General features: G+C 64.2%; 100 protein-coding genes and 2 pseudogenes (1 of these 102 cut by a window edge). 36 read left to right on the top strand and 66 right to left on the bottom strand.

What is annotated here, in order from left to right; all coding sequences use genetic code 11:
- The 8 genes from thiL to glyA all read right to left on the bottom strand — a co-directional run.
- Positions 1–260, bottom strand: partial view of a thiamine-phosphate kinase gene (thiL, locus tag ACWPWQ_RS08805; protein WP_454009582.1) — the beginning only. Its footprint begins 700 nt before the window's first position; the window shows 260 of its 960 coding nt (coding positions 1–260); it begins with the start codon at positions 258–260; its stop codon lies off the left edge, out of view.
- Between the two features lie 57 nt (positions 261–317).
- Positions 318–731, bottom strand: coding sequence for a transcription antitermination factor NusB (nusB, locus tag ACWPWQ_RS08800; protein WP_139437325.1), 414 nt, complete (start codon positions 729–731; stop codon positions 318–320).
- Between the two features lie 14 nt (positions 732–745).
- The gene (gene ribH / locus ACWPWQ_RS08795; protein WP_139437323.1) at positions 746–1216 is read right to left on the bottom strand and encodes a 6,7-dimethyl-8-ribityllumazine synthase; all 471 of its coding nucleotides are present in this window, start codon (positions 1214–1216) and stop codon (positions 746–748) included.
- Positions 1217–1586: 370 nt separating this feature from the next.
- Positions 1587–2696 carry a bifunctional 3,4-dihydroxy-2-butanone-4-phosphate synthase/GTP cyclohydrolase II gene (gene ribBA / locus ACWPWQ_RS08790; protein ID WP_454009581.1) on the bottom strand — a complete coding sequence of 370 codons (1110 nt, stop codon included), beginning with the start codon at positions 2694–2696 and terminating at the stop codon, positions 1587–1589.
- Positions 2697–2838: 142 nt separating this feature from the next.
- Entirely contained in the window at positions 2839–3492 is a 654-nt protein-coding gene (locus ACWPWQ_RS08785) for a riboflavin synthase (protein ID WP_454009580.1), read from the bottom strand.
- 55 nt (positions 3493–3547) lie between these two features.
- On the bottom strand, positions 3548–4657 hold the full coding sequence (ribD, locus tag ACWPWQ_RS08780; protein ID WP_319916228.1) for a bifunctional diaminohydroxyphosphoribosylaminopyrimidine deaminase/5-amino-6-(5-phosphoribosylamino)uracil reductase RibD: 1110 nt from the start codon (positions 4655–4657) through the stop codon (positions 3548–3550).
- 290 nt (positions 4658–4947) lie between these two features.
- Positions 4948–5397 carry a transcriptional regulator NrdR gene (gene nrdR / locus ACWPWQ_RS08775; RefSeq protein ID WP_025326027.1) on the bottom strand — a complete coding sequence of 150 codons (450 nt, stop codon included), beginning with the start codon at positions 5395–5397 and terminating at the stop codon, positions 4948–4950.
- Positions 5398–5549: 152 nt separating this feature from the next.
- A complete protein-coding gene (gene glyA / locus ACWPWQ_RS08770; protein WP_043153250.1) occupies positions 5550–6803 on the bottom strand; it encodes a serine hydroxymethyltransferase in 1254 nt (417 codons plus the stop codon).
- A 430-nt stretch (positions 6804–7233) separates the two neighbouring features.
- Between glyA and ACWPWQ_RS08765 the strand changes: the two genes are divergently transcribed.
- Positions 7234–7560, top strand: coding sequence for a hypothetical protein (locus ACWPWQ_RS08765; RefSeq protein ID WP_139437313.1), 327 nt, complete (start codon positions 7234–7236; stop codon positions 7558–7560).
- 3 nt (positions 7561–7563) lie between these two features.
- Here ACWPWQ_RS08765 and torS read toward each other — a convergent pair whose 3' ends face one another.
- On the bottom strand, positions 7564–10389 hold the full coding sequence (gene torS / locus ACWPWQ_RS08760; RefSeq protein ID WP_454009579.1) for a TMAO reductase system sensor histidine kinase/response regulator TorS: 2826 nt from the start codon (positions 10387–10389) through the stop codon (positions 7564–7566).
- A 70-nt stretch (positions 10390–10459) separates the two neighbouring features.
- On the opposite strand from torS, the gene torT reads away from it, so the two are divergent.
- Positions 10460–11512 carry a TMAO reductase system periplasmic protein TorT gene (gene torT / locus ACWPWQ_RS08755; RefSeq protein WP_454009578.1) on the top strand — a complete coding sequence of 351 codons (1053 nt, stop codon included), beginning with the start codon at positions 10460–10462 and terminating at the stop codon, positions 11510–11512.
- A gap of 14 nt (positions 11513–11526) precedes the next feature.
- Here torT and torR read toward each other — a convergent pair whose 3' ends face one another.
- The gene (gene torR, locus ACWPWQ_RS08750; RefSeq protein WP_454009577.1) at positions 11527–12240 is read right to left on the bottom strand and encodes a two-component system response regulator TorR; all 714 of its coding nucleotides are present in this window, start codon (positions 12238–12240) and stop codon (positions 11527–11529) included.
- A gap of 151 nt (positions 12241–12391) precedes the next feature.
- Between torR and torC the strand changes: the two genes are divergently transcribed.
- The 13 genes and pseudogenes from torC (at position 12392) to ACWPWQ_RS08685 (ending at position 27324) form a co-directional block, all read left to right on the top strand.
- Positions 12392–13555, top strand: a complete 1164-nt coding sequence (gene torC / locus ACWPWQ_RS08745) for a pentaheme c-type cytochrome TorC (protein WP_139437305.1) — start codon at positions 12392–12394, stop codon at positions 13553–13555.
- A 40-nt stretch (positions 13556–13595) separates the two neighbouring features.
- Positions 13596–16088, top strand: coding sequence for a trimethylamine-N-oxide reductase TorA (gene torA / locus ACWPWQ_RS08740; protein WP_454009576.1), 2493 nt, complete (start codon positions 13596–13598; stop codon positions 16086–16088).
- Positions 16089–16187: 99 nt separating this feature from the next.
- Positions 16188–16856, top strand: coding sequence for a molecular chaperone TorD (gene torD / locus ACWPWQ_RS08735; protein WP_247625697.1), 669 nt, complete (start codon positions 16188–16190; stop codon positions 16854–16856).
- A 7-nt stretch (positions 16857–16863) separates the two neighbouring features.
- Complete coding sequence (locus ACWPWQ_RS08730; RefSeq protein ID WP_043129151.1) at positions 16864–17232, top strand: hypothetical protein; 369 nt, start codon at positions 16864–16866, stop codon at positions 17230–17232.
- 106 nt (positions 17233–17338) lie between these two features.
- A pseudogene (locus ACWPWQ_RS08725) lies at positions 17339–17731 on the top strand (PAS domain-containing protein); the annotation flags it as partial.
- 93 nt (positions 17732–17824) lie between these two features.
- A pseudogene (locus ACWPWQ_RS08720) lies at positions 17825–19132 on the top strand (putative bifunctional diguanylate cyclase/phosphodiesterase); the annotation flags it as partial.
- A 171-nt stretch (positions 19133–19303) separates the two neighbouring features.
- A complete protein-coding gene (gene acs / locus ACWPWQ_RS08715) occupies positions 19304–21250 on the top strand; it encodes an acetate--CoA ligase (RefSeq protein WP_454009575.1) in 1947 nt (648 codons plus the stop codon).
- Between the two features lie 286 nt (positions 21251–21536).
- Complete coding sequence (gene aroQ / locus ACWPWQ_RS08710; protein WP_454009574.1) at positions 21537–21986, top strand: type II 3-dehydroquinate dehydratase; 450 nt, start codon at positions 21537–21539, stop codon at positions 21984–21986.
- Between the two features lie 36 nt (positions 21987–22022).
- Complete coding sequence (gene accB, locus ACWPWQ_RS08705) at positions 22023–22484, top strand: acetyl-CoA carboxylase biotin carboxyl carrier protein (RefSeq protein ID WP_139437295.1); 462 nt, start codon at positions 22023–22025, stop codon at positions 22482–22484.
- 15 nt (positions 22485–22499) lie between these two features.
- Positions 22500–23840, top strand: coding sequence for an acetyl-CoA carboxylase biotin carboxylase subunit (gene accC, locus ACWPWQ_RS08700; RefSeq protein WP_025326014.1), 1341 nt, complete (start codon positions 22500–22502; stop codon positions 23838–23840).
- Between the two features lie 196 nt (positions 23841–24036).
- A complete protein-coding gene (locus ACWPWQ_RS08695) occupies positions 24037–24285 on the top strand; it encodes a YhdT family protein (protein WP_330847497.1) in 249 nt (82 codons plus the stop codon).
- Positions 24286–24353: 68 nt separating this feature from the next.
- Positions 24354–25811, top strand: a complete 1458-nt coding sequence (gene panF / locus ACWPWQ_RS08690) for a sodium/pantothenate symporter (protein ID WP_139437290.1) — start codon at positions 24354–24356, stop codon at positions 25809–25811.
- An 88-nt stretch (positions 25812–25899) separates the two neighbouring features.
- Positions 25900–27324 (top strand): PTS transporter subunit EIIC, encoded by a 1425-nt coding sequence (locus ACWPWQ_RS08685; protein WP_202046551.1) that lies wholly within the window; start codon positions 25900–25902, stop codon positions 27322–27324.
- Here ACWPWQ_RS08685 and ACWPWQ_RS08680 read toward each other — a convergent pair whose 3' ends face one another.
- Positions 27325–28197: a LysR family transcriptional regulator gene (locus ACWPWQ_RS08680; protein WP_429108878.1), complete on the bottom strand. Its 873-nt coding sequence runs from the start codon at positions 28195–28197 to the stop codon at positions 27325–27327. It lies immediately after the preceding gene.
- A 100-nt stretch (positions 28198–28297) separates the two neighbouring features.
- Here ACWPWQ_RS08680 and ACWPWQ_RS08675 point away from each other — a divergent pair, with 100 nt between their 5' ends.
- From ACWPWQ_RS08675 to ACWPWQ_RS08665, 3 genes are all read left to right on the top strand, one after another.
- Complete coding sequence (locus tag ACWPWQ_RS08675) at positions 28298–29314, top strand: zinc-binding alcohol dehydrogenase family protein (RefSeq protein ID WP_454009573.1); 1017 nt, start codon at positions 28298–28300, stop codon at positions 29312–29314.
- Between the two features lie 533 nt (positions 29315–29847).
- Entirely contained in the window at positions 29848–30726 is an 879-nt protein-coding gene (prmA, locus tag ACWPWQ_RS08670) for a 50S ribosomal protein L11 methyltransferase (RefSeq protein ID WP_005326544.1), read from the top strand.
- Positions 30727–30983: 257 nt separating this feature from the next.
- Complete coding sequence (locus ACWPWQ_RS08665) at positions 30984–31529, top strand: sugar O-acetyltransferase (RefSeq protein WP_202046554.1); 546 nt, start codon at positions 30984–30986, stop codon at positions 31527–31529.
- A 422-nt stretch (positions 31530–31951) separates the two neighbouring features.
- Here ACWPWQ_RS08665 and ACWPWQ_RS08660 read toward each other — a convergent pair whose 3' ends face one another.
- From ACWPWQ_RS08660 to ACWPWQ_RS08650, 3 genes are all read right to left on the bottom strand, one after another.
- On the bottom strand, positions 31952–32500 hold the full coding sequence (locus ACWPWQ_RS08660) for an NAD(P)H nitroreductase (RefSeq protein WP_454009572.1): 549 nt from the start codon (positions 32498–32500) through the stop codon (positions 31952–31954).
- 51 nt (positions 32501–32551) lie between these two features.
- A complete protein-coding gene (locus ACWPWQ_RS08655) occupies positions 32552–34984 on the bottom strand; it encodes an autotransporter domain-containing protein (RefSeq protein WP_454009571.1) in 2433 nt (810 codons plus the stop codon).
- Between the two features lie 337 nt (positions 34985–35321).
- On the bottom strand, positions 35322–37349 hold the full coding sequence (locus ACWPWQ_RS08650; RefSeq protein WP_454009570.1) for an oxidoreductase: 2028 nt from the start codon (positions 37347–37349) through the stop codon (positions 35322–35324).
- A gap of 416 nt (positions 37350–37765) precedes the next feature.
- Here ACWPWQ_RS08650 and sppA point away from each other — a divergent pair, with 416 nt between their 5' ends.
- Positions 37766–39610, top strand: a complete 1845-nt coding sequence (gene sppA, locus ACWPWQ_RS08645; protein ID WP_429108870.1) for a signal peptide peptidase SppA — start codon at positions 37766–37768, stop codon at positions 39608–39610.
- Positions 39611–39674: 64 nt separating this feature from the next.
- On the opposite strand, the gene ACWPWQ_RS08640 is transcribed toward sppA, so the two are convergent.
- Together ACWPWQ_RS08640 and ACWPWQ_RS08635 are read right to left on the bottom strand one after the other, a co-directional pair.
- Positions 39675–40232, bottom strand: a complete 558-nt coding sequence (locus tag ACWPWQ_RS08640) for an NUDIX domain-containing protein (protein WP_025326004.1) — start codon at positions 40230–40232, stop codon at positions 39675–39677.
- A complete protein-coding gene (locus ACWPWQ_RS08635) occupies positions 40229–41032 on the bottom strand; it encodes a DUF2989 domain-containing protein (RefSeq protein WP_025326003.1) in 804 nt (267 codons plus the stop codon). The genes ACWPWQ_RS08640 and ACWPWQ_RS08635 overlap by 4 nt, the downstream gene beginning before the upstream one ends.
- Positions 41033–41242: 210 nt before the next feature.
- Between ACWPWQ_RS08635 and ACWPWQ_RS08630 the strand changes: the two genes are divergently transcribed.
- Both ACWPWQ_RS08630 and ACWPWQ_RS08625 read left to right on the top strand, forming a co-directional pair.
- The gene (locus tag ACWPWQ_RS08630) at positions 41243–42676 is read left to right on the top strand and encodes a glyceraldehyde-3-phosphate dehydrogenase (protein WP_454009569.1); all 1434 of its coding nucleotides are present in this window, start codon (positions 41243–41245) and stop codon (positions 42674–42676) included.
- Positions 42677–42732: 56 nt separating this feature from the next.
- Positions 42733–43011, top strand: coding sequence for a YeaC family protein (locus tag ACWPWQ_RS08625; protein WP_025326001.1), 279 nt, complete (start codon positions 42733–42735; stop codon positions 43009–43011).
- Positions 43012–43234: 223 nt separating this feature from the next.
- Here ACWPWQ_RS08625 and ansA read toward each other — a convergent pair whose 3' ends face one another.
- Entirely contained in the window at positions 43235–44242 is a 1008-nt protein-coding gene (ansA, locus tag ACWPWQ_RS08620) for an asparaginase (RefSeq protein WP_042648756.1), read from the bottom strand.
- A gap of 433 nt (positions 44243–44675) precedes the next feature.
- Between ansA and gltS the strand changes: the two genes are divergently transcribed.
- Positions 44676–45875 carry a sodium/glutamate symporter gene (gltS, locus tag ACWPWQ_RS08615; protein ID WP_005326527.1) on the top strand — a complete coding sequence of 400 codons (1200 nt, stop codon included), beginning with the start codon at positions 44676–44678 and terminating at the stop codon, positions 45873–45875.
- A 213-nt stretch (positions 45876–46088) separates the two neighbouring features.
- Here the strand turns inward: gltS and ACWPWQ_RS08610 are convergent, their stop codons facing one another.
- Positions 46089–47960, bottom strand: a complete 1872-nt coding sequence (locus ACWPWQ_RS08610; protein ID WP_454009568.1) for a methyl-accepting chemotaxis protein — start codon at positions 47958–47960, stop codon at positions 46089–46091.
- Between the two features lie 255 nt (positions 47961–48215).
- Between ACWPWQ_RS08610 and prfB the strand changes: the two genes are divergently transcribed.
- A protein-coding gene (gene prfB, locus ACWPWQ_RS08605) for a peptide chain release factor 2 (protein ID WP_139437270.1) occupies positions 48216–49314 on the top strand; the annotation gives its coding sequence in 2 pieces (ribosomal slippage) (positions 48216–48290 and positions 48292–49314; 1098 coding nt in all).
- Positions 49315–49334: 20 nt separating this feature from the next.
- Entirely contained in the window at positions 49335–50873 is a 1539-nt protein-coding gene (lysS, locus tag ACWPWQ_RS08600; RefSeq protein WP_202046562.1) for a lysine--tRNA ligase, read from the top strand.
- A gap of 110 nt (positions 50874–50983) precedes the next feature.
- On the opposite strand, the gene ACWPWQ_RS08595 is transcribed toward lysS, so the two are convergent.
- Positions 50984–51784: a PhzF family phenazine biosynthesis protein gene (locus ACWPWQ_RS08595; protein WP_454009567.1), complete on the bottom strand. Its 801-nt coding sequence runs from the start codon at positions 51782–51784 to the stop codon at positions 50984–50986.
- Positions 51785–51969: 185 nt separating this feature from the next.
- Between ACWPWQ_RS08595 and ACWPWQ_RS08590 the strand changes: the two genes are divergently transcribed.
- From ACWPWQ_RS08590 to ACWPWQ_RS08580, 3 genes are read left to right on the top strand one after another with little or no spacing between them, the layout of a single operon-like run.
- Positions 51970–53760: an assimilatory sulfite reductase (NADPH) flavoprotein subunit gene (locus ACWPWQ_RS08590; protein ID WP_454009608.1), complete on the top strand. Its 1791-nt coding sequence runs from the start codon at positions 51970–51972 to the stop codon at positions 53758–53760.
- On the top strand, positions 53760–55484 hold the full coding sequence (cysI, locus tag ACWPWQ_RS08585) for an assimilatory sulfite reductase (NADPH) hemoprotein subunit (protein WP_454009566.1): 1725 nt from the start codon (positions 53760–53762) through the stop codon (positions 55482–55484). Before ACWPWQ_RS08590 ends, cysI begins: the two co-directional genes overlap by 1 nt.
- Positions 55474–56280 (top strand): phosphoadenylyl-sulfate reductase, encoded by an 807-nt coding sequence (locus ACWPWQ_RS08580; RefSeq protein ID WP_454009565.1) that lies wholly within the window; start codon positions 55474–55476, stop codon positions 56278–56280. The genes cysI and ACWPWQ_RS08580 overlap by 11 nt, the downstream gene beginning before the upstream one ends.
- Positions 56281–56382: 102 nt before the next feature.
- Here the strand turns inward: ACWPWQ_RS08580 and proX are convergent, their stop codons facing one another.
- From proX to ACWPWQ_RS08545, 7 genes are all read right to left on the bottom strand, one after another.
- A complete protein-coding gene (gene proX / locus ACWPWQ_RS08575; RefSeq protein ID WP_454009564.1) occupies positions 56383–57387 on the bottom strand; it encodes a glycine betaine/L-proline ABC transporter substrate-binding protein ProX in 1005 nt (334 codons plus the stop codon).
- Positions 57384–58535 carry a glycine betaine/L-proline ABC transporter permease ProW gene (gene proW, locus ACWPWQ_RS08570; protein ID WP_454009563.1) on the bottom strand — a complete coding sequence of 384 codons (1152 nt, stop codon included), beginning with the start codon at positions 58533–58535 and terminating at the stop codon, positions 57384–57386. The genes proX and proW overlap by 4 nt, the downstream gene beginning before the upstream one ends.
- Complete coding sequence (proV, locus tag ACWPWQ_RS08565; protein WP_454009562.1) at positions 58532–59728, bottom strand: glycine betaine/L-proline ABC transporter ATP-binding protein ProV; 1197 nt, start codon at positions 59726–59728, stop codon at positions 58532–58534. The genes proW and proV overlap by 4 nt, the downstream gene beginning before the upstream one ends.
- 460 nt (positions 59729–60188) lie before the next feature.
- Positions 60189–60680 (bottom strand): type 3 dihydrofolate reductase, encoded by a 492-nt coding sequence (folA, locus tag ACWPWQ_RS08560; RefSeq protein ID WP_454009561.1) that lies wholly within the window; start codon positions 60678–60680, stop codon positions 60189–60191.
- Between the two features lie 24 nt (positions 60681–60704).
- Positions 60705–61172 (bottom strand): threonine/serine exporter family protein, encoded by a 468-nt coding sequence (locus ACWPWQ_RS08555; RefSeq protein ID WP_139437249.1) that lies wholly within the window; start codon positions 61170–61172, stop codon positions 60705–60707.
- Positions 61173–61287: 115 nt separating this feature from the next.
- Positions 61288–62100: a threonine/serine exporter family protein gene (locus tag ACWPWQ_RS08550; protein WP_139437247.1), complete on the bottom strand. Its 813-nt coding sequence runs from the start codon at positions 62098–62100 to the stop codon at positions 61288–61290.
- 221 nt (positions 62101–62321) lie between these two features.
- A complete protein-coding gene (locus ACWPWQ_RS08545) occupies positions 62322–62660 on the bottom strand; it encodes a DUF3135 domain-containing protein (RefSeq protein ID WP_454009560.1) in 339 nt (112 codons plus the stop codon).
- Positions 62661–63063: 403 nt separating this feature from the next.
- Here ACWPWQ_RS08545 and mog point away from each other — a divergent pair, with 403 nt between their 5' ends.
- Positions 63064–63594 carry a molybdopterin adenylyltransferase gene (mog, locus tag ACWPWQ_RS08540; RefSeq protein ID WP_202046569.1) on the top strand — a complete coding sequence of 177 codons (531 nt, stop codon included), beginning with the start codon at positions 63064–63066 and terminating at the stop codon, positions 63592–63594.
- A 56-nt stretch (positions 63595–63650) separates the two neighbouring features.
- Here the strand turns inward: mog and ACWPWQ_RS08535 are convergent, their stop codons facing one another.
- The 18 genes from ACWPWQ_RS08535 to ACWPWQ_RS08450 form a co-directional block, all read right to left on the bottom strand.
- On the bottom strand, positions 63651–64055 hold the full coding sequence (locus ACWPWQ_RS08535; protein WP_454009559.1) for a DUF2541 family protein: 405 nt from the start codon (positions 64053–64055) through the stop codon (positions 63651–63653).
- Between the two features lie 102 nt (positions 64056–64157).
- Positions 64158–65384, bottom strand: a complete 1227-nt coding sequence (locus ACWPWQ_RS08530; protein ID WP_139746094.1) for a beta-ketoacyl-ACP synthase — start codon at positions 65382–65384, stop codon at positions 64158–64160.
- The gene (locus ACWPWQ_RS08525; protein WP_404837891.1) at positions 65381–66106 is read right to left on the bottom strand and encodes a 3-ketoacyl-ACP reductase FabG2; all 726 of its coding nucleotides are present in this window, start codon (positions 66104–66106) and stop codon (positions 65381–65383) included. Before ACWPWQ_RS08525 ends, ACWPWQ_RS08530 begins: the two co-directional genes overlap by 4 nt.
- A complete protein-coding gene (locus ACWPWQ_RS08520) occupies positions 66103–66576 on the bottom strand; it encodes an ApeP family dehydratase (protein ID WP_139746096.1) in 474 nt (157 codons plus the stop codon). The genes ACWPWQ_RS08525 and ACWPWQ_RS08520 overlap by 4 nt, the downstream gene beginning before the upstream one ends.
- On the bottom strand, positions 66569–67753 hold the full coding sequence (locus tag ACWPWQ_RS08515) for a beta-ketoacyl-[acyl-carrier-protein] synthase family protein (protein ID WP_454009558.1): 1185 nt from the start codon (positions 67751–67753) through the stop codon (positions 66569–66571). Before ACWPWQ_RS08515 ends, ACWPWQ_RS08520 begins: the two co-directional genes overlap by 8 nt.
- On the bottom strand, positions 67750–68307 hold the full coding sequence (locus ACWPWQ_RS08510) for a DUF3261 domain-containing protein (protein ID WP_454009557.1): 558 nt from the start codon (positions 68305–68307) through the stop codon (positions 67750–67752). The genes ACWPWQ_RS08515 and ACWPWQ_RS08510 overlap by 4 nt, the downstream gene beginning before the upstream one ends.
- Complete coding sequence (locus ACWPWQ_RS08505; RefSeq protein ID WP_454009556.1) at positions 68304–70652, bottom strand: MMPL family transporter; 2349 nt, start codon at positions 70650–70652, stop codon at positions 68304–68306. Before ACWPWQ_RS08505 ends, ACWPWQ_RS08510 begins: the two co-directional genes overlap by 4 nt.
- Positions 70653–70702: 50 nt before the next feature.
- Complete coding sequence (locus ACWPWQ_RS08500; RefSeq protein WP_454009607.1) at positions 70703–71293, bottom strand: outer membrane lipoprotein carrier protein LolA; 591 nt, start codon at positions 71291–71293, stop codon at positions 70703–70705.
- Between the two features lie 20 nt (positions 71294–71313).
- The gene (locus tag ACWPWQ_RS08495) at positions 71314–71739 is read right to left on the bottom strand and encodes an acyl-CoA thioesterase (protein WP_139746100.1); all 426 of its coding nucleotides are present in this window, start codon (positions 71737–71739) and stop codon (positions 71314–71316) included.
- Between the two features lie 425 nt (positions 71740–72164).
- Positions 72165–73733 carry an HAL/PAL/TAL family ammonia-lyase gene (locus ACWPWQ_RS08490; protein WP_454009555.1) on the bottom strand — a complete coding sequence of 523 codons (1569 nt, stop codon included), beginning with the start codon at positions 73731–73733 and terminating at the stop codon, positions 72165–72167.
- Positions 73720–75423 carry a glycosyltransferase family 2 protein gene (locus ACWPWQ_RS08485; RefSeq protein WP_454009554.1) on the bottom strand — a complete coding sequence of 568 codons (1704 nt, stop codon included), beginning with the start codon at positions 75421–75423 and terminating at the stop codon, positions 73720–73722. The genes ACWPWQ_RS08490 and ACWPWQ_RS08485 overlap by 14 nt, the downstream gene beginning before the upstream one ends.
- Positions 75420–75791 carry an ApeI family dehydratase gene (locus ACWPWQ_RS08480; RefSeq protein WP_404837883.1) on the bottom strand — a complete coding sequence of 124 codons (372 nt, stop codon included), beginning with the start codon at positions 75789–75791 and terminating at the stop codon, positions 75420–75422. Before ACWPWQ_RS08480 ends, ACWPWQ_RS08485 begins: the two co-directional genes overlap by 4 nt.
- A complete protein-coding gene (locus ACWPWQ_RS08475) occupies positions 75775–77145 on the bottom strand; it encodes an AMP-binding protein (RefSeq protein ID WP_454009553.1) in 1371 nt (456 codons plus the stop codon). Before ACWPWQ_RS08475 ends, ACWPWQ_RS08480 begins: the two co-directional genes overlap by 17 nt.
- Complete coding sequence (locus ACWPWQ_RS08470; RefSeq protein ID WP_454009552.1) at positions 77142–77729, bottom strand: hypothetical protein; 588 nt, start codon at positions 77727–77729, stop codon at positions 77142–77144. The genes ACWPWQ_RS08475 and ACWPWQ_RS08470 overlap by 4 nt, the downstream gene beginning before the upstream one ends.
- A 19-nt stretch (positions 77730–77748) precedes the next feature.
- Positions 77749–77997, bottom strand: a complete 249-nt coding sequence (locus ACWPWQ_RS08465) for an acyl carrier protein (RefSeq protein WP_005297934.1) — start codon at positions 77995–77997, stop codon at positions 77749–77751.
- A gap of 3 nt (positions 77998–78000) precedes the next feature.
- Positions 78001–78267: a phosphopantetheine-binding protein gene (locus tag ACWPWQ_RS08460; RefSeq protein WP_005297932.1), complete on the bottom strand. Its 267-nt coding sequence runs from the start codon at positions 78265–78267 to the stop codon at positions 78001–78003.
- Between the two features lie 17 nt (positions 78268–78284).
- On the bottom strand, positions 78285–79043 hold the full coding sequence (locus ACWPWQ_RS08455) for a lysophospholipid acyltransferase family protein (RefSeq protein WP_454009551.1): 759 nt from the start codon (positions 79041–79043) through the stop codon (positions 78285–78287).
- On the bottom strand, positions 79028–79741 hold the full coding sequence (locus ACWPWQ_RS08450; RefSeq protein WP_454009550.1) for a beta-ketoacyl synthase chain length factor: 714 nt from the start codon (positions 79739–79741) through the stop codon (positions 79028–79030). Before ACWPWQ_RS08450 ends, ACWPWQ_RS08455 begins: the two co-directional genes overlap by 16 nt.
- A 248-nt stretch (positions 79742–79989) precedes the next feature.
- Here ACWPWQ_RS08450 and ACWPWQ_RS08445 point away from each other — a divergent pair, with 248 nt between their 5' ends.
- From ACWPWQ_RS08445 to ACWPWQ_RS08430, 4 genes are all read left to right on the top strand, one after another.
- Positions 79990–80382 carry a hypothetical protein gene (locus ACWPWQ_RS08445; RefSeq protein ID WP_202046583.1) on the top strand — a complete coding sequence of 131 codons (393 nt, stop codon included), beginning with the start codon at positions 79990–79992 and terminating at the stop codon, positions 80380–80382.
- Between the two features lie 18 nt (positions 80383–80400).
- Entirely contained in the window at positions 80401–81477 is a 1077-nt protein-coding gene (locus tag ACWPWQ_RS08440; protein ID WP_454009549.1) for a methyltransferase, read from the top strand.
- Between the two features lie 47 nt (positions 81478–81524).
- The gene (locus ACWPWQ_RS08435; protein WP_139746110.1) at positions 81525–81740 is read left to right on the top strand and encodes a hypothetical protein; all 216 of its coding nucleotides are present in this window, start codon (positions 81525–81527) and stop codon (positions 81738–81740) included.
- 638 nt (positions 81741–82378) lie between these two features.
- Positions 82379–83104, top strand: a complete 726-nt coding sequence (locus ACWPWQ_RS08430; protein ID WP_454009548.1) for a carbonic anhydrase — start codon at positions 82379–82381, stop codon at positions 83102–83104.
- 67 nt (positions 83105–83171) lie between these two features.
- On the opposite strand, the gene ACWPWQ_RS08425 is transcribed toward ACWPWQ_RS08430, so the two are convergent.
- From ACWPWQ_RS08425 to ACWPWQ_RS08380, 10 genes are all read right to left on the bottom strand, one after another.
- A complete protein-coding gene (locus tag ACWPWQ_RS08425) occupies positions 83172–84080 on the bottom strand; it encodes a pseudouridine-5'-phosphate glycosidase (RefSeq protein WP_454009547.1) in 909 nt (302 codons plus the stop codon).
- Positions 84074–85165: a PfkB family carbohydrate kinase gene (locus ACWPWQ_RS08420; protein ID WP_454009546.1), complete on the bottom strand. Its 1092-nt coding sequence runs from the start codon at positions 85163–85165 to the stop codon at positions 84074–84076. The genes ACWPWQ_RS08425 and ACWPWQ_RS08420 overlap by 7 nt, the downstream gene beginning before the upstream one ends.
- 145 nt (positions 85166–85310) lie before the next feature.
- Positions 85311–85670, bottom strand: a complete 360-nt coding sequence (nirD, locus tag ACWPWQ_RS08415; protein ID WP_454009545.1) for a nitrite reductase small subunit NirD — start codon at positions 85668–85670, stop codon at positions 85311–85313.
- A complete protein-coding gene (gene nirB / locus ACWPWQ_RS08410) occupies positions 85667–88171 on the bottom strand; it encodes a nitrite reductase large subunit NirB (protein WP_454009544.1) in 2505 nt (834 codons plus the stop codon). Before nirB ends, nirD begins: the two co-directional genes overlap by 4 nt.
- 26 nt (positions 88172–88197) lie before the next feature.
- Positions 88198–89019, bottom strand: coding sequence for an ABC transporter ATP-binding protein (locus ACWPWQ_RS08405; protein WP_454009543.1), 822 nt, complete (start codon positions 89017–89019; stop codon positions 88198–88200).
- A 31-nt stretch (positions 89020–89050) separates the two neighbouring features.
- Positions 89051–89995 (bottom strand): ABC transporter permease, encoded by a 945-nt coding sequence (locus tag ACWPWQ_RS08400; RefSeq protein ID WP_454009542.1) that lies wholly within the window; start codon positions 89993–89995, stop codon positions 89051–89053.
- Between the two features lie 14 nt (positions 89996–90009).
- Positions 90010–91368: a CmpA/NrtA family ABC transporter substrate-binding protein gene (locus ACWPWQ_RS08395; RefSeq protein ID WP_454009541.1), complete on the bottom strand. Its 1359-nt coding sequence runs from the start codon at positions 91366–91368 to the stop codon at positions 90010–90012.
- A gap of 356 nt (positions 91369–91724) precedes the next feature.
- Positions 91725–92306, bottom strand: coding sequence for an ANTAR domain-containing response regulator (locus ACWPWQ_RS08390; RefSeq protein ID WP_205642334.1), 582 nt, complete (start codon positions 92304–92306; stop codon positions 91725–91727).
- Between the two features lie 125 nt (positions 92307–92431).
- Positions 92432–93190 (bottom strand): uroporphyrinogen-III C-methyltransferase, encoded by a 759-nt coding sequence (cobA, locus tag ACWPWQ_RS08385; protein WP_454009540.1) that lies wholly within the window; start codon positions 93188–93190, stop codon positions 92432–92434.
- Between the two features lie 29 nt (positions 93191–93219).
- Positions 93220–95841: a nitrate reductase gene (locus ACWPWQ_RS08380; protein WP_454009539.1), complete on the bottom strand. Its 2622-nt coding sequence runs from the start codon at positions 95839–95841 to the stop codon at positions 93220–93222.
- Positions 95842–96155: 314 nt separating this feature from the next.
- On the opposite strand from ACWPWQ_RS08380, the gene ACWPWQ_RS08375 reads away from it, so the two are divergent.
- Both ACWPWQ_RS08375 and ACWPWQ_RS08370 read left to right on the top strand, forming a co-directional pair.
- A complete protein-coding gene (locus tag ACWPWQ_RS08375) occupies positions 96156–96656 on the top strand; it encodes an RNA methyltransferase (protein ID WP_454009538.1) in 501 nt (166 codons plus the stop codon).
- 7 nt (positions 96657–96663) lie between these two features.
- The gene (locus ACWPWQ_RS08370) at positions 96664–96762 is read left to right on the top strand and encodes an RNA methyltransferase (RefSeq protein ID WP_429134377.1); all 99 of its coding nucleotides are present in this window, start codon (positions 96664–96666) and stop codon (positions 96760–96762) included.
- Between the two features lie 154 nt (positions 96763–96916).
- Here ACWPWQ_RS08370 and ACWPWQ_RS08365 read toward each other — a convergent pair whose 3' ends face one another.
- The gene (locus tag ACWPWQ_RS08365; RefSeq protein ID WP_454009537.1) at positions 96917–97669 is read right to left on the bottom strand and encodes a hypothetical protein; all 753 of its coding nucleotides are present in this window, start codon (positions 97667–97669) and stop codon (positions 96917–96919) included.
- 195 nt (positions 97670–97864) lie between these two features.
- Between ACWPWQ_RS08365 and ACWPWQ_RS08360 the strand changes: the two genes are divergently transcribed.
- Positions 97865–98296 carry a universal stress protein gene (locus ACWPWQ_RS08360; RefSeq protein WP_025325966.1) on the top strand — a complete coding sequence of 144 codons (432 nt, stop codon included), beginning with the start codon at positions 97865–97867 and terminating at the stop codon, positions 98294–98296.
- A gap of 57 nt (positions 98297–98353) precedes the next feature.
- On the opposite strand, the gene ACWPWQ_RS08355 is transcribed toward ACWPWQ_RS08360, so the two are convergent.
- The 6 genes from ACWPWQ_RS08355 to gpt all read right to left on the bottom strand — a co-directional run bounded on the left by ACWPWQ_RS08355 (position 98354) and on the right by gpt (position 104183).
- Positions 98354–98989 carry a murein L,D-transpeptidase catalytic domain family protein gene (locus ACWPWQ_RS08355; protein WP_202046597.1) on the bottom strand — a complete coding sequence of 212 codons (636 nt, stop codon included), beginning with the start codon at positions 98987–98989 and terminating at the stop codon, positions 98354–98356.
- A 150-nt stretch (positions 98990–99139) separates the two neighbouring features.
- Positions 99140–100393 (bottom strand): glutamate-5-semialdehyde dehydrogenase, encoded by a 1254-nt coding sequence (locus ACWPWQ_RS08350; protein WP_454009536.1) that lies wholly within the window; start codon positions 100391–100393, stop codon positions 99140–99142.
- Positions 100394–100580: 187 nt separating this feature from the next.
- Positions 100581–101684, bottom strand: coding sequence for a glutamate 5-kinase (gene proB / locus ACWPWQ_RS08345; protein WP_454009535.1), 1104 nt, complete (start codon positions 101682–101684; stop codon positions 100581–100583).
- 134 nt (positions 101685–101818) lie between these two features.
- Positions 101819–102211, bottom strand: coding sequence for a sigma factor-binding protein Crl (gene crl, locus ACWPWQ_RS08340; protein ID WP_202046600.1), 393 nt, complete (start codon positions 102209–102211; stop codon positions 101819–101821).
- A gap of 62 nt (positions 102212–102273) precedes the next feature.
- A complete protein-coding gene (frsA, locus tag ACWPWQ_RS08335) occupies positions 102274–103542 on the bottom strand; it encodes an esterase FrsA (RefSeq protein WP_139437199.1) in 1269 nt (422 codons plus the stop codon).
- 173 nt (positions 103543–103715) lie between these two features.
- Complete coding sequence (gene gpt / locus ACWPWQ_RS08330; protein ID WP_005325980.1) at positions 103716–104183, bottom strand: xanthine phosphoribosyltransferase; 468 nt, start codon at positions 104181–104183, stop codon at positions 103716–103718.
- Between the two features lie 938 nt (positions 104184–105121).
- Here gpt and ACWPWQ_RS08325 point away from each other — a divergent pair.
- Positions 105122–106573: an aminoacyl-histidine dipeptidase gene (locus ACWPWQ_RS08325; RefSeq protein ID WP_454009534.1), complete on the top strand. Its 1452-nt coding sequence runs from the start codon at positions 105122–105124 to the stop codon at positions 106571–106573.
- 614 nt (positions 106574–107187) lie between these two features.
- Here the strand turns inward: ACWPWQ_RS08325 and ACWPWQ_RS08320 are convergent.
- The 5 genes from ACWPWQ_RS08320 to ACWPWQ_RS08300 all read right to left on the bottom strand — a co-directional run bounded on the left by ACWPWQ_RS08320 (position 107188) and on the right by ACWPWQ_RS08300 (position 113431).
- The gene (locus ACWPWQ_RS08320) at positions 107188–108189 is read right to left on the bottom strand and encodes an ABC transporter ATP-binding protein (RefSeq protein ID WP_454009533.1); all 1002 of its coding nucleotides are present in this window, start codon (positions 108187–108189) and stop codon (positions 107188–107190) included.
- A 91-nt stretch (positions 108190–108280) separates the two neighbouring features.
- Positions 108281–109339, bottom strand: coding sequence for an ABC transporter ATP-binding protein (locus ACWPWQ_RS08315; RefSeq protein ID WP_454009532.1), 1059 nt, complete (start codon positions 109337–109339; stop codon positions 108281–108283).
- Positions 109340–109352: 13 nt separating this feature from the next.
- Positions 109353–111170 carry an extracellular solute-binding protein gene (locus ACWPWQ_RS08310; protein ID WP_454009531.1) on the bottom strand — a complete coding sequence of 606 codons (1818 nt, stop codon included), beginning with the start codon at positions 111168–111170 and terminating at the stop codon, positions 109353–109355.
- A gap of 82 nt (positions 111171–111252) precedes the next feature.
- Complete coding sequence (locus ACWPWQ_RS08305) at positions 111253–112296, bottom strand: ABC transporter permease (RefSeq protein WP_454009530.1); 1044 nt, start codon at positions 112294–112296, stop codon at positions 111253–111255.
- A gap of 109 nt (positions 112297–112405) precedes the next feature.
- A complete protein-coding gene (locus ACWPWQ_RS08300; RefSeq protein ID WP_139439728.1) occupies positions 112406–113431 on the bottom strand; it encodes an ABC transporter permease subunit in 1026 nt (341 codons plus the stop codon).
- Positions 113432–113719 lie beyond the last annotated feature (288 nt).

Below are 113719 nucleotides of genomic sequence, written 5' to 3'. Positions count from 1 at the left end.
AGCGCCAAGGAGACCCAGCGCGGCTCTGCCCCCATGGCGGCGAGATCGGAGAGGTTGACCGCCAGCGCCTTGTAGCCCAGATCCACCGGATCCATGTCCGGGAAGAAGTGCACGCCGCTCACCAGGGTATCCGTGCTCACCGCCAGCAGGGTATCGGCGGGCAGGGTCAGCAGGGCACAGTCATCCCCTGGGCCCATCACCACGTCCTTGCGGGCGTGGGGGACCTTGAAGTACTTCTCAATCAGCTCAAATTCACCCATACAGTAAAAAGCCAGCGGTTAGGCTGGCTCCTCTCTTAATGCTGATGGACGTCAGGATCAACGCTTGGTCAGCGTCTTGATCACCTTGTCCAGTACACCGTTGACAAACTTGTGGCTGTCATCGGCGGCGAAGGCTTTGGCCAGCTCGATCGCTTCGTTGATCACCACGCGCGGCGGCACATCATCACGACGGGTCAGCTCGTAGGTCGCCAGACGCAGGATCGCCTTGTCCACCATGTCCACTTCTTCCAGCGGACGGGAGAGGAAAGGCGAGAACACCTTGTCCAGCTCGTTGCAGTGGACCGCTACCCCGAACAGCAGATCGCGGAAATAGCTCAGGTCCACACCCTTGGTGTCCTGATCGATCTTGAACTGCTCTTCGATGTCGCCCACGTTGGCCTGGGTCATCTGCCACTGGTAGATGGCCTGGGTGGCGCAATGGCGGGCCTTACGGCGCTCGGACGGTTTCAATGTACTTCTCCTCGTTACACGTCCAGCTGTTTCAGGACGTTGATCATTTCGAGCGCGCTCAGTGCAGCCTCTGCACCCTTGTTACCCGCCTTGGTACCGGCGCGCTCGATGGCTTGTTCAATGTTTTCAGTGGTCAATACGCCGAAGGCGACGGGAATTTCATACTCCATCATCACCTGGGCCAGCCCCTTGCCGTTCTCGCTCGCCACCAGTTCGAAGTGATAGGTGCCGCCACGGATGACGGTACCGAGCGCGACTATGGCGTCGTATTGACCGCTCTTGGCCAGCTTCTTGGCTGCCAGGGGAATTTCGACGGCACCCGGCACGCGCACCAGGGTGAGATTGCTGTCCTGGACCTGGCCTTGACGCTTCAGTACGTCGACCGCACCGTTCACCAGGCTGTCATTGATGAAGCTGTTGAAACGGGCAACGACAATAGCAACACGCGCCTCGGGAGCGGCGATATTCCCTTCGATAATCTTCATTGGAAATCCTGTCTCTGTGCAATCAATAGGGGCCGGGGCCAAAAGTGCACGCATTCTAGCACAACAGAGCCGCGACAAAAAACCATGGCCGCAACGAGCGGCCAGGATAGTCATTCAACCCGTCAGGGGCTTGCTCGCCGACGTACTCCACCACCTCGAGGCCGAAGCCGCTGGCGAGCATGGTATTTCATCAAGCGAGCACCAGGGCGCTTACTCGCCGACGTATTCCACCACCTCAAGGCCGAAGCCGCTGGCGAGCATGGTATTTCATCAAGCGAGCACCAGGGCGCTTACTCGCCGACGTACTCCACCACCTCGAGGCCGAAGCCGCTGGCGAGCATGGTATTTCGTCAAACGAGCACCAGGGCGCTTACTCGCCGACGTACTCCACCACCTCGAGGCCGAAGCCGCCGAGGGCATGGTATTTCTTCGGCGAGCTCAAGAGGCGCATCTTGCCGACCCCCAATGCCTTGAGGATCTGGGAACCCACGCCGACCCGGCGCGAGGTGCCCTGCCACTTGGCCCCTTCCGGTGCCAACCCCTTGTCGGCGGCTTCAAAGCCCTTGACCCGGGCCAGCAGCTCGGCGCCCTGGGCTTCGGCCCCCAGGATCACCAGCACACCACCCTCGGCGGCGATGCGGGCCATGGATTTGGGCAGCGGCCAGCTGCGGGCGCTGTGGCGATCCGTCAGCAGCAGATCGCTCAGCACGTCGTGCAGATGGACCCGTACCAGGGTCGGCTGGTCGGCTTTCACCTCGCCTTTCTTGAGGGCAAAGTGCACCTGGTTGTCTATGGTGTCGCGGAAGGTGACGAGGTCAAACTCCCCGAACTCGGTGGGCAGCTTGCACTCGGCCACCTTCTCCACCGTGGTCTCGTGCTGGTTGCGGTACTCGATAAGATCCGCGATGGTGCCCAGCTTGATGCCGTGCTGCTCGGCGAAGATCTCGAGATCGGGACGGCGCGCCATGGTGCCATCCTCGTTGAGGATCTCGACGATAACGGAGGCCGCCTCGTAACCGGCGAGACGAGCCAGATCGCAGCCCGCCTCGGTGTGGCCGGCACGGGTCAGCACGCCGCCATCCTGTGCCATCAGCGGGAAGATGTGGCCGGGCTGCACCAGATCGGCGGCCTTGGCGTTCGGTGCGACGGCGGCCTGGACGGTCACGGCGCGATCGGCGGCGGAGATGCCCGTGGTCACCCCTTCGGCCGCTTCTATGGTCACGGTGAAGGCGGTGGAGAACTGGGCGTTGTTGCGATCAACCATCAGCGGCAGCGCCAGCTGTTTGCAGCGATCCCGGGTCAGAGTCAGGCAGATGAGGCCACGGCCGTAACGGGCCATGAAGTTGATATCCTCCGGACGGACACAGGAGGCGGCCATGATGAGGTCCCCTTCGTTCTCCCTGTCTTCGTCATCCATCAGGATCACCATCTTGCCCGCCTTGATATCGGCAATGATTTCCTGGGTTGTGCTCAGCGCCATGGGCTACTCCATCAACATGCTTGGGGAATTGAGCCTGCCGGCTCGGCTTGATACTGCATCATTGTGTGCTAGATGGGGGCGCGGGGCCCCATTTCAATCGGAGCGGGATCACAGAACCGTGTTTTGCCCGCTCCCCTGCCTGTCAGATAAACCCGGATCGGGCCAGGGTCTCCAGGGTCAGGCTGGAGCCACCCTGCTCCTGCGCCCTGCCCTGCATCAGCCGCTCCAGATAGCGGGCGATCTGATCCACCTCCAGGTTCACCCTGTGGCCCGGTTTCCAGCGGGCTATGGTGGTCTCCTGGGCGGTGTGGGGCACAATGGTCAGGCGAAAGAGATCCCCCTGCACGGCGTTGACCGTCAGGCTGATGCCATCCACCGCAATGGAGCCCTTCTCGGCGATGTAGCGAGAAAGTTCCTTTGGCGCCTCGATCCAGTACTCGATGACGCGGCCGCTGTTGGACTTGCTCTTCACCTCGCCGATGCCATCCACGTGGCCCGAGACCAGGTGGCCACCGAGGCGGGAGGTGGGCATCAGCGCCTTCTCGAGGTTCACCGGATCCCCTACCTTGGCCTCGGCAAAGCCGGTGCGAGAGAGCGTCTCAAGGGAGACGTCGGCGGTGTAGCTCTTGTCCCCCAGGGCCACCACGGTCAGGCAGACGCCGTTGGTGGCGATGGAGTCACCCAGCTTGACGTCGCCAAAGTCCAGGGTCGGCGCGTGGACGGTGAGGGCCATGTCATCCCCTTGGCGGCGCAGGGCGGCCAGGGTGCCCATGGCTTCGATAATTCCGGTAAACATGCAGATCACCTTGCTGATGACGGGGGCAGTGACTGCCCCCTTGAACATTGATAAATCAGGCTATTTTCGCTGTGATGCGAATGTCCTGCCCCACCAGACGCACATCCTTGACAGTAAGCTTGGGGGCCTGGAACAGCCGGGTCAACTCCGGCAGGTGGAACAGGCCGCGCCCTTCATCCCCCAACAGCTTGGGGGCCTGATAGAGCACCAGCTCGTCCACCAGCCCCTTGGCCAGCAGGGCGCCGCACAGTCTGGGGCCCGCCTCCACCAGCACAGAGTTGATGTTCTGCTTGGCCAGCAGCATGAAGAGGCTCACCAGATCCAGCTTGCCATCCAGCAGCGGCAGGGTCAGTTGCTGCACCCAAGCAGGCCACTCCCCGTCGACCTTATGACGGGCCAGCAGCACAGGGCTCTCGCTCTGGAACAGGGGCAAGTCCGGGGTCAGCCGGTTCTGGGAATCGACGATGACCCGCAGCGGTTGGCGCAGGGTCTCTTTGGGATAAACGGCCTTGACCGAGGCCGGCAGCTCGTCCCAGCGCACGTTGAGGGAGGCGCCGTCGGCCAGCACCGTCTCGGCGCTGGAGAGCACCGCATCGTGGCGGGCACGCAGCCGCTGCACGTCCCGGCGCGCCTCCGGGGAGGTGATCCACTGGCTCTCGCCGCTCGCCATGGCGGTGCGACCGTCGAGGCTGGCGCCGAGCTTGACCGTCACCTGCGGGAAGGCGGTGCGCATCCGCTTGAAGAAGCCGGGGTTGAGGGCCTCGGCCTCGGCGCTGAGCAGGCCGAAGTCGGTCTTGATGCCCGCCTCGGAGAGCATGCGCAGGCCGCGCCCCCCCACCTGGGGATTGGGATCCACCATGGCGGCGACCACCCGGGTCACCCCGGCCTTGATCAGCGCCTCGGCACAGGGAGGGGTGCGACCGTGATGGGAGCAGGGCTCCAGGGTCACATAGGCGGTGGCGCCACGAGCCTCTTCCCCGGCGGCATGCAGGGCATAGACCTCGGCATGGGGTTCACCGGCACGCTGGTGCCAACCCTCCCCCACCACCACGCCGGCCTTCACCAGCACGGCGCCCACACAGGGATTGGGGGCCGTGGTGTAACGGCCGCGACGGGCCAGTTCGAGGGCCCGGCTCATCCATTGGTAATCATCTTGACTAAACATCTGGGCTCCCGTTCAACGCGAGAAAATAGGGGTGCTAACGCAATCCGTGGATGGCTGGCTTATTTCTCCAGCTTGGCGATCTCTTCGCCGCTTCTTGTTACAAACAAGGCGGATGTCCTCGAGTCCTGAGGTAGAGAAGGGTGAAGCGGATATTGCTTTGCTCACCCGACCCTCCTCACTTCTCCAACTTGGCGATCTCTTCACCGCTTCTTGTTACAAACAAGGCGGATGTCCTCGAGTCCTGAGGTAGAGAGGGTGAAGCGGATATTGCTTTGCTCACCCGACCCTCCTCACTTCTCCAGCTTGGCGATCTCTTCACCGAATTCGCGGATGTCCTCGAAGCTGCGATAGACGGAGGCGAAGCGGATATAGGCCACCTTGTCCAGGCTCTTGAGCTCATCCATCACCAGGTTGCCCACCAGCTGGGACGCGACTTCGCGCTCGCCGGTGGCACGCAGCCGGGACTTGATGTGATTGACCCCCTTTTCGATGGCCTCCATGCTCACCGGCCGCTTCTCCAGGGCCCGCAGTATGCCGGCCCGCAGCTTGTCTTCATTGAAGGGCTCGCGGGAGCCGTTGGACTTGATGACACGGGGCATCACCAGCTCGGCCATCTCGAAGGTGGTGAAGCGCTCGTGGCAGAGCAGGCATTCACGACGGCGGCGCACCTGATGGCCTTCTGCCACCAGACGGGAATCGATCACCTTGGTATCAACCGCACTACAGAAAGGGCAATGCATCGGACCTCCGGCGTTAACGGAAAAGGCACCTGCCCCGCGGGGTCAGGATCTTGGCCGGCCAGTGTAGCACGGCCATCCAAAGCCGGTAAAAGCCCAGAAAAAACAATGCCACCCTAAGGTGGCATTGGTCTCAAACCAGGCTGTCTGGCCGATCAGGCATAAACCGGGAAACGGCGGCAGATATCCAGCACCTTCTCGCGAACGGTGGCCAGCACGGCGTCGTTGTCGTGGTTGTCCAGCACGTCGCAGATCCAGTTGGCCAACTGGATGGACTCGGCTTCCTTGAAACCGCGGCGGGTGATGGCCGGGGTACCGATCCGCACACCTGAGGTGACGAACGGAGAGCGCGGGTCGTTCGGCACCGAGTTCTTGTTGACGGTGATGTTGGCCTTGCCCAGTGCGGCGTCGGCGTCCTTACCGGTCAGCTCGCGGCCGATGAGGTCAACCAGCATCAGGTGGTTGTCGGTGCCGCCGGAGACGATCTTGTAACCGCGCTCGATAAAGGTAGCGGCCATAGCCTTGGCGTTCTTGACGACCTGGGCCTGGTAGGTCTTGAACTCGGGCTCCAGCGCTTCCTTGAAGGCCACGGCCTTGCCGGCGATGACGTGCATCAGCGGGCCGCCCTGACCACCCGGGAAGACGGCGGAGTTCAGCTTCTTGTACAGATCTTCGTCGTCGGCGGCGGAGAGGATCAGACCACCGCGCGGACCGGCCAGGGTCTTGTGGGTGGTGGAGGTGACCACGTGGGCGTGGGGCACCGGGTTCGGGTAGACGCCAGCGGCAATCAGACCGGCCACGTGGGCCATGTCGACGAACAGGTAAGCACCGATCTTGTCGGCGATCTCGCGCATGCGGGCCCAATCGACGATGCCGGAGTAGGCGGAGAAGCCACCTATCATCATCTTCGGCTTGTGCTCGACCGCCAGACGTTCCATCTCGTCATAGTCGATCTTGCCGGACTCATCGATGCCGTAGGGGATGATGTTGTACAGCTTGCCGGAGAAGTTCACCGGGGAGCCGTGGGTCAGGTGACCACCGTGGGCCAGGTTCATGCCCAGCACGGTGTCGCCCGGCTGCAGCAGGGCCATGTAGACGGCGCTGTTGGCCTGGGAGCCGGAGTGCGGCTGCACGTTGGCATAGGTGGCACCAAACAGTTCCTTGGCGCGCTCGATGGCCAGGGTTTCGACCACGTCGACGTACTCGCAACCGCCGTAGTAACGCTTGGCCGGGTAGCCTTCGGCGTACTTGTTGGTCAACTGGGAGCCCTGGGCTTCCATGACGCGGGGGCTGGTGTAGTTCTCAGACGCGATCAGCTCGATATGTTCTTCCTGACGACGGGTTTCGTCTGTGATGGCCTGCCACAGCTCTGGATCATAGCCGGCGATGGTCATGTCACGTTTCAACATCCGTTTATCTCCTGAAAATCGTTTGCGCGATAGGTGAAGTGGGCCCGCGCATTGTAACGTGAGCTGGATCAAAGAGACAGTCCAACCACCCAAAAACTTGTTTATAAAATGTAAAATACGTCGCAATTTTCGAAGCCGGACACCCCTCTTTCCCCTTGCCTCTCGCGGGGCCGGCGCCCCTTCCGTCGGCTCGGCCCCTCCTGGGGCGCCCGGCGAATCTGTCTGACCCGCCCCCTGAATCCTCCCCTATGGAGGGCAAAAACCAGAGCCAGATCATGGATATAGCATTTACTAACAGATAACATCTTTAGACGGCACAGGGGCTGCGAAGCCTGGCGAGCGGCCATCGGCTGGCAACGGCAGGGCCCTTTGGCGCACAGGGTCGCACCAGAGCCCTGCATTTGCCTCTCTCACCACAAGGGGGAATTCCATGGATCATCTGATGCTGTTCGTGATTGTCGCCGTCTTTGCCATCTTCTATTGGGTCTATTACACCGGCAGTCGCAAGGGCGCCTGCACCACCCGCTGGGAGACGCTGCCCACCCGGGCGCAGTACCTGGCGGCCCACCCCGAGGCCGTCGATGGCGATATCATCTTCTGCATCCATTGCGGCCACCATCAGCAGCTCGAGGTGGGGGTGGTGCACCAGGCCGACTACCGGCGCCAGCACATCTGCCCCCGCTGCAAGCAGGCGCTCTACAGAGACGAGGAGCAGGAAGGGAGCGGCGGATCAGTCGTCGGCAGCAGACCAGGCTGAGGCTCATGCCGGGGCCGACGGCTGCCCCTCCTGCCACGCCTTGAGCGTCGCCACCGCCGCATCAAACGCTCCGGCCAGCCCCGCCGGATCGGCATCCCCCGCCTCCAGGGCGGCGCACTGCGCGGCAAAATCATCCAGCCCGAGCGCCAGAGCACTGCCCTTGAGCTTGTGGGCCATCCCCTTGCGCTCTTCCCCCTCGCTCCGCACCAGTGCGGCCACCAGGGCCGGCCCCTGGGATTCAAACAATCCGATGAGCTGACGGATGCGCTGGCTGCCGAGCAAGGCCAGGTCGGCGTCCAGCACGGGGTTGGCGGCCTGGGGGGCGGGCAGGCTGACGGTGCCCTCCCTCGCGTCCGGCAGGGCCTGCGTTGTCTCTATCTGGAACTGACGGTCGATGGCGCTGGCCAGCGCCGCCAGACGCACCGGTTTGCCGACAAAGTCCGCAAAGCCCGCCTCCAGACAGAGACGAATATCCTCGGGGTACATCTGGGCCGAGATGGCGATGGCGGGCAGGGGGCGCTCGTGCACCTCCTCGCTGATGGCGGCCAGATCTTCGCGCAGGGTCAGGCCATCCATGTCCGGCAGATTGATGTCGAGCAGCGCCAGATCGAAACCCCGCTCCGTCACCCGCGCCAGCGCCGAGCGCCCGTCTTCCGCCAGGGTGACGCAATGGCCCAGGCGCGTCAGCATGCCCTGCGCCACCAGCCGGTTGATCTCGTTGTCCTCCACCAGCAGGATCTCGCGAGGCTGGCCGAGGTGCAGCGGCTGGGCCGCGGTCGGCAGCTGGGCGGCCGAGCGTTGCAGGGGCAGGCTGAAGCTGAAGCGGCAACCCTCCCCGGGCCGGCTGGCGAGGCACAGCTCCCCCCCCATGGCGGCCACCAGCCTGCGGCTGATGGCAAGCCCGAGTCCGGTGCCCCCCTGGTGCCCCATGTCCCGCTTGCGCTGGCGGAACGCCTCGAACACCGCCTCCTGCTCCTGTTCAGGAATGCCGGGGCCGGTATCGCTCACCACGAACAGGATGCAGGGCTCGGCGCAGGGGCCGCCGCATGGGAGGGGGCTCACCTCGAGGCAGATCCGGCCCCTGGCGGTGAACTTGACCGCGTTGCCCAAAAGGTTCGCGAGTACCTGGCGCAGCTTGCCCAGATCCCCTTCCACCACGGGAGGCAGGGCGGGGGCGTACTCCAGCACCAGGGCCACCCCTCTGGCCTCTGCCTTGGGACGGAACAGGGCGCTCAGCTCATCGACCAGCTGATGCAGCGGGAAGGGTTCCCGGCGCGCCTCCACGTGGCCCGCCTCGATCTTGGAGTAGTCGAGGATGTCGTTGAGGATCTCCAGCAGGGATTCGCCGCTGTGCTCGATGGCGGCGAGATAGCGCCGCTGGGTCTCGCTGAGATGGGTGTCCTCCAGCAGGGTCAGCCCCCCCAGAATGCCGTTCATGGGGGTGCGGATCTCGTGGCTCATGGTGGCGAGGAAGACCGACTTGGCCCGATTGGCCTGTTCCGCCTCGGCGCGGGCCAGGCGCTGCTTCTCCACCTCTTCGTTGAGGCGCAGGTTGGCATGGCTGAGCTGCTCCGTCCGCTCCACCACTCGCGACTCCAGCTCCCGCTGATAGCGGCCCAGCTCGACCGCATTGTCACGAAACACCTGCAGGGCCCGTCCCAGCTCCGCCAGCTCGTCACGGCCCGCACTGGCGATCGGGTCAAGGGGGGCCAGATCCCCCCGCGCCAGCCGGCTCATCCCCGCCACCGCGTGTTGCAGTGGCCAGACGATGCGGCCGTAGACCATGCGCCACATCAGCAGCATCAGCAGCACCAGAGTGAGCAGGCCAATGCCCATCAGGGCCTGCTCCAGCAGCCTGAGACGCTGGCTCAGTGCCTGCTGACTCTGCCCCAGGGAATCGCGGGCACGGTTGACCAGATCACCCACCTGCTGGTTGAGGCTGCTCATCAGGGCCTCATTGGCGCTGGCCAGCACCCGCAGCGCCTCCCCCTTGCCGAGCCAGTCGCTGCGCAGTTGCACCAGCTGGTCGCTCTGCGCCAGCACGGCGAGGGCCTGCTCCACCCCCTGGCGACGGGCCGGATCCGTCACCGCCCCGGCCCTCAGCTGCAATATCGCCAGCTCCCGCTGTCCATCCCGCAACAGTGCCTGCAAGCGCTCCTGCCGCTCACCGCGCCAGATCTCCTCGATGCGCTGCTGCTGCATCAGGGTTCTGTGGCGCAGCTCGGTCATCTGCTCCAGCCAGTCGAGATCCTGCTCCAGCAGGCGGTCTATCGCTGCGGCGGCGCGCCCCTGCAAGGGGTAGAGGGAGCCGAGCCCTGCCACCATCACGGTCTCGGCGTTCTCCATCTGGCTGCGGGCAAGCTCCGCCACCTCGCCGGCCGCGGCCACTAGGCGGGCGCGCAGGTCGTTGCCTTGCGCCATCAGGGTCAGGCGCTCCCCCACCAGCCAGCCCTGCTGCCCCAGGTTGCCTATGATGCTCTGGCTCAGGGGATGGAGCTGCTCCTGCACCTGCCTGTCCCCCTCACCGCCGAGCTGCGCCAGCAGGCGCTGCATCTGCTGCCCCTGCAGGGTGAGCAAGCGTCCCTGATGCTCACGCTCCGCCTCGCTGGTCGCCGTGGCCAGCAGATGGGAGGCGCTCTGGATCTCGCCGCTCAGGCGCGCCAGGGTACGGGCCCGCTCCTGATCGGCCAGGGTCTGCTGCACCCCCTGCTCCAGCTGGCGCAGGTGGGTGAGCCCAATCCACCCGAGCAGGGAGGCGCTCAGGGTCAGCAGCGCCATCAGGGAGAAGGCCAGCAGCAGCCTGCCCCCCAGGCCGGAAAAGATTCTCACGCTCGGCACCTTGGTTGTGGTCGGCTTTGACCGGATAATGTGGGCCCACACTTTAACAAAACCCCGGCTCATGCGAAGCGTCTATCTCTCCCTGTTGCTCATGCTGCTCCCTGGCCCCCTCCTCGCCTTCGAGGTGGATCACTGGCCAGGTGGCGCCTTCAGCGGCCAGCCCGTGCGCCTCCAGTGGCCAGGGCCAGCGCCTCTTCAATCTCCCCTGACCCTGTGCGCCCTCTATCCCCATCTGCGGGACGCCTACTGGCTGTCGGTCAATCAAGGCATGGTGGAAGAGGCGACACGGCTGGGGGTCAGCTTGCGGATCCACGAGGCGGGGGGCTACGGTGCCCTGGCCGAGCAGCGCCAGCAGTTGCAGCAGTGCGTGAGGGAGGGGAGCCACGCCATCCTGCTTGGCGCCGTGAGCTATGAGGGGCTGAGGGAGGCTATCACCGCCAGCCCGCTGCCGGTATTCGGCCTGGTCAACGATCTGCCCGCCGGCCTGGTGCGGGCCAAGGTGGGGGTCTCCTGGTATCAGATGGGCTGGCAGATGGGGCACTGGCTGGCACTGCGTCACCCGGCGGGCAGCAAACCCGTCTCGGTTGCCCTGTTCCCGGGCCCCAAGAGCAGCGGTGGCAACAACGTGGTCGAGCCCGGTTTTGCCGATGCCATCCGGGGGAGCGCCATCAGGCTGGTGACCACGGCCCGCGGCGACAACAGCCGCGAGATCCAGCGCACCCTGGTGCAGCAGACCCTGGCCCGCCACCCGGACCTCGACTACCTGGTGGGGGGCGCCATTGCCGCCGAAGTGGCGGTCAACGAGCTGGCCCAGCGCCGGCTCGACCACCCCAGAGTGCTCGGTACCTACTTCAGTCACGGGGTGCAGCGCGGCCTGCTGCGGGGCAAGATGCTGGCGGCCAACAGCGATCAGATGCGGCTGCAGGGCCGCCTCGCCGTGGCCCAGGCCGTCTGCCTGCTACGGCATCCCGAGGCGGACGAGCAGCAGTGCCCCCGGGTGATGGGCCCCCCTATTCTGACCCTGGATGGGCCCCTGGCCGACACCGGCGACTCCCTCTCCGAGGGGGCTTTTCGCCCCGTCTACCGGGTCGGTGCCGCCCCAGCCGGCCAATAGCCAAGCCTGCTGACTCAGGGAGCCAGCTCACCGGCAAACAGATAGCCCTCCCCGTGCACGGTGACAAAGAGCTGGGGATCCCGGGGATCCAGCTCCATCTTGCCCCGTAGCCGCCGGATCAGCACGTCTATGGTGCGATCGCTCGGGCCATCGCCACGGTGGCTGATGAGGGTCAGGATCCGCTCCCGACTGAGCACCCGCCCGGGGTGGGCGACGAAGGCCACCAGCACCTCGTATTCTGCCTTGGTCAGGCGCACCGGCACCCCGTCCTTGCTGAGCTGGCGGCGGGGAATGTCGAATCGCCAGGGGCCAAAGCGCACCGCATCGTCGGTCGTCTCGGGTTCACTCGGGGCGGCGGCAGCCAGCGAAATCCGCCACAGCAGGTTCTTGACCCGCACCAGCAGCTCTCTGAGCTCGAACGGCTTGGTGACATAGTCATCGGCCCCCATCTCGAGGCCGACTATCCGGTCCACCGCATCGCTGCGGCCGGTGACCAGAATGATCCCCACCGTGCTGCGCGCCCTCAGCTCACGGGTCAGCAGCAGGCCGTCTTCCCCCGGCAGGTTGATGTCCAGCATCACCAGATCGACCGTCTGCTCCGCCAGCACGGCGCGCATCTCCTGGCCGTTTTCCACCGCCGTCACCCGATAGCCCTCCCGCTCGAAATAGCCGGTCAGCTTCTCGCGGGTCACCGCATCATCTTCAACAACCAGAATGTGGTAGCTCATGGGCAGGGTTCACGAAGGTCGACAAGGGAGGATTATTCTATTCACATTTTGTCATAAATACCCCTATTTCGTTAATTTACCGCGGCAACCCTGTTCACAGCCTCTCCCTATCATGGCCCTCATCAAAAAGTCATGATGATGAGAGACAGCTATGAAAAAACTGTGGCACTTCCTGCGCACACCCAGCCGCCGCTGGTCGGTGCTGGCGCTGGTTCTGGCCGGCGTCGGGGTCACCCTGGCCGGCAGCGTCGGCCTGCATTACGGCTTCGAGAAGACCAGCAGCCTCGAGTTCTGCATCTCCTGCCACTCCATGAAGGACACCGTCTATCCGGAGTACAAGGAGTCCATCCACTTCAAGAACGCCTCCGGGGTACAGGCCATCTGTACCGACTGCCACCAGCCGAAGGATTTCGTCGGCAAGGTAGCCCGCAAGATGGAGGCGGCCAACGACCTCTATCAGGAGTACATAGGCCACAGCATCGACACCCAGGAGAAGTTCGAGGACAGGCGCCTGCACCTGGCCGAGAAGGTGTGGGCCCGGATGAGCAGCCAGAACTCCAAGACCTGCAAGTCCTGCCACAGCTACGACAACATGGATCACGCCAAGCAGTCCCCGGCGGCAGCGCTGGCGATGAAGGATGCGGCGGCGAAGAACATGAACTGCATCGAGTGCCACAAGGGTATCGCCCACGAACTGCCCAACATGGCGGGGGGCTTCCGTGCCACCTACGCCACCCTGGCAAGCGAAGCGCAAGAGGCGCCAGCCGGCGACACCCTCTACACCCTGGGTGAAAAGGATCTCTATGCCAGCGAGCAGAGCACCGACCCGGTCGGCAAGCTGCTGCCCGCCTCCCGCATCGACGTCGTGGCCCGCAGCGGCGATCGCCTCAAGGTGACCATCGAAGGGTGGCGCGAGCGCGACGGCAAGGGCCGGGTGCTGAGCGAGTACATGGGCAAGCGGGTCTTCGTGGCCACCGTCCGTGACGAGCTGAAAGCGAGCGAGAAGGTGCTCAAGCAGGAGACCGACAGCGCCACCCATATCCAGTGGGAGCAGGTACAGGTGCAGGCCTGGGTCGATGGCAAGGGGCTCGAGCCCTCCCTCAAACCCATCTGGGATTACGCCGGCGAGATGTACAAGTCCACCTGCAACTCCTGCCACGGCGCGCCGGACCCGGCTCACTTCACCGCCAATGGCTGGATCTCGGGACTCAAGGCGATGTCCGCCTACTACCGCCTGAGCAAGGAAGAGGAGCGCACCCTGCTCAAATACCTGCAAAACCATGCCGCCGATACCGGTGGTCAGGGCAGCCACTAATTCCGGATTCGAGTTCCGGATCCGAGAGAGGAATAACAAGATGATCAACATTTCCCGTCGTGGTTTTCTGGGTGGCTTGCTGGCCAGCGGTGCCTCTGCCCTGATCGGCCCCTCCCTGCTCGGTCGCGCCGTGATGGCCGCCGAGTCCGGCGAAAAATTGGTGCAGTCCGGTTCCCACTGGGGCGCCTTCCGCGCCCGGGTGGTCGATGGCCGCTGGGTCGAGACCCTGCCGTTCGAGCACGACAAGCACCCCACCGAGATGCTCAAGGCCCTGAGTGAGGTGGTCTACAACCCCTCCCGCATCCGCTACCCCATGGTGCGGCTGGACTGGCTGCGCAAGGGCCACCAGTCCGACACCAGCGAACGCGGCCAGAACCGCTTCGTGCGGGTCACCTGGTCACAGGCGCTGGACTTCTTCTATCACGAGCTGGAGCGAGTGCAGAAGACCCATGGCCCGAGCGCCCTCTACGCCGGTCACTCCGGCTGGCAGTCGGTGGGCAAGCTGCACTCCGCCGGCGCCATGCTGGGGCGTGCCATGAACCTGCACGGCACCTATCTGGCCAAGGCCGGTGACTACTCCACCGGCGCCGCCCAGGTGATCCTGCCCCACGTAGCGGGCGCCATGGAGGTGTACGAGCAACAGACCTCCTGGCCGCTGGTGCTGGAGCACAGCAAGACCATAGTCATCTGGGGTTCCGATCCCATCAAGAACCTGCAGGTGGGCTGGCTGGTGCCGGATCACAGCGTCTACGACTACTGGGCGCAGCTCAAAGAGAAGGTGGCCAAGGGCGAGATCCGGGTGATCAGCATCGACCCGGTCAAATCCAAGACCCAGAAGTACCTCAACTGCGATCAGGTGACCCTGAATCCGCAGACCGACGTGCCGCTGATGCTGGGCATCGCCCACACCCTCTACAGCGAGAAGCGTCACGATGAGGCGTTCCTCAAGAACTACACCACCGGTTTTGACAAGTTCCTGCCCTATCTGCTGGGCACCAGCGACGGTCAGGTGAAGGATGCCGAGTGGGCCGCCGCCATCTGCGGCGTGCCTGCCGAGACCATCCGCGAGCTGGCCCGCGCCATGAGCAGTGGCCGTACCCAGCTCATCGGCGGCTGGTGCGTGCAGCGCATGCACCACGGCGAGCAGTACGCCTGGATGCTGGTGGTACTGGCCTCGATGATTGGCCAGATCGGCCTGCCGGGGGGCGGTTACGGCTTTGGCTGGCACTACAACGGGGCAGGCACCATCACCTCCAGCGGCCCCATCATGTCCGGTTTCAGCTCGGTCATTCCCGGGGTCAAGCCGCGCCATGACGGCGACTGGAAGGGCTACTCCAAGTACATTCCGGTGGCCCGCTTCGTCGATTGCATCCTCAATCCTGGCAAGACCATCGCCTTCAACGGCCAGACCATCACCTACCCCCACATGAAGATGGCGGTGTTCTGCGGCAACAACCCCTTCCACCACCAGCAGGATCGCAACAAGATGGTCGCGGCCTGGCGCAAGCTGGAAACCGTGGTCAGCATCGATCACCAGTGGACGGCCAGCTGCCGCTTCGCCGATATCGTGCTGCCCGCCACCACCACCTATGAGCGGGATGACATCGAGCAGTGGGGCTCTCACTCCAACGCCGGCATTCTGGCCATGTACAAGGTGGTGGAGCCGCTGTTCGAGGCGCGCGATGACTACGACATCTTCGCCGATCTCTGCCGTCGCTTCGGTCGCGAGGCCGAGTTCACCGGCGGCAAGAGCAAGCTGGAGTGGATCCAGAGCATCTATGACGACGCCCGCCTGCAGGGTCGCGGCATCGGCATCCGTCTGCCCCGCTTCAGCCAGTTCTGGCACGGGGAAGGCTTCGTCACCTTCCCGGCGGGCCAGCCCTGGGTGCGCCACGCCTCGTTCCGCCAGGAGCCGGATCTGGAACCGCTCGGCACCCCGTCCGGCCTCATCGAGATCTACTCCAAGACCATCGCCGACTACGGCTATGGGGATTGCCCGGGCCACCCGGTCTGGATCGAGCCCTACGAGCGCTCTCACGGCGGCCCTGGCAGCAAGCAGTTCCCGCTGCACCTGCAATCCTGCCACCCGGACAAGCGGCTGCACAGCCAGCTCTGCTCCTCCGACAACTACCGTGCCACCTACACGGTGCAGGGGCGCGAGCCCGTCTACATGAACCCGCAGGATGCCAAAGCGCGCGGCCTCAAGGACGGCGATCTGGTGCGGGTGTTCAACGGCCGCGGTCAGGTGCTGGCCGGTCTGGTGGTGAGCGATGACTACGCCCCCGGCGTGGTGCGCATTCAGGAAGGTGCCTGGTATGGCCCGCAGGAGGGCGGCAAAGTGGGTACGCTCTGTACCTATGGCGATCCCAACGTGCTGACCGCCGACATCGGATCCTCCAGCCTGGCGCAGGCCACCACGGCCCACACGGCGCTGGTGGAGATCGAGAAGTTCCACGGGCAGGCCCCTGCCATCACAGCCTTCGGCGCGCCCGAGTCGGCAAAGGGTATAGACCCCATGTTCCCGGCGCTCTGACCCTTGGGAGACGAAAGCACCCCCTTGAGTTTCCTTTATTTTTAAAGTCGTTAGAATCGGGAGCCATCAAGGCTCCCGATTGCCATCCACGGAGGAAAAATGCAGGAATTTATGGCTACCAGCGAACGCCGGGCCCAACTCTACTGGTGGTTCTCCACCCTGTTTGCCGCCGAACTCAGTGATGAGCAGATCGCCGAATATGACACCTATGATGTGCGAAGCTTCCTGAAAAGCCTCTCCACCCTGGATCCCATGCGCGAGGCCGTGACCGAGCTCAACGACGCCATCGCCCGCCTGCTGGTGCGCACCGATCGCCAGCTGGAGCTCGCCGCCGACTTCGCCGGCCTCTTCCTGGTGGATCCCAAGCAGGGCGCCCTGCCCTACGAGTCCCTCTACCGGGGTGAGGCCAAGCTGATGATGCAGGCCCCCATGGCCGAGATGCAGGCCCGCCTCGATCGCCTTGGCATCAATGTCAGCGACAAGTACAAGGAGCCCGCCGATCACCTGGCCATCGAGCTGGATCTGATGGGCAACCTCATCATTCGCGCCGCCGAGGCGACCACCGCCGCCGAGCGGGCGCAATGGCTGCAGGAGCAGGAAGCGCTCTTGCACCACCATCTGCTGGGCTGGTTCGACAAGTTCGAGACCGCCTGTCGCGCCGCCGACCAGTTTGGCTTCTACGGCGCCAGTGCCCGTCTGCTGGGGGTCTTCCTCACCATGGATGCCAACTACCTCAGCCTGGTCAAGCCGGCACAGTCCGCCGACTAAGCCTCGCATGAAGACAGCCCTGCTTCTGATTGCATGCTGGCTGCTGGCCCTGATCCCGCTGGATCAGGGCCTGACCCCCCTCGCCGTCCTGCTGTTCCACCCGGACAGGGAACTGTACGGCGCCGCCCAGCTGACCGGCTTTGGCGGCATTCTGCTCACCCTCTACCTCGCCAATCTCGGCGTGGAAGTGGTGCTGCGCCGCCGCTTCCAGATAGCGGGCATGCTGACCCTGCTGGTGGCCTGGATAGGCTTCATCAACAGCAGCGGCAGCGAGTCACATTTCCTGCTGCTCTACCTGCTGGCCCTGCCGTTCCACCTGCTCGGCTGGCTGGTACTGGTGCGCGGCATTCAGGCATTCGGCCGCCAGAAAGGCTGACATCCCCTTGATTTGACATCATTCCCAGACTTTCTCTTCCTCCTGAAACTTCCTGCCATACTGACACAGTCATCTAAATGACAATGAAATCAATTCAGGAGCCTCCATGGAAAAAGTGCTACCCGAATCGGTTCAGACACTGCATTTGTCAGGCCCGTTATCCCTTCATGAATGGCAACAACTGTTCGAGCTGGCACCCTTTGGGATAGGGGTCTTCGATCGTGACTTCAGGTGCCGTGGCGTCAACGGTATCTTCACCGAGCTGAGCGGTCTGGCGCAGGGGGATCACCTCGGCAAGACGCTGTTTGACATCACCCCGGCCCAGGCGCCCATGCTGCTCCCCCGGCTCAAGCAATTGCTCGATGGTGCCCCCCGGGCCGAGCTGGATCTCGGCTGTATCCATGTCTCCCGCCCCGGCGGGCCGAGGCGCTGGCAGATGAGCTGCAGCCCCCTGATGGACGCAACAGGGCTCTTCAATGGCATCTTCCTCATCGCCCGCGACCTCACCCAGGATCCCCGCGCCTACCTGGGCCTGACTCGCTTCACCGGGGAGATCCAGGAGACCAGCAGCCTGCATGCACAGCGGCTCTACCAGGCGGAGGCAAGGCTCCACCACCTCTCCTATCACGACCCCCTCACCGACCTTGGCAATCGCAGCCTGTTGCAGGAACGGCTCGCACTGGAGATGGAGACGGCCAGGCTCAACCGGCAGCCCCTCGCCCTGCTGTTCATCGATCTCGACGGCTTCAAGCTGATCAACGACAACCTGGGGCACAGCGCCGGGGATCTGCTGCTCAAGCTGCTGGCGGAGCGCATCCGTCACAGCCTGCGCCCGGGGGATCTCGCCACCCGGCTCGGCGCAGACGAATTTCTGGTGCTGCTGCCCGACATCGGGCAGCACCAGGAGCTGGTGGAGCTGATCGAGCGGCTGCAACACAGGCTCCACGATCCTGCCGACATAGGGCAGGAGCGGGTGAGGCTCTCCGCCAGCATAGGGGTCGCCCTCTACCCGGATCATGGCCTGACCCAGGACAGCCTCATCAGTGCGGCGGACAATGCCATGCATGAGGCCAAGCGCCGGGGCCGCAACGGCCATCTGTTCTACTCCCCCGAGATGATGACCCAGATGAGGGAGCGGATGGCCCTGGAGCAGGGGCTGATCAAGGCCATGGAGCAGCAGCAGTTCCGCCTGCTGTACCAACCCATGACGGATCTGGCCAGTGACAGCCTCAGCGGCCTCGAGGCCCTGGTGCGCTGGCAGCACCCGAGCGAGGGCATTATCTCTCCCGCCCGCTTCATTCCGGTGGCCGAGGAGTGCGGCCTGATAGAGCAGTTGGGGGAATGGGTGATGCGCACCGCCTGCCAGCAGGGACAGCGGTGGCTGGCGGAGGGGTTCGCCGTGCCCAGGCTGTCCGTCAATGTGTCGGTCAGGGAGATGCGATCCCCCGACTACGTGGACAGGGTCACCGCCATCCTGGCGCAGACCGGCTTCCCGGCAGAGCGGCTGGAGATCGAGGTCACCGAGAGCATCATCCAGAGCGTGGATCAGAGCCTGCGGCTCTTTACCCGCCTCAAGGCTCTGGGAGTGCAGATCGCCATCGACGACTTCGGCACCGGCTTCTCCTCCCTGAGCCTGCTCAAAAGCCTGCCCATAGACCGCATCAAGATAGACAGGGCCTTCGTGCAGGCGCTGCCCGACGACAGGCACAGCCGGGAGCTGTGCCGCACCATAGTCAGCCTGGCAGACAGCCTCGGCATGGCGGTCACGGCGGAAGGCATAGAGACCCAGCCCCAGCGCCAGTTCCTGCAATCCCTGCGCTGCGAGGAGGGCCAGGGCTACCTGTTCAGCCATCCCCTGTCCGAACCCCACATGACCTCCATGCTCGCCACAGGGCATTGACGATCCCGGACAGCCCAATGACAGAAGGGAGCCTCAGGCTCCCTTCTTCGCGATCCCTCGGCCATGTCGACCGGCCCCTCTCGTCGCTATCCAAAAGTCTAATTGCCCTCCCGTGCCAAAGGTATAAGTTGTTACTCAATCATTACAAAAATGTATTCACAGGAGTGAGAGATGAGCGAGAGCAAGGTCTATCCGGTCAAGGCCCACATAGGTAGCGACGCCCTGCTGGACAAGGAAGGTTATGAAGCCATGTACCTGGCGTCGGTGCAGAACCCGGACGCCTTCTGGGGGGAGCAGGGCAAGATCCTCGACTGGATGACCCCCTACACCCGTGTCAAGAACACCTCCTACGATCCGGGCCACGTCTCCATCAAGTGGTACGAGGATGGCCTGCTCAACGTGTCGGCCAACTGCCTGGATCGCCACCTGGCCCAACGCGGCGACAAGGTCGCCATCATCTGGGAAGGGGACAACCCGGCCGAGGATCGCAAGCTCACCTATCGCGAGCTCCACTCCGAGGTGTGCAAGTTTGCCAACGTGCTCAAAGCCCAGGGGGTCAAGCGCGGTGACATGGTCTGCCTCTACATGCCCATGGTGCCTGAGGCGGCCATCGCCATGCTCGCCTGTACCCGCATCGGGGCGGTGCACAGCATCGTCTTCGGCGGCTTCTCGCCGGAGGCGCTCTCTGGTCGCATCATCGACTCGGGCTCCTCCATCGTCATCACAGCCGACGAGGGCCTGCGCGGTGGCCGCCCCATCCCCCTCAAGAAGAACGTGGACGAGGCGCTCACCCACCCGGATACCAAGGTCAGCAAGGTGATCGTCCTCAAGCGCACCGGCGGCAAGGTCGCCTGGCATGACCACAGGGATATCTGGTGGCACGACGCCGTCGCCGCTGCCAGCCCGGAATGCCCGCCCGAAGCCATGGGCGCCGAGGATCCCCTGTTCGTGCTCTACACCTCGGGCTCCACCGGCAAGCCCAAGGGGGTGCTGCACACCACCGGCGGCTACCTGGTCTATGCCGCCCTCACCTTCAAGTACGTGTTCGACTATCACGAGGAGGACATCTACTGGTGTACCGCCGACGTGGGCTGGGTCACGGGTCACTCCTATCTGGTCTACGGGCCGCTCGCCAACGGCGCCACCACCCTCATGTTCGAAGGGGTGCCAAACTACCCGGCCACCAACCGCATGAGCCAGGTGGTGGACAAGCACCAGGTCAGCATCCTCTATACCGCCCCCACCGCCATCCGCGCCCTGATGGCCAAGGGCAAGGAGGCCATCGAAGGCACCTCCCGCCAGAGCCTGCGCATCATGGGATCTGTGGGGGAACCCATCAACCCGGAAGCCTGGGAGTGGTACTACCGCACCATAGGGGACGAGCGCTGCCCCATAGTCGACACCTGGTGGCAGACCGAGACCGGCGGCATCCTGATAAGCCCGCTGCCCGGCGTCACCGCCCTCAAGCCCGGCTCCGCCACCCGTCCCTTCTTCGGAGTGCAGCCGGCCCTGGTGGACAACCTGGGTGAGCCGCTGGAGGGCGCCACCGAGGGCAACCTGGTGATCACCGACTCCTGGCCGGGCCAGATGCGCACCGTGTTCGGCGATCACGAGCGCTTCGAGCAGACCTACTTCTCCACCTTCCCGGGCCGCTACTTCACCGGCGACGGTGCCCGTCGCGACGAGGATGGCTACTACTGGATCACCGGTCGGGTGGATGATGTACTCAACGTCTCCGGCCACCGCATGGGCACCGCCGAAATCGAGTCGGCCCTGGTGGCCCATCCGAAGATCGCCGAGGCGGCCGTGGTGGGGGTGCCCCACGAGATCAAGGGTCAGGGCATCTACGCCTATGTCACCCTGATCGCCGGGGAGGAGCCGAGCCGCGAGCTGCACAAGGAGGTGAAGGAGTGGGTGCGCAAGGAGATAGGCGCCATCGCCACCCCGGACGTGATCCACTGGGCCGAGGGGCTGCCGAAGACCCGCTCCGGCAAGATCATGCGTCGTATTCTGCGCAAGATCGCCACCGGCGAGACCGACAGCCTGGGGGATATCTCCACCCTGGCGGATCCGGGTGTCGTGGACAAGCTTATCCGCGAGAAGTCGGAAGCGGCCTGATCCCCTTCGCTTGCTGCACGACAAAGCCGGCCCTGTGCCGGCTTTGTCGTGTCTGGAAAGCCTGAAGAGGTGGATGCTGCGGCAGAGCGGCTCCGGGCGCCAAAATGCTCAATAAATAGCCAGATGTAGAGATTAGACCAGTAAAATGCTGCTAATTTTCACGAAATCAATATAATTGCGAAATCTGTGTGCCAGGGCACACCGAATTGTGCAGAAAGTGGCTAGATTTTTGGTGGTCCACAGATAGCTGATAGATAGCAGCATAATCATCGAGGATGTACTCAATATGTCGCAACATCACCGAATCCTCCTGCTCAACGGTCCCAACCTGAATCTGCTGGGCAAGCGGGAGCCGGGAATCTACGGCAGCAAGACGCTCGATGAGATCGTCGCCGATATGAGCCAGTACGCCAACGAACTCGGTGTCACCCTGGAACACCTGCAATCCAATGCCGAACATGAGTTGGTCGGCCGCATCCATCAGGCCATGGGCCAGGTGGATTTTATCATCATCAACCCGGCCGCCTTCACCCACACCAGCGTCGCCCTGCGCGATGCCCTGCTGGGCGTGGCCATCCCCTTTATCGAGGTTCACCTGTCAAACGTGCATGCCAGGGAACCCTTCCGCCATCACTCCTATCTGTCTGATGTCGCCAAGGGGGTCATTTGTGGGCTGGGTGCCGATGGCTACCAATTCGCTTTAACCGCGGCCGTGCATCAGTTGCGCGCGGCTTGATAATCACTGATCAGATAAAGAAGAAAGAGAATGCTAATGGATATCCGCAAAATCAAGAAGCTGATTGAACTGGTTGAAGAGTCCGGCATCGCCGAGCTGGAAATCTCCGAAGGGGAAGAGTCCGTTCGCATCAGCCGTAATTTCTCCGGCCAGGTTAGCGTTGCCCCGCAGATGATGATGCAGCCGGCACAGGTTCAACAAGCCGCCGCTCCGGTCGCCGCTGCCGCTCCGGCCGCCGCCCCTGCTGCCGATGCCGCCCCGAGTGGCCATCTGATGCGCTCCCCCATGGTGGGCTCCTTCTACCGCTCCTCCAGCCCGGAAGCCAAGCCGTTCGTGGAAGTCGGTCAGCACGTCAATGTCGGCGACACCCTGTGCATCGTCGAAGCCATGAAAATGATGAACCAAATCGAGTCTGACAAGGCCGGTGTGATCAAAGCGATCCTGGTTGAAAATGGTCAGGCCGTCGAATTTGACGAGCCGCTGTTCATCATCGAATAAGGGAAGACGCCACCCATGTTGGACAAAGTAGTCATCGCCAACCGCGGTGAAATTGCCCTGCGGATCCTGCGCGCCTGCAAAGAGCTCGGGATCAAGACAGTGGCCGTTCACTCCACCGCCGATCGGGAGCTCAAGCATGTGCTCCTGGCCGACGAAACCATCTGTATCGGCAAACCCGCCAGCGGTGAGTCCTACCTCAACGTGCCGGCCATCATAGCCGCCGCCGAGGTGACCGGTGCCGTCGCCATCCACCCGGGCTACGGCTTCCTCTCCGAGAACGCCGACTTCGCCGAAGTGGTCGAGAAATCCGGCTTCATCTTCATCGGCCCGCGCGCCGAGACCATTCGCCTGATGGGTGACAAGGTTTCCGCCATCGAAGCCATGAAGAAGGCGGGCGTCCCCTGCGTACCCGGCTCCGACGGCCCGGTGGACAACGATGCCAAGCGCAACGCCACCATCGCCAAGCGGATCGGCTACCCCGTGATCATCAAGGCCGCCGGTGGCGGTGGTGGTCGTGGCATGCGCGTGGTGCGCAACGAGTCGGAGCTGGCCGCCGCCATCGCCCTGACCAAATCCGAAGCGGGCCAGTTCTTCAAGAACGACATGGTCTACATGGAGAAATACCTGGAGAACCCGCGCCACATCGAGATCCAGGTGCTGGCAGACGGCCAGGGCACCGCCCTCTACCTGGGTGAGCGGGACTGCTCCATGCAGCGTCGTCACCAGAAGGTGGTGGAAGAGGCGCCGGCACCCGGCATCACCGAAGAGATGCGCAAGTTCATCGGTGAGCGCTGCGTGCGCGCCTGTCTCGAGATCGGCTACCGCGGTGCGGGCACCTTCGAGTTCCTGTACGAGAACGGCGAGTTCTACTTCATCGAGATGAACACCCGGATCCAGGTCGAGCACCCGGTCACCGAGATGGTCACCGGCGTGGATCTCATCAAGGAGCAGCTGCGCATCGCCGCCGGCCAGCCCCTGTCGATCACCCAGCAGGACATCCGTCTCCGTGGCCATGCCATCGAGTGCCGGATCAATGCCGAGGATCCGGCCACCTTCATGCCGTCTCCTGGTCTCATCCAGCGCTTCCACGCGCCGGGTGGCCTGGGCGTGCGCTGGGAATCCCACATCTATGCGGGTTACAAGGTGCCCCCCTACTACGACTCCATGATCGGCAAGCTGATCTGTTACGGCGAGAACCGTGACATCGCCATCGCCCGCATGCGTCACTCTCTCGACGAGCTGGTGGTGGAAGGGATCAAGACCAACATCGCCCTGCAAAAAGAGATCATGAAGGACGAGAACTTCCAGCACGGTGGTACCAACATCCACTATCTGCACAAGAAGCTGGGTCTGTAAGAGGTCTCGGGACCCTGCAACCTGGCGCACGGTGGTAGCACAAACAGCCACTACCTGCACAAGAAGCTGGGTCTGTAAGAGATCCTCATTTAGCGAGCGGTTGCCCGATCCATCTGGATCGACAATTGAAAAAGGGCCATGGCGACATGGCCCTTTTTTGTTATCCTTGCGCCCCTCAAAATTGTCGGAGGCCAAGGTGAATCGTTTCGCGCTCGCCCGTCGGGAAGCAGCCCTCTGCCTGCTGCTGACCCTGCTCTATTTCGTTGCCTGGTATGGCACCGCTTACTTCATCCCGGAAGAGCTGGAACTCTGGGATATGCCGCTCTGGTTCCTGCTCAGCTGCATGCTGATGCCACTGCTGTTCATCGGCCTGTGTGCGCTCATGGTGGATCGCCTGTTCGTCGACATTCCTCTGGACACCGAGGAGCCCCCTCATGACTCCTGAGCCGCGTACTGAACCCATGATGGATCCCCGGTTTACCGAGGTCCCGCTGGCCCCCCAGGAGTCACCCCATGAATCTTGAGTTGATGCTGCCGCTCTTCGTCTATCTGATGCTGGTGCTGGGGGTCGGCTTCTGGGCCGGTCGCCACCGCGCCGGGGGTGACTTCGTGCAGGAGTACTTCATCGGCAACCGTAGCATGGGCGGCCTGGTGCTGGCCATGACGCTGGTGGCCACTTACACCTCGGCCTCCTCCTTCATCGGCGGGCCGGGCGCCGCCTACAAGATAGGCCTGGGCTGGGTGCTGCTGGCGATGATCCAGCTGCCCACCGTCTGGCTCACCCTGGGGGTGCTTGGCAAGAAGTTCGCCATCATAGCCCGCCGGGTCAATGCGGTGACCATCAACGACATGCTGTGGGCCCGCTACCGCAGCAAGTGGGTGGTGGTGCTGGGCTCGGTGACCATCATCCTCGCCTTCATCGCCACCATGGTGGTGCAGTTCATCGGCGGCGCCCGCCTGCTGGAGACGGCAACCGGTCTCAGCTACCAGCAGGGGCTCTTCCTGTTTGCCAGCTGCGTGCTGCTCTACACGGTGATCGGCGGCTTTCGCGCCGTGGTGATGACGGATGCCCTGCAGGGCATCATCATGCTGATCGGCACAGGGGCCCTGCTGGCGGGGATCCTGATTGCCGGTGACGGCCTGCCGAACCTCATCCACCAGCTCAAGGTGATCGATCCCAAGCTGGTGAGCCCGACCGGCGCCGGCGACATGCTGACCCAGCCCTTCATGCTGAGCTTCTGGATCCTGGTCTGCGTCGGTGTGGTGGGGCTGCCCCACTCGGCCCTGCGCTGCTTCGGCTACCGCGACAGCAAGGCGCTGCACAGAGGCATCCTCATCGGCACCGTGGTCAGCGCCCTGCTGATGCTGGGCATGCACCTCGCCGGCGCCCTGGGTCGCGCCATCCTGCCCGGCATGGACAGCCCGGACAAGATCATGCCCTCCCTGATGATGGAGGTGCTGCCCCCCTGGCTGGCCGGGGTCTTCCTGGCGGCCCCCATGGCGGCCATCATGTCCACCATCGACTCCCAGCTGATCCAGGCCTCGGCGACTCTGGTCAAGGATCTCTACCTCAACTACCTCAATCCTCGCCAAGAGAAGCTGGAGGTGCGCATTCCACGGCTCTCCCTGCTCTGTACCCTGATCCTCGGCACGCTAGTGCTGCTGGCGGCGCTGCAGCCCCCCGAGATGATCATCTGGCTCAACCTGCTCGCCTTCGGCGGCCTGCAGGCGGTCTTCCTCTGGCCCCTGGTGCTCGGCCTCTACTGGTCGCGGGCCAATGGCCCCGGGGCGCTGGCCAGCATGGTGTCAGGCATTGTCTGCTACGGGGTCTTGAGTCAGTGGGGGATCAAGCTGGCCGGCCTGCACGCCATAGTGCCAAGCCTGGCGCTCGGCCTTGCGGCCTTCATCCTGGTCAGCCTGCTGACCCCCGCCCCGGATCAATCGGTTCGCCGATTGTTTGATCAGAAATAAGAAAGGGGCCAATAAAGGGACTCGCACCTATTCCCAAATGGGTGCGAGTGAGTAAAATGTGCGCCACGTCACAAAATGCCGCGCCCTTATGCCAGTCCAGAACGCCAGAAAGATCCTGACCCAGTCCCTGCAACGGCTCGGTTATGCCCTGTTGCTGCCCGTCTCCATTCTGCCGCTGGCGGCCCTGCTCTATCGGCTCGGCCAGCCGGACGTGCTGGATCTGGCGGTGCTCTCCCTGGCCGGACGCGCCCTCTTCAGCCAGATGCCGCTCATCTATGCGGTGGCCATCGCCTTCGGGCTGAGCCGACAGGGGCAAGGGGCGCAGGCCCTGGCCGGCGCGGTCAACTTCCTGCTGCTGAGCTCGGCGCTCGCCACCCTGCAGCCCGGCCTGCATGCGGACATGATCTGCGGCCTGCTGGCGGGCCTGACCACCGCCATGGTCTGCTCCTGGACCCGCAACCTCTCCCTCCCCGGCTGGCTGCGGCCGCTGCAGGAGGAGCTGCCCGGCCTGCTGCTCTCGGCCCTGGCCAGCCTGCTGCTGGTCGTGCCCCTGGCCCTGCTCTGGCCCCTGCTGGAGCAAGGCATCACCCTGCTCGCCTCCGACCTGCTCACCACGCCGTTTGGCGCCTTCTGCTACGGCGTGCTGAACCGGCTGCTGATCCCCCTCGGCCTGCACCAGGTGCTGGGCAGCCTCATGGGGCTGGGGGAGAGCAACCTGCAGGCGCTCTCCGCCGCCCAGCCGCTGCACGAGGGCTATGTGGCGGGTCTCTATCCGGTCATCATGTTCGGCCTGCCCGGCGCCTGCTTTGCCATCTGGCTCCATCGCCAGCGGATGCGACGCCTGCCACAGGGGGGCTTGCTGCTCACCCTGGCGCTCACCTCGGCCCTGGTGGGGATCACCGAACCCATCGAATTCCTGTTCGCCTTCACCGCCCCCTGGCTGTTCCTGGCCCATGCCCTGCTGACCGGGCTGTCGCTGGCCATCTGCAGCGGGCTCGGCATCCAGGTGGGCAGTTACTTCTCCGCCGGGCTGCTGGATCTGGTGCTCAGCTATGGCGCCGGCGAGCACAGTTTCTGGCTCATTCCCCTCGGCATACTGTTCTTCGTCATCTATGCCCTGGTCTTCTCCCGGCTGCTTGAATACGCCCCCCTCAGCCTGCCGAGCAAGCCCATCGCCGAGGATCTGCCCCAGCTCGCGACCGTGGCCCCCACGGATCCCCAGATGCTGGCCATCCAGTACCTCAAGATGCTGGGGGGCATGGACAACCTGCAGGCCATGAGCGTCTGCCTGACGCGCCTCAGCCTGCGGGTGCGGGAGATGGCGCTGGTGGATCAGTCCCGTCTGGCCAGGCTCGGCTGCCTCTCCTGGATCCAGCTCAACGAGCATCAGCTGGTGCTGGTACTGGGCCCCAACGCCGGCCTCATCGAGGGGCAGATCCGCATGCTGGCAGAGCGCCAGTCGGTCCCCCTCGGCCTCGAGCCCGGCCAGGCCCCCCTCAGCCAGCACCGCTGATCAGGCGAAGGGCAGCCGCTCGGCGACGAAGTCCATCAGGCTGCGCAGGGCGGGGGCCAGGTGTTCGCGGCTCGGATAGATGAGGTAGAAGGGATTGGGGGGTATGGGGTGATCCGGCAGCACCTTCAGCAGGCGCCCCGCCGCCAGATCGTCCCGGCAGACGTGATCCGGCAACAGGGCGATCCCCCCTTCGTGAAGCGCCAGCTCCCTCAGCGCCAGCAAGCTGTTGCTGAGGCAGGCCACCTGCGGTCGCCAGCCCCCCTCCTGCAGTGGCCACACCGGCAACGCCCCATGCACCAGGCAGGCATGCCCTCCCAGCTCCGCCAGCTGTTGCGGCGTGCCCTGGCTCGCCAGATAACCCGGGGCCGCCACCAGGTGGCGCGCCACCTGGCCGATACGCCGGCAGATGAGGCTGGAATCTTTCAGCGGCGCCGCCCGCAGCGCCAGATCGTAGCCCTCCCCCACCAGATCCAGCTGCTCGTCACTCAAGGTCAGCTCCAGCACCACCTCGGGGTAGAGGGCGCGAAACTGGGCCAGGATCCGGCCAAGCAACAGGGTACCGGTCGCCTCGGGGGCGGTGATCCGCACCCGGCCCGCCGGGGCCGAGCGCAGCCTGGCCATGGCCAGATTGGCGCTTCTCGCCAGGGCCAGCAGGGCCTGGCAATGCTCCACATAGACCTCCCCCTGGGGGGTCAGGCTGAGCCTGCGGGTAGTGCGCTGCAACAGTCGCACCCCGAGCCGTGACTCGAGGCGCGAGATCTTCTGGCTCACCGAGGACTTGGGCATGCCGAGCACCTCGGCCGCCCCGGTAAAACTGCCCTGCTCCACCACGGTGGCGAACAGCCCCATCAACTCCAGTTCGACATTGTTCATATATACAAACAGTCTGTCCTGATTACCCATCTTAATCGGAATAATCAACCAGACTAGACTCTCTGGCAATCCCACTCATAGCGATTTGAAAGGAACTGCCATGAAAGCCATCGCCCTCACCCATTATCTGCCAAGCGATCACCCCCACTGCTTCATCGAGACCGAGCTGCCGGATCCGACCCCGGGCCCACGGGATCTGCTGGTGAAAGTAACGGCAACCTCGGTCAACCCGGTGGACACCAAGGTGCGCGCCCCCAAGGCCAAGGTAGAGAGCAATCCTCGGGTGCTGGGCTGGGATGCCGTGGGGGAAGTGGTGGCCGTGGGCCACGAGGTGACCCTGTTCAAGGCGGGGGACAGGGTCTGGTATGCCGGCGACATCAGCCGCCCCGGCAGCAACAGCGCCCTGCAACTGGTGGACGAGCGCATCGCCGCCCTCGCCCCCAGGACCCTGAGCGACCTGGAAGCCGCCGCCCTGCCCCTGACCGCCATCACCGCCTGGGAAACCCTGTTCGAGCGCATCGGCCTCAACCGCGAAAGTACCGGGCGACTGCTTGTCATAGGCGGCGCCGGCGGGGTCGGCTCCATCGCCATCCAGCTGGCACGCCAGCTCACCGGGATGGAGGTGATCGCCACCGCCTCCCGACCTGAAACCCGTGACTGGTGCCTGGCCATGGGCGCCCACCAGGTAGTGAGTCATCACAATCTGCAGGAAGAGCTGGCCGGCCTTGGCATCAGCCAGCTCGATGCCATCTTCTGCACCAATGCCACCGAGCAGCACTGGGCCGCCATGGCGAGCCTCATTCGCCCCTTCGGTCACATCTGCACCATTGCCGAATCCAGCGAGCCCTGGGATCTGGGCCTGCTCAAGACCAAGAGCGTCACCTTCAGCCAGGAGTTCATGTTTACCCGCTCCCTGTTCCAGACCCCGGACATGATCGAGCAGCACCATCTGCTGGGCCGGGTCGCCGCCCTGCTGGACCAAGGGGTGCTCAAGAGCACGCTCACTCGCACCCTGCCCGAACTGACTCCGGCCAGCCTGGCACAGGCCCATCGCGAACTGGAGGCGGGCCGCATGGTGGGCAAGCTGGTGATCGACATGAGCGGCTTCGCCAGCTGAGGCCCTTGCCGCCAGGGATCCCCGCAGCCATGTTGCCTATTCCCTTATAGGTAAAAAATGCACCATCATGGGGTGAGATCACCAGTGACAAGCCCCAAGAGTGCACAGCCCCGCAGCCTATCTGGGCCCCTGACGGGCCCTTCCCCCGAAAAAACCATAAAAAAGAGGCCATCCCGCCGGGATGGCCCTCAAAACCTGAACGTTGGGGTAACAATCACACACATATCCTTATGCAGGACATGTGGAACTTTGCAGATTGCGTGCCAATGTCTGCTTTTACCCGCAAAATGACCGCTTTTCAGCGCGCCGGCATAAAAAAAGCCACCCGAAGGTGGCTGAAAAAGATGACGGAACTTCATAGAGCAAAGCATTCAGCGGGAACAAGTTGCTTCCCGTCACCCAGTAAGGAATACATTAACCGTGCCAACTTGGCAGAGTTGCCTGCCTTCCCCATCCCATCATGGGCAAACCACGACAGCACAGGCCCATGATGATAGAATCCCGCGGTTTCACATTTATGAAGAGTCGACCCCATGCCCTGGATACAAATTCGAATCAACGCCACCGCCAAGACCGCGGACAAGGTGAGCAACATGCTGCTGGGGCGTGGAGCCCAGGCGGTGACCTTTATGGATGCCCAGGATGTGCCCGTCTACGAGCCACTGCCTGGTGAAACGCCGCTCTGGGGCGAGACCGAGGTGATGGGGCTGTTCGATGCCGAAACCGACCCGGCTCCCACCATCGCCTTCTTCCAGCAGATCTTCGGGGAAGACGTCGGCTACAAGGTCGAGCAGCTGGAAGACAAGGACTGGGTACGCGAGTGGATGGATCACTTCCACCCCATGCAGTTCGGCGAGCGCCTCTGGATCTGCCCGAGCTGGCGCGACGTGCCGAACCCCGATGCGGTCAACGTCATGCTGGATCCGGGCCTGGCCTTCGGTACCGGCACCCACCCCACCACGGCGCTCTGCCTGCAGTGGCTGGACGGGCTGGATCTGGCCGGCAAGACGGTGGTCGACTTCGGGTGCGGCTCCGGCATCCTCGGCATCGCCGCCCTCAAACTCGGTGCCGCCCGTGTCATCGGCATCGACATAGACCCGCAGGCCATCCAGGCCAGCCATGACAACGCCGAGCGCAACGGCGTCGCCGGCCAGATCGAGCTCTACCTGCCGGCTGACCAGCCGCAAGACGTCGAGGCGGACGTTGTCGTCGCCAACATCCTCGCCGGCCCGCTGCGGGAGCTGGCGCCGCTCATCGCCGGCCACGGCAAGCCCGGCAGCCTGATGGCGCTCTCCGGCGTGCTGGAGAGCCAGGCCCCGGAGCTGGAGACCATCTACAGCCAGTGGTTCGACATGGACCCGACCGCGGTGAAGGAAGAGTGGTGTCGCCTCTCAGGCCGCAAGCACGGCTGATAGAGACCGTCATCTTGAGGCCTGCGGTCACAAAGACGGCTGATAGAAAGCGGCTATTGCGGCGGCAACACTGAGGCCGCAAGCACGGCTGATAGAGAGCGTTATCCTTCTATGCAGACCAACAAGGGCACCCCAGGGTGCCCTTGTCGTTTCCCGGCGCCAGCTGCGCACCCTTCTGCCCACTCTGGGGAGAGCTTCACGCTTCTATCCCCCTCGATGGCTTATGCTCTCCTCCTCCACCCCATTGAGTCCCAGCCATGACCGAATACGAAAAGATGATCGCCAGTCAACCTTACAACTGCATGGCCCCCGAGCTGGATCTCCTGCGCCGGGAGACGGCGCGCCGCTATCGTCACTTCAATCGCAGCGACGAGGAGGAGCAAGAGGCCCTGCTCAGCGAGATCGTCGGCGAGCTGGCGGAGGGCGCCTTTGTCTGCCCGCCCCTCTACTGCACCTATGGCCGCCACATCCACCTTGGCGAGCGCAGCTACATCAACATGGGGGCCACCCTGCTGGACAACGCGCCTATCCGTATCGGCGCCGACGTCATGATAGGGCCGAACGTGCAGATCTATACCGCCGCCCACGCCCTGGACGCCGATGAGCGCATCCAGGGGGTGGAGACGGCGCTGCCGGTCACCATAGAAGACAGGGTCTGGATCGGCGGTGGCGCCATACTGCTGCCGGGGATCACCATAGGGCGGGAGGCCATCGTCGGCGCGGGGGCCGTGGTGACCAGAGACGTCCCGGCCGGAGCCCGGGTGGTGGGCAATCCGGCCCGCATCCTGCCCGCCAGAGTCTAGATGCCAGTGACCGGGAGGTAGGGGCCCATAAACGTACAGCCCGATGTCACCAAGGCCCGGAGAGACTGTAAAAAGATGCCGCCCACAGACGCCGTGGGGCTGGCGCAGAAAACCGCCCATAAAAATAAAGCCCAATGTCATGACGACGCTGGGCTGTAAAAAGGTGCTACGGAATTGCGACTCTCATCGCAGAAAATTAGAAGGGGTCACCTTCTAAACTGGCAGTGGGATAATAACGGGGCGCAAACGTTTTACATAGGGTAATCAACCAGGATTGAGAACAGCCTCTCACTATTCAAAAAATTCCCAGGCAAGCCCGAACTCCCCCTTGGCAAGTTTCCATTTATCAGTACAGCCTGACGCCATTTGGGGGGAAATAAAAAAGCCCTGAATAATCAGGGCTTTTCTGCACTATCTTCGACTCAGAAGCGACGGACGAAGTCAGCGACAGGCAACTCCCGCAGCTTGCGCGCCTCCAGCATGGGGGTGCCCAGGTAGAGGAAGCCCACCAGTTGATCGTCCGGTGCCAGCCCCAGCCCCTGATTGATCCCCTCGTCGAAGATGAACCAGCCGGAGCGCCAGATGCCGTTGAACCCCTGTGCCTGGGCCGCCATCTGCATCGCCATCAGGGCGCAGCCGGCGGAGAGCTCCTGCTCCAGTTTAGGTACCTTGGGGTGTGCCTGATAGCGGGTCGCCACGGCCACCACCAGGGGCGCTCGCAGGGGCGCGGCGCGGCTCTTCTCGATGCTATCTTCATCCTCGCCACGGGCGCGAGCGGCCTCCGCCAGCAGGGCCCCCAGACGCTCGCGCCCCTCCCCTTCAAACAGGATGAACTGCCAGGGAGTCAGGGTGCCGTGATCCGGTGCCCGCAGGCCGGCCTTCAGAATATTGTCGAGCACCTCGCCACTCGGGGCCGGGGTGGTCAGACGGCCACAGGAGTGGCGATTGAGCAGCAGTGTCAGTGCATCCATTCGATGCTCCTTCTAGGTCATGAGGGCGATGAACCGCCCTGTCGATAGGGGTCAGAACGGCTTGGACAGGTTGATGCGCCACTCCCAGATGTTGAGCCCATTCTGCCCAATGCTGGTGTATCCGGCACTGGTGGTCAGGGTGGCTTCGCCGCCAATCAGGGTGCGCATCCCCAGTCGCACAGTGCCGCTGAGCGGTTCGGTGCGGGCCGAGCTGAGATCACCCGTCAGGATATAGCCATCGTTCGGCCGCTCAAAGCCATAATCCAGCCCCAGCTCCCCATAAGGCATCAGAGGCAGGCCTTTGCTGGTGTAATAGACACGGCTGAATTCGACCGTTCCCGTCATGTTGCCCTGGTTGTAACTGTCGCTGTCCCGATTCAGCCTCAGTGCCAGCCCCTGGTAATCCCCCTCCATCCGATAGCCGTCGCTGCGGCTGTGGCTGTAGTTGATGGCCAGCCGCGGTCGTACCGAGGTCGCTTCCCAGAAGTACTGACCGGTGGCCCCCAGGCTGCCGCCAACGGAGGTAGAGCCATAATCACCGGAGAGGAACAGGAGGTCCTGATTGTTATCCATCCAGCCATACACCAGGCTGCCATCCAGCATCCAGCTGGCCGATACCGGGTACGCCAGATAAGGGCTTAGGTTGTAACCACCGGCGGACAGCCGCATGCCGCCATTGAAGGAGTCCACCTTGCTGTCGACCCGGGCGACGCTGATGCCGAGGATGAGATCGTTGTCGAGCCGGGTATCCGCCCCCAGGCTGAACACATTGGTCGAGCCCGACATGTCCAACCCCTCGCGGTGATCCGAGATGTCGTAATAGACCTCGTCCACCCACAGGTTCCAGCTCCGTCCCTCCGGCAAGGGGGCAGGCTGGGTCTGGCTGGCCACCTGGCCCCCCGCCAGCTCGACACGGGTGAAGGGGCAATCGGGATACCGATCTCGCAGCTCCTGGGGCAACTGATCCCGTTCCTCGGCCATCACGCACAGCGTCCTCTCGTTCAGGGCGCGTTCACTCGCCTGCTGACCCGCTGTCACCCTGCCTGGCAACGCAACGGGAGGCTCGACCGTCCCCGGCAGAGTGATGAAGGGCCTCTCCCCCAGCGGTGGGCGAGTCGGCATCACCCCTTGCGGTGGCAGAGTGCCGACCGGTGGTCGCACGCCACCCGGCAGGGTCGGCATCACCCCTTGCGGCGGCAGAGTACCGATTGGCGGCTGCACGCCACCGGGTCGGTTGATGCCGCCGAGGGGAGGACGGGTCGGCATCATCCCCTGGGGTGGCAGGGTGCCGACCGGTGGTCGCACGCCTCCCGGCAGAGTCGGCATCACCCCTTGCGGCGGCAGAGTACCGACCGGTGGCCGCACGCCACCCGGCAGAGTCGGCCTTACCCCTTGCGGTGGCAGGGTGCCGATTGGCGGCTGCACGCCACCGGGTCGGTTGATGCCGCCGAGGGGAGGACGGGTCGGCATCATCCCCTGGGGTGGCAGGGTGCCGACCGGTGGTCGCACGCCTCCCGGCAGAGTCGGCATCACCCCTTGTGGCGGCAGAGTGCCGACCGGTGGTCGCACGCCTCCCGGTAGAGTCGGCATCACCCCTTGCGGCGGCAGAGTGCCGACCGGTGGTCGCACGCCACCCGGCAGGGTCGGCATCCCCCCTTGCGGCGGCAGAGTGCCGACCGGCGGCTGCACACCACCGGGTCGGTTGATGCCGCCGAGGGGAGGACGGGTCGGCATCACTCCTTGCGGCGGCAAAGTGCCGACCGGTGGTCGCACGCCTCCCGGCAGAGTCGGCATCACCCCTTGCGGCGGCAGAGTACCGACCGGTGGTCGCACGCCTCCCGGCAGAGTCGGCATCACCCCTTGCGGCGGCAGAGTGCCGACCGGTGGTCGCACGCCACCCGGCAGAGTCGGCATCACCCCTTGCGGCGGCAGAGTGCCGACCGGTGGTCGCACGCCACCCGGCAGAGTCGGCATCACCCCTTGCGGCGGCAGAGTGCCGACCGGTGGTCGCACGCCACCCGGCAGAGTTGGCATCATCCCTTGCGGCGGCAGTGTGCCTGCCGGTGGCTGCACGCCTCCCGGCTGGGTGGGCATCAACCCCTGGGGTGGCGAAGTCGGCCGTGAGGGCCGATCAGGCGGAGTGAAATGGTCCGGGAAGGTGAAATGACCGGGTTGCTGGTTATCTGTGTCGAGCAGGACCCGCTTGCCGTTTGAATCGACATAGGCATACAGCTTGTGCGTGCCCCCGTTCTGCGCCTCCGGCGAGACGGTCAGGTGCAGCCCCTTGTGATCCTGCCGCCAGCTGTCATAGATCTGGCTCTGCTTGGCAGATTCGACCTCGAACTGGCCGGGGGAGATGGCGGAGAGCCAGACGGAATGTTGTTGATCGGCGGTCCAGCCGAGAAAAATGAGCCGTCCCGCAGGGTCGGCGCTGGCGGTGGTGCCGTGCAGGGTCATCGCCATGCCCAAGGCGATAGTACTCAAGCGATGAACAGCCCCCTGAGTGGGTATCCGTGATGTAGCTAGGCTCATTTGCTGGGTTTCCTTTACCGATCCCAGGTGCATCCGGCACCCGACAGAGAGTTCCTATTGATAGACGGCGCCCATTGCCCGCTTCCGGGGCTCGCCGGGATCTGGCCGATCTTCCCATCGGCTTCCCATCTGCGCCCAGCCCCAATGGCATTCGACCATGCAATGGATACAAACAGAGAACGTTTGAATACCACAAATACAACAATACCGTCCCCGGTGAAACTGCCCGGGCCGGGGTGAGCCATAAAAAAAGGGACCCATGGGTCCCTTTCCTACGCGATGAGCCGGCTCAGATGACGGACGCCAGCTCGGCCCCCTGGCGGATGGCGCGCTTGGCGTCCAGCTCCGCCGCCACGTCGGCACCGCCTATGATGTGCACCGGCTTGCCCGCCGCCTGCAGGCCGGCCTGCAGCTCCCGCAGGGGCTCCTGTCCGGCGCAGATGATCACCTGATCCACCGGCAGGCACTGTCTGGCTTCCCCCACCTGGATGTGCAGCCCCTCGTCGTCAATGCGCAGGTACTGCACGCCGGAGAGCATCTGCACCTTGCGGTTCTTCAATACGGTGCGGTGGATCCAGCCTGTGGTCTTGCCGAGGCCATCCCCCACCTTGCTCTCCTTGCGCTGGAGCAGCCAGATCTGGCGCTCGGGCGCGTCGATCACAGGCGTCATCAGACCGCCGCGCTCGCCGAGGCTCTTGTCGATGCCCCACTCCCTGAGCCAGTGATCGCGATGATGATCCGCGCTCCCCTCCGACTTTTTCTCCACCAGAAATTCGGCCACGTCGAAGCCGATGCCGCCGGCCCCGATCACCGCCACCTTGTTGCCCACCGGCTTGCCATCGCGCAGCACGTCGAGGTAGCTCAGCACCTTGGGGTGATCGATGCCGGGAATGTTGGGGGTGCGAGGACGTATGCCGGTGGCGAGGATCACCTCGTCAAAACCACCGCCAAGCAGGCTCTCGGCACTCTGGCGCTGGCCGAGATAGAGCTCGACGCCGCACTTCTCCAGCCGCCTGGCAAAGTAGCGCAGGGTCTCGTGAAACTCCTCCTTGCCCGGGATCTGCTTGGCGAAGTTGAACTGGCCGCCTATGGTCGGCGCCTGATCGAACAGGCTCACCTGATGGCCGCGCTCGGCGGCGTAGCAGGCGAATGCCAGCCCGGCCGGCCCGGCCCCCACCACCGCCAGCTTCTTGGGCTGGGGCACCCGGCCAAACGTCAGCTCGGTCTCGAAACAGGCCCTGGGATTGACCAGGCAGGAGGCACGCTTCTGCTTGAACACGTGATCCAGGCAGGCCTGGTTGCAGGCGATGCAGGTGTTGATCTCGTCCGCCCGGTTCTCGGCGGCCTTGATGACGAACTCGGGGTCGGCCAGGAAGGGGCGCGCCATGGAGACCATATCCGCTTCGCCTGTAGCCAATATGCGCTCGGCCACCTCGGGGGTGTTGATGCGGTTGGTGGTGATAAGCGGCACTGTGAGGTGCTTTTTCAGCTCGGCGGTCACCCAGCTGAAGGCACCGCGCGGCACGCTGGTGGCTATGGTGGGGATGCGCGCCTCGTGCCAGCCGATGCCGGTGTTGATGAGGCTCACCCCGGCTTGCTCCAGCGCCTTCCCGAGCGCTATCACCTCCTCCAGGGAGGAGCCCTTCTCCACCAGATCCAGCATTGAGAGCCGGAAGATGATGATGAAGTCACTGCCGACCCGCTCGCGAATGGCCCGCACGATTTCCAGCGGGAAACGCATGCGGTTTTCGCTGCTGCCGCCCCAGCCGTCGCTGCGCTGGTTGGTGCGCTCGCAGATGAACTGGTTGATGAGATAGCCTTCCGACCCCATCACCTCGACCCCGTCATAGCCCGCCGCCTTGGCCAGTGCCGCAGTCGAGGCAAAATCCCTGATGGTGCCGCGGATCTGCCGCTCGCTCATGGCCCGCGGCTTGAACGGAGAGATGGGAGCCCGGATGGCGCTCGGTGCCAAGCTAAATGGATGATAGGCATAGCGACCGGCATGGAGGATCTGCAGTGCTATCTTGCCCCCCTCCTGATGCACGGCGCCGGTCACCTTCTTGTGCTTGGCCACCTGCCAGGGGAAGCTGAGCTGCGAGCCATGGGGCACCAGGCGCCCCCGCAGGTTGGGGGCTATGCCGCCGGTGACGATGAGGGCGACACCGCCGCGGGCGCGCTCGGCGTAGAAGGCGGCCAGCTTGTCAAAGCCCCCCTTCTCCTCCTCGAGACCGGTATGCATGGAGCCCATCAATACCCGGTTCTTGAGCTGGGTAAAGCCGAGATCCAGGGGAGTCAGCAAGGTTGGATAAAGACTCATGATGAACTCCTTTTCGAGGCCAGCACGCAGGAGTCCATATGCAAGACCCGGCTCTTGAGCTGGGTAAAGCCGAGATCCAGGGGAGTCAGCAGCGTTGGGTACAGGCTCATGATGAACTCCTTTTCGAGGCAGACGCGCAGGGTGCCGCGAGCACATGGTGACGCAAGAGAGGAGAGCGGGGGATCAGCAGGGTGGGGTAGCGGCTCACAGGGCCTCCAGTTAATTTTTTGTTATCAAACTGAGGCTAGAGTAAAGAATCGAAAATTCTTTTTCAAACAAATGTTTGGACAATTTTTCAGCGAACAGCCGTGTCCCGAAGCCAGGGGGAGCGATCGCGGCCAAGGGAAAATGGCAATTGGCGGGTCAACTGGTTAATAATGCCCTTCTCTACCCATTAACAGGGCGTTAGCACGGCTATGTCTATTTTCAAAGGTCTGGGGTGGCTGTTTCGCAGCCTCTGGCGTCTGCTCAACTTTACCCGCTTGATGCTGGTCAATCTGCTGTTTCTCATCGTCGTGCTGGTCATCGCCTTCAGCCTCAACCAGAGCGAGACACCCGGCACCCCCATAGAGGGCGCCCTCACCCTCAATCTCGCCGGCGTGCTGGTGGAGCAACGCACCCAGACCGATCCGACGGTGCAACTGCTGCGGCAGATGGAGAAGAGCGACGATCAGCCGAGCGAAATCGTCCTCTCCGACCTGCTGTGGGCCATCAAGAGTGCCAAGGATGACGATCGCATCAAGGCGCTGGTGATCAAGCCCCAGGGACTGCAGGGGGCCAGCCTCTCCAAGCTGCAGGAGGTGACGAGCGCCATAGACGCATTCAAGGAGAGCGGCAAGCCGGTCATCGCCATGGCCGACTACTACAGCCAGGGCGCCTACCTGCTCGCCGCCCATGCCGATCACGTGCTGCTCAACCAGAGCGGCGCCGTGCTGATCGAAGGCCTTGGGGTCTACCAGACCTACTTCAAGTCGGCGCTGGAGAAGCTCAACGTCACCCCCCATGTGTTCAAGGTCGGCACCTACAAATCCTTCGTCGAGCCCTATACCCGTGACGAGATGTCCCCCGAGAGCAAGGAGGCGAACCAGCGCTGGCTGGATCAGCTGTGGCAATCCTATGTCACCGACGTGGCCGAGCAGCGGGAGATAGAGCCCGATGCGGTCGCACCGAACAAGGATCACTTCCTCGAACTGCTGCGCAAGGCCGGTGGCAATGCCGCCAGCTACGCCCTCGACAACGGTCTGGTGGATCAGCTCGCCACCCGGGACGAGATGACCCAGGCGGTCATCAAGGAGGTGGGCGAGAGCGAGGATCACGGCTGGAAAGGGGTCGGCCTGAAAGAGTATCTGGCCGCCATCCCCGAGCAATACCCCCAGAGCGGCAAGGATGAGGTGGGCCTCATCACCGCCAGCGGCGCCATCATGGACGGGATCCAGCCGGCCGGCACCATAGGCGGTGACAGCCTCTCCGATCTGCTGGCCGAGGCCCGCCGCGACGATCAGGTGAAAGCCGTGGTACTGCGCGTCGACAGCCCGGGGGGCAGCGCCTTCGCCGCCGAGCAGATCCGCGCCGAGCTGCTGGCCCTGAAACAGGCGGGCAAGCCGGTGGTCATCTCCATGGGCAGCTACGCCGCCTCCGGGGGTTACTGGATCTCCGCCGATGCGGACAAGATCTTCGCCTCCCCCACCACACTCACCGGCTCCATCGGGGTGTTCGGCATGTTCGCCACCATCGACAAGGCGCTCTCCCAGTACGGAGTGCACACCGACGGCGTCGGCACCACGGACTTCGTGGGGATCGGGCTGACCCGGGCCCTGCCGGAACATGTCGGTCAAGCCATCCAGCTGAGCGTGGAAGACACCTATCAGCGCTTCGTCGGTCTGGTCGGCAAGGGCCGGGGCCTGAGCCCGGAAGAGGCGGAGAAAGCCGCCGAAGGCCGGGTCTGGACCGGTCAGGATGCCAAGGAGCTGGGGCTGGTGGACGAGTTCGGCAACCTGGACGACGCCCTCAAGGCCGCCGCCGAGCTTGCCAACCTCAAGAGCTGGCAGGTCACCCCCATAGCGCCGGAAGAGTCGGCAAGGGACAAGTTCCTGCGCGAGCTGTTTGACAGCAGCGCCCAGGCGCTGGCCCCGCACCTGCAAAGCTGGCTGCCCGCAGGGTTGGGCAAGGCGCTGGTGGAGATGAACCGCAGCCTGGACCCGCTGACCCGCTTCAATGACCCGCAAGGCACCTACGCCTTCTGCCCGGTCTGCGTGCCCTGATCCGGCAGCGACAATAAAAAAACCGCCGAATGGCGGTTTTTTTATCCTCAGCACTCCATGGCGGTCAGCCCAGCAGGCCCGCATCCACCCAGTGCTGCAGCTCGGCCAGCACCCTCGTCTCCCGCACCGTCCACTGGGGGCAGGGACCGGCCAGCTGGGTCTTGTTGGTCTGCAGGGCCTCTTCCAGTGCGAACCAGCCCGGGGTGAAGCCAAGACGTATCTCGTAAGGCTGGGGGCGCGGCTCGCTCCAGGCTTCCCCCACCTGGCAGAGGTAGTAGAAGGAGCGGATGCAGTAGGCGTCGTAGTCGGCCTCGCGGGCGGCGCGAAACTCCCGGGTCTGCCCGAGCCGCAGGCCTACGGCCACCAGCTCGGCGCCGCACTCCTCCCGCAGCTCCCGGGCCAGGGCCGTATGGTGACACTCCCCCGCCTCTATGCCGCCCCCGGGGAACATGAGATCCCCGTTGACGCGAGAATGCACCAGCAGCAGTTCATCCCCGCGCATCACCACGGCCCTGACCGTGGTCCGCTCGAGCACCCGCCCCTCGCAGGGCACCTGACCATGGACGAGGCGGATGTCGAAGGCATGGGCCCACTCGGGGGCGCCGGATGGCAGCGGTATCATGGGGCCTGGTAGCTCCCGGCTCTGAGCGCGTCGACTATGGTGGCGGCCTGCTCGTCCAGCCTCTCCTGCTGCGCCTTGCCGATGGCGTGGTAGATCCCGAGACGGGTGGACGAGACCTCGGGACTCTCCTGGAATGACTCGCTCACCTTGCCCCACAGATAGGCCTGATCAAACGCCTTCTGCCCCATGTAGAGGGTGCTGAGGGCGGTGAGGATCCGGCTGTTGACCTTGTCCCCTTCCCCATAGAGGGAGAGGGCATGATGCATCAGGGCGATGGCCTTTTGGGGCTCGCTCTTGGCATAGATGCCCCCCAGGGCCAGCTGCAACTCAGGCTCCTCGAGGGCGGGGGTGCCTTCCAGCGCCAGGAAGCTGGCACGGGCCGCGGGATTGGTGTTGTTGGTCCAGTGCCAGAGCAGCAGATAGGGATCCTGGGAGCCACGGGTCTGCGCATCCAGCTGCTCCAGCTGAGTGCCGGCGGCCAGCATGCCCTCCACCCTGGGGCTCTTCTGCTCCCGGGCCCGCTTGTATTCGATGTTGGTGGAGTGTTCGGCGCACTGCAGGTAACGCTCCAGGCCGCGCATCAGCTCGTACCTCTGCCTGTCCGTCCCCTCCTCCTGGAGGTAGTAGCGGGCGCGGATGACATCGCTGCGCTCATGGCGACACCAGCCGTCGTCCACCAGGTCCGCGCACAGGGCGGGATATTGGGAGCAAATGTTGTGGATCCTGTCGTCATCGCAGGCCATCAGCGTCAGACAACAGGCGAGAGGGAGCAGTAACGGACGCTGTGAGAATAGGGTCATGGTTCACATCTGGTTGGTAACAATCGCAACCCGCCCTGGCCACCGCCAACTAGCAAACAGGCTACATATCCATTACAATGCGCGCGCCGTATAAGGCCGCGACTGCAGAATAATATAACGAAACCGTCAGCCCTACACTGATCTGCATTCGACGAATTTCAATTTGCCCAGGCAACTTGCTTCAACAACGTGAAATAAAGGATCTGGTTAATGACCCACGAGCACTACTTGCAGGCGTGGCAGGAGAGCCAGGAGCTCGCCGAAGCCATGCAGCCCTTGATTGGTCGCCTCTACCGCCAGCAAGGGATAGAAATCACCGTCTACGGGCGCCCCCTGCAGAACGCCTCCACCATCGACATCCTCAAGGCCCATCGGGTCGTTCGCCGCCACCAGGGCACTCCCCTCCCCATCCAGCAAAGCTTCCCCCTGCTCCAGGCCATGGTCGCCCTGAACCCGACCGCCGCCGAAGTGGACCTCGGCAAGCTGGCGGTGGGCTACTGGCAGGATCACCAGGATGAAGCCGGCATAGACGACTACCTGCGCGCCAAGCTGGCCCCGGCCCTGAACCGGGGCAGCGTGCCGGCACCGACCGACGTGGTGCTCTACGGCTTTGGCCGCATCGGCCGCCTGCTGGCCCGGCTGCTGATCGAGCGCACCGGCGCCGCCAACTCCCTGCGCCTGCGCGCCATCGTCGTGCGTGGCGGCCGCGAGGGGGATCTGGAGAAGCGTGCCAGCCTGCTGCGCCGCGACTCGGTGCACGGCCCCTTCAACGGCTCCATCGAGGTGGATAACGAGCGCAGCGCCATCATCGCCAACGGCACCTTCATCCAGGTGATCTACGCAAACAGCCCGGCCGACATCGACTACACCGCCCATGGTATCGACAATGCGCTGATCGTCGACAACACCGGGGTCTGGCGTGACGAGGCGGGTCTGTCCGAGCACCTCAAGGCGCGCGGCGCCGCCCGGGTGCTGCTGACCGCCCCCGGCAAGGGGGAGATGAAGAACGTGGTGTTCGGGGTCAACCACGAAGTAATAGGCCCGGATGACAAGATCATCTCCGCCGCCTCCTGCACCACCAACGCCATCACCCCTGTGCTCAAGGTGATGCAGGACAAGTACGGCATCCGCCACGGTCACGTGGAGACGGTGCACTCCTACACCAACGATCAGAACCTGATCGACAACTATCACAAGGGGGAGCGGCGCGGTCGCAGCGCGGCCCTCAACATGGTGATGACCAGCACGGGCGCCGCCAAGGCGGTGGCCAAGGCGCTGCCCGAGCTCAAGGGCAAGCTGACCGGCAACGCCATCCGGGTGCCCACCCCCAATGTGTCGCTGGCCATCATCAACCTGTCGCTGGAGCAGGCCACCGACCGGGATAGCCTCAACGCCTATCTGCAGCAGATGGCCCTGAGCTCGGCCCTGCACCGCCAGATCGACTTCAGCGCCAGCACCGAGCTGGTCTCCTCCGACATGGTGGGTTCCCGCTTCGCGGGCATAGTGGACTCCCAGGCCACCATCGCCGAGGGGGATCACTGCGTGCTGTATGTGTGGTATGACAACGAGTTCGGGTACAGTTGTCAGGTAGTGCGGGTGATGGAGCAGATGGCCGGCGTAGTCCGTCAGGATCTACCGGCATAGTCCGCCAGGATCTGCCCACCTGATCCCTTCATGGCTCAATTTGCAAGGAGAGGCCGATGTCGTTTCAACAAGTGATAGGGCAGATGCCCAAGGAAGTGTACGAGCGGCTCAAGACCGCGGTCGAGCTGGGCAAGTGGCCGGACGGCCAGCCCCTCACCGAGGAGCAGAAGGCCACCTCGCTGCAGGCCGTGATGGCCTGGCAGGCGATGCACCTTGCCGATCCCGAGCACATGAACATAGGCCGCGACGGCGAGATCGTGATGAAGAGCAAGAGCGAGCTCAAGCGCCAGTATCGCGATGAGGAAGAGATAGTGCGTATCGATCTCAGCCACTGAGCCTGACCCGCCCGCCACAACTAAAGAGGGGAGCCATCATGGCTCCCCTCTTTTTCCACTCTCCCCCATGGTGGGGAGGTTAGAAGCTGTTCACGACCTGTCGCGAGAAGGCGTCAGCAAGGTGAAGAGCAGCGCAGGAACCGGAGCGTATAGATATACGTGAGGATTCCGAGCAGCACATGAGCCTTGATCACGGCTTCGCAGTAAGATCGTGGGCAGTTTCTCAGGGGGTCAGCTCACCCCGCAGGGACTGCTGCATCAGCTCGCGGATGCGCGGGGCGGGCAGATCCTGGCTCAGCAGGAAGTGCAGCTTGGTCAGCGCCGCCTCGGCCGTCATGTCGAAGCCCGAGATGACCCCGGCCCGGGAGAGGGCGTTGCCGGTGGCATAGCCCCCCATGTTGACCTTGCCGTGCAGGCACTGGCTCAGGTTGACTATGATGACGCCCCGGGCCGACGCCTCGGAGAGCAGCGCCAGCATGGCCGGGTTCTGGGGCGCATTGCCCACCCCGAAGGAGAGCAGGATCAGCGCCCGCACCGGTTGCTGCAGTATGTTGGCGATCACCTCCGCCGAGATGCCCGGATAGAGGGTCACCACGCCGATGGGCTGGGGGGTGATGTCGTGCAGCACCAGCGGACGCTCGGACGGCACGCCCAGCTCCCCCGCTTCCAGGGAGATGGCGATGCCGGCATTGAGCAGCGGCGGGTAGTTCGGTGAATCGAAGGCGTGGAAGCCGTCCGCGTGCACCTTCTTGCTGCGGTTGCCGCGATAGAGCTGGTTGTTGAAGAACAGCGTGACCTCGTGGATCGGGTAGTTGGCCGCGATATAGAGGGCATTGAGCAGGTTCTGCTGGCCGTCGGAGCGCAGCTCGGCAAGCGGGATCTGGGAGCCGGTGATGATGACCGGCTTGTGCAGATCTTCGAGCATGAAGGAGAGGGCCGAGGCGGTGAACGACATGGTGTCGGTGCCGTGCAGGATCACGAAGCCGTCGTACTGCTCGTAGTTGTCACGAATGTCCTCGGCGATGCGCTGCCAGTCCGCCGGGGTCATGTCGGAGGAGTCGATGAGGGGGGCATATTCGTGGATATGATAATCCGGCATCTCGGGCCGGTGGAACTCGGGCATCCGGGCCAGACAATCTTCCATGAAACCCGCCATCGGCACATAACCGTGGTCGGAACGCTGCATCCCTATGGTGCCGCCCGTGTAGGCGATATAGATAGACTTCTTCACACCCTCTCCTCTCTCTGGACTGACAACCGGCAGACAATTCAAGGTTCAACCGGTTCCTTCACTTCCTATTCCGGTGCCGCTCATGGGCGGGAAACTGGCGAATTATAGAGACTGCCGCTGCAAATGACAGCAGTCATTGTTGCGGGCCGGAGCACACCCAGGACATAGTGTTAAATGCTAGGTTAATGCACTGTTTTGAGCATTAATATGATGAACATGGATATAAACGGTGATTTTTGCTACTATCCGGCGGATTTTTCATGAATGTCATCTGGATGCCTGATGAAATCGGGCTCGCATCGATCCCATTTTTGCCTGGGACTGGGCCTGTGGCCCCCTCTTGAACTGGCGCCTGCGCCACACTGTTTTTATCCCGGCTGAATCTGTGAGTCTTTCTCGCCAAAGACACAGCCGATCAACATGGGAGTACCGCATGATACAACTTGATTCCTACGCCACCCTGGTCGCCGCCACCCTGGTGCTGCTGCTCGGCCGTCTGCTGGTCAACCGGATTGGCCCCCTGCGTACCTTCAACATCCCCAAACCGGTGGCAGGCGGCCTGGTGGTCGCCCTGGTGCTGCTGCTGCTGCGCTCCACCATGCAACTTGAACTGCAATTTGACACCACACTGCAAACCCCGCTGATGCTGGCCTTCTTCGCCTCCATCGGCCTCTCCGCGGATCTGGGCAGCCTCAAGCGCGGCGGCAAGGCGGTGATCACCTTCCTGCTGGTGGTCACCGGCCTGCTGCTGGTGCAAAACAGCCTGGGGGTCGGCCTCGCCACCCTGCTGGGTCTGGACCCGCACATGGGGCTGCTGGCCGGCTCCATCACCCTCTCCGGCGGCCACGGTACCGGCGCGGCCTGGGGCTCCATCTTCACCGAGAAGTACGGCGTGCAATCCGCCGCCGAGCTCGCCATCGCCTGCGCCACCTTCGGTCTGGTGCTGGGGGGGCTGATCGGCGGGCCTGTCGCCCGCTACCTGGTGAAGAAGGTGCAGGTGCCCGGCGAGGAGCACAACCGTGATGGCGCCCCCCAAGGCTTCGAGATGCCTGACATGGAGCGCCCCCTCACCACCTTCAGCGTGATCGAGACCCTGGCCCTGATCGCCATCAGCCTGAAGGGGGGGGAGATGCTCTCCCTCTACCTCAAGGGCAGTGCCCTGGAGCTGCCGGTGTTCGTCTGCGTGCTCTTCGTCGGCGTGCTGCTGCGCAACCTGCTGACCCTGCTGAACTGGCACGAGGTGAGCGATCGGGAAGTCTCCCTGCTCGGCAACGTCAGCCTGTCGCTCTTCCTCGCCATGGCGCTGATGAGCCTGAAGCTGTGGGATCTCGCCAGCCTGGCCCTGCCCATCTTCATCCTGCTGGCCGCCCAGACGGTGGCGATGGCGCTCTACGCCATCTTCGTCACCTTCAGGGTCATGGGCCGCAACTATGACGCGGCCGTGCTGGCGGCGGGCCACTGCGGCTTCGGTCTGGGGGCCACCCCCACCGCCATCGCCAACATGCAGGCCATCACCCAGCGCTTCGGCCCCTCCCACCTGGCGTTCTTGGTAGTGCCCATGGTGGGCGCCTTCTTCATCGACATCATCAACGCCGTGGTGATCAAGCTGTTCCTGGCCCTGCCCTTCCTGTAAGCCCTGCGCCAGACTCCGTATGAATGAGCCCACCTTTTGGTGGGCTCATTGCTTGCTGGCTCCCGCACCTTGCTCCTCCATGGCGTCTGGGGGCGTCCCATGACGCATCCCATCGAGACGCGGGCCGGATGGCGGACAACAAAAAGCCCCGCACTCTCGTGCGGGGCTTTGATATGGGAGGGCGCCGGGATGGCGCCGCCTCCCGACCCGGCCTTACAGGATAAAGGTCGACACCTGCTGGTTCAGGTTGGTGGCACGTCCCTTGAGGTGGTGCGCCTGATCCAGATCCCGCATGGCGGCGGCGGTGATCTCGTCGCTCACATCCTTGATGGCGGTGGTGTTCTGGGTGATCTCGCCGGTCACCTGGGTCTGCTCCTCGGCGGCGGTGGCGATCTGACCCGCCATGTCGGAGATGAGAGAGACGGCCTGGGTGATCTCTTCGAGCGCGGCGGCGGCGGCATCGGCGTCCTTGACGCTGTTGTCCGCCAGCCCCTGGCTGGTCTGCATCAGGCTGACCGCGCGGGCCGTGGTCTGCTGCAGGGTCTCTATGGTGGACTGGATCTCCTGGGTGGAGTCCTGGGTACGGCGCGACAGCACCCGCACCTCGTCCGCCACCACGGCGAAACCGCGACCCTGTTCACCGGCACGGGCCGCTTCGATGGCCGCGTTCAGCGCCAGCAGGTTGGTCTGCTCGGCGATGCCCTGAATGGTGGAGAGGATGCCGGAGATGGCCTGGGCGTGGCGGCTCAGCTCGCCGATGACGCCGGTGGCCTGACCCACCTCCTCGGCCAGGTTGTTGATGGACTGGCGAGTCTGGTTCACCAGCATCTTGCCCTGCTCGCTGCTCTGGGCAGATTGCTGGGCGGCGGCGGCGGTGTTCTCGGCGTTGCCGGCGATCTCCATGGTGGCGCTCGCCATCTCGGTGACCGCGGTGGCGACCATGGTCACCTCCTGCTGCTGACGCTGCAGCTCTTCCACCGCGGCCTGGTTGGTCACCAGGCTGCGCTCCGCATCGGCGTTCAGCTCGTTGGCGAGCTGGCGGATGTTGCCGATCAGCTGGTGCTGGCTGCCGACGAAGCGATTGAAGCTGTTGGCCAGCTGGCCCACCTCGTCGTTGGCGTCGATCTTGATGCGCTGGGTCAGATCGCCGTTACCGTCGGCGATGCGGGCCAGAGCCTGGGAAACCTTGCCGAGCGGGCCCAGCAGCAGGCTGACCAGCCAGGAGATGGCGAGGATGCTGCCCACCAGTACCAACAGGGCCAGGCCGAGCTGAGTCATCAGCAGGGAGGAGAGCGGCGCCTCCAGGGTGGCCTTGTCCAGCACCAGCACCAGCTCCCAGTCGGTGTTCGGGATGTCTGTCGCCCACAGCAGCTTGTCGCGCCCTTCGTTGTCAAAATAGACGGGGAGCAGGCTGTTGCTGCTCTTGCTCTGCTCGATCAGGGCATTGGAGAGATCATTGTCGATCTCGCTGGCGGGCTTCATCGCCTTGGCCGCATCTTTATAGGCGATGACGGTGCCGTCCTTGTGCATCAGGATGGCGACACCGTCCGCCGGCAGGGCCATCTTGGTGACATCCTCCACCAGGGAGGCGATGGAGAGGTCGCCGCCGACCACGCCGCCCTGGGCCGGCTGGGCCAGGGTCACCACCATGACGTTGTAGGCCACGTCCAGGTAGGGTTTGGTCACTATCATGCCGCCCTTGGCCATGGCTTCCTGATACCAGCCACGGGAGCGGGGATCATAGCCGTCACGGTTGATGGAGGAATCCGAATCGTTCATCTTGCCGCTGCCCTCACCGAAATAGGTGAGCTGGAAACGGCCGGACACCTGGGCCTGTTGCAGGGCGTTGAGGGGGTCGGGGCCGGCCTTGTTGCCAAGGGCCTGGATCACATCGCGACGGGCGGCAAGCCAGTCACTGACGCTGGCGGCCTGCTGGCTGCCGAGGCGCTGTACCTGTTCCTGACTGCCTTGCAGCAACAGGGACTTCTGGCTGCTGTAGCTCTGCCAGGAGAGCAGCAGGATCACCAGGGAGAGGGCGATCACCACAGACAACAGTATCTTCTGCTTGAGTGATAGGTTTTTCATCGTGCTTTCTTCTTGTGGGGTCAGGAACAGGATTACTCGAAAAGTGCGCGGCACTCCATGTTGTTGTTAGCGGCCAAATCGCACAGAACTGAAGCGCAGAATGGCGCGGCCGGCGATATTTTCCACAAGAAAGCACAAAATGGCCTCCGAAATCGGCGACAGAAGGCGGCCGGGGCCAGCCAACCCTGTTTATTCCTTCCGCAATTGGCTAGAATATCCCGTTTTTAAATCACATCGACCCCGAGAGTTTTCACGATGTTTGAAGTCAATCCTGTATTAAACAAGCTTAAGGAGCTGTCTGAGAGGACCGAGCTGCTTAGGGGGTACCTTTGACTATGACGCCAAGAAAGAGCGTCTAGAAGAGGTCAATGCCGAGCTGGAACAGCCGGATGTCTGGAACGAGCCGGAGCGCGCACAGGCGCTGGGCAAGGAGCGCGTGTCCCTGGACAACGTGGTCACCACCATAGATACCCTGACCCAGGGCGTCGATGACGTCGAGATGCTGGTCAGCCTGGCGGTCGAGGGCGAAGACGAGGAGACCTTCAACGAGGCCATCGTCGAAGCCGATCAGCTGGAAGCCAAGCTGGTGGATCTCGAGTTCCGTCGCATGTTCTCCGGTCAGCACGACGGCTCCGACTGCTACATCGACATCCAGTCCGGTTCCGGCGGCACCGAGGCCCAGGACTGGGCCAACATGGTGCTGCGCATGTACCTGCGCTGGGGCGATGCCCACGGCTACAAGCCCGAGCTCATCGAATGCTCGGAGGGTGACGTGGCCGGCATCAAGTCCGCCACCATCAAGTTCACCGGCGAGTATGCCTTCGGCTGGCTGCGCACCGAAACCGGCGTACACCGTCTGGTTCGCAAGTCGCCGTTCGATTCCGGTGGTCGTCGCCACACCTCGTTCTGCTCCGTCTTCGTCTATCCCGAGATCGATGACGACATCGAGATCGAGATCAACCCGGCGGATCTGCGCATCGACGTCTACCGCGCCTCCGGTGCCGGTGGTCAGCACGTCAACCGGACCGAGTCCGCGGTGCGTATCACCCACGTCCCCACCGGGGTGGTGGTGCAGTGCCAGAACGACCGTTCCCAGCACAAGAACAAAGATCAGTGTATGAAGCAGCTGAAGGCCAAGCTCTACGAGCTGGAAATTCAGAAGCAGAACGCTGAGAAGCAAGCCCTCGAAGAGACCAAGTCCGACATCGGCTGGGGCAGCCAGATCCGCTCCTACGTACTGGATGACTCCCGTATCAAGGATCTGCGCACCGGCGTCGAGACCCGCAATACCCAATCGGTACTCGACGGCGACTTGGACAAGTTTATCGAAGCCAGCCTGAAATCAGGCCTGTAAACAGAGCAGCAGGAATCACCATGTCTGAACAAACCACTACTCCGGAAGTCGACCAGACTCTCGAACTGAACAACGAGATGACTGAGCGTCGCTCCAAGCTGGCCGCCTTGCGCGCCCAGGGCAACCCTTTCCCCAACGACTTCCGTCGTGACAGCCTGTCCGGCGATCTGCACGCCGAGTTTGGCGACAAGAGCGCCGACGAGCTGGTGGCCTTGAATAAACGGGTGAAGATTGCCGGTCGTATCATGACCCGCCGGATCATGGGCAAGGCTTCCTTCGCTACCCTGCAGGACATGGCTGGCAAGATCCAGATCTACGTGACCCGTGACGACCTGCCGGAAGGCTTCTACAACGAGCAGTTCAAGAAGTGGGATCTGGGGGACATCGTCGGCGTGGAAGGGACCCTGTTCCGCACCAACACCGGCGAGCTCTCCGTCCATGTGGGCGAAATCCGCCTGCTGACCAAGGCACTGCGTCCGCTGCCCGAGAAGCACAAGGGGCTGACCGACCAGGAAGCCCGCTGCCGCCAGCGCTACCTGGATCTGATCGCCAACGAAGAGTCCCGCAAGACCTTCATGATCCGCACCCAGGTGGTGGCCGGCATCCGCAAGTTCTTCAACGAGAAGCGCTTCATGGAAGTGGAAACCCCCATGATGCAGGTCATCCCGGGTGGTGCCTCCGCGCGTCCGTTCGTCACTCACCACAATGCGCTGGACATCGACATGTACCTGCGTATCGCCCCCGAGCTCTATCTGAAGCGTCTGGTGGTCGGTGGTTTCGAGCGTGTCTACGAGATCAACCGCAACTTCCGTAACGAAGGGATCTCGGTGCGTCACAACCCCGAGTTCACCATGATCGAGTTCTACATGGCGTACGCCGATTACATCGATCTGATGGATCTCACCGAGGAGCTGCTGCGCACCCTGGCCCAGGACATTCTGGGTGACACCAAGATCCGTTATGCCAAAGAGGGCGAAGAGGGTCTGACCATCGATTTCGGTCAGCCGTTCCAGCGCCTCACCATGGTCGAGTCCATCCTGAAGTACAACCCGGATGTGACCCTGGCCGACCTGGCCACCCTGGAGAGCGCCAAGGCCGTCGCCAAGCGCCTGCACATCGAGCTGATGAAGGGCTGGGAGCTGGGCCACGTGATCACCGCCATCTTCGAAGAGACCGTTGAGCACATGCTGCTGCAACCGACCTTCATCACCGAGTACCCGGCTGCCGTCTCCCCGCTGGCCCGCCGCAACGACAAGAACCCGGACGTGACCGATCGCTTCGAGTTCTTCATCGGCGGCCGCGAGCTGGCCAACGGCTTCTCCGAGCTGAACGATGCCGAAGATCAGGCCAAGCGCTTCCAGGATCAGGTGAACCAGAAAGAAGCGGGCGACGACGAAGCCATGTTCTATGACGCCGACTTCGTCACCGCGCTGGAACACGGCCTGCCGCCAACTGCCGGTCAGGGCATAGGTATCGACCGTCTGGTGATGCTGTTCACCAACAGCCACACCATCCGCGACGTCATCCTGTTCCCGGCCCTGCGTCCGCAACAGAAATAAGCCTGCCGCTCGGCCAGCCCGAGCGCGCTAGCAATAAAACGCCCCGCCACTGCGGGGCGTTTTTTATGGCGAAGACTAAAGCTGCGAACAGGGTACGCCCGGCTGGCGACTTATGGGGCGGGCGGCAGCAGCCACTCCCCCTGCCACAGGGTCAGCGCCTGACCCGACATCCACACCCTGTCCCCCTGCAACTCCAACACAAGTTCCCCGCCCCGGGCCGAGATCTGGCGCGCCCTCAGTTGCGTCCTGCCGAGGCGCTCGGCCCAGAAGGGCACCAGGGCGCAGTGGTTGGAGCCGGTGACCGGATCCTCCTCCACCCCGACCCAGGGGGCGAAGTAGCGGGAGACGAAGTCATGGTCCGGATCCCTCGACGGCGCCGTCACCATCAGGCCGCGACCGGGCAGGGCCCGCAGGGTGTGGAAGTCCGGCTTGAGGGCCTGCACCTCCTGCTCGCTGCCGAGCACCAGCAGGAACTTGGCGCCGGCGGCCAGGGTCTGCAGCGGCGTGCAGCCGAGGGCCTCGGCATAAGCGGGATCCAATGTCAGCGGAGCAAGGGGGATGCGCGGAAAGTCGAGCCGGATCAACTCTCCCTCGGCGCTGGCCTCCAGCAGGCCGCTGCGGGTCTCGAAGCGCAGCGTCTGGGAGCGGGCCACGGCCCCGGTCTGCCACAACACATGGGCCGCCGCCAGGGTGCCGTGACCGCAGAGATCCACCTCCACCGCCGGGGTAAACCAGCGCAGCCGATAGTGCGCCTCCCCCAGGGGGCTGAGGAAGGCGGTCTCCGACAGGTTGAACTCCGCCGCCATGGCCTGCAGCTCGGCATCGCTGCGCTCCGGCCCCAATACGACGATGGCGGGATTGCCCCCGAAGGGGTGCTGGCTGAAGGCATTGACATGGAACAGTCTGGACATCGGCAGATCCTGAGAGGCGGAAGGGGACTCAATATTGCGATTTTTATACCACAGCCGGGGAGCTGCCGAGGCGGATTTCGGCTTTATAAATTCATAAATCGCATAAAGAAGATATTTTTATTCTTTGTTGTTATTCATTACACCCCTTAACCTGACCAAAAATCAGACCATGGAAGACGTGTGTGATGCAATTGACAGCCCCAATACCCAACATAAGCCCGCTCTCTGACGAGCAGCAGCGCCAGCTGAATCAGGTCTTGTCGACCCTCAACACCCAGCAACTCGCCTGGGTGAGCGGTTATCTCTACGGTATTTCCCAATCAGGCGTCCAGAGCGTCGCCACCAGCGCCGCCGTGGCCGCCCCCGGTGGCAGCCTGACCATTCTCTACGGCTCCCAGACCGGCAATGCCAAGGGTGTCGCCAGCGCCATCCAGGCGCAGGCGAAGGCCCACGGCCTGCCGGTGACCCTGACCTCCATGGCGGACTACAAACCCAAGCAGCTCAAGAAAGAGACACACCTGCTGGTGATAGTGAGCACTTACGGGGAGGGTGAGCCGCCGGAGAGCGCGGTGGATCTGTTCGAGCAGCTCAAGAAGGGCAAGATTGGCAAACTCGAGGGCCTCAAGTTCGCCGTGCTGGGGCTGGGTGACAGCTCCTACGAATTCTTCTGCCAGACCGGCAAGGACTTCGACGACTTCCTGTCAAAAGCCGGGGCCGAGCGCATTCATGAACTCGCGAGCCTGGACGTGGATTATCAGGAAGCGGCCAAGGCCTGGGGCGAACAGGCGGTCAATGCCGTCGCCGCCACCCTCTCTGCCGGCGCCGCGACTGCCAGCGTGGCGGGCTCGGTGCAGCAAGCCGTCGGCCATAGCCAGTATCACAAGGAGAACCCCTTCCCGGCACGGCTCTCGGTCAATCAGAAGATCACCGGCCGCGACTCCACCAAGGACATCCGCCATATCGAGATCAGCCTGGAAGAGTCCGGCATCACTTATCAGCCGGGGGATGCCCTGGGCATCTGGTTCGACAACGACGCCGATCTCGTGGGGGAAGTGCTGGCCCTGACCGGTCTCACCGGTGACGAGGCCACCGCCCAGGGCCCGTTGCGCGCGGCCCTGACCCGCCACGTCGAGCTGACCCGCTTGCACGGCGGCTTTATCACTGGTCTTGCCGAGATCTCGGGCAATGCGGCGCTGAAAGATCTGGCCGGCGACAAGGCCCAGGTCAACGCCCTGGTGGCCAGCGCCCAGGTGGTGGATGTGCTCAAGCGCTTCCCGACCGCCCTCAGTGCCGAGCAGCTGACCGGCCTGCTGCGCCCCCTCACTCCCCGCCTCTACTCCATCGCCTCCGCCCAGAGCGAGGTCGAGGAAGAGGTGCACCTGACCGTGGGCGTGGTGCGCCATCCCCAGGAAGATGGCACAGTGCGATCTGGCGGCGCCTCCTCCTATCTGGCGGACCGTCTGCCTGAAGACGCCGAGGTCCGGGTATTCGTGGAGCACAACGACAACTTCCGACTGCCCGCCAATCCCGACACCCCCGTCATCATGGTGGGCCCGGGCACCGGCATAGCCCCATTCCGCGCCTTTATGCAGGAGCGGGAAGCCCAGGGGGCGGAGGGCAAGAACTGGCTCTTCTTCGGCAACCCCCACTTCACCCAGGACTTCCTCTATCAGGTGGAGTGGCAGCGTTATGTGAAATCGGGCCTGCTGTCGAAGGTCTCCCTGGCCTTCAGCCGGGATCAGGCCAACAAGATTTATGTGCAGGACCGTCTGCGCGAAGCCGGGCTTGAGCTCTACCAGTGGCTGGAAGCAGGCGCTCACTTCTATGTGTGTGGCGACGCCAACCACATGGCGAAGGATGTGCAGGAAGCCCTGCTGGAAGTGATTGCCGAACATGGCCACAAGAGCCGTGAGGAAGCAGAAGAGTATCTGAGCGAATTGCGTCGTGCCAAACGTTATCAAAGGGATGTCTATTGATGAGCAAACAACCTCTCTCTCACCAAAAAGCGGGACCGGTCGAAGGGCCGCTGGCTGACAACGAGCGCCTCAAGCGCGAGAGCAACTTCCTGCGCGGCACCATAGCCGAGGATCTGCAGGATCCCCTCACCGGCGGCTTCAACGGCGACAACTTCCAGCTGATCCGCTTCCACGGCATGTATCAGCAGGATGACAGAGACATCCGCCCGGAGCGCACCGCCCAGAAGCTGGAGCCCCTGCACAACGTCATGCTGCGTGCCCGTCTGCCCGGCGGCATCATCACCCCGGCCCAGTGGCAGGTGATCGACAAGTTCGCCGAAGAGCACAGCCTGTACGGCAGCATCCGCCTGACCACCCGCCAGACCTTCCAGTTCCACGGGGTATTGAAGCGCGACATCAAGCTGATGCACCAGACCCTCAACAGCACCGGCATCGACAGCATCGCCACCGCAGGGGATGTGAACCGCAACGTGCTCTGCACCAGCAACCCGGTGGAGTCCGAGCTGCACCAGGAGGCCTACGAGTGGGCCAAGAAGATCTCCGAGCACCTGCTGCCCAAGACCCGCGCCTACGTGGAGATCTGGCTGGACGGCGAGAAGCTGGGGGGTGACGAGGAGCCGATCCTGGGTTCCAACTACCTGCCGCGCAAATTCAAGACCACTGTGGTGATCCCGCCCCACAACGACGTGGACATCCACGCCAACGATCTCAACTTCGTGGCCATTAGTGATCACGGCAAGCTGGTGGGCTTCAATGTGCTGGTGGGCGGGGGGCTGGCCATGACTCACGGCGACACCAGCACCTACCCGCGCAAGGCGAGCGATTTCGGCTTCATCCCGCTCTCCCACGTGCTGGAGGTGGCGGCCGCCGTGGTCAGCACTCAGCGCGACTGGGGCAACCGGGTCAACCGCAAGAACGCCAAGACCAAGTACACCCTTGAACGTGTTGGCGTCGAGGCCTTCAAGGCCGAGGTGGAGAGCCGGGCCGGCATCCAGTTTGGCGAGGTTCGCCCCTATGAGTTCACCAGCCGTGGCGATCGTTTCGGCTGGGTGGAGGGGATCGACGGCAAGCACCACCTGACCCTCTTCATCGAGAACGGCCGCCTGCTGGACTTCCCGGGCAAGCCCCTAAAGACCGGTATGCTGGAGATCGCCAAGGTGCACCAAGGGGACTTCCGTCTCACCGCCAACCAGAACCTGATCATCGCCGGCGTCCCGGCTGGCGAGAAGGCCCGCATCGAAGCCCTGGCGCGCCAGTACGGCCTGCTGGATGACGGCGTGAGCGAGCAGCGCAAGCAGTCCATGGCCTGCGTGGCCCTGCCGACCTGCCCCCTGGCGATGGCCGAGGCCGAGCGCATGCTGCCGGCCTTCGTCACCGACATCGAAGGGCTGCTGGCCAAACACGCGCTGGCGAACGACGCCATCATCTTCCGGGTCACCGGCTGCCCCAACGGCTGCGGCCGCGCCATGCTGGCGGAAGTGGGCCTGGTGGGCAAGGCCCCGGGCCGCTACAACCTGCACCTGGGGGGCAACCTGGAGGGGACCCGCATCCCGCGCCTGCACCTGGAGAACATCACGGAGCCGCAGATCCTGGCGGAGCTGGATGCCCTGATCGGTCGCTGGGCCACCGAGCGCGACGGGAACGAGTGCTTCGGCGATTTCGTCATCCGCGCCGGGATCATAGCCCCGGTCATCGACTCCGCGAGGGACTTCTATGCAGCCTGAACAGACTGATACCGAGCGGCTGGTGCGCACCGCCGACGGCCGGCTCGACCTCGACGCCCTGCTGGCCCTGGGCCGCGAGGAGCAGACCGAGGTGCTGGCTCCCCTCAACCGGGAGCTGGACGCCATGAGCGCCCCCGAGCGGGTGCGCTGGGCCCTGGCGAACCTGCCGGGGGAGCACGTGCTGTCGTCGAGCTTCGGCATCCAGGCGGCGCTGATGCTGCACCTGGTGAGCCGCGAGCGGGCCGATGTGCCCGTGGTGCTGACCGATACCGGTTATCTCTTCCCGGAGACCTACCGTTTCATCGACGAGCTGACCGAGCGCCTCGCCCTCAACCTCAAGATCTACCGGGCCGAGCTCAGCCCGGCCTGGCAGGAGGCCCGCTTCGGTCTCTTGTGGGAGCAGGGGGTGGAGGGGATCACCCGCTACAACCAGCTCAACAAGGTGGAGCCCATGGATCGCGCCCTGAGCGAGCTCGGCGCCCGCACCTGGTTCTCCGGCCTGCGCCGGGAGCAGGCGGGCAGCCGCGGCAAGCTACCGGTGCTGGCCATCCAGCGCGGCCGCTTCAAGTTCCTGCCGGTGATCGACTGGAGCAACAAGGACGTCTTCTACTACTTCAAGGAGCACGACCTGCCCTACCACCCCCTGTGGGAGCAGGGCTATCTCTCGGTGGGCGACGTTCACACCACCGCCAAGTGGGAGCCGGGCATGAGCGAGGAGCAGACCCGCTTCTTCGGCCTCAAGCGCGAATGCGGCCTGCACGAAGAGAGCGGCGAGCACGACGGCTCCGGCATCTGAGCCTGGAGCACAACCTGTTGCTGCGCCCCGCCCATAAAAAAACGCCCGGCAATGGCCGGGCGTTTTGCTTGCTGGCATCCATGGACTGGGCCGAGGCGGGGTTTAGCCCGCAGACTGCTCTTTCGCTGCGGCGGCGCGCGCCTGGGTCAGCCAGTCATCGACCAGGGCCTCGTGTCCCTTGAGCCAGGCATCGGCGTGGCGCTCCACATCCGCCGGCTTGTTCTGGCCCTTGTTCATCAGGCCGTTCTGGATGTTGATGTCGTTCAGCGGCAGCTTGACGATGGAGAAGAGCTTGGCGGCCGCCGGGTTGGCCTCGGCAAACTGCTTATTGGCGACGATGTGCATGGTGTTCACCGCAAAGCCGTAGTTCTTGCCGTTCGGCAGCCGGGTCTTGTCCCCATCAGGGGCATCGGCGGGCACCTCCAGCCACACCACATCCTTGCCAGGCACCAGCTCGCTGCTGAGCCAGTAGGGGGTCCAGGTGTAGTAGAGCACCGGCTTGCCGGCCTGGTAACGGGCCAGGGTATCGGCGATCAGAGCCGCATAGTTGCCCTGCTTGTGGGTCACCGTGGGGGTCAGGCCGAACTCATCCAGGTGATGGTTGATGGCTCCCTCACAGCCCCAGCCCGGGTTGCAACCCACCAGATCGGCCTTGCCGTCGCCATCGCCGTCGAACAGCGCCGCCAGCCTGGGATCCTTGAGCTGGCCCAGGTTGGTGATGCCGTATTGGGCCGCCGTCTTCTTGTCGATGAGGTACCCCTGGGCGGCACCGGCCACATAGGTGCCCTGACGGAAGAACACCTTGTCACCCCCCGCCTGCTCGTACTTGTTGTCCTGCAGCGGTATCCAGTTGAAGGCGAGGAAGGTGCCGTCCCCCTGCGCCACCGAGGCGTAGGCCACGTTGTAGTCCACCTCCTGGGCGGGCTGCACCTCGTAGCCGAGGCGCCCCATCAGCTTGCTGACCAGCAGGCTCTGGAAGGCCTCCTCCGGCAAGGAGCTCTGCAGGGGCTGCACCTTGACCCCCTCACCCGGCAACTCGGCGCTGGCCATGGCGAGGGAACTCAGCAGCAGGGCGCTCAGGGTCAATCCTTTGGTGATCTGTTTCATGCTTTAACTCCTTGGTAATCGAGGGATTTGCCGCGGCCACACAGGCGCAGCAGCAGGGCGACGGGACCGCGCTGATACCAGCGGCCGACCCGGCTGCGATCCGGCTGCCCCATCGCCTGGGTCAGTCGGTCGAGGACGATGGCCAGCAGCACTATGCCGAGGCCGCCGATGGAGGCGAGCCCCATGTCGAGGCGGCCGATGCCGCGCAGCACCATCTGCCCCAGACCGCCGACCGCGATCATGGAGGCGATCACCACCATGGAGAGCGCCAGCATCAGGGTCTGGTTGACCCCGGCCATGATGGTGGGCATGGCGAGCGGCAGCTGTACCTTGAACAGCAGCTGGGAGGGGCTGGCGCCGAACGAGTGGGCCGCCTCCACCAGATCCGCGGGCACCTGGCGAATGCCCAGCATGGTGAGGCGGATCATGGGGGGCAGGGCGAAGATGACGGTCACCACCACCCCGGGCACGTTGCCTATGCCAAACAGCATGACGATGGGGATGAGGTAGACAAACGCCGGGGTGGTCTGCATGGCATCCAGCAGCGGCCGGGTCCAGGTGGAGAGCCGCTCGCTGCGGGCCAGCAATATGCCCACCGGCAAGCCTATCAACACGCAGAAGAAGAGCGAGGTCAGTACCAGGGAGAGGGTCACCATGGCATCGGACCAGGCCCCGATAAGGCCAATCATCACCAGAGAAACGAGGGTGCCGAGCGCCATGCGCCCGCCCACCAGTTGCCAGGCGATCAGGGTCAAGAGCCCCATCATCAGGGTGGAGGGCACAGTCTGCAGCAGCTGGGTCATAGCCCCCAGGGCCAGCTCCACCGGCGCGCGGATCAGCTGGAACACAGGCCGCAGGTTCTCCACCAGCCAGCCGATGCCCCCCTCGACCCAGGTATCCAGCGGCACCAGGGCCTGCTGGAAGGGATCCAGCCAGTCGACGGCGGCACTGTTGTCGACCGCTGCGATCTGGCTCTGCCAGTCTGCCGCCTCTGTGGCCGTACTGCCCCAGGGATCCTCGGCTAGCGTGGTGGTGGCCGCAGCCCCCCAGGGATCGGCCTGCGCCTCGTCGGCCCAGGCGGGAGCGCTGGTCAATAGCAGCAGCGCCAGCAAGCCGGTCAGCAGACGCTTAAAGGGGTTGAGATTCATACCGGGGTACTCCTGTCCAGGGTGTTGAGCAGATTGGCCTTGGAGATGAGTCCCAGATAGGTGCCATCCTCCTCGACCACGGGCACCTGACAGGGTGCGGCGGCCACCTGGCTGATGAGTTCGTTGAGGGAGGTGTCCGCCAGAATGGGCTGGATGTCCGTCAGCAGCGCCTGCTCCAGGCTCCCCTTGTCGCGGACCGCCCGGCCGAGCGACTCGACCGAGACGACCCCGAGGAAGCGGCGGCTGCGATCCACCACGTAGCCGTACTCCCGCTCCAGCTCCTTGAGCTGGCGCAGGGCGTTGCCCGGCCCGTCCGTGGTGTGTTTCTTGATAAGCGGCATCTGCTTGCGGCTGGCCACATCCCGGGCGCTGAAGACGTTGGCGAGATCCACCCCGCGGAAGAAGGCGCGCACATAGTCGTTGGCAGGCTGGTTCAGGATCTCGTCCGGGGTGCCCACCTGCACCAGCTGGCCGTCCTGCATGATGGCGATGCGATCGCCGATGCGCATCGCCTCGTCCAGATCGTGGGAGATGAAGATTATGGTGCGCTGCTGGCTGGCCTGCAGCTTGAGCAGCTCGTCCTGCATCTCGGTGCGGATCAGGGGATCCAGCGCCGAGAAGGCCTCGTCCATCAGCAGGATATCGGGGTCGTTGGCGAGCGCCCGGGCCAGCCCGACCCGCTGCTTCATACCGCCGGAGAGGGCATCGGGGAAGGCGTCGATCCACGGCCCCAGCCCCACCTGGTGCAGCGCCTGACGGGCGCTCTGCTGGCGCTCCGCCAGGGGCACCCCGGCCAGCTCCAGCCCGAAGGCGGTGTTTTCCAGCACGCTCAGGTGCGGCATCAGGGCGAAGGACTGGAACACCATGCTGATCTTCTTGCGCCGCACCTGGCGCAGTTCGCGCTCCGAGATGGAGGCTATGTCCTCGCCGTCGATCAGCACCTGGCCGCGGGTCGGCTCGATCAGCCGATTGAAGAGACGCACCAGGGTGGATTTGCCCGAGCCGGAGAGGCCCATCACCACGAAGATCTCCCCCTCCTGGATGGCCAGATTGACATCCTGGACCCCCAGGGTCTGCCCGGTCTTTTGCAGTATGCTGGCGCGGTCGTGCCCTTTCGCCAGCAATTTGAACGCTTTTTCCGGATGTTCTCCGAAGATTTTATAGAGCGATTTCACTTCGAGTTTGACTGTCATACTGTCCTTTTTTTATGGCCGGCATCTTGCTGTTCCTGCTGCCGAACGCGAACCAATTACTTTTAACACTAAGTAATTTTGAGCCAAAACAAAAGAACCGTAAGAGTCCGCCATGACGAGCCAAGTCATAAGCATATGATTTTTATCACTTATTTAAAGCAACAAAATTCAACAGATGACCGAAAAAGATCGGAAAAATATGAATAAACTGCATAAAGAGTCCACACCCCATCCATTTCATGAGTAAAATCAAGCGCGTGAGAGGCATAAATCAGGGCGGCTCCCGGACAGAGGATCCCTCCATTGGTACTCATGAAATAATTACAGAGCTAACTATATTTAATCCCTGTGCAGGGGAGGATTCAGGAGAGGGTTGAGCGGAGCAGGACCGATGCGGGGCGCGGCGGCAAGGTCGCAAAAAAAGCCCCTCGCTGTGGAGGGGCCTTGCCGACGGGAGGGATTAGCGTCGCCGCCAGGTTTCGAAGCAGTAAGGATGAGGGTTCTTCTCGTCGGGCTGATGGGGATCGCTCTCGGTGCGCACCCAGTCACTCTCGTCGAAGGCGGGGAAGCGGGTGTCCCCTGCCACCGCCAGATCGATCCGGGTCAGATAGAGGCAATCCGCCTTGGGCAGCAGCTGTTCATAAAGATAGCCGCCCCCGATGACCATCAGCTCCTCGACACCCTCCCCCTGCAGACGGGTCAAGGCCACGTCCACCGAAGAGACCATCTCCACCCCATCCGCTTGATAATCAAGATTGCGACTGATCACCAGGTTGCGCCGCCCGGGCAGCGGGCGACCTATGGACTCGAAGGTCTTGCGCCCCATCAGCACCGGCTTGCCGAGGGTCACCCGCTTGAAGTGGGCCAGATCGGCGGGCAGATGCCAGGGCATCTGGTTGTCCAGGCCAATCACGCGATCGTGCGCCATGGCGGCAATCATGGAAATGTGCATGGGTTCAGCCTCTTGCAGCCTGTCTCAGACAATGGGCCGGTTACGGTACACGACCAGGGAGGGGATCGCCAAACCGAAACTGAGGGCCCCCACGATAAAGAGCACCTTAAGGCCGTTGGTCACAGCGTGGTGGATAAGCTCTGTGGTCACCCCCGAGATGTTGAGCTCCACCACGGCGATCATGGTCTTGAACGCATAGGCACCCGGGATCATGGGGATGATGGAGGCGACGCTGAACACGGGACGCGGTGCCAGCAGGCGCTTCGACCAGTAGACGCAGACAAAGCCCACCGTGGTGGACGCCGCCAGGGTGGCCCACTCGATGGGCATGCCGTAGTGAATGAGCAGGGTGCGCAGGCTGTGGGCCAGGGCGCCCCCCATGGCGCAATACTTCAGCATCCTCGGCGGCACGTTGAACAACATGGCGAAGCCGACCGCCGGCATGGCAGACCAGAACGCATCCCTGGCCAGCAGCAAGAGCAGTTCCATCATGGCTGCGTCCCTCCCGCCAAGGCGACCGGGCAAGGCACCGGCCCAGGGTTCAAGCTCGCGGCACAGAGGCGAAGCCCCATTGTCCCGCTCCGGGAGCGGGTAGTGTCATTGCATCTCATATGGAGTTCCACCACAGCTTCCAGCCCCAGATCCCGGTGACCGACATGGCCAGCACTATGCCGATGACGGCGCTGATGGTGAGCAGGGTCGCCATGCCCCAGCGGGCCAGCCCCAGGTTGAAGTAGCCCTTCACCATGTCGGAGACCGCGTTGATGAGCGGGAAACCCGGCACCAGCAGCAAGACGCTGGCCGCCATGGCGAGGTAGGGCTGGTCTCCCCACTGGAAGTAGGTGGCGCAGGAGGCGATCAGGGTGGCGACGAAGCCGGTCGCGGCGAAGTTGATGAGCGGGCTGTGGTGATGGCGAGCCATCAGCTGGCGCACTCGCATCGCCACCGAAGAGGCGACGAAGGTCACCAGGAAGATGGGCCAGTCGCCGCCGAACAGCACGCTGAAGGCGCCACAGGAGAGCCCCACCATGGGCACCACCAGCCAGGGGTGATAATGGAACGGCACTATGCCGTCGAGCCGCTGGCGCACCTCCCGCACACCGATCAGCTCCTTCTCCGCCAGGATGCAGATGCGCTGGACTTCGCACACCACCTGCATGTTGATCCCCTGATCCCGCACCCGGCGGGTGGTGGTGACGCAACTCCCCTGATAGAGGCTGGTGAGCACTATGGCGCTGGCGGAGATAGCCATCTCGACGCTCTCCAGCCCCAGCGCCAACCCGAGCCGGACCGTGGTCTGCTCTATGATGCGCCCCTCGGCACCATGCTGGGCCAGCAACTGGCCCACCTTGACGATGATCCGGGTGATCTCTGTCTGTTGCTCCCGCGACAGCACCCTTCTTGGTGTGATACTTCTCATAATCCCTTAGAGTCGTAGCAAGATGAATTGTGCCGAGATATTACCCCAAGCGTTATATTCCTTCATCCATATCTGTGGATTTAGCGGGCCGTCATGGAATTAAATGAGTGCGCGATGAGGGTTTGCAGCAAATAAAAAACAAACCACCCTATTTATTAACATCGGGTGGTTTGCGCCGAAGGAAATATTGAAAATAACGGTACAGGATGGCGGCCAATAAATTATTTCATCCTCGGATGATCCGCCAGCACTATCACATTGTCTGGCGGCTGACTCTCTTCGACTTGCGTCAGTGACTCCTCCTGCAGGTGAAGCATGTGACGGCGCATGGCATAGACGGAGTCGTGCATCATGTTGGCAATCCGGATGCAGCTGTCGAGGTTGTTCTTGGCCAGGCGACGCTGGCAATCGATGCGAAACTGCAGGCCCCGCAGCCGCCGCTGCTGATCCGGCCCCACCTGGGCGATCAGCGCCTCTATCTGCTGGTGCAGCAAGGCATCGAGCCGCTCCGGCTCGGCCAGGGCCCAGTGTTTGAGCGTATCAAAATCTGGCAGCTCCATATCCCCTCCTGGCCAGACTCCCCGCACATCTCGGTACGACCACGCCCGGCACATCATTTCGCCGTCCACAGGAAGGTTATATAAGATGGTGGGGATTTTGGGTCAGTCGACTTCGAGCCACAGGAGTCCGTTTTTTCACCCAGCAGGCAAATATTGGGCGAGAGGAAAGATTTATTCTTTAGGATTCATGAAATTATCGTGATGTCGCATGCGTCACTTTTTTTATAAATTTTAAAGGCTTTTATGGATCTTCTTATTCCCTATTCATCGATAGCGAATAAATCTGCTTTTCGTTCGACTCTCAATTTAAGCCTTTCCATCTCGTACCCGAGCCGGTGGTTTAACATATCTCACTGATTATGTTATTTTATTTACCACTTTTTCCAATGACCAAGGGTTGAGCATGAGCAAGGCAAGAATCGGTATCGTCACCGTCAGCGATCGCGCCAGCGCGGGCATCTATGAAGATCTCTCCGGCAAGGCCATCATCGACACCCTGAACGCCTATCTGACCTCGGAGTGGGAGCCCGTCTATCAGGTGATCCCGGACGAGCAGGATCAGATCGAGGCGACCCTGGTTCGACTGGCGGATGAGGAGTCATGCTGCCTCATCGTCACCACGGGCGGCACAGGGCCGGCCAGGCGGGATGTGACGCCGGAAGCCACCGAAGCCGTGTGCGATCGCATGATGCCGGGCTTTGGCGAGCTGATGCGGGCCGAATCCCTCAAGTTCGTGCCCACCGCCATTTTGTCACGCCAGACCGCCGGCCTGCGCGGCAGCTCCCTCATCGTCAACCTGCCAGGCAAGCCCAAGTCCATCCGCGAGTGCCTGGATGCGGTCTTCCCCGCCATTCCCTACTGCATCGACCTGATGGACGGCCCCTATCTCGAGTGCGACGAAGCCGTCATCAAGCCGTTCAGACCCAAGAAATAAGGCATTCCCCAGGAAATGACGGTGGCCGGGTCTCCCCGGCCACCGTCATTTCCGCCCTATTTGCGGCCGTACACCTTGACCCCCGCCTTGCTCCCTTCCGAATTGCCATAGACCTCGATCCGCTTGATGCAGATCCGGCTGCCGAGGGACTTCCAGCCCGACTCCTGATCCTCTTTCAGGCCCTTGTCAAAGTGCAGCGTCTTGCTGCGATCATTGCCGTAGATCACCTTGACCCTGTCCAGGGTCAGCTCCCGCCCCGCCTTGACCATGATGGACCTGGCCGGTCGGCAAACGATGATAGGAATAATGGCTGGGTGGTCGCCTACCCCCAGCAGTAGGGTGTTACCCAGCCGAAATTCATCGTCGGCCATGGCCGGCGAGGCCGGGATCCAGAGCAGCGTGGATAGCAGACATGCGGCCAAACCGCAGCGAAAAGAGGGTGAAACAGATAAAACGGGCATGATGCCTCCCTGAAAAGGGAGGCATCTTAATTAATCAAAGCTAAACCCAGGCTGTACTGGCACTGAACCCAAGCTGCACCCTGGCTGAACGGGGCGGCCCCGTCAGGACCAGCGCTTGAAGATGAGGGAGGTGTTGATGCCGCCGAACGCGAAGTTGTTGGACATCAGGTACTCCACGTCCAGCATGCGGCCACTGCCCATCACGTGATCCAGCGGGGCACAGGCGGGATCCGGTTCGGTCAGGTTGATGGTGGGGGCAAACCAGCCCTCCCGCATCATCTCAAGGGCCAGCCAGGCCTCGATGGCGCCGCAGGCCCCCAGGGTGTGACCGAAGTAGCTCTTGAGAGACGAGATGGGGGTATGGTCGCCGAAGATGGCGGCGGTGGCATGGCTCTCCGCGATGTCGCCGCGCTCGGTGGCGGTGCCATGGGCACTGATGTAACCGATGTCGGCGGGCTGGAGCCCCGCCTGGGCCAGCGCCATCTCCATGCAGAGCTTGATGGTCTCCTGCTGGGGCTGGGTCACGTGAGCAGCGTCGCAGTTGGTGGCAAAGCCCACCAGCTCGGCGAGGATGGTCGCACCGCGCGCCTGCGCATGCTCCAGCTCCTCCAGCACCAGGGTGCCCGCCCCCTCGCCTATCACCAGACCGTCCCGCTGCCGGTCGAACGGTCGTGGCGCCAGCTCCGGGTGGTCGTTCATCTGGCTGGTGGCAAACAGGGTGTCGAACACCACGGCCTCCGACGGGCAGAGCTCCTCCGCCCCGCCAGCCACCATCAGGGTCTGGTAGCCATGCTTGATCGCCTCATAGGCATAGCCGATGCCCTGGCTGCCGGAGGTACAGGCGCTGGAGGTGGGGATGACCCGTCCGCGCAGGCCGAAGAACAGCCCGGTATTGACCGCCGCCGTGTGGGGCATCATCTGCACATAGGTGGTGGCCGTGATACTGGCGGTGCTCTTGTCGTTGAGCATGGTCCCGAAGGCGCGGATGGGATCCGTGCTGCCGATGGAGGAGCCGTAGGCGATGCCGGTACGCCCGTCGGTGAGCACCGGGTTGTCCAGCAGCCCCGCCTGCGCCAGTGCCAGCTCGGTGGCGACGGTGGCAAGCGCCGAGACCCGCCCCATGGCGCGGGTCTTCTTGCGCGGGTAGTGTGCCGGCAGCGCGAAGTCGGGGATGGGGGCCGCCAGCCGGGTGTTGAGACCGTCGTAGATGGCCCACTCCGGCATGCTGACCACCGCATTGCGCCCCGCCTGCAATCTGGCACGCACACTCGGCCAGTCCTGCCCGAAGGCCGTTACCCCGGCCATGCCGGTGACGACTACCCGTTTCATACCATGCCCCCGTTGATGGAGATGACCTGCCGCGTGACATACCCTGCGATGTCGGACATCAGGTAGGAGACCAGGCCGGCCACCTCGTCCGCCTGCCCCATCCGCTTGAGGGGGATGATCTTCATCGCCTCCGCCTGCACCTCCTCGTCCACCATGCCGGTGTCGATGAGACCGGGGGCCACACAGTTGACCGTGATCTTGCGCTTGGCAAGCTCCAGCGCCAGCGCCTTGGTGGCCCCCATGATGCCCGCCTTGGCGGCGCTGTAGTTGACCTGCCCACGGTTGCCCATCAGGCCTGATACCGAGGAGATGGTCACTATGCGTCCGCCACGACGCAGGCCGATCATCGGCATGATGCAGGGCTTGAGCAGGTTGTAGAAGCCGTCCAGATTGGTGTGCAGCACCCCGTCCCACTCCTCGTCGGTGAGGGCGGGGAAGGCGCCGTCGCGGATGATGCCGGCGTTGCAGACCACGCCGTAATAGGCGCCGTGTTCGGCCATGTCGGCTTCCAGCCGCTCGCGGCAGCCCTGGCGATCGGCGATGTCGAACTGGAGCAGGCGCCCCTGCCCCCCGGCCGCCTGCAGGCTCGCCAGGGTAGCCTCGCCACCGGCGCGGTCGCCATGGTAGTGCACCACGACGAGAAAACCGTCGGCGGCCAGCTTGAGGGCGATGGCGCGGCCTATCCCCTTGCTGGCGCCCGTGACCAATACGGTAGAGATCATGAAACGTCCTTCGCTAACAAATCGGATAATTCGCCGGGTGCGGGCTGATAGGTCGAGAGGCGCGCGGTGGCGCACTCCTGCCCAGCTTGCAGGATCCGGCATTCGAAACTGGCCATGCCGCCGTCTTGCAACAGGCAGCTGGCCTCTATGGTGAGCAGGGCCCCCGCCGCGAAGCGGGTGGGCTGGCAGCGGTACTTGCGGGTGCCGAGCAGCATGCCGATGCGCACCGGCTCGCCGCGCAGCCGCCCCTGCATGCCAGCCCAGGCGGCGATGGTCTGGGCCATCAACTCGATGCCGACCCAGGCCGGCAGGTTGCCCTCGCCATCCAGCAGCAGGGCATGGCGGGCACCGATGCGGGTCTCGCAGCACACCTGCTGGGCGTCCACCGCGCAGAGCCGGTCCAGCAGCAGCATGGGGGCCCGATGGGGCAGCAAGGTCTCGATGGCGGGCAGTGACGATGGGTCATTCATGGCATGTGCTCCCGAACAGCAGGCTGACATTGTTGCCACCGAAGGCAAAGGAGTTGGAGAGTACCCGGGGCGCCGCCAGGTGCGTGGTACCGCTCACCAGCCGGATGGGGGCCAGCGCCGGATCCTGTGTCGTCACTCGCTGGGGGGGCAGTGGCAAGGAGCGCTCCAGCAGCAGACAGGCGAGCGCCGCCTCGATGGCCCCCGCCGCCCCCAGGGTGTGCCCGGTGAGCACCTTGGTGGAGCTGCAGGGCACGCTGTCGCCAAACAGGCGGTGGACCGCCTGGCTCTCCATGGCGTCGTTGAGCCGGGTAGCGGTGCCGTGCAGGTTGACGTACCCCACCTGCTCAGGCGTCAGGCCAGCCTGGGCCAGCGCCATCTGCATGGCTGCCTCGGCTCCCACCCCCTCTGGATGAGGCGCCGAGATGTGCCAGGCATCGGACGACTCCCCCGCTCCCAGCAGCGCCAGCGGCGCAGGCGTGCGGCTCAGCAGAAACAGCGCGGCGCCCTCGCCGATGTTGATCCCCTGGCGCGCCTCATCAAACGGCTGGCAACGCGCACAGCTGAGGGACTCCAGGCTGTCAAAGCCGTTGAGGGTCAGTCCGCACAGGCTGTCGGCGCCACCGACCAGCACCGCATCCGCCAGCCCGGCCGCCAGCAGCCGCTGGCCGCTGATGAAGGCGCGCGCGCTGGAGGAGCAGGCGGTGGAGAGAGTGTAGGCAGGCCCAGAGATGTCGAGATAACGGGCCAGAAATTCGGACGGGGAACCCAGCTCCTGCTGGCGATAGTCAAAGGCGGGCGGCACGGCCTCCCCGCGCCGGGCGGCGGCGACCGCCAGCTCGGCCTCGCCGATCCCGGCGGTGCTGGTGCCAAGCACCAGCCCCACCCGCGCGCGGCCAAACGCCGCCAGCGCCTGGTCCAGTGCGGGGCGGATCTGGGCCAGGGCCGCCAGCAGCAGGCGATTGTTGCGCGAGGCATAGGGGGCCAACGCCGCCGGTATCTCGGGCAGCGCGCCTTCGACCCGCCCCACCGGGGTCTGGCGGCCATTCAGCAACGTCTGGTGGTGGTGGGTGAGCGGCGTAATCCCCTCTGCCTGCCAGGCCAGCAGCGCCTCGGCGCTGGCATCGCGCCCCGTCCCCAGTGCCGAGACGAGGCCATAGGCGGCGATATAACAGCTCATTGGCTCAGGGTCTCCAGTTGCAGGCGGTAGTGGAATACATGTTGCTGCAGGCCGACCGGCTCGCGCACGCCGTCGACGTCGCGGTAGCGGATCTCGGTGACCAGGGTGCCATCGGGGGCGCGCAGCCGGCGCGTCAGCCCTTCGTCCCGCAGCGTCCAGCCCGGCGGCAGCTGCGGCTGCCAGCTGGCCAGCGGCCAGTAACAGAGCATCACGTCCGCCAGCACCTGGGTCACTGGCGGCATGCCGGTGGTGAGCAGCGGGCTGAGCTGTTCGGTCGCGATACCCAGCTGGTCATAGCGCACCCGGAACAGCCGTACTCCGCTCGGGGTCAGCCCCACCAGGGTCAGCTGGTGGCCGTCAGCCTCCAGCACCGTCATCAACTGGTGGCTGCTCTCCCCCACGCTGGCGGTCAGCAACTGCTGGCGATAGAAGGGGGTGGCCAGCACGGGGGCCGGCAGCGTCATGACGTTGCCCTTGTCGAGATAGGCGGTGGGGGTCGGCTGGCTGCTGCAACCGGTCAGCAGCAGGACAAACAAGACAAACAGCGTTCTCATGATGGTGTTGACTCCCGACTCTCCGGCACCGGCAACTGCGGTCGTACCCGGTCCAGCACCAGGGGCGAGAGCAGGAAGGCAGTAAAGATACCGCCGCTCAGCACCAGGCCAAAGCCTGCGATGGCGGGGGTGTGACTCAGCGCCAGCAGACCGAAGGCCAGCTGGGTGGTGAGGTTGGCCAGCAGGATGGCGAGCAGGGTGGAACTCTGGCGCGCCGCCTCGCTGCCGCTGTGGGCAAAGAAGAGGCCATAGTCGATGCCGATCCCGAAGATGAGGCTGAGCGCCAGCACCCCGAACAGGGTGAGCGGCTGGCCGCAGGCGGCGAGCAGCGCCAGCCCCATGCCCAGCGCAATCAGGTTGACCAGCAGCACCCGGGCGGCCCGCGCCGCCCCCATCCGCCGCCACAGCAGCAGGGCCACCAGCGCGATGGCCAGCGACAGCAGCTCCGCCAGCTTGATCCGGTAGTGGGCGAACAGCTGGCTCCACTCGCTGCGCTGATCCTGCCAGTAGACCCCCTGCTCGGCCGCCGCCAGCGCCGTCAGTGCCCCTTCGTCTGCCACCCCCACCAACGGCACCCAGATGGCGACGCGGCCATCCGCCAGGGCGTGCCACAACAGGCGGCTCCCCTCGCTGACCGGGCTGGCCAGCCAGGCGGCCGGGGTCAGCCAGCTGGGCTCGCGAACGGGCACCTGCAGCGGCAGACCGACCGCCTTGAGCCGGCTCACCACTTCGGGTAGCAGGGCCCGGATGGCGGCGGCATCCTCCTGCTGGCGCGCCAGCGAGGGCAGCCAGCGGGCAAGGGAGACAAACTCCTGCAGCGCACCGCGCGCCTTCAGCGCGGCCAGCCGGCCATCGAGCCGCTCCAGCCGCTGCAGCGCCTGCTCGCCGTCCGCTCCCGTCACCAGCAGGCCCTGCATGCCCCCCTGCTGGCCGGTGAGGGCCTGGATCCGCTGCTCCTGCCCCTGCAGCGCCACCGGTAAGGGTTGCAGCCGGCGGATGTCGTCATCCACCTGCAACCGGCTGATGCCGAGGGCCGCCAGCAGCAGACAGCAGAGCGGCAGCCCGACGCGCACCAACGAGCGCTGTTGCCAGGCCAGCAGCCAGCCCTGCAGCCAGCGCTGACCCCAAAGCGGACTGGTCGGCAGGGGACCGGCCCAGCGTGGGAACAGGCAGAGCACAGTGATGAAGGCGCTGAACAACCCCGCCAGGGCGCACACCGCCAACTGCTGCAACCCGGGGAAGGGGGCGAACCAGAGCAGGCCATAGCCGATCAGGGTGGTCAGCACCGCCAGCGACAGGCTGGGCAGCAACTTCAGCCGGGTCTGGTGCGGCGTCTCGTCGCCGCCGTGCAGCCGCCGTTCGCACAAAAAATGGATGGCGTAGTCGATGGCGATGCCGATGAGACTGCTGCTGATCACCAGGGTGAAGACATGGATCTCGCCAAACAGGATGAGCACGGTACCGAGCCCCCACATCAGCCCCACACCGATGGGCAGCAGGGAGAGCAGCAGCGCCCGGGTGGAGCGGAACACGCCCCAGATCAGCAGGATGACCCCGACCATGGAACCCAGCCCTATGGTGGAGATGTCCTGCTGAGCCAGGTTGCTGGCATGCTGGCTGTAGAAGAGGGTGCCCCGGCGCAGCAGTTCGGCACCGGGATAGGCCTCGACAAGGCCTTGCTCGGCTCCGGCCAGGGCGCTCAGCAGCGCCTGGTTGCGCTGGATGTCGAAGGCGGAGCGATCCAGCTCGGCCCGGACCATATACCAGTCGCGCCCCGCCTTGTCCCGGCTCACCAGCCAGCCCTCTTTGAGCTGCATGGCGCCACCGGCCTCCGCCAGCACCCCGGCCCGGGTCAAGAGCAGGGGATCGCTTTGCCACTCGGCGCGGGAGACACCGCCAAAGGGCGAATAGATCTGGCCGAGCACCCATTGGCTCCACCCTTCCGCCCCCCCGGCCAGCCGCGCACGGCTCACCGGGTCCAGCCGCTGCCAGGCCAGCCCATGCAGATAGGCCTGCCAGGCGGGGGCCAGCTCGGGCTGCTCCCCCTTGATGTGGGACAAGGCGGATTGCTTGCCGAGCTGCTCCGCCCAGAATGCGGCGGCGGCCCGCCCATCCTGACCGGCAGGCAGGCTCAGCATCCAGACCAGCTGGCGGTCGAGCTGCTGCAACAGGCCCTGCTGCAGGGCCGGATCCAGATCGCTGCGGGATGCGTGGGGCAGCAGGTCCATCAGACTGGTGTTGATGCGGCTGTGGGGCAGCTGCCAGGCCAGCACCGCCGCCAGCAGCAGGCAGAGCCAAATCCAGAGGGTACCGAGCCGGCGCCAGGTGGCTTCAGCGTGCAGCAAGGTCGGCTCTCCTTGTTCCAACGGGGGCGACATCACGGCGCGAGGTGGCACTAGTGGGCAGCAAAGCGGGCCTGCTCCTCAGGGGTCAATGGCAGGCTGCGCTCGCGCCAGCCGCTGAAGCGGATGCGGGTGCTGTCACCCTGCCGATCGGCGATGAGCAGCTGATCCAGCTGCCCCAGCCCGCTCAGGGTCAGGCTGGCAAACACCTTGTCGAGCGGCGCCTGGCTGGGCACCAGCACCAGTTGCCAGCCCGCCTCCGAGCTGTGAAAGTCGATGCGGAAGTAGCGGCCAAGGGTCGCCTCGTCCGAGCCGAACAGTGCCAGCAGCATCTGGCTGAACTCGAGCAGCTGGGGGTTGTCGATGACGGTGGCGGGCTGGTCCGCCACCTGCTGTACCATGCGCGTCGGTGTCAGGGTGAGTGTCAGCGGAAAGGGCTTCTGCTGCTGCCACCAGAGGCCTAGGTCGCGCACCAGCAAGAGCTCGCCGGAGGCCCTGAGGGGCTGGCTCAACCCCGCCACCTGCTTCTCCTGCTCGAAATGGGCCTCCCTCGCCGGGCTCAGGGTCAGCAACTGCTGCACCTGGTCACGGGTCAGGGGGGCAGCCTGCAGCGGCCACGCCAGCAGCAGGGCCAATCCGACCATCAACCGGTTCAGAAAAGGAGTCACTCGCTCACCCCCAGCTTGTCCAGCAGCACCCTGGGCGAGGCCAGGCACATCTCGCCACTCGCCTTGTTCACCGCCACCTGGATGCTGTAACCCTTGCTGGTACGCGCACCGCTCTGCGCATCGAACAGCTCGTACTCGATCTTCAGCCGGTTCTGGTATTCGCACAGCCGCGCCTCGACCCGCACCTTCTGGCCAAAGCGCAGGGGCGCCATGTACTTGAGCCGCAGATCGATGATGGGCCAGAGGTAGCCGGACTCATCCATCTGCGGATAGTTGTAATCGATCTGCTCGAGCAAGGCACAGCGGGCCAGCTCGATGTAACGCACGTAGTGGCCATGCCAGGCGACCGCCATCATGTCCACATCGTGGAACGGGATCTCCACCTCGATGCTGTGGCTGATCATCCAGGGTTCATGCTGCATGGGATTTCTCCATCGGGCCCTGCCAGACATCCACTGCCATCATGCCCGCATCGTGAAAGAGGATCTCCCCCTCGATGCTGTGGCTGATCATCCAGAGTTCATGCTGCATGGGATTTCTCCATCGGGCCCTGCCAGACATCCACTGCCATCATGCCCACATCGTGGAACGGGATCTCCACCTCGATGCTGTGGCTGATCATCCAGGGTTCATGCTGCATGGGATTTCTCCATCGGGCCCTGCCAGATATCCACTGCCATCATGCCCGCGTCGTGAAAGAGGATCTCCACCTCGATGCTGTGGCTGATCATCCAGAGTTCATGCTGCATGGGATTTCTCCATCGGGCCCTGCCAGACATCCACTGCCATCATGCCCGCGTCGTGAGAGAGGGTCTCCCCCTCGATGCTGTGGCTGATCATCCAGGGTTCAGCTGACATGTTTCGGTTCTCCGTAAAGCTGATAGTGTCGCTCCTGCAACCGGGCGATCAAGGCCCTGAGCTCCAGCTCCAGCGCCCTGTCCTCCACCAGGGGCGGGTGATCCGCCCTCACCGCCAAGACCGTCTCGCGCAGGGGCTGGCTCAGGGTCTCCAGGCCCTGTTGCCGGGCGCCCAGGCGCAGCTCTACCCCCTGCACTGCCGCCAGCAGGCAGGCGGCCCCCACCTGCTCGCTCAGGGTCAGCACCCGCAGCGCATCCCGCGCCGCTATGGTGCCCATGCTCACCTTGTCCTGGTTATGACACTCGGTGGAACGGGAGAAGACACTGGCGGGCATGGTCAGCTTGAGGGCCTCGGCGGTCCAGGCCGAGACGCCGATCTGCACCGCCTTGAAGCCGTGGTTGATCATGCAGCGCTCGCCGCTGGCACCGGAGAGGTTGCTCGGCAGGCCGCCGTTGAACTTGGTGTCCACCAGCTGGGCCAGCTGGCGATCCAGCAGGTCGGCCAGGTTGGCGACGGCCGCCTTCATGCTGTCCATGGCCATGGCGATGTGACCGCCGTAGAAGTGGCCGCCGTGCATCACGTGCTCCCCCTCCCCGTCGATCAGCGGGTTGTCGTTGGCGCTGTTGAGCTCGTTCTCGATGAGCTGGCGCCACCAGGGCAGGCTGTCGGCCACCACGCCGATGACGTGGGGGGCACAGCGCAGAGAGTATCTGTCCTGCAGCCGGTCGCTGTGACGCGGCAACTCGCCCGCCACCAGATCCGCCCTCAGCCAGGCCGCGATCCCCTGCATGCCGGGGTGGGGTTTGGCCGCAAACAGCCGCTCGTCGAAGTGGAAGGCGTTGCCCCCCATGGCGACGCTCACCAGGGCGGTGATCCGGGTCGCCAGCCGCATCAGGTAGTCGGTGCGGGCATAGGCGAGGCAGGCCAGCGCCGTCATCACCGAGGTGCCGTTCATCAGCGCCAGCCCCTCTTTCGGCCGCAGGGTCAGGGGGGTGACCCCCAGCTCCCGATAGACCTCGGCGGCGGGGCGCAGCACACCATCATGATGGAGCTCGCGCTCCCCCACCAGCACGGCGGCGACGTAGGAGAGCGGGGTCAGATCGCCGCTGGCACCGACGGAGCCCTCTTCGGGAATACGCGGCACCAGATCCTGCTCCAGCAGCCAGCAGAGGCGCTCGAGCAGGGCCGGGCTGACCCCGGAGACCCCCTGCGCCAGGGAGCAGAGCCGGGTGGCGAGCACGGCGCGGCCGGCATCGAGCGCGAGATCCGCCCCCAGCCCGCAGCCGTGAAAACGGGTCAGGTGCAGCGGCAGCTCGGCCACCAGCTCGGTCGGCACCGGCCGGGTCACCGAGTCGCCGTAGCCGGTGGTCACCCCGTAGATGACCCCCTCTTCGGCCAGCAGCCGGTCGAGGAAGTCGGCGCCCCGCTGGATGCGGGCCATGAAGGCGGGATCCGGGTTCAATGCCGGGCGGGCACGACGCTCTGCCAGCGCCACCACATCTTCGATGGTCAGCGGCGCGGCGCCGAAGGTGACCCTTCTCATCTCACTCTTGTTCATCGGTCAGCTGCCAGAAATCAAAAAAGTTGAACCAGTCCAGGGGGGCCCGCAGACAGTGATGCTGCAGGCGATCGGCATAGGCCTGTACCCGGGACGCGAGTATCTCTTGGCGCCCCTGCCGCGGCAGGGGCTGGCCATCGGAGAAGGGCTCGAAATGCACCCGAAAACGCCCCTGCTCCTTGAGGCCGAACATCAGATAGACCGGGCAGCCCAGCACGCTGCTGAGCACGAAGGGGCCGAGCGGAAACGGCGCCGGGGCGCCGAGAAAGTCGGCCCAGATCACCCGCTTCTCCCGGGTTACCGAGGTGCGATCGCCGACGATCACCACCCATTCCCCCCGCTCCAGCTTCTCCTTGAGCAGGATGGCGGTGTCGGCCCCCAGTTCCTGCACCTGGATGAGGTTGAGCCGCGAATCCGGGTTGATCTGCTTGAGCAGGGCGTTGAAGCGGGCCGCGTGGCGGGTGAACACCAGCGCATTGATGCGCAGCCCCTGCTTGCGGCTGCCCAGGGCACGACACAGCTCCAGATCCCCGAGGTGGGAACCCAGCAGCAGGACGCCCTGACCGCTGTTGATGGCCGCCTGGTAGTGCTCCGCTCCCACCAGCTCGACCTCTTGCTCCGTGATGTCGCCACGCCAGCCCGCCAGCTTGTCGAGCGCCGCCTCCCCAAAGCGCAGGAAGTGGCGAAAGCTAGATCTCGGCTCGGCGGGCAGCGCCACACCCTGCGCGCTGGCGAAGCGCTCGAGCCGGGCCAGATAGGCCTGGGATGCCTGGCGCTGGGCACGGCCGGTCAGCCAGAAGTAACCGATGACCGGGTAGAGCAGCAGGGAAAACCCGCGCCGCCCCAGCAGGCGGTAGCTGGCCAGCATGATCTGCATACCGAGCAGCGATCCCCGCTCCGGGGTGCGCGACCAGTGGGTCCGGCGCTCGCGCCAGATCCGGGTTAACCGGGCGCCCAGGTGGCCCGGCCAGCGCAGGAGGCGCAGCAGCAGATCCCACAGCAGGCGGCACACCAGCCGGGTGTGCATCCAGGAGATGTCGAGGTTGTCGCGCCAGAGCCGGAAGTGGGAACTGCCGTCGGCGGGATAGATGACCCGGGTCGGCACGAAACGCACCGCCACCCCGGCCCAATGGAGGCGCACCATCACCTCGGTGTCGAAATCCATCCGCCTGCCGAGGGCCACCTGCTCCAGCAGCGCGCAAGTCGGCGTCAGCGGGTAGACCCGAAAGCCGCACATGCTGTCCTTGATGGCGAACGACAGCGTCTCGATCCAGACCCAGACATGGGTGATGTAGCGGCCGTAGAGGCGCCCCCTGGGCACGGAATCATCGTAGAGCGGGCGGCCGGAGACAAGCGCCTCGGGGTGCTGACGCGCCTCCGCCAGCAGGGTCGGCAGATCCGCCAGATCGTGCTGGCCGTCGGCATCCACCTGCAGGGCATGGCTGAAACCGAGCTCATGGGCGCGGCGCAGCCCCGTCATCACGGCGCCGCCCTTGCCCTGGTTGTGGGGGTGGCGCAGCAGGGTAACCCAGGGGTGCTGGGCGGCCAGCGCATCCAGTGCGGCGGCGGCCACGGGCTCGCTGCCATCGTCGATCAGCAGGCAGGGCAGCTGGTACTCGGCGAGCCTTGCCAGCACGGCGGCCAGCGGGCCGGCATGGTTGTAACAGGGGATAAGAATGCAGGGCGTCATGGGATCAGCCGCACCCGTCCGCTGCTCGCCGGCTCGTCTCCCAGCATGTAGCTGAAGAGGAGCTGGCCCTTGTCCGCCTGCCACTGCAGGCGCAGGCTGCACTCTGCCCCGGGGCGCAGCGGGCGCTGGAACTTGAGCTGATCCACCCCGTGAAACGGCTGTGTCAGCTTGAGCAGGTTGACGGCGTAGTGCATCACCCAGTGGATCTGGGTCACCCCGGGCAGCAGGGGCGCGCCGGGAAAGTGGCCCGCAAACCAAGGCAGCGCGGGATCGAGCCGCAGCCTCAGGCGCACGCCATCGGCCAGCACCTCGCAACCCAGTTCGGTCGGTAGCGTCTCCTGTGGCAGATTGTCAGCGGATGGGCTCATCGAACAGCTCCTTGAGTTGTGGCCAGGGGCGTTTGCCCTGGGCGTTGACGGGCATCTGCTCGACCCGGCGCACGCTGCGCGGCAGGGCGACCGGCTCGAGCCAGGGGCGCAGCTGCTGGCGCAGGGCCAGCAGGAAGCGTCCCTGGCCGAGTTCGTCCCAGCGGGCGGCCCCCGCCTCGCTCAGCACCAGCACGGCGCCGAGGATCTGGCGCTGGCCCTGCAGCAGGGGCAGCACGGCGGCCGATTCCACCTCCACCAGGGCCTGCAGGCGCGTCTCCACCTCGTCGAGGGAGATGCGCTTCTCCTCCAGCTTGATCACCCTGTCCTGGCGACCCAGCAGCGCGAACCCGTCACCCAGCAGGGCGATGCGATCGGCGCAGGTCAGCCAGTCGTCCTCTGCCAAAAAGGGGGAGCGCAGCAGCAGACTCTGATCCGGGCCGACCCGTACCTCGACCCCGGGCAAGGGGGTCCAGGGGGTCTGTGCCTGGTGGCGCTGGCGCCAGCCGATGCCGCCGGTCTCGCTGCTGCCGAAGATCTCCACCGGCAGCTGGCCGAGCAGGGCCCGGGTCTGATGGGCATCCTCGACTTGCAGGGGGCCGCCGGAGGAGACGATCAGCCGGCAGCCGGCGGCGGGAATGGCCGGATCGAGCCTGCTCAGAAACGCAGGTGAGGCGATCAGGCACCAGGGGGCCGTTTGCAGCGCCAGCTGCTCCGGGTAGTCGATGGAGCGGCGATCGAACGGACGGCCGAGGCAGAGCGGCAACAGAATGCGAAACAGCAGGCCGTAGATGTGCTGGTGACTGACGCTGGCCAGCACCCGGGTGCCCGCCAGCCGCTCGCCCCACAGCGCCATCTGCACCCGCAACTCCGCCTCCAGCTGGGGCCAGGCCTTGGGGATTGCCTTGGGCTCGCCGGTGGAGCCTGAGCTGAACAGGGTGAGATCGAGGCGCTCGGGCGGCAGGGCCGCGCCGTCTGCCTCCGGTTTGTCATCCGCCGCCAGCAGCGGCAGCCTGAGTTGAGGCACGGCAAGTGCCGTGCCCGGCAGCTCGCCGTCGGTGAGCAGGCCGTCAAACTGGCTCTGCAACGCCTGCAGGCCGGCCAGCCGCTGATGGCCCGGCAGGATCGCCTGATAGCCACCGAGGGCGCAGGCGAGCAGCGCCTGGGCAAACAGTAGGCTGTCATCGAAACAGAGTGCCCAGCGCGCACCCGGCTGGCCAGCACCGGCGTGGCTGGCCATGGCCCGGGCCAGTTGCAGGCTGCCGCGGCGCAGCTCGGCCAGGGTGACCTCCCCTTCGGGGCCGAAGGCCACCACCAGTTCGCCATCACGGTGCCAGAGGGTCTGCAGCAGCGTCATGGGGTCAACCTCTTCATTACTCGCCTACGCACCAGATATTCCCCGCCCATCAGGCAGCCCATCAGGACATAGCTGATGAGACCGTTGTAGAGGCTCCAGAGCGCCAGATCCCCGTGCCAGATGGTGGCGGCCGCCAGGGTGCCGTTGATCACGAAGAAGCCGCACCAGACCTGGGTCACCCGCCGGGTGTAACCGATGGCCGCCGCCGGCAAATCGGGATCCTGCAGCCGGGCCAGCCGCTCCACCAGGCTCATGTTTCGGGTCAGGCTCCAGCCAAACAGGCAGAGCAGGGAGAGGCTCACCGCCAATGGGTAGTAGAGCAGCCAGTGCCGGGCGCTGAACAGGGCGGACAGCAGGGTCAACCCCAGCCCGATGCAGGCCAGCAGGCGGCCCAGCCAGAGCCACTCCGGCAGCGGGCCTAGCCGGGACCGCCCCTTGAGCAGGCCAGGCAGCAGCCGCAGCGAGAAGATGAGCAGCAGAGCGAGCAGCAGCGGAGTCTGACCGGCGTGGGTCAGCCCCCAGTAGACTGCCAGCGGGTAGAGCAGCAGGGCCCCACCGGCCAGCCAGGAGATCCAGCGCGTCATGATTTGGCGCGAATCGGCATCAGGCGTCGGCCAGCAGACGCTCGACCGCATCCACCACGTCGTTGACGCTGCGCACCGACTTGAACTCCTCCGGCTTGATCTTCTTGCCGGTCAGCTTCTGCAGGTGCACCACCAGATCGATGGCGTCGATGCTGTCGAGCTCGAGATCCTGGTAGAGACGGGCCTCGGGGGTGACGGCCTCTTCGTCGACTTCGAACAGTTCGACGAGGGCGGCCTTGATCTGGGCAAAGATGTCGTCGCGGGTCATGGCTCAGGCCTCCCCTTTCGACTGGGCCTGCACCAGGGCGACCAGGGCCGCGACACTGGCGAAGTGGCGACGGGTATTTTCATCCTCGGCGGAGAGCACGATGCCGTAGCGGCCCTTGATGGCGAGGCCCAGCTCCAGCGCATCGATGGAGTCCAGCCCCAACCCGTCACCGAACAACGGTGCCTGGCTGTCGATGTCGTCAGGGGTGAGCCCCTCGAGGTTGAGACTGTCGATGATGAGTTGTTTTATCTCTAGGTGCAGGTCTTGCATAACTGTTCCATACGCTGTCATTGGGGCCCCGGTTGCAGGGCCCGGGTGAGAAACCGGGTCAACTGGCGGGCGGCCAGCGCACTGCTCTGGCCGGTGGCGACCACGTCTTGTGCCGCCACTTGCTGCAGAAATTCTATGGTGAAAGTCGGCTTATTTTCCGGGATCTTGAACCATTTGTCCTGCTTGGTGAGAAAACGGGCGCTGCAGTGGATCCGCACCAGTTGCACCGGCACCTGGCCGCGCACCGCCAGCTGGGCCGCACCACGCTGCAACTTGATCGCCTCCCCCGGGGTAGTGCGGGTCCCTTCCGGGAAGATCAGCAGCAGGCCGCCGGCCCGGATCCGCGCCATGCACAGGGCCAGCAGATCCTCTCCCGCCACATTGGGCAGGTAGTCGGCCGCCCGCACCACACCACCGATGAAGGGGTTGCGCCAGAGGGACTGCTTGACGATGCAGTCGCACACCGGCATCTCGGCCGCCAGGATGACGTAGTCGAGCAGGCTGGGGTGATTGGCCACCACCAGGGCACCTTGCAAGTCTGCGGGCATGCCTTTCACCCGATAATCCAGCACCCCCCAGCCGCGCAGCACGCCGAGAAACAGCCGGAAGCTGTGGCGGATGCTGAGCTGAGCCAGGGTGCGGCGGCGCTCCCCGCGCAAGCAGAGCGCCAGCAGCGGAAACCAGCACAGGGAGAGCAGCAGGCCGCCCACCCCGAACAGGGTGAAGCCAAGGGCCGTGCCGATCAGCCGCCAGCCCCGGTTCAGCGCCGCTGCCATGCCCACTCCTGGCGGCCATCGCAAAGGGTCAGGGTCGGTTCATGCCGCAGCAGGGCCCGCCAGAAGGCCAGGCTCTGCGGCAGCGAACGGGCTGTGGGTTCCACTACGGGTCGCACGCCTTCGCAGCGCCACTGTTCGCCCGTCTCAATCACCATCCCCAGGGCGTGGGGCGGTGCCTCATCCGGCAGCCAGGGGCGATGAAACTCGGGTACCGGCCCCTCGAAGGCCACCAGCATCACCCGCCGGGCACCGGCCTGCAGGGCCGCCACTGCCTCGGTCAGACCCGCCATCATGCTGCTTTCCCCTGCCGCCAGCGAGGTCATGGGGATGGCGGCCTTGCCCTGGATGGAGCAGAGCCCTGCGGCGGTGTTGTGCACCGACATGGAGAAGTCGGTGGGCGACAGCGTCTGCCCATCCGCCAGCGCCTGCAGCAGCGTCATGGAGCGGGCCAGCTCGCCATGGCGGCTGGCGAAGATGGCGTAATCGACAGCATGGCGAGCCAGCAGGCTCAACCCCACCTGCACCGCCAGCCGGGAACCCTGGCTCAGGCGGCGCGCCATCATCATGGGCAGCAAGGGGGTAGCGGGAAAGGACGGGTCGACGGGCCAACGGCCCTGCTGCGCCCACCCCTGCCAGGCGGCCTCATCGGCCAGACCCGGAGACAGTGCCTGGCTATCCAGCAGCGAGAAAGAGAGCATATTGCAGGCAACCTGTCCTTAAAACGGTGGGTGGGAGCGAAGACGATAAAAAGCACTCATCCGGCTGGCAGAGCCTGTTCCACGGCATGGAATGGCGTCATCAGGTTAATACCGGTCGGATAATACCATTATTCATCAAAAATAATAGCTGGCGCAGATTATCCACCGCCTTGATGATTGAAAATAAATGATTTGTGTTGTCTTATTGCCATCCGCAAGTGGTGAATATTCTCTCCAAGGAATATATTATGAAACTCGTTAATAAAATTTGCATGGTGTTGACCTGTGTCCTGTTGGCCGCGTGTTCCACCAGCCAGCCCATTCGCAATATGGCCGCCAATCCGGTTGCTTTTAATTTGACCGATGAGCAGGTTGCCAATGCTATTATTACGGCCGGAACCAGCAAGAGCTGGGTGATGAAAAAAGAGCGGCCCGGGCTTATTCGTGGCCAGGTCAATGTGCGTCAACATCAGGCGGTGATCGATATTCCCTATAGCGCTCGCGATTATTCCATCAATTATGTGAGCAGCGTCAACCTTGATGACAAGGGCAAGGGCAGCATCCATCGCAGTTATAACCGTTGGGTGCTGGGTCTGAATCAGGCCATCCAGACCGAACTCGCCCGCGCCCAAAACCATTAATCCGGCAGGAGCCACCCCGTGAAGCATTATCAGACAGACCCCTACAACGCGCTGGAGGCCATCAGCGAAGCCCAGAAAATCGCCTTCGCCCCCATGCTGTTCCAGGCCAGCTGGTGTCTGCGCGAGACCGGGGTGCTCGCCTTTCTCGAGAGCCGCGGCCAGCAGGGCGCGCCGCTGGCCGACATCGCCCAGGCATGTGCACTGAGCGAATACGGCGCTGGCGTTCTGCTGGACATGGGGCTCGGTGGTGGACTCTGCTATCTGGCCGAGGAGCACTATCTGCTGGGGCGGGTCGGCAAATATCTGCTGAACGACCCCATGACCCGGGTCAATCTCGACTTCACCCAGCACCTCTGCTATCAGCCCCTCGCCCACCTGCTCGACGCCATCCGTCAGGGCACCCCGGCCGGCCTGCAGGTATTCGGCCCCTGGCAGACCCTCTACCCGCACCTGAGCGAGCTGCCGGAAGAGGCCCGCCGCAGCTGGTTTGCCTTCGATCACTTCTACTCCGACTGGGCATTCCAGCAGGCGCTGGACAAGGTATTCGACTATGAACCGCGCCACCTCTACGATCTGGGCGGCAACACCGGCAAGTGGGCCCTGGCCTGCGCCCAGCGGGATCCCGCACTGCGGGTCACCATACTGGACTTGCCCGAGCAGCTGGCGCTCGCTCGCCGCAACATCGAGGCGGCGGGGCTGACGGAGCGGATCCAGGGCCATCCGGTGGATCTGCTGCAACCGGGCCCCCTGCCCGGTGAGGCCGACATCTGGTGGATGAGCCAGTTCCTCGACTGCTTCAGCCACGAGCAGATCGTCGCCATCCTGAACCGGATCCGGCTGGCCATGAAACCGGACGCCCGGGTCTGCATCCTGGAGCTGTTCTGGGACAGGCAGGCCTTCGAAGCCGCCAGTTTCAGTCTCAACGCCACCTCCCTCTACTTCACCAGCCTGGCCAACGGCAACAGCCGCTTCTATCACTCCAAAGAGCTGTACCAGTGCCTGCGAGAGGCGCATTTCCATGTGGAGGCCGAGCACGAGATCCCGGGACCGGGCCACACCCTGCTGGTTGCCCGCCCGCTGCACACGAGGCCATAATGCCGACATCGACATGAAGATGATGATGAAACGAAAAGGAGCACGGCATGGCGCGTAACTGCATGGCACTGATGGCGCTCGGCCTGGCCCTGGGCAGCCTGATCAGCGGCTGCGCCGACATCAAGGAGGCGGGCCGCACCGTGGGTCACACCACCCGGGACGTGACCCGGGAAATTGGCCACACCACCCGGGATGTGACCCGCGAGATAGGTCATGGCACCCGGGATGCGGTCAAGCAGGTGGGGGATGAGATCAGCAAATGACAACGGGGGCCGAGGCCCCTGTTGTCATGAGGGCGTCAACCGCCCCACAGGGCCATCAGCCGGGATCATGGTCTCCTCCTGCTCGTGCGACAGCCCGGCGAAGGCATCGGTCAACGCCTTGATGGCGCAATCCGCCTTGCTTTAAACGGCGCAGAAGTGAGCCCGGCACCAGACATTATTCATTCATCTTTTCTCTCCCTCGTGGGCATGCATCACAGCAGCCTCAGGCTGCCCGTGAACGGCTGCCTGCCATTCGCCCAAGTTCAAAAAGGAAAGACAAAAACTACATTAAAAACAATTAATTAATATATTCCTGACGGACTGACGGCAGAACTGGTGCGGTAAAAAAAAGTTCAATGTCGATGGATGAATCATGAACAAATTCATCCGCGGCAGCAGCCCATTAATTAGACTACTGTCTTTACACACCGTAATAATTCACTATGCAGTGATGGCCGATCATTACGTAGATCCATATTAAATGCATCATCAATATCGCCGGCAATTATCCAATCAATAATAAAAATACTGTCTGACATTCTGTATCCCGCATTTCAAATGATGCCATCCGCTGTTTCCCCCCTCTATTTATTGCGGAAACGGATGGCCACGCTTTTCAATCAAGATAAGGATATATGATGAAAAAGTCCCTGCTGGCCGGCGCCCTGCTGCTCTGCCCCGCCGCCTTCGCTGCCACAGCGCACTGGGAATACAGTGGCGAGGCCGGCCCGGCGAAATGGGCCAGCCTGACCCCGGAATATGGCCAGTGCGCCGGCCGCAACCAGTCGCCGGTCAACCTCTCGGGTCTGGTGGAGGCCGAGCTGGCGCCGTTGCAGTTCCACTACCTGCCGGGTGGCAAGACGCTAGTCAACAACGGCCACACGGTGCAGGTCGACTATGCCCCCGGCAGCAGCCTGGAGCTCGATGGCATGCGCTTCGAGCTCAAGCAGTTCCACTTCCACGCCCCCAGCGAAAACCTCATCGAGGGCAGATCCTATCCGCTTGAGGGGCACCTGGTGCATGCCAACGCCAAGGGTGAGCTGGCGGTAGTGGCGGTGATGTTCGAGCCGGGCCAGGCCAATGCGGCACTGAGCCAGGCTTGGCAGGTGCTGCCAGCCAAGGCGGGGGAGCTGCGCCAACTCAAGGAAGCGGTCTCGGCGGAGCCACTGCTGCCCGCCCAGCGCGACTACTACCGCTTCAGCGGCTCGCTGACCACCCCGCCCTGCTCGGAAGGGGTGCGCTGGCTGGTGATGAAGCAGCCGGTGCAGGTGAGCCAGGCCCAGATCGATGCCTTCAAGGCGGTGATGCACCACCCCAACAACAGGCCCGTGCAGCCCCTCAATGGGCGACTGGTACTGCAGTAATCGGGCAGCCGATCTGACAATGAAAAGAGGGCCTGTCGGCCCTCTTTTGCATCTTCCGCAAAGGTGTTTACAAGCTGGCAGCGATGCGTGCACCCAGCGCGGCGTTGTTCAGTACCAGCTGGATGTTGGCCGCCAGGGAGTTGCCGCCGGTCAGCTCGCACACCCGGGCCAGCAGGAAGGGGGTGGACGCCTTGCCCTTGACCCCCTGCTCGTCCGCCTCACGCAGCGCCTGGGCAATGGCGGCGTCTATGTCGGCCTTGGGCATGGCGAACTCGGTCGGGATGGGGTTGGTGACCACGGCGCCGCCGGCCAGGCCCAGCTCCCACTTGAGGCGCAGCGCCTCGGCGATGGCCGCCGGGGTATCGAGGCGGTAATCCACCTTGAAGCCGCTCTCCCGGGTGTAGAAGGCGGGCAACTCCTCGGTCTGGTAGCCGATGACCGGCACCCCCTGGGTCTCCAGGTACTCCAGGGTCAGACCGATGTCGAGGATGGACTTGGCGCCGGCACAGACCACGGCCACCGGGGTCTGGGCAAACTCCTGCAGGTCGGCGGAGATGTCGAAGGTCTCCTGGGCGCAGCGGTGCACGCCGCCGATGCCGCCGGTGGCGAACACCCGGATCCCCGCCATGGCGGCGATGATCATGGTGGACGCGACCGTGGTCGCCCCCAGACCCTTGTTGGCCAGCACGAAGGGGATGTCGCGACGGCTGCACTTGGTGGCGGCATGACCGGCACGGCCCAGCGCCTCCAGGGCCCCCTCATCCAGACCCACCTTGAGGCGGCCATCGATGATGGCGATGGTGGCCGGCACGGCGCCGTTGTCCCGCACCACCTGCTCCACCTGGCGCGCCGTCTCCACGTTCTGCGGATAGGGCATGCCGTGGGAGATGATGGTGGACTCCAGGGCAACGACGGGTTTGCCGGCGGCCAGGGCCGCAGCGACTTCAGGTTGAATATCGAGGTAAGCGTTCAACATGGGTACTCCTCCAGCATGCGTTCAACGGCGGCCTTGGATAGGCCGGAAAAGACGGTATCGGAACAATTGACGGTGAGGGCGGCGCAGCCGAGGGCGAACCGGGTCGCCTCCATGATGCCCTGCTCCAGCAACCAGGCGTGGGCCAGCCCTGCCATGAAGGCATCGCCGCCGCCGGTCACGTTGACGACGGGGCTGCCGAGCACGGGCAGATGGCCCTGGCACGCCCCGTCGCTATAGAAAATTCCCTGATCCCCCAGGCTCAGGAACAGCCGCTGCACCCCGGCGCGGTGGAACCAGGCCGCCGCCATGGGCCAGGTATCGGGACCGGCGATGCGGAAGCCGCACAGCTGCTCCGCCTCGGTGCGGTTCGGCTTGAGGGTGTGGATGCGGTGCAGCCAGGGGCGGATCTTCTCCACCTTGGCCACAGAGACTGTGTCGACAAAGATGATGTGCTCCCCCTGGCGCTCGAACAGCCAGTCGAGGGTGTGGGTGGCGAGGTTGGTGTCGAGCACCCAGAGCCGCGCCGCACCGAGGAAGCCGCTCAAGGGGGTGAGCCTGGCCGGAGTCAGCTCGTCTATGATGCCCATGTCGTTGACGGCGCAGCTCATCTCGCCGCTGCCATCGTGCAGGCTGAGGTAGCAGGAGGTGGCCTGCCCCTCCAGCACCAGCACTTGGCGCACGTCGACCCCGGCGCGCTGGCTCACTTCCAGCAGGTGATGGCCGTACTGATCGTTGCCCACCGCGGTCAGCAGCCGGGTATCGGTGCCGAGCCGCGCCAGGTTCTCGGCGATGTTGCGCCCCACCCCGCCGGCGGAGGTACGCACCCGACCCGGGTTGGAGTCACCGATGCGCAGGTTGTCGTGGCTGCAGCCGCAGATATCCATGTTGGCGCCGCCGATCACCACGGCGTAGGGGCCTTCGCGCAGCACATAGCCGCGCCCCTGCACATAGCCCTGGCGCATCAGGCTGGAGATGTGGCTCGCCAGCGCCGAGCGGCTGATACCCAGTCTGTCTGCCAGCTCCTGCTGGGCAATCATGGGATCCTGGCGCAGCAGGGCGAGGATCTCCTGTTCACGTTCCGTCATAGACAAACATCCAGTTACAAACGTTTGTCCATTATTTCCGAAAAACGTTTTCCCGCCATCCTCTCGTGCAAGAAATGTCGGGTCAGCCACAAAAAATCACCGGGCAGTGCCCGGCGATCAAAACATGGTTTTCAGATGATGCCACTCAACCCAGTTGCACCCAGACCTCGCCCCCCTCCAGCCGCACCGGCCAGCAGGCGACGCTCAGGGCCGGATCGTCCAGGCAGCGACCGTCCATCAGGGCGTAGCGCTGCTTGTAGAGGGGGGAGGCGACCACGGGCTCGCCCCCGGCATCCCCCACCAGGCCGCGCCCCAGCACCGCCACCACGGCCAGGGGCTCCACCCCGTCCAGGGCATAGACATGCTCCCCGAGGCGAAACAGCGCCAGCACCCGCCCCTCCAGCCAGGCGCTGCGCCCGGCCTGCTCCGGCAGCGCCGCCAGCTCGCATACCCGATGCCAGGCCCCGGTCGCTGACTGCAAGGTCTCTTCTTTTATGTCACTCATACCACCTCCTTGATGCTGATATCCGGCACCCATTGCCCCCGCTCCTCACGGCGCGGCGGCGTCTGGTCCTCGGGCCGGTTGACGAAGGCCTCGAACAGCTTGAGCTTGTCCGGATCCGCCAATGTGCTCTTCCACTCGCACTGCCAGCTGCCGACTATCTCCCCCATCATGGCCTCCAGCTCGTCCCCGATGCCGAGCCTGTCCTCGATGATCACCGACTTGAGGTAGTCGAGCCCCCCTTCCATGTTCTCCATCCAGACCGAGGTGCGCTGCAGCCTGTCCCCGGTGCGCACATAGAACATCAGCAGCCGGTCGATGTAGCGGATCAGGGTCTGCTCGTCGAGGTCGGTGGCGAACAGGTCGGCGTGGCGCGGCCGCATGCCGCCGTTGCCGCACACATAGAGGTTCCAGCCCCGCTCGGTGGCGATGACGCCGATGTCCTTGCTCTGGGCCTCGGCGCACTCCCGGGTGCAGCCGGAGACCGCAAACTTCAGCTTGTGGGGCGCCCGCAGCCCCTTGTAGCGGTGCTCCAGGGTCTGGGTCAGGGTCATGGAGTCCTGTACCCCGTAGCGACACCAGGTCGAGCCAACGCAAGACTTCACGGTGCGCACCGACTTGCCGTAGGCCTGGCCGGTCTCGAACCCCGCCGCCACCAGCTCGCCCCAGATGGCGGGCAGCTGGTCGACCCGGGCACCGAACAGATCGATGCGCTGGCCGCCGGTGATCTTGGTGTAGAGGCCGTACTTGCGCGCCACCTCCCCGATGGTGATGAGGCCGTCCGGGGTGATCTCCCCCCCCGGGATGCGCGGCACCACAGAGTAGGTGCCATCCTTTTGCAGGTTCGCGAGGAAGGCGTCATTGGTGTCCTGCAACCCGCGATGGGGCTTCTCCAGCACGTGCTCGTTCCACAGCGACGCCAGGATGGAGGCCACCGTCGGCTTGCAGATGTCGCACCCCAGCCCCTGGCCGTGCTTGTCCCGCAGCGCCTCGAAGCTCTTCAGCTCGCCGACCCGGGCCAGGTGATAGAGCTCCTGGCGGCCGTAGGCGAAGTGTTCGCACAGCCCCTTGTCCGCCTCCACACCGAGGTCCGCCAGGGTCTGATCCACCACCTGCTTGAGCAGGTTGCTGCAACCGCCGCAGCCGGTGCCCGCCCTGGTACAGCTCTTCACCGCCGACAGCTCGTGGTTGCCCGCCCGAACGGCGGCCACCACCTCCCCCTTGCTGACGTTGTGGCAGGAGCAGAGGATGGCGCTGTCCGGCAGCACCAGGGGTGCGGGGGCGGCGCCTGCCTCCCCCACCAGCAGGGAGAGCGGCGGCTGGGGCAGTGCCACCCCGTTCTGGTAGTACTGCAGCAGCCGCTCATAATCGGCGCCGTCCCCCACCAGGATGGCGCCGAGCAGGCGGCTCCCCTCGCCGTCGGTCACCAGCTTCTTGTAGATGCCCTTGACCCTGTCCAGCAGCAGCAGCTCCTGGGCACCGGCGGTGCTGGCGTGGGCGTCGCCGATGGAGCCCACGTCCACCCCCATCAGCTTGAGCTTGGTGGACATGTCGGCCCCGACAAAGCGGGTCTCGCCACCGCACAGGCTGGCCACGGCGGCCCGGGCCATCTGGTAGCCTGGGGCCACCAGGCCGAAGATGCGCCCCTGCCAGAGCGCGCACTCGCCGATGGCGAGGATGGCGGGATCCGAGCTGTGGCAGCCGTCGTCGATGCAGATGCCGCCGCGCTCCCCGACCGCCAACCCGGATTGCCGGGCCAGGGCGTCGGCGGGGCGGATGCCTGCGGAGAACAGCAGCACGTCGGTCTCAAGGTGGGTGCCGTCCTTGAAACGCAGGCGGTGGCGAGCCTGCTCCCCCTGCTCTATGCATTCGGTGGCCTTCTCCACCAGCACCTCGACCCCGAGGGCCTGGATCTTGTCTCGCAGCACGGCGCCACCGCTCTCGTCGAGCTGCACCGGCATCAGCCTGGGGGCGAACTCCACCACCTGGGTCTTGAGGCCGAGCAGGCGCAGGGCGTTGGCCGCCTCCAGCCCCAGCAGGCCGCCACCTATGACCACGCCGCTGCGGGCCTGGGCGCAGGCATCGCGGATGGCGGCGAGATCCCCCAGGGTGCGGTAGACGAAACACCCCTCCCGCTGATGGCCGGGGATGGGGGGCACGAAGGGAACCGAGCCGGTCGCCAGCACCAGGCGGTCGTAAGGGAACTGCTCGCCGTTGTCCAGCGTCAGGGTGCCGGCGGCCCGGTCGAGCACCTCCACCTCGGCCCCCAGCCGCAGCGTTATGCCGCTCTCTGTATACCAGGCGGGATCCGCCATGCGCAGCGCCTCCGGGGCCTTGCCGCCGAACACCTCGGAGAGGTGCACCCTGTCATAGGCGGAGTCCGGCTCGGCCCCGAACACGGTCACCTCGAAGCGCGCCAGCCCGCCCGCCGCCACCAGCTGTTCGACGAAGTGGTGACCCACCATGCCGTTGCCCACCACCAGCAGTTTCTCTTTGTTAGTCATATCTCTCTTCCTTGAATCCGGTAGGCTCAGGCGCGCAGCTTGCTGCGCACTTTCTCGGCCGCCTTGAGGGGGGTCACCTTGCGCTGCTTCTCGTAGAGGAAGCGCAGCACCTGCTGGCGCAGCTTGTGGTAGTGGGGGTCATCCGCCAGGGCGACCCTGTCTCTGGGTCTTGGCAGGTCCACCGTCAAGATCTCCCCGACGGTGGCGCTGGGGCCGTTGGTCATCATGCAGATGCGATCGGAGAGCAGCACCGCCTCGTCCACGTCGTGGGTGATCATGATGACGGTGTTGCCAAGCTCCGCCTGGATCTCCATCAGGGCATCCTGCAGATGGGCCCGGGTCAGGGCGTCGAGGGCGCCGAACGGCTCGTCCATCAGCAGCACCTTGGGGGAGAGCGAGAGCGCTCGGGCTATGCCGACCCGCTGCTTCATGCCCCCCGACAGCTCGTGGGGCATCTTCCGGCTGGCGTGATCCATCTGCACCAGGGAGAGGTAGTAGTCCACCCGCTCCGTCACCGCCCGCTTGTCAGACTCCACCTGGGCCACCGCCAGCGCCACGTTCTGCTGGACGCTGAGCCAGGGCAGCAGGGCGTGGTTCTGGAACACCATGGCCCGCTCCGGCCCCGGCCCCGCCACCTCGCGGCCATCGAGAATGATGCCGCCGAGGGTCGGCTCCAGCAGCCCGGCCACCAGGTTGAGCACTGTACTCTTGCCGCAGCCCGAGTGGCCGATGAGGGAGACGAACTCCCCCTTCTCGATGCGCAGGTTGACCCGGCTGAGGGCCTCGAAACTGCCCTGCTCCGTCTCGAACGAGATGCCGACGTCGCTTATCTCCAGATAACTCTTCATTGGCTCTTCTCCTGCCTGAATAGGAATGTGATTAACGCAGTACCTGGCGCTTGTCCCAAGACAACCACTGCTGCAGGGTCAGCATGCCCCTGTCCAGGGCACAGCCGATGAGGCCTATGGTGATCACCGCCACCATGATGCGGGCCAGGGAGGCCGAGCCGCCGCTCTGGAACTCGTCCCACACGAACTTGCCGAGCCCGGGGTTCTGGGCCAGCATCTCCGCCGCGATCAGCACCATCCAGGCCACCCCCAGGGACAGGCGAAGGCCGGTGAAGATCATGGGCAGGGCCCCGGGCAGCACGATGCGGCGCACATGGGTCACAAACGACAGTCGCAGCACCCGGCTGACGTTGTGCAGATCCCCATCCAGCCCCGCCACCCCCACCGCCGTGTTGATCAGGGTCGGCCAGAGGGAGCAGAGGGTCACCGTCAGGGCCGAGGTGAGGAAGGACTTGGCGAGCCAGGGGCTCGGGTTTGCGTAGAGGGCGCTCACCACCAGCGTGATGAGGGGCAGCCAGGCCAGGGGGGAGACCGGCTTGAGCAGCTGGATCACCGGATTGGCGGCGCGATAGAGCCCCTGGTTCATGCCGAGCAGCACCCCGCACGGGATGGCGATCAGGGTCGCCAGAGTGAAGCCGCACAGCACGGTGAGCAGGCTGGTGGCTATCTGATCGAAGAAGGTGGGGCGCCCTGTGTAGGGGCGCAGCTTCACCTCGGCCGCCGGATCCGCCGCCAGCCTTGCCGCGTTGCGCACCTGCTGGCGCTCGAGGAAGGCCGCCGCCTTCTCCCGCTCCGCCAGATGCTCCTGCCCGAGGGACCAGAGCTGGCTAGCGGTGGCGAGCGGCCCGGGCAGGGCGCCCAGACTGGTCTGCACCTGGCTCGCCCCCCACTGCCAGAGGCCGAGGAACAGCAGCACGCCGAGCAGGGGCTGCACCAGGGTTTTCCAATCAATGATTTTCCACTGAAGTCGTTTCATTGCGCTCTCCTCGCTCATTGCACCCGCTCATCGCCCTTGAGGCCGATGGCGAACTGCTGCAGATAGGCGTTGGGGTGGCGGCCGTCATAGATGAGGCCGTCGATGAAGCCATCCTGGGGGCCGCGATAGCCCTGCTCGCTGGCAAAGTCCGGGAAGTCCGTGGCCTTGAGCTTGCCCTCGGCGATCAGTGCCTCGGCGGCCTGGCGATAGACGCCCGGTTGATAGACCGCCTTGGCCACCTGCTCGAACCAGGCGTCCGGCCTGGCCTCGGGGATCTGGCCCCAGCGCCGCATCTGGGTCAGGTACCAGATGGCGTCGGAGTAGTAGGGATAGGTGGCGTGGTGGCGGAAGAAGACGTTGAAGTCAGGCAGCTGGCGCTTGTCCCCCCTGGCGTACTCGAAGGTGCCGGTCATGGAGCTGGCGATCACCGCCTCGTCGGCCCCCACGTACTCGGGCTTGGCCAGCAGCTTGGCCGCCTCGCGCCGGTTGCCGTTCTGTTCTGCATCCAGCCACCAGGCCGCCCGCAGCAGCGCCTTCACCAGCCGCACATGGGTGTTGGGGTTGCGCTCCGCCCACTGGCGGGTGACACCGAACACCTTCTCCGGGTTGTTGCGCCAGATCTCCTGATCCGTGATGACGGGCACCCCTATGCCCCTGGCGACCGCCTGCTGGTTCCAGGGCTCACCCACGCTGTAGCCGGCTATGGTGCCTGCCTCCAGGGTGGCGGGCATCTGGGGCGGCGGCGTCACCGACAGCAGCACCTCCGCCTGACGCTGGCCCGAGTTGTCCCCGAGTTTGGGGGCATAGAAGCCGGGGTGCAGGCCGCCCGCCGCCAGCCAGTACCTCAGCTCGTAGTTGTGGGGGGAGACCGGGAACACCATCCCCATGTTGAACGGCTTGCCCCCCTGACGGTAGTCCGCTACTACGGGCTTGAGGGCGGCGGCGCTCACCGGGGGCGGCACCTGGCCCGCCTTCGCCTTGGGCAGCTGGGGCGCCATGGCGGCCCAGACGCTGTTGGCCACCGTGATGGCGTTGCCGTTGAGATCCATGGCAAAGGCCGTCACCAGCTCGGCCTGGGTGCCGATGCCGATGTGGGCCGCCAGGGGCTGGCCCGCCAGCATCTGGGCGCCGTCCAGCTCGCCGTCTATCACCCGATCCAGCAGGATCTTCCAGTTCGCCTGGGCTTCCAGGGTCACGTAGAGCCCCTCATCCTCGAAGTAGCCCCGCTCGTAGGCCACCGCCAGCGGCGCCATGTCGGTCAGCTTGATGAAGCCGAGCCTGAGCTCCTCCTGCTCGGGGGCACCCACAGCCGCCAGCACCGGCAGCGACAGCGCCGCCAGCAGCAGCCCCGCACATCCTTGTCGTCCCTTCATTGCATCTCCTCGCTCGGTTCAGGGTCTGGGCATTCGCGCCAGGCCGTCGGGGGGATCGCTGTGCTGCCTCGTTGCAGCGCTGCGACCCTGACAGCGTGTTACGACCAAAAAAAAGCCCCACCGATCCGGGATCAGTGGGGCCTCTTTGCCCTGTTGCAGCGAGGTGGCCGATCTGGCCCCTCACTGCGTCTCTTCACTTCATTGCACTCGTCTTCTTGTTATTTTGTTATTCACTTTCCGTGCCAGCTCGTCCAAGCCGCATCGGGCGGCCCTTTCCGGTCTTTGTCTTCCCGCTTTTGCCCCCCACTTGCCTCAATTAGGCGCAATTGCACCAAAACGGTTTGCCAGCGGGGCGCTCAGGCGGGCAGTGCCTGCAGCAGTTGCCGCGCCAGCTCCCCCAGGCTCAGGTGGCGGCTCATGGCGGTGCTGCGCATCAGGCGATAGGCCTGCTCCTCGTCCAGCCCCTGATGGCGCATCAGGCGCCCCTTGGCCTGCTCGATGAGCCGCCGCTCCTCCAGCTTCTGGCGCAGCTCGCTCTCGGTCTGCATCAGGGCCTGCACCATGGCGAGCTGGCTGCGGGCGAGGCGCAGCCACTGCTCCACCGGCTCCCGCTCGCCGCACGGGTGGGGCACCAGCAGCACCCCCTGCTGCAACAAGGCGAGCTGGGTGTCGCCCCCCAGCCGCTCGCAGAACAAGAGACGCGGCAAGCCGGGCCAGAGGGAGAGGCCGAGGCGCACCTCGGCGCCGAACTGGCGGCAACTGACCAGCAGGGCGTCCCCCTGCTCCATCGGGGTCAGCAGCTGGCGGGTGTCGAGTATCCTGGGCTGATGGCCGTAGTGGCTGACCAGCAGGGCCAGGCGATTGGCCTGGCCCGGATCATCGGCGTGGATCAGCAGGCGGGAGGGGGGGCCGTCCTGGCCCCGGGGAAGAGTAGTCATGGCGCTCCTTGCCAACGGCTATCGCAACGTGTCTGCCGAAAATGCCGCAACATGAAGGCCAACTATTTGAATCTACCTCCTTTTTATCCATCAGGAGGTAGTGGGGGTAGAGGGGAAAAACCGGCTCAGGCCACCCGCTCCATGGCCTGGTTCAGCAGGGCCTGCAGCTCGGCGCCAAGGTTCACCACCTCCCCCATGATCATCAGCACGGGACTCTGGCCGAGCAGGGCACGGGCGGCCTGCTCCAGTCCCTCCAGCCTGGCGTGATGAACCTGCTGGCGCGCACTGCACCCGGCCACCACCAGGGCCACCGGCAGCTCCCCGGATGCCCCCGCCGCCAGCAGCCCCTGCCGGATCTGGGCCGCCCGCTCCAGCCCCATGTAGAACACCAGGGTGTGGCCGGCCCGGGTCAGCCCCTGCCAGCCTCTATAGTCCCCCTCGTCCATCAGATGGCCCGTCACCAGGGTCAGGGAGCGGGCCAGCCCCCTGTGGGTCAGGGGGATCAGGGTGCTGGCGGCGCAGCCCAGGGCCGCCGTGATACCGGGCACCAGCTCGGCCTCTATGCCGTGGCGGGCCAGGTGCAGCGCCTCCTCCCCGCCCCGGCCGAACACCAGGGGATCCCCCCCCTTGAGGCGCACCACCCGCTTGCCGGTGCGGGCCAGGGCCAGCAGCAGGGCGTTGATCTCCTCCTGGGTCGGGCTCGGCTCGCCGCAGCGCTTGCCCACGTCGAAGCGGGCCGCCCCCTGGGGGATCCGGGCCAGGATCTCGCTCCCTACCAGGCGGTCATAGACCACCACCTCTGCCGCCTCTATGCGGTGCAGGGCGCGCAGGGTCAACAATTCGAGGGGCCCGGGGCCCGCTCCCACCAGACTGATTTGGCTCATCGCACACTCCTTGTGTTGCTGCCCAGGCCTCAGGCCTGGGCGATATAGACATGCTTGATCAACAGCTTGTCGATCTCTGGCAGGCAGGTACCGCAGTTGCTGCCGCAGCCGAGCAGGGCCTGCAGCCCCGCCAGCTCGCCCACCCCCTGCCGGGTGATGGCATCGACGATGCGCTGCTCCGACACCCGCAGGCAGGAGCAGACCAGCCGGCTCTCCCCGGCCAGGGCCAGGCTCAGGGTCTGGCTCAGGGCCCCCGCCTGCAGCGGCGTGCCGAGCAGGCTGGCCAGCAGATCCACCTTGATGTCAGGGCGCCGCTCCCCCACCAGCAAGATGCCCTCGATGCGATCCCCGGCCAGGGCCAGGGCGAGCCAGCCCTCCTTCAGGGGCAGCCGCAGCCAGTGCCCCTCCGACCCCAACCGCTGCCACAGCCCCTGGGGGCTGTCGGACCAGGAGGCCAGCAGGGTGCAGTTGCCCTCGGGCAGGGGGCGCCTGGCCCACCAGTCCACCGGCTCGCGCCAGTCATGGCGGCCGCACCAGAGCCCCTGCCAGCGGGTGGCCTGCGCCCTGGCCTGCACTCGCCCCTGCTTGAACATGGGCTGGCCGGAGAGGGGATCCACCACGGCGGCGATGAGGCGGTTGACCGCCCCCTGGCTGCACTGGCTGTCGGTCCAGTGCATGGGCAGGAAGGCCTCCCCCTCCCTGAGCCCCTCGTCCAGCCCCACCAGCAGCAGGGCCTCGCCGAGCTCGTTGTGAAGGCGCACCAGATCCCCCTCCCTGGCACCGAGCGCCAGCAGGCTGGCGGCCCCCACCCGCACCCTGGGCCAGGGCTCGGCCTCCTGCAGACGGGGCACGTGGCCGGTGCGGGTCATGGTGTGCCACTGATCCCGCAGCCGGCCGCTGTTGAGGAGCAGGGAGAGATCCTCCCCTGGCCCGGCCTCGGGCTGCGGGGGGAAGTGCTGGGCCAGGGGCAGCAGGCGGGCCCGGCCATCCGGGGTGGCGAAGCGCCCGTCCTCGAACAGTCGGGCACGGCCCCGGGGCCAGTCGGCATTGACGGGCCAGCTCAAGGGTTCCAGCGCCTCGAATTCGGCGCGGCTGAGACGGGCCAGCCCCGAGATGTCGAACTGGCGGGCCCCGTCGTTTTCAAACCCGGAGAGGGCGGCGTGCTCGCAGAAGATCTCGTGCTCGTGCTCATAGGCGAACCCCTCGCCAAAGCCGAGTCGGCGGGCGAGCCGGGTCAGCGCCCACCAGTCGGGCCTGGCCTCCCCCGGCAGGGGCAGGAAGGCGCGCTGGCGGCTGATGGTGCGCTCGGAGTTGGTGACTGTGCCACTCTTCTCCCCCCAGGCGGCGGCGGGCAGCAGCAGGTGGGCGAGGCGCGCCGTGTCGGTGTTGGCCGTCACCTCGGAGACCACCAGCAGCTCGCAGCGGCTCAAGGCCTCGCGCACCCGGTTGCCGTCCGGCAGGGAGACCGCCGGGTTGGTACCGAGCACCCAGAGGGCGCGGATCTCCCCCCTGTACACCGCCTCGAACAACTCGACCGCCTTGTGCCCCGGCCCGCGCACCATGGTCGGGCTTCCCCAGAAGCGCTGCACCCTATCGCACTCGGCCTCGCCAAAGCCCATGTGGGCGGCGAGCTGGGTCGCAAGCCCTCCCACCTCGCGTCCCCCCATGGCGTTCGGTTGCCCCGTCATGGAAAAGGGGGCCGCCCCCGGCTTGCCGATGCGGCCGCACAGCAAGTGGGCGTTGATGATGGCGTTGGCCTTGTCCACCCCCTGGTTGGACTGGTTGATCCCCTGGCAGAACAGGGTGACCGTCCTGGGGGTGCGGGCAAACAGCTGGTAGAAGCCGAGCAGATCGCCGCGGGAGAGGCCGCAGCTGCGGGCCACCTCGTCCAGCTGCCAGGCGGGGTCGTCCAGCGCCGCCGCCAGCGCCTCGAAGCCGCTCACGTGCTGCGCCACATAGGCCTGATCCCAGCCGTCGCTGTCGAGCAGGTAGCGGCACAGACCGTTCCAGAGCGCCACGTCGCTGCCGGGCTTGAGGGCCAGATGCAGATCCCCCTGCTCCGCCGTCATAGTGCGGCGGGGATCCAGCACCACCAGCCTGAGCTCGGGGCGGCGCGCCCGCGCCTGCTGCAGGCGGCGAAACAGCACGGGGTGGGTCCAGGCGGTGTTGGCGCCGGTCAGCACCACCAGATCCGCGAGCTCCAGATCCTCGTAGCAGGCGGGCACCAGATCCTCCCCGAAGGCGCGCTGGTGGGCCACCACCGCCGACGACATGCAGAGCCGGGAGTTGGTGTCCACGTTGGCACTGCCCAGGTACCCCTTCATCAGCTTGTTGGCGACGTAGTAATCCTCGGTGGTGAGCTGGCCAGACAGATAGATGCCGATGGCCTGCGGCCCGGATTCCGCCATGATGGCGGCAAGGCGCTCCGCCAGGGTGTCCAGGGCCTCCTCCCAGCCGATGCGCTGCCCCAGCCAGCGCGGATAGAGCAGGCGATCGGGGAAGGCCAGGCTCTCCAGCAGGCTGGCCCCCTTGACGCACAGGGCGCCGCCGTTGGCCGGATGATCTTCATCCCCCTGCAGTTGCCAGCGCTCCCCCTCCCGGCTCAACCGGATGCCACATCCCACTCCACAATAGGCACAGGTGGTCTTCATTCCCTCGCTCCTTGTCGCCGGCAGCCCCCGGGGGCCGCCCCTTGTCCCGTCTGATGGCAGGCCCATAAAAAAGCGTCCGCCCCCCTGCGGGGACGGACGCCTTTGTCCGGATGAGCCTGGATCATCTTGTATGGGGAAGGGACTGCAAACCCCGCGCCAGAATGCCAGGTGCGCCGCCATTGGGTGCCAGGGTGCAGGGCTGCGCCAGGGCGGTGCAACTGCTCCCTTGTTGGGCCCGCCGGGCGGGAGTCGGCACCACAGGCTGGGCAAGGGGCCCACCGGGGGTATAATGCGCCGCCACAGAGGAGAACGAGATGAAAGAGTCAGGTTACGACGCCGCACTGCGGGTCGATGCACGGCCGGATGCGGCCCCCGATTATTGCGCCATCGGGCTGGTCAATCCCAAGTCACCGGAGAACGTGGGGGCCGTGATGCGGGCCGCCGGCTGCTACGGGGCAGAAGAGGTCTACTACACGGGTCAGCGCTTCGAGCTGGCACGGCGTTTTGCCACCGACACCAAGCAGATGGTGGAGAAGATCCCCCTGCTCGGGGTCGAGGATCTGCTGGACTTCGTCCCCGAGGGCTGCACCCCTGTGCTGGTGGATCTCATCGAGGGAGCCACCTCCCTGCCGGACTACGAGCACCCCGCGCGGGCCTTCTACATCTTCGGCCCTGAGGATGGCACCCTAGAGCCCGCCCGCTTCGCGGCGGTGAAGGAGGTGATCTATGTACCGACTCACGGCTGCATGAATCTGGCGGCTTCGGTCAATGTGATCCTCTACGATCGGCTGGCCAAGCAGCTGCGTGCCAAGTAAGCAGCAGGTGTTCTACGTAACCACACCCAAGGGTTGCATGAACCTCGCCGCCTCGGTCAATGTGATCCTCTACGATCGGCTGGCCAAGCAGCTGCGTGCCAAGTAAGCAGCAGGTGTTCTACGTAACCACACCTCAGGGTTGCATGAACCTCGCGGCCTCGGTCAATGTCATCCTCTACGATCGGCTGGCCAAGACGCTGAGAGCTGAAGGCTGAAGGCCAAGCAAGAAGATGATCCAGATGGCCAGCCAGCAGGCCGCCTCAATCCTGTGATGGCACCTCCCTGCGCACCTTGGCCTCCTGCTCCCTGATAAAGTCCAGGTAGTCGTCGTAGAGCCGGTTTTCCCGATAGATACGTGCCAGTGTCCCCTCCCTTATCAGGGTGCGCATGCCGGGATCCCAGAGCCCATGCAGCTGCCTGCCCTTCTCGTTGTCGGCGAAGATGGGGTAGGTCGGGATCCAGCGCAGGAACACCTGTGCCAGTTCGGGCGGGAGGGCGTCCCTGGGGTAGAGGGCACCGTCGGTCAGGTAGTAGCGATAGCGCCCCTTGAGCAGCAATTGCAGCGCCATCTCATGGTTGTCTATCTCGAACCAGCGCATCGGCACCGGGATGAACTTGTCAAAGGCCCAGCCCCGCAGCCAGAGCACCTCCTGCTCCTTGAGGCTCTGCTCACCGTCCCAGTGCGGCAACCAGCGGCTCTGCATCACCACGCTCACGTAGTCCGCCGAGTCGGGGTAATCGGGCTGATGGGCGCCTTTCACCTCTCCACGATAGACCCCCATCGCCATGTCCCCCGCCTTCTGGGACACCACCGCCAGCGCCCGCTTGTAAGGGACCAGGTGCGGGCGCACCACATAGCCCTCGGGCTCATAGATGGCGCGCACTATGTCCAGATAGACACCTTCGCCATCCTGCTGGCAGAAGCCGGGCCAGTCATCGCAATAGACATGCAGGGTATCGGCCCGCACGGGCCAGATGAGCAGCAGGCAGCAGAACAGAAAAAGACGAACCATGGGTTTCCTCAGTGGTATGACCGTCGGCAGGCGCTCATCGCCAAGCGGTCCGTTCAGGCATACTGATAGCATAGAAAGCCAGCGTGCCCGGTGACATTTTTCCCGATTTTGCGAGCGGGTCGAGGGTTATTGCCCCCTCGATCGGTATCATGAACCATAAGATTCATTAGTGACCCAACTGAGGGGAGCCTTCTCATGCCAACCATCAAGTCCCTGCTCTGTCCCGTCGATTTCTCCGAGATGTCCAAGGCCGTGCTCGACTACGCCGTCTTCATGGCCCAGAGCCATCAGGCCGAGCTCAAGCTGGTCCACGTAGTGGATCAGCTGCACGGTTTCGACAGCTACAAGATCTTGCACATGACCGCCATCGAGATCACCCATGAGATGGAGCGTCAGGCCAAGAGCCAGCTCAAGGAGCTGGTCGCCAGCCTGCCCATCCCGGCCAAGTTCGAGGTGCGCTTCGGCCGCGCCGCCGACGAGATAGTGATCCAGGCGAAGGAAGACAAGGTGGATCTGCTGGTCATGGGCAGCCACGGTCGCTCCGGCATCAGCCACCTGCTGGTGGGCAGCGTGGCGGAATCCGTGGTGCGCCACGCCCCCTGCCCGGTGCTGGTGGTGCGCAAGTAACCCCAACCCCCGACCACAAGGCCAGCCCATGCTGGCCTTTTTGCTCTCTATGCCCCCTCAGCCGTGGGCATAGATGACGCTGCCCCCCTTGATGGTGTCTATGATGGCCCTGGACTGCTCTCGCGGCAGGGCCGGGCAACCCCAGCTGCGGCCCAGCTTGTCATATTTTTGCAGGTGTCTCGGGCTCGCGTAGTCAGCCCCGTGCACCACTATGGCGCGCTTGCGGGCATTGCTGTTCTTGCCGGGACTGAGTCCGTCCAGGCGCAGGGAGTAGCCGTGCTTGCCCTGGTAGGTTTCGGCGGTGCGATAGACCCCGAGGGAACTCTGCCGGGAATTCATCTGGTTGGAGAACTGGCGCGCCGCCAGCTCCCCCGAATTGCGGCCGTGGCTGACCCAGGTGTGATAGAGCAGCTTGTGGCGCTTCACGTCGATGACGAAGAGGCGGCGCATGGTCGAGGGTTTGCTGTAGTCGATGATGGTGAGTATGGGTTTGCGCTTGTGGCGCACATCTTGATAGCCCTGCAGGGCCTTGCGGAACACCTGCTTGTCCAGCTTGCCCGCCAGACCCAGCTGGCGATAGAGATCCTGATCCCAGCTGGCGTGACTGTTGCTGCTGAAGCAGAGGGCCCCCAGCAGCAGCGGCAGCCCCAGCCAGAGGCTGGCCAGCCGCGACATCCAATACTGTCGCTTCATCCTTGAAGTCGCTCCCCTTCCTGAACTGGCGCTCTGAATGACGCCATGTCTCGCTGGATAGTTATATGCAAGCCACTGATAGTGCGCAATAAAAAACCACAAAAATGCCGACCTGAGTCGGCATTGACGGCACTGTGCTGACGACCAGGCTCAGGCACGGATCAGATAGTCCGCCTGACCGACCCACTTGTAGCTGGTCAGCTCGGTCAGCCCCATGGGGCCACGGGCGTGCAGCATCTGGGTCGAGACCGCGACTTCGGCCCCCAGGCCAAACTGGCCGCCATCGGTGAAGCGGGTGGAGGCGTTGACGTAGACCGCCGCCGAACCGGCACCGTTGACGAAGCGCTCCGCATTGGCCAGATCGTTGGTCAGGATGGCGTCGGAGTGGCCGGCGTTGTGCTCGCGCATGTGGGCCAGCGCCTCGTTCACGTCAGCCACCAGCTTGACCCCCAGGGTCAGCCCCAGCCATTCGGTGTCGAAATCTTCCACCCCCGCCTCGCACAGATTGTCGCTGCCGGCCAGCAGCACCATGGCGTTGGGCGCCCCCACCAGGGTCACCTTGCGCTCGTTCATCAGTGCCACCAGTTGCGGCAGGAAGGTCGCCGCCACCTTCTCGTGTACCAGCAGGGTATCGAGGGCGTTGCAGGCGGAGGGGCGCTGCACCTTGGCGTTGTCGATGACCGCCAGGGAGCGCACCAGATCGGCGCTCTCGTCCACGAAGATGTGGCTGATGCCAAAGCCGCCGATGATGACGGGGATGGAGCTGTTCTCCTTGCACATCTTGTGCAGCCCGGCGCCGCCGCGGGGGATGATCATGTCCACATAGCGATCGAGGCGCAACAGCTCGCCCACCAGGGCCCGGTCAGGGTTGTCGATGTACTGCACCGCATCCCCAGGCAAGCCCGAGGCCGCCAGCGCGCGCTGGATCACCCGTACCAGCTCCAGATTGGAGTGGAAGGTCTCGCGCCCACCGCGCAAGATGCTGGCGTTGCCGGTCTTGAGGCAGAGGCTGGCGATGTCGATGGTGACGTTGGGGCGCGCCTCGTAGATGACGCCGATGACCCCGATGGGCACCCGGCGACGGGAGAGGCGCAGGCCGTTCTCCAGCACCCGGCTGTCGATTTCGGCGCCGACGGGATCGTCAAGGGAGATCACCTTGCGCACGTCCGCCACTATGCCAGCGAGGCGGGCGGGGTTGAGCAGCAGGCGATCCAGCATGGCTTCCGACAAGCCGGCGTCGCGGCCTGCCGCTATATCCTTCTCGTTGGCAGCCAGGATCTGCGCACTGTGCGCCTCCAGTTCATCGGCGATGGCGGCCAGCGCACGGTTTTTCTGCGCCGTACTGATGGTCGCCAGCTGATAGGCGGCCTCGCGGGCCACCTGCCCCATTTTCTCCAGACTCATAATGTGGTTCCTTTCTGACGTGCCGCCTTACGGCAGCACCATGTCATCTCTATGAATGGTCCATGGCCCCGTTACTTCAGGCTCTGGGCCGATGCATCACAGCAGCACCATATCGTCTCTGTGGATGGCCCATGACTCCATAGCCATGGCCGCAGCCGCAGCCGCAGGGTCTATCAGGGCCGACAGCTCACAGCAGCACCATGTCGTCTCGGTGGATCGCAACGGCGCCATAGCCGTAACCCAGCACGGCCTCTATCTGATCCGAGTGTACGCCCCGCAGCTTCTCAAGCTCCAGGTGATCGTAACGGCAGATGCCGCGGGCCAGCTCGCTCCCCTGGGGGCCCAGGATCCGCACCACATCGCCTCGGACGAAGTCTCCCTTGACCGCGACTATACCCTTGGGCAGCAGGCTGGAGCCCTTCTCCTGCATGGCGGCCACGGCACCCTGATCCACCCGGACTTCCCCGTGGGGGGGCGGCCCTGCCAGGATCCAGCTCTTGCGCCCTTCCAGCGGCGAGGCCAGGGCCGGGAACAGGGTGCCCACCCGTTCGCCGGCGGCGAGGCGACCGATCACTTCCGGGATCTGGCCGGTGGCGATCACCACATTGACCCCGGCGCGGCGCGCCACGTCGGCGGCCTGCAGCTTGGTGGCCATGCCGCCGGTCCCGAGGCCGCTGACGCTGTCACCGGCGAGGGATCGCAGGGTGTCGTCTATGGTCTGCACCTCTTCGATGAGCTGGGCATCCGGGTTGGTGCGAGGATCCGCGGTAAAGAGCCCCTTCTGGTCGGTGAGCAGGATCAGCAGATCCGCATCGGCCAGGATGGCGGCGCGGGCGGAGAGGTTGTCGTTATCCCCCACCTTGATCTCGGCGGTGGCCACGGCGTCGTTCTCGTTGATGACGGGGATGATGCGGTGATCGAGCAGAGTGCGCAGGGTGTCGCGGGCATTGAGGTAACGCTCCCTGTCCTCCAGATCGGCGCGGGTCAGCAGCATCTGGCCGATGTGCAGCCCGTAGAGGTTGAACAGGTCCTGCCATACCCGGATGAGCTGGGTCTGGCCCACCGCCGCCAGCATCTGCTTGTTGGGCAGGGTCGGCGCCAGCGGAGGGTGCCCCAGGAGCTCACGCCCGGCGGCGATGGCGCCAGAGGTCACCAGAACGACACGGTGTCCGTGTCGATGCAGGGCGGCACACTGCCTGACCAGCTCCACCATGTGGGCACGGTTGAGACGGGCAGATCCCCCGGTGAGCACGCTGGTGCCCAATTTGACGACTATGGTTCTATTTTCCATGGGAACGAAGGGTTAGAAAAGTAAGGAATCCCTTTATACCCACGGCCCTGTTGCCCTGCAAGGCAATTAAGCCTCACCGCTGTCATGGCAAAGAAGGAGGCCCTGCGGATCCATGACCGCAGGGCCCGGGCGGATCAGGCCGCTGTCACATTCAGCTCGGCGGTGACCTGCTTGGCAGGAGACAAGGTGCACTCCAGCAGGGTCAGCTTGGCGCTGATGAGTTTGTAGAAGTGGTTGAGGGTACGCTCGACTTCGGCCTGATGCTTCTTGGGCAGCGGCTTGTCGATCCACGCCCCGTCCGCATTGTAGAAGCCGACCTGATAGTGATAGCGGAAGCTGTGGTCCTCCTGCTCCAGCACCAGCCACCAGCCCCAGAACTCCCGCTTGTCCGGCGCCGGTTTGGCGCTGACGCAGACGGAAAGGCAGTCGAAGCGGTAGCGTCCCTCCTCACACAGATCCTCGCGCAGATAGGGGCCAATGGCCGCGAATTGCCGCAACAATCGCTTGTAGGTCACTCTTTCTGACATGCTAACCTCCCTGTTGAACAAGCCATACCATCACATGATGATGTTACATTTTTAGTTCTATATCATGTACATAAGTGTTTCTTTAGCCAATCTACCGTCTCTTTGAGCGCCTCGTCATACACCTCCAGCAGAGGCTGTTTGTCAAACACCACCGCCTTGCCATTGCGGCTGGCGGAGGCCAGGGCCCGGACATCCTGCTCGGGACAGATGAAGTCACGCTTGTGGCCGATGCTCAGGATGGGCACAGAGGTGCGACTCCCCAGCAATCCCTGGGTCTTGAGGGAGAAGACCTGGCACTTGGTGCGCAGCAGATCCCACTGGGCCGCATCGGCCCCCAGACGGTTCGCCAGCCCGTCCCGCATCATGCGTGGACAGCGGGCAAACATCTCCTGATTGGTAAACACCTGATTGATGCCGGCCCCGATGCAGACCACAGTCCTGAGCTTGAAGGGTTCGATGAAGGCGAGGCGCGCCGCCACATTGCCGGCGAGGCGGAACCCCACCATGGCGATGCGCTGATGATCGACCCAGGCCACCTCGGAGAGGTGGTTGAGCACCGCCTGGTGCAGGCGACTGGTGTCCTGCACCAGCGGCCAGTGCTCCGCATAGCCGGTTCCCGGCATGTCCAGGGACAGCATGCCGATGCCGTGGGGCTCGAGGCACTTGAAGTAGAAGTTGAGGAAGTCGACCTGGAGGGCGTCTATGCCGCCGCTGACGATGACCAGAGGCACAGGCCTGTCGGTGGTGGGCAGGTGCAGATAGCCCTGAATGGTCTTGCCCCGGAACGGGACCTGCAGCTCCTTGAGCGGCACCTTGAACAGCCTGCCTGCCTCGCGGTAGGCCATGTTGCAGAGCAACTGGGCCTGATCCGCCAGCTCGTCATTCTTGAGGTGAGGGTAGCTCGCGATGGAGTAGTAGCGCACCGCCTTGAGCAGATTCTTCAGCGCTCCGGCGCTATCGCCCTGGCCGACCAGCTCGCGCCCGGCATTGAAATAGCGGCCAGCCAGCTGGCTCCACTCATAGACCCAGTTGCCAGGCACATAGCCCTTGATGGTATCCAGATAGCGCTCATGGCTGCGTTCCCCCTGCCCCATGGCGATGCGGGCCAGGGTCTGCTCCACCTCCACCGGGTCCGCCCCCTGCCAGGCCCAGGTCGGCCGGCGCAACAGGCGATACCAATGGGGCGACAGGGCGCCGTCGATGAAGCTCTCGGCCAGGGAGCTGTCCTGCTCTTCGACCGGGCTGGAGTTGGATATTTCGGAGGTTTCCAATACCTTTTTGACCCGGGTGAACAGCTTTTCCGTCAGATTGGTATCGTCGTTTGGTTCCAAGATGGTGACTCTTCTGTCTCAAACAATGGTCCATCTTAACCACTTTTCACCGCGGGCAGCCACATCATAAACACATAAGGCCCCAAACAGGGGCCTTATGAAACCGTCTTGCCATAGGCGCGAGCAACCCGTCCCCGCAGCAGTCAGGGGCGGTGCGCCAAGGCAGGTGGCGATTACTCTTCGTCGCAGATAGGGTTGGCAAACTCCAGCGCCATATCCCACGGCTGTTCGATCCAGGTGTCCTGCGGGATGGCCACTTCGAAGTCATCCACCAGCGGCTCGCCCATGGGCTTGGCGAAGATGGTGATGAACTTGGCCTTGGGATAGAGGTCACGGATCGCCTTGGCGGTGCCACCGGTATCCACCAGATCGTCCACGACCAGCCAGCCTTCGCCGTCACCGGCGGTGGTGGCAGCCTTGACGACCACCAGCTCACGCTGGCTGTTGTGGTCATAGCTGGAGATGCAGAGGGTTTCGACGTTGCGAATGCCAAGTTCACGGGCCATCAGGGCAGCCGGTACCAGGCCACCACGGCTGACCGCGATGATCCCTTTCCACTGGCTGACGGGCAGTTGACGACGGGCCAGACGGCGCGCTTCACGTTGCAGGTTATCCCACGACACATAGAATTTCTTTGGCATGCTATCGATCTCAACGAGTTATAAAGGCAATCACTTAAGACGTAAGAGTCCCGGCAGACACACGGGATCCGGTAAATTCTGGCCCCCGTTTCCTGAATTTTGCTTGCACTTTTGCGGCCTCAGGGGTGAACCCTCGGCAGCAAAAAGCAGATGCATTGAAAGCAGGACGGGCATGGCTGGCGGCCATATCGATCGAAACCCAGACCTCAGGCCAGCTGTTGGGCCGGTATGATAGCACCCTTTGCAGATAAAATGACTGGCAAACGTATGCGAAAAACAGGAAAAGTCGGTCATATACTGCCTGCTTCGCCTCCCCTCGGGGCCAGGTCCTCATCAACAGGGTGCTCATTTGAAGAGCAAACCTCGAATTTCGGGTAAAAAAATAGCAGGGGGAGGATGGAACCCTCACACACCTGCTGCTTTTCTGCTTTCTCTGTCAGCCTGGCTGACTGCCCGTCTTAACAGCGACCGGCGTAGGGGTTCGGATAGTTGAAACCCTGGGTATAGAGAGACTGGGCGAACCAATAGGTTGAATTGCTGCCTGACATAATGAACTCCTGATTGCTTAACAAGTTACGTACCTTTAATGCGGGTTCAGATCCTTGAACAGACACTCGGTTCCGTGGAGGCGCACTTGCTTTGCTTCGGTTCCCTGGAGGCATTGATTGTCATCCTGACAAGTGGTTGACCCACGGCGGCTAATTTACCACCCGGCGGCAAAAAGACAATATTTTTGTGATGCGCATCACGAATTTCATCTTCTGCTGGTACACATGGGCAAGGCAGTCATGTCCGCCATTCAGGCACCCTTTATCAGCACAAGCAGACTGCAATTTGCGCAGATCGCTCACATTTTTGTGTGATTGACTGTATTATCGTTACCCTCTTCTGCGGCCCACTGGGCCCTGTCCATTTCCGTGCTGGTAAGGAGTCCCGACGTGGCACAGCTTAGTTCTCTGTCTCCCAAGTTGATTTGGCAATTCTTCGAGCAAATCTGCTCCATTCCCCACCCCTCCAAGCACGAGGCCAAGTTGAGCGCCTGGATAGTGCAGTGGGCCCAGGGGGAAGGCCTGGCGGTCAAGCAGGACGCCGTGGGCAACATCATCATCAAGAAGCCGGCCACCCCGGGCATGGAAAACCGCAAGGCCGTGGTACTGCAGGCCCACATCGACATGGTGCCCCAGGCCAATGCCGATACCCAGCACGACTTCACCAAAGACCCTATCGATGCCTACATCGACGGTGAATGGGTCACCGCCCGTGGCACTACCCTGGGCGCCGACAACGGCATGGGCATGGCAGGCTGCCTGGCCGTGCTGGCGGACAAGACCATCAAGCACGGCCCGCTGGAAGTGCTGCTGACCACCGACGAAGAGACCGGCATGACAGGCGCCTTCGGCCTGGAGGCGGGCTGGCTGGAGGGCGAGATTCTGCTCAACACCGACTCCGAAGAGGATGGCGAGGTCTACATGGGCTGCGCCGGCGGCGTGGATGCCAATATCCGCTTCCCGCTGGAGCAAGTCGCCGCCACTGAAGGGGAAGGCTTCGAGCTGCAGGTCAAGGGGCTGCGTGGCGGTCACTCCGGGGTCGACATTCACCGCGGTCGTGGCAACGCCAACAAGCTGCTGGTGCGCCTGCTCAAGGCCGCCGAACCGCTGGGGGTGCGTCTGGCCGAAATAAGCGGCGGCACCCTGCGCAACGCCATCCCCCGCGAAGCCCGCGCCACCCTGCTGGTGCCCACCGCCAGTGTCAGCGAGTTCAAGGCCCTGGTTGACCGCTACGCCGGCATCTACCAGAGCGAGCTGGCCGCCACAGAAGCGAACCTGACCGTGCTGCTAAGCGCCCGGGACACGCCCGCCAAGCTGATGAGCGAATCCCTCCAGACCCGCCTGCTGGACGCCCTGGTGGCCTGCCCCAACGGGGTGATGCGCATGAGCGACGCCATCCCGGGCGTCACCGAGACCTCCACCAACCTGGGGGTCATCAAGACCCTCGACGGCGAGGTCTATGTGCAGTGCCTGATCCGCTCCCTGATCGACTCCGGTCGCGAGAGCGTAGAGCAGATGACCCGCGCCCTGTTCAGCCTGGCGGGCGCCAGCTGTGAATTCACCGGCGCCTACCCGGGCTGGGCACCGAACGTGGACTCCCCCGTCATGGCCCTGGTGCGCAACAGCTACCAGACCCTGTTCGGCGAGATGCCGAACGTCATGGTGATCCACGCCGGCCTCGAGTGCGGTCTGTTCAAGAGCGCCTACCCGGATTGGGACATGGTCTCCTTCGGCCCGACCATCCGCGGCGCCCACGCGCCGGGCGAGAAGGTACACATCCCGGCGGTCGAGCGCTTCTGGCAACTGCTGGTCCACGTGCTGGAACAGATCCCGGCCAAGTAAGCACAGCCTCCCCTGCCGCTTCATGCCCCGCCCAGTGCGGGGCATGTCATTGGTGCTCCCCCTTGCTCTCCCTGCGTTGCCCATTTCACGACCCCTGCCGCTCCCCCTTGAAATCGTATCCATAAGCAACCCTGGATTTGAAAACCTTTTCCATGATTTATGTAAATTTACAACACAATAAGTTGATCGAGATCACAAAAGCCTCTAGCATCAAAGTGTGACCAAGGTCACAGGAAACAATAATCAACAGAGCGAAGAGGTAAGACTATGTTTGAGAACCTGGCAGTGCTGTTCCACCTGAAAGGTGCATCCAGCAAGAAAGGCACACAAGAGAAAGACACTTATGCGCCTTCGACTCGCAACTACTACTTCCGCTATGGCGCCTGATGTCGCCCGTCCGGAAGTTGACATTGACGACGTAATAAAACTACAAAACAACTCAGCAATTCACACCACAGCCACCCCCTCGGGGCGCTGTCCTGCCCGGGCCAGATGTTCCACGGCCAAACCTGAACTCCAACCATGAAGATGGGGCCCACAGGCCCCATTTTTTTATTGCTCGTCCCCGACGCCACCTTGCTGTGATACCGGCCCTGGCGCAGTGGACGCCGGCATCAGACCGCCTTTCCCAGCGGCACCGCCTCCACCGCGGGCAAGGGGAAGTGGCAGGCCACCTGATGGGCCTCTGTGCCACAGGTCTCCAGACTCGGCGAGGTGGTGCGGCACAGCTCGGTGGCATAGGGGCAGCGCTGATGGAAGTGACAGCCGCTCGGGGGGGAGATGGGTGAGGGGACGTCCCCGGTCAGCAGGATGCGCTGGTTGCGCCTGCGGGGATCCGGCACCGGGATCGCCGAGATGAGCGCCTGGGTATAGGGGTGGCGTGGGCTCAGGTAAAGCTGCTGGGCCTCGGCCAGCTCGACGATCCTTCCCAGGTACATGACCGCAATCCGGTCCGAGATGTGTTTGACCACCGAGAGATCGTGGGCGATGAAGATGATGGCCAGGTTCATCTCCCGCTGCAGGGTGAGCAGCAGGTTCACTATCTGGGACTGCACCGAGACATCCAGCGCCGACACCGCCTCGTCACACACCAGGAGTTTGGGCTTGAGGGCGATGGCGCGGGCGATGCCGATGCGCTGGCGCTGACCGCCGGAAAACTCGTGGGGGTAGCGATCCACCGCGCTCTTCGGCAGACCCACCTTGTCCAGCAGCTCCAGCACCCAGCCACGCCGCTGCGCTGTGTTGCCTTTGCCGTGGATAATGAAGGGCTCTTCCAGGATCTGGCCCACGGTGTGGCGGCTGTTGAGAGATTCTGCAGGATCCTGAAACACTATCTGCATCTCCTGGCGCAGGGATCGCATCTCCCCGGGTGACAACCGGGTGATGTCGCGCCCCTCGAAGCTTATCTGCCCCGCCGTGGGCTCAAACAGCTTGAGCAGGGAGCGGCCGAGGGTGGACTTGCCACAGCCGGACTCCCCCACCAGCCCCAGGGTCTCCCCCTGCTTGAGATCGAAGCTGATGCCATCAACCGCGTAGACGGTGTAGGGCTTGCGCAAGAAACCGCCCCCCATCTTGAAGTGCTGCTTCAAGTCTCTTACCGACAACAAGACGCTCATCGCCGCTCCCGTCCATCCTGGTGAAGAGCCGACATAGCCCCTTCCCTGTTGCTGAAGTGCTGCTTCAGCTCCCGTACCGACAACAAGACGCTCATATGCTCAACTCCTTCCAGTGGTGGCAGGCCACCGCGTGGCGATCGCTCAACTGCTCTGTCACCGGGTTGGTCCCCACGCAGAGCTCGGTGGCGTAGGGGCAACGGTTGGAGAAGCGGCAGCCCGCCGGCATCTCGTGCAGGGCGGGCACCTGGCCCTTGATGGTCTTGAGCAGGCTCTTGGGCACGTCTTCGAGGCGCGGGATCGAGGCCATCAGACCATGAGTATAGGGATGGCGCGGGTGGTCAAACAGCTCGAAAATGTCGGCCCGCTCCACAGCGCGGCCCGCGTACATCACCACCACCTCGTCGCACAGCTCCGCCACCACCCCGAGATCGTGGGTGATGAAGATGATGGCCATGCCGGTCTGGGCCTGCAGCGCCTTCATCAGATCCAGGATCTGGGCCTGGATGGTGACATCCAGCGCCGTGGTCGGCTCGTCGCAGATGAGCAAGTCCGGCTCGCAGGCCAGCGCCATGGCGATCATCACCCGCTGGCGCATGCCGCCTGAGAGGTTGTGGGGATAGACCGCAAAACGCTTGGCCGGCTCCGGGATCCCCACCTTCTGCAGCATGGCGATGGCGGCCTCCTTGCGCTGGGCCTTGCTGTAGTCCGGCCTGTGCAGGCTGAACACCTCCATCAGCTGATCGCCGACCGTCTGCACCGGATTGAGCGCCGTCATCGGCTCCTGGAAGATCATGGAGATGCGGTTGCCGCGCACCCTGTACATCTGATCCGGCGCCAGGGTGAGCAGCTCCTCCCCCTGAAAGCGGATGGAGCCAGCCACCACCTGACCGTGGGGCCTGGGCAGCAGCCCCATGATGGCGAGCGAGGTGACGCTCTTGCCGCAGCCGGACTCGCCGACTATCCCTAAGGTCTGGCCCGGGGCGACCTGGAAGCTGACCCCGTCGAGCACCTTGATCTTGCCGTCGTCGACGGCGAACTCCACCTCGAGATCCCTGACCTCCAGGATGGGGGCCCTGCCCTTGCCGTTATCGGCGGTGAACTTTCCCTCATTCTCTCGAACGTTCAGGATGGGGGCCTCTGTCTCTGCCATCGTCTCCCCCTTCTCAATGATGCGCATAGGTCTTGTCGATCAGGGTGATGGGAGCGAGCGACTCACCCGCTTCCTTGGCCTTCAGGGTCTCTTCCTGCACCTTGGGATCGAGCCAGAGCAGGCCGCCACTGCTGTGGGGATAGCCATCCATGGGCCAGTAGAGCAGATCCGGGGTGTTACGGGTGGCGGGCACCTCGGGCAGCATCAGGTGACGCCAGCTGCTGGCCCGCACGTAGTTGAGCTGCACCCCGGGCACGAAGATGGCCAAGTCATAGATGCGCTGCTGGATCTGGCGGGAGATCCCGGCCCGCTTGCTCATGTCGAACTCGACGTTGTAGGCGTCGATCAGGGCGTCCAGCTCCTTGTCGGCCACGTTGAACAGGTTGTTGGTCTGGGGCTTGTTGGCGTTGTCGGAGTGGAACGACTCCCAGTATTGCGGGTAGAGACCGCCGCCGCCCCAGCCGAGCCAGGCCGCCTCGTGCTTCTTCTCCAGCATCACCTTGAAGCCGGTGGCGCCATCCACCAGGTTGAGCTCCAGATCCAGGCCCGCCTTCTTGGCCTCTTCCTTGAGCACGGTCAGCCGCTTGGAGTGCTCCTGGCTGGTATAGGTCAGCGCCAGGGTCAGCCGCTCCCCCTTGTCGTTTTGCAGGATGCCGTCCGGCCCCGGCTTGTTGTAGCCCCCCTTGGCGAAGTACTCCCGCGCCTTGGTGATGTCATAGGCCCGCTCCGGCAGCTTGATGTCGGTGAATTCGCCAAAGCCCGAACCGAAGGTGGTGGCCCTGTCATAATCGCCGTGCAGCACGGTCGCTATCATCTTGTCCAGGTTCATGGCGTGCTGGATGCCGAGGCGCACATTCACATCCGCCAGCTTGGGGTTGCTGACGTTGAGGTGTACCCCCTGCCCCCCCTGCTTGGTGTCTGTCATGGCCATCACCTTCTGCACATAGCCCTTCTTGTATTCCGGGGTCACGGCTTTTTCATGCCACCAGTTGGGCAGTATCATCTCGAAGGTATCCAGCTCCCCCTTGAGGAAGTGGCGGAACGCTATGTTGTGATCCCGGATCACCTGCACCTTGATGCGGTCAAGGTTGAATCTGTGCTGGTTGTAGCGATCCTGCTGGGCCCACCAATCCTTCTGCTTGCTGAAGGTGATGGACTTGCCCTTCTTCACCTCGCTCATCACATAGGGGCCAGTGGTCGGCACCACAGCCCAGTTGTACTGCTTCACCCAGTTCGGCCCCATCTTGTAGTAGTGCTTCGGCTGGGGCCACAGCTCGGTGGTGTTGAGGAGATCCAGCCTGGCCTTGCGGCTGCCCGCCTTCACCAGGATGGTGTGATCGTCGACCTTCTCCACCGCCACCACCTCTGTGGTGTAGTAGTTGTTGAACCAGGGCCCCTTGATGTCCTTGGAGCGCATCATCTCGTAGCCGAAGGTGTAGTCGTCGGCGGTGACCGGCTTGCCGTCAGACCATTTGGCGCGGGGATCCAGCTTGAAGTAGACGGTCTGGCTGTCCGGTGCTATGGCCCAGGCGCTCGCCAACGAGGGAATGGGGTTGCCGGTGTTGGGGTGGAAGCTGATGAGCCTCAGCTGGTTATCCAGGATGAAGGAGCGGAACGAGCCGTTGGAGTCGGGCCCCACGGTGCGAAACGTCAGCGGAAAGCTGTCGATGAAGAGGTTGAGGGTACCGCCGGGCAGCGCCTTGGGAGAGGCGAAGGTGGGGTCGGTGTCGTTGGTCTCCCACTTGAGATCCGCAGGCAGGCTGGCGGCCCACACCCAGGATCCGTTCACCAGCACGAAGAGAGCACCTATCCATTTGATTTTATTGTTCATGTTTGACTTCCAAGTCTGGCCCCTGCACCGGGGGCGTCTCAATTAAGGGTTGGATACCCAGGGCCCTGAGGCGGGCCCCGGGTCACTGATAACGGGTAAACTTGCGCGGATCGAACGCCTCGCGGATCGCCTCCCCTATGAAGGAGACCATGATGAGCACCAGGCTCACCGCCGCCACCACAGAGCTCACGATCCAGATGGCATCCAGGTTGTTGATCCCCTGGGAGAGCAGCTCCCCCCAGCTCGGGGTCGGCGGGGCCAGGCCGAAGCCCAGGTAGTCCAGCGCCGTCAGGGTGGAGATGTTGCCCACCACGGCGAAGGGGGCCAGGGTGACTATCATCATCAGGGTGTTGGGCAGTATGTGGTGGAAGATGATCCGCCCCGTGGTCGCCCCCTGCGCCCGCGCCGCCATCACGTAGTCCCGTGCCCGCTCCTTGTAGGTGAGGGTGCGCATGTACCAGGTGATCCCCATCCAGCCGAACAGCACGTTGATGCCGACAAACAGGCCGAAGTTCGGCTTGGCCAGGGACACCAGGATCATGATGACGTAGAGGAAGGGCACCTGGGACCAGATCTCGATGAAGCGCTGCAAGATGAGGTCAAAACGGCCGCCGAGAAAGCCCATCATGCAGCCGATACTGGCCCCAATGACATAGCTCGCCACCAGGGTGATGAAGGCGAAGCCGATGGCGATGCGAAAGCCGTAGACCAGCCGCGCCAGCACGTCGCGACCGCTGGTGTCGGTGCCGAGGAAGTGGCGCTCCGCCAGGCTCGGGGCATAGGGCGGGTAGGCCTCCTCCTTGAAGTCCTGCTCATAGGGGTTCCAGGGCACCAGGGGCAGCAGCACCCAGTCCCCCTTCCCTTCCTGCGCAAATTTGCCCTTGAGCTGGCGGTAGTTGGTCTCGTACTCGTAGTCGAGCCCGAAGTGCTGGCCCGGGATCACGTCGCCATAGGTGGGAAAGTAGAGCTCTCCCTGATAGCTCACCGCCAGCGCCCGGCTGTTGACCAGCAGCTCCGCCAGCAGGGAGATGACCACCAGGGCCGAGAAGATGACAAAGGAGTAGTAACCGCGCTTGATGGACTTGAAGCGCTTGAGTTTTTTCAGCGTTACCGGGTTCAGGTTCATGGTCAGTCTCCAAACCGCACGCGGGGATCAACAGGAGGTGCAACGCAGATATCGGAGACTAGATGGCGTGATATCAGCATCGGCATGGCTAGAAGGGTCTGGTTCATGGTCAGTCTCCAAACCGTACGCGGGGATCAACGAGGGCCACGCAGATGTCGGAGACGATATTGCCCACCAGCATCAACATGGAGGTGATGGCCAGTATGCCCATGACGGTGGGGTAGTCCCGCTCGACGATGGCCTCGTAGCCGAGCAGACCTATGCCGTCGATGTTGAAGATGGTCTCGATGAGGAAGGAGCCGCCGAAGAAGACGGTGAGCACCGACCCCAGGTGGCTGGCGATGGGGATCAGGCTGTTGCGCATGGCGTGGTCGGTCACCGCCTTGCGAAACGGCAGCCCCTTGGCCACGGCGGTGCGCACGTAATCCGCCGACAGGTTCTCCATCAGGCTGTTCTTCATGGTCATGGTGAGGATGGCGAAATCCCCGATGGCGTAGGCGATGAGCGGCAGCAGGGCGTGGGCGAAGACGGTGCGGATCTGATCCCAGCTGCTCTCCATGTATTCGAAGTCCTCCCCCGGGAAGCCCCCCATGGGCAGCCACTCCAGGTGGAAGGCGAAGACGGTGATGAGGAAGATCCCCACCACGTAGGCGGGTAGCGCATAGGCCATGTAGATGAGCATGGAGCTGAGCGAATCGAAGCGGGTGTTGTGCCTGAGGGCCTTGGCCACCCCGAGCGGGATGGAGACGGCGTAACTCAGCAGGAAGGTCGCCAGCCCGAAGAAGGCGGTCACCGGCAGCCTCTCCTTGATGAGATCCCACACCGGCTCGTAGTAGCGGGTCGACTCCCCGAGATCCAGCACCGCCAGCTTCTGCAGCCACTCCCAGTAGGCGATCAGCATGGGCTTGTCGAGGCCGTAAAACGCCTTGAGCTCCTCGATCTGCTCATCGGAGAGCGCCTGCGCCCCCTTGCTGCCGCTGGAGCGACCGGTCTCGTTCTGTGAGACCTGGGCCTGCAGCAACATGCGCTCGACCGGGCCGCCCGGCACGAAGCGGGTGATGGTGAAGACGAGCAGGGTGATACCGAGAAACGTCGGGATGATCAAAAGCATCCGACGTAAGAAATACGACAGCATGGTGGAACCTCGTCCTTGTTGTTCTTTTATGGTCAGTCACATCCGGTGACCGGCCTCTCCTTCCTGGCATTACTCACTGAATTGACTGGTATTGGCAGACAATCCCGCTCGGTCACTGTAAAAGCTCTGCAACAAAAATCAAGTAGAACTAAGCCCATCAATCGTCAGTGACGTTCGCAGCATCACTCACTGATGTTTTTTTCCAAAAAATCCAACTTCAATATAAAAAACTGCTACGCCTTCTCATTTAACTTGTTTTTAATAATTAAAAAATTAATTACACAGCCG

This window comes from Aeromonas sp. Marseille-Q7275 (genome assembly GCF_965119515.1).
The sequence above is the reverse complement of the archived record's forward strand: the minus strand, read 5'-3'. Positions and strand labels throughout refer to the sequence as shown.

Coding starts and splice junctions, on each gene's coding strand:
- lysS (WP_202046562.1), top strand. CDS start 49,335: ATGTCTGAACAAACCACTACTCCGGAAGTCGACCAGACTCTCGAACTG.
- ACWPWQ_RS08520 (WP_139746096.1), bottom strand. CDS start 66,576: ATGAATGACCCATCGTCACTGCCCGCCATCGAGACCTTGCTGCCCCAT.
- ACWPWQ_RS08550 (WP_139437247.1), bottom strand. CDS start 62,100: ATGAGAAGTATCACACCAAGAAGGGTGCTGTCGCGGGAGCAACAGACA.
- ACWPWQ_RS08390 (WP_205642334.1), bottom strand. CDS start 92,306: ATGACTACTCTTCCCCGGGGCCAGGACGGCCCCCCCTCCCGCCTGCTG.
- ACWPWQ_RS08315 (WP_454009532.1), bottom strand. CDS start 109,339: ATGGCAGAGACAGAGGCCCCCATCCTGAACGTTCGAGAGAATGAGGGA.
- ACWPWQ_RS08320 (WP_454009533.1), bottom strand. CDS start 108,189: ATGAGCGTCTTGTTGTCGGTAAGAGACTTGAAGCAGCACTTCAAGATG.
- mog (WP_202046569.1), top strand. CDS start 63,064: ATGAGCAAGGCAAGAATCGGTATCGTCACCGTCAGCGATCGCGCCAGC.
- gltS (WP_005326527.1), top strand. CDS start 44,676: ATGATACAACTTGATTCCTACGCCACCCTGGTCGCCGCCACCCTGGTG.
- ACWPWQ_RS08480 (WP_404837883.1), bottom strand. CDS start 75,791: ATGAGCCCATCCGCTGACAATCTGCCACAGGAGACGCTACCGACCGAA.
- nrdR (WP_025326027.1), bottom strand. CDS start 5,397: ATGCATTGCCCTTTCTGTAGTGCGGTTGATACCAAGGTGATCGATTCC.
- ACWPWQ_RS08765 (WP_139437313.1), top strand. CDS start 7,234: ATGGATCATCTGATGCTGTTCGTGATTGTCGCCGTCTTTGCCATCTTC.
- ACWPWQ_RS08420 (WP_454009546.1), bottom strand. CDS start 85,165: ATGACGGAACGTGAACAGGAGATCCTCGCCCTGCTGCGCCAGGATCCC.
- ACWPWQ_RS08465 (WP_005297934.1), bottom strand. CDS start 77,997: ATGACCCGCGACGACATCTTTGCCCAGATCAAGGCCGCCCTCGTCGAA.
- proV (WP_454009562.1), bottom strand. CDS start 59,728: ATGACAGTCAAACTCGAAGTGAAATCGCTCTATAAAATCTTCGGAGAA.
- ACWPWQ_RS08475 (WP_454009553.1), bottom strand. CDS start 77,145: ATGACGCTGCTGCAGACCCTCTGGCACCGTGATGGCGAACTGGTGGTG.
- prmA (WP_005326544.1), top strand. CDS start 29,848: ATGCCCTGGATACAAATTCGAATCAACGCCACCGCCAAGACCGCGGAC.
- ribBA (WP_454009581.1), bottom strand. CDS start 2,696: ATGGCGCTGAGCACAACCCAGGAAATCATTGCCGATATCAAGGCGGGC.
- ACWPWQ_RS08450 (WP_454009550.1), bottom strand. CDS start 79,741: ATGCTCTCTTTCTCGCTGCTGGATAGCCAGGCACTGTCTCCGGGTCTG.
- sppA (WP_429108870.1), top strand. CDS start 37,766: ATGTCTATTTTCAAAGGTCTGGGGTGGCTGTTTCGCAGCCTCTGGCGT.
- ACWPWQ_RS08460 (WP_005297932.1), bottom strand. CDS start 78,267: ATGCAAGACCTGCACCTAGAGATAAAACAACTCATCATCGACAGTCTC.
- nirD (WP_454009545.1), bottom strand. CDS start 85,670: ATGAGTGACATAAAAGAAGAGACCTTGCAGTCAGCGACCGGGGCCTGG.
- gpt (WP_005325980.1), bottom strand. CDS start 104,183: ATGCCAAAGAAATTCTATGTGTCGTGGGATAACCTGCAACGTGAAGCG.
- ACWPWQ_RS08350 (WP_454009536.1), bottom strand. CDS start 100,393: ATGAGTCTGGAGAAAATGGGGCAGGTGGCCCGCGAGGCCGCCTATCAG.
- ACWPWQ_RS08495 (WP_139746100.1), bottom strand. CDS start 71,739: ATGCAGCATGAACCCTGGATGATCAGCCACAGCATCGAGGTGGAGATC.
- ACWPWQ_RS08395 (WP_454009541.1), bottom strand. CDS start 91,368: ATGAAGGGACGACAAGGATGTGCGGGGCTGCTGCTGGCGGCGCTGTCG.
- glyA (WP_043153250.1), bottom strand. CDS start 6,803: ATGTTGAAACGTGACATGACCATCGCCGGCTATGATCCAGAGCTGTGG.
- torT (WP_454009578.1), top strand. CDS start 10,460: ATGCGAAGCGTCTATCTCTCCCTGTTGCTCATGCTGCTCCCTGGCCCC.
- ACWPWQ_RS08640 (WP_025326004.1), bottom strand. CDS start 40,232: ATGATACCGCTGCCATCCGGCGCCCCCGAGTGGGCCCATGCCTTCGAC.
- ACWPWQ_RS08380 (WP_454009539.1), bottom strand. CDS start 95,841: ATGAAGACCACCTGTGCCTATTGTGGAGTGGGATGTGGCATCCGGTTG.
- torA (WP_454009576.1), top strand. CDS start 13,596: ATGATCAACATTTCCCGTCGTGGTTTTCTGGGTGGCTTGCTGGCCAGC.
- ACWPWQ_RS08430 (WP_454009548.1), top strand. CDS start 82,379: ATGAAAAAGTCCCTGCTGGCCGGCGCCCTGCTGCTCTGCCCCGCCGCC.
- ACWPWQ_RS08555 (WP_139437249.1), bottom strand. CDS start 61,172: ATGATGGAACTGCTCTTGCTGCTGGCCAGGGATGCGTTCTGGTCTGCC.
- proX (WP_454009564.1), bottom strand. CDS start 57,387: ATGAAACAGATCACCAAAGGATTGACCCTGAGCGCCCTGCTGCTGAGT.
- ribH (WP_139437323.1), bottom strand. CDS start 1,216: ATGAAGATTATCGAAGGGAATATCGCCGCTCCCGAGGCGCGTGTTGCT.
- ACWPWQ_RS08680 (WP_429108878.1), bottom strand. CDS start 28,197: ATGAACAATGTCGAACTGGAGTTGATGGGGCTGTTCGCCACCGTGGTG.
- proW (WP_454009563.1), bottom strand. CDS start 58,535: ATGAATCTCAACCCCTTTAAGCGTCTGCTGACCGGCTTGCTGGCGCTG.
- ACWPWQ_RS08525 (WP_404837891.1), bottom strand. CDS start 66,106: ATGATCTCTACCGTATTGGTCACGGGCGCCAGCAAGGGGATAGGCCGC.
- ACWPWQ_RS08515 (WP_454009558.1), bottom strand. CDS start 67,753: ATGAGCTGTTATATCGCCGCCTATGGCCTCGTCTCGGCACTGGGGACG.
- folA (WP_454009561.1), bottom strand. CDS start 60,680: ATGCACATTTCCATGATTGCCGCCATGGCGCACGATCGCGTGATTGGC.
- cysI (WP_454009566.1), top strand. CDS start 53,760: ATGAGCAAACAACCTCTCTCTCACCAAAAAGCGGGACCGGTCGAAGGG.
- ACWPWQ_RS08665 (WP_202046554.1), top strand. CDS start 30,984: ATGACCGAATACGAAAAGATGATCGCCAGTCAACCTTACAACTGCATG.
- ACWPWQ_RS08675 (WP_454009573.1), top strand. CDS start 28,298: ATGAAAGCCATCGCCCTCACCCATTATCTGCCAAGCGATCACCCCCAC.
- ACWPWQ_RS08730 (WP_043129151.1), top strand. CDS start 16,864: ATGAAGACAGCCCTGCTTCTGATTGCATGCTGGCTGCTGGCCCTGATC.
- ACWPWQ_RS08625 (WP_025326001.1), top strand. CDS start 42,733: ATGTCGTTTCAACAAGTGATAGGGCAGATGCCCAAGGAAGTGTACGAG.
- crl (WP_202046600.1), bottom strand. CDS start 102,211: ATGTCAGAAAGAGTGACCTACAAGCGATTGTTGCGGCAATTCGCGGCC.
- ACWPWQ_RS08510 (WP_454009557.1), bottom strand. CDS start 68,307: ATGAGAACGCTGTTTGTCTTGTTTGTCCTGCTGCTGACCGGTTGCAGC.
- ACWPWQ_RS08300 (WP_139439728.1), bottom strand. CDS start 113,431: ATGCTGTCGTATTTCTTACGTCGGATGCTTTTGATCATCCCGACGTTT.
- ACWPWQ_RS08535 (WP_454009559.1), bottom strand. CDS start 64,055: ATGCCCGTTTTATCTGTTTCACCCTCTTTTCGCTGCGGTTTGGCCGCA.
- torR (WP_454009577.1), bottom strand. CDS start 12,240: ATGAGCTACCACATTCTGGTTGTTGAAGATGATGCGGTGACCCGCGAG.
- ACWPWQ_RS08310 (WP_454009531.1), bottom strand. CDS start 111,170: ATGAACAATAAAATCAAATGGATAGGTGCTCTCTTCGTGCTGGTGAAC.
- ACWPWQ_RS08485 (WP_454009554.1), bottom strand. CDS start 75,423: ATGACGCCCTGCATTCTTATCCCCTGTTACAACCATGCCGGCCCGCTG.
- ACWPWQ_RS08355 (WP_202046597.1), bottom strand. CDS start 98,989: ATGAAGCGACAGTATTGGATGTCGCGGCTGGCCAGCCTCTGGCTGGGG.
- panF (WP_139437290.1), top strand. CDS start 24,354: ATGAATCTTGAGTTGATGCTGCCGCTCTTCGTCTATCTGATGCTGGTG.
- ACWPWQ_RS08500 (WP_454009607.1), bottom strand. CDS start 71,293: ATGGTCGGATTGGCCCTGCTGCTGGCGTGGCCGCTGCAGGCTGCCCCC.
- ACWPWQ_RS08650 (WP_454009570.1), bottom strand. CDS start 37,349: ATGAGTCTTTATCCAACCTTGCTGACTCCCCTGGATCTCGGCTTTACC.
- ACWPWQ_RS08590 (WP_454009608.1), top strand. CDS start 51,970: ATGCAATTGACAGCCCCAATACCCAACATAAGCCCGCTCTCTGACGAG.
- ACWPWQ_RS08685 (WP_202046551.1), top strand. CDS start 25,900: ATGCCAGTCCAGAACGCCAGAAAGATCCTGACCCAGTCCCTGCAACGG.
- ACWPWQ_RS08660 (WP_454009572.1), bottom strand. CDS start 32,500: ATGGATGCACTGACACTGCTGCTCAATCGCCACTCCTGTGGCCGTCTG.
- ACWPWQ_RS08545 (WP_454009560.1), bottom strand. CDS start 62,660: ATGGAGCTGCCAGATTTTGATACGCTCAAACACTGGGCCCTGGCCGAG.
- accC (WP_025326014.1), top strand. CDS start 22,500: ATGTTGGACAAAGTAGTCATCGCCAACCGCGGTGAAATTGCCCTGCGG.
- proB (WP_454009535.1), bottom strand. CDS start 101,684: ATGGAAAATAGAACCATAGTCGTCAAATTGGGCACCAGCGTGCTCACC.
- nirB (WP_454009544.1), bottom strand. CDS start 88,171: ATGACTAACAAAGAGAAACTGCTGGTGGTGGGCAACGGCATGGTGGGT.
- ACWPWQ_RS08490 (WP_454009555.1), bottom strand. CDS start 73,733: ATGAACAAGAGTGAGATGAGAAGGGTCACCTTCGGCGCCGCGCCGCTG.
- ACWPWQ_RS08305 (WP_454009530.1), bottom strand. CDS start 112,296: ATGAACCTGAACCCGGTAACGCTGAAAAAACTCAAGCGCTTCAAGTCC.
- torD (WP_247625697.1), top strand. CDS start 16,188: ATGCAGGAATTTATGGCTACCAGCGAACGCCGGGCCCAACTCTACTGG.
- ACWPWQ_RS08455 (WP_454009551.1), bottom strand. CDS start 79,043: ATGGCAGCGGCGCTGAACCGGGGCTGGCGGCTGATCGGCACGGCCCTT.
- ACWPWQ_RS08785 (WP_454009580.1), bottom strand. CDS start 3,492: ATGTTTACCGGAATTATCGAAGCCATGGGCACCCTGGCCGCCCTGCGC.
- ACWPWQ_RS08360 (WP_025325966.1), top strand. CDS start 97,865: ATGCCAACCATCAAGTCCCTGCTCTGTCCCGTCGATTTCTCCGAGATG.
- ACWPWQ_RS08530 (WP_139746094.1), bottom strand. CDS start 65,384: ATGAAACGGGTAGTCGTCACCGGCATGGCCGGGGTAACGGCCTTCGGG.
- torC (WP_139437305.1), top strand. CDS start 12,392: ATGAAAAAACTGTGGCACTTCCTGCGCACACCCAGCCGCCGCTGGTCG.
- ACWPWQ_RS08445 (WP_202046583.1), top strand. CDS start 79,990: ATGAAACTCGTTAATAAAATTTGCATGGTGTTGACCTGTGTCCTGTTG.
- ACWPWQ_RS08365 (WP_454009537.1), bottom strand. CDS start 97,669: ATGGTTCGTCTTTTTCTGTTCTGCTGCCTGCTGCTCATCTGGCCCGTG.
- ACWPWQ_RS08435 (WP_139746110.1), top strand. CDS start 81,525: ATGGCGCGTAACTGCATGGCACTGATGGCGCTCGGCCTGGCCCTGGGC.
- ACWPWQ_RS08635 (WP_025326003.1), bottom strand. CDS start 41,032: ATGACCCTATTCTCACAGCGTCCGTTACTGCTCCCTCTCGCCTGTTGT.
- ACWPWQ_RS08630 (WP_454009569.1), top strand. CDS start 41,243: ATGACCCACGAGCACTACTTGCAGGCGTGGCAGGAGAGCCAGGAGCTC.
- accB (WP_139437295.1), top strand. CDS start 22,023: ATGGATATCCGCAAAATCAAGAAGCTGATTGAACTGGTTGAAGAGTCC.
- ACWPWQ_RS08470 (WP_454009552.1), bottom strand. CDS start 77,729: ATGACGCGCTGGATCTCCTGGCTGGCCGGTGGGGCCCTGCTGCTCTAC.
- ACWPWQ_RS08405 (WP_454009543.1), bottom strand. CDS start 89,019: ATGAAGAGTTATCTGGAGATAAGCGACGTCGGCATCTCGTTCGAGACG.
- acs (WP_454009575.1), top strand. CDS start 19,304: ATGAGCGAGAGCAAGGTCTATCCGGTCAAGGCCCACATAGGTAGCGAC.
- ACWPWQ_RS08580 (WP_454009565.1), top strand. CDS start 55,474: ATGCAGCCTGAACAGACTGATACCGAGCGGCTGGTGCGCACCGCCGAC.
- ribD (WP_319916228.1), bottom strand. CDS start 4,657: ATGTTTAGTCAAGATGATTACCAATGGATGAGCCGGGCCCTCGAACTG.
- ACWPWQ_RS08375 (WP_454009538.1), top strand. CDS start 96,156: ATGAAAGAGTCAGGTTACGACGCCGCACTGCGGGTCGATGCACGGCCG.
- ACWPWQ_RS08595 (WP_454009567.1), bottom strand. CDS start 51,784: ATGTCCAGACTGTTCCATGTCAATGCCTTCAGCCAGCACCCCTTCGGG.
- ACWPWQ_RS08425 (WP_454009547.1), bottom strand. CDS start 84,080: ATGTTGAACGCTTACCTCGATATTCAACCTGAAGTCGCTGCGGCCCTG.
- aroQ (WP_454009574.1), top strand. CDS start 21,537: ATGTCGCAACATCACCGAATCCTCCTGCTCAACGGTCCCAACCTGAAT.
- ACWPWQ_RS08610 (WP_454009568.1), bottom strand. CDS start 47,960: ATGAAAAACCTATCACTCAAGCAGAAGATACTGTTGTCTGTGGTGATC.
- cobA (WP_454009540.1), bottom strand. CDS start 93,190: ATGAGCCAAATCAGTCTGGTGGGAGCGGGCCCCGGGCCCCTCGAATTG.
- ACWPWQ_RS08400 (WP_454009542.1), bottom strand. CDS start 89,995: ATGAAACGACTTCAGTGGAAAATCATTGATTGGAAAACCCTGGTGCAG.